Annotated in this window: 96 protein-coding genes, 3 tRNA genes and 3 pseudogenes (1 of these 102 only partly in view); 65 read left to right on the forward strand and 37 right to left on the reverse strand. The window is 71.5% G+C overall.

Annotated elements, in window-relative coordinates:
• The 9 genes and pseudogenes from ACH4S9_RS35270 to ACH4S9_RS35310 all read left to right on the forward strand — a co-directional run.
• A pseudogene (locus ACH4S9_RS35270) lies at nucleotides 1-107 on the forward strand (6-phosphogluconate dehydrogenase); the annotation flags it as partial.
• A gap of 45 nt (nucleotides 108-152) precedes the next feature.
• Nucleotides 153-1355, forward strand: coding sequence for a DNA replication/repair protein RecF (gene recF, locus ACH4S9_RS35275; RefSeq protein ID WP_358846720.1), 1203 nt, complete (start codon nucleotides 153-155; stop codon nucleotides 1353-1355).
• A complete protein-coding gene (locus ACH4S9_RS35280; RefSeq protein ID WP_311725985.1) occupies nucleotides 1352-1885 on the forward strand; it encodes a DciA family protein in 534 nt (177 codons plus the stop codon). Before recF ends, ACH4S9_RS35280 begins: the two co-directional genes overlap by 4 nt.
• A gap of 345 nt (nucleotides 1886-2230) precedes the next feature.
• Nucleotides 2231-4273, forward strand: a complete 2043-nt coding sequence (gene gyrB, locus ACH4S9_RS35285) for a DNA topoisomerase (ATP-hydrolyzing) subunit B (RefSeq protein ID WP_398375639.1) — start codon at nucleotides 2231-2233, stop codon at nucleotides 4271-4273.
• A 44-nt stretch (nucleotides 4274-4317) separates the two neighbouring features.
• Nucleotides 4318-6933, forward strand: a complete 2616-nt coding sequence (gene gyrA, locus ACH4S9_RS35290; protein ID WP_398375641.1) for a DNA gyrase subunit A — start codon at nucleotides 4318-4320, stop codon at nucleotides 6931-6933.
• 141 nt (nucleotides 6934-7074) lie between these two features.
• Complete coding sequence (locus ACH4S9_RS35295) at nucleotides 7075-7665, forward strand: DUF3566 domain-containing protein (protein WP_311726192.1); 591 nt, start codon at nucleotides 7075-7077, stop codon at nucleotides 7663-7665.
• A 61-nt stretch (nucleotides 7666-7726) separates the two neighbouring features.
• A tRNA-Ile gene (locus tag ACH4S9_RS35300) sits at nucleotides 7727-7800 on the forward strand.
• A 186-nt stretch (nucleotides 7801-7986) separates the two neighbouring features.
• Nucleotides 7987-8121 (forward strand): DLW-39 family protein, encoded by a 135-nt coding sequence (locus tag ACH4S9_RS35305; protein ID WP_003958712.1) that lies wholly within the window; start codon nucleotides 7987-7989, stop codon nucleotides 8119-8121.
• Between the two features lie 178 nt (nucleotides 8122-8299).
• Complete coding sequence (locus tag ACH4S9_RS35310) at nucleotides 8300-9688, forward strand: hypothetical protein (protein WP_358846723.1); 1389 nt, start codon at nucleotides 8300-8302, stop codon at nucleotides 9686-9688.
• A 40-nt stretch (nucleotides 9689-9728) separates the two neighbouring features.
• Here the strand turns inward: ACH4S9_RS35310 and ACH4S9_RS35315 are convergent, their stop codons facing one another.
• Both ACH4S9_RS35315 and ACH4S9_RS35320 read right to left on the reverse strand, forming a co-directional pair.
• A complete protein-coding gene (locus ACH4S9_RS35315) occupies nucleotides 9729-11327 on the reverse strand; it encodes a protein kinase (protein WP_398375643.1) in 1599 nt (532 codons plus the stop codon).
• 48 nt (nucleotides 11328-11375) lie between these two features.
• Nucleotides 11376-11921 carry a transcriptional regulator gene (locus ACH4S9_RS35320; protein ID WP_014177978.1) on the reverse strand — a complete coding sequence of 182 codons (546 nt, stop codon included), beginning with the start codon at nucleotides 11919-11921 and terminating at the stop codon, nucleotides 11376-11378.
• Between the two features lie 117 nt (nucleotides 11922-12038).
• On the opposite strand from ACH4S9_RS35320, the gene ACH4S9_RS35325 reads away from it, so the two are divergent.
• Together ACH4S9_RS35325 and ACH4S9_RS35330 are read left to right on the forward strand one after the other, a co-directional pair.
• A tRNA-Ala gene (locus ACH4S9_RS35325) sits at nucleotides 12039-12111 on the forward strand.
• 275 nt (nucleotides 12112-12386) lie between these two features.
• Entirely contained in the window at nucleotides 12387-13532 is a 1146-nt protein-coding gene (locus ACH4S9_RS35330) for a response regulator (protein ID WP_311725980.1), read from the forward strand.
• Between the two features lie 10 nt (nucleotides 13533-13542).
• Here ACH4S9_RS35330 and ACH4S9_RS35335 read toward each other — a convergent pair whose 3' ends face one another.
• Entirely contained in the window at nucleotides 13543-14253 is a 711-nt protein-coding gene (locus ACH4S9_RS35335) for a DUF5324 family protein (RefSeq protein ID WP_398375645.1), read from the reverse strand.
• 302 nt (nucleotides 14254-14555) lie between these two features.
• Here ACH4S9_RS35335 and ACH4S9_RS35340 point away from each other — a divergent pair, with 302 nt between their 5' ends.
• Nucleotides 14556-15089, forward strand: coding sequence for a peptidylprolyl isomerase (locus tag ACH4S9_RS35340; protein WP_311725978.1), 534 nt, complete (start codon nucleotides 14556-14558; stop codon nucleotides 15087-15089).
• Nucleotides 15090-15221: 132 nt separating this feature from the next.
• Nucleotides 15222-16109 (forward strand): rhomboid family intramembrane serine protease, encoded by an 888-nt coding sequence (locus ACH4S9_RS35345; protein WP_311725977.1) that lies wholly within the window; start codon nucleotides 15222-15224, stop codon nucleotides 16107-16109.
• A gap of 343 nt (nucleotides 16110-16452) precedes the next feature.
• On the opposite strand, the gene crgA is transcribed toward ACH4S9_RS35345, so the two are convergent.
• Nucleotides 16453-16710 carry a cell division protein CrgA gene (gene crgA / locus ACH4S9_RS35350; protein WP_311725976.1) on the reverse strand — a complete coding sequence of 86 codons (258 nt, stop codon included), beginning with the start codon at nucleotides 16708-16710 and terminating at the stop codon, nucleotides 16453-16455.
• Between the two features lie 145 nt (nucleotides 16711-16855).
• Between crgA and ACH4S9_RS35355 the strand changes: the two genes are divergently transcribed.
• The 6 genes from ACH4S9_RS35355 (at nucleotide 16856) to ACH4S9_RS35380 (ending at nucleotide 21782) form a co-directional block, all read left to right on the forward strand.
• On the forward strand, nucleotides 16856-17623 hold the full coding sequence (locus ACH4S9_RS35355) for a DUF881 domain-containing protein (RefSeq protein ID WP_311725975.1): 768 nt from the start codon (nucleotides 16856-16858) through the stop codon (nucleotides 17621-17623).
• 62 nt (nucleotides 17624-17685) lie between these two features.
• On the forward strand, nucleotides 17686-18372 hold the full coding sequence (locus tag ACH4S9_RS35360) for a class E sortase (protein ID WP_311725974.1): 687 nt from the start codon (nucleotides 17686-17688) through the stop codon (nucleotides 18370-18372).
• Nucleotides 18373-18424: 52 nt separating this feature from the next.
• Nucleotides 18425-18616 (forward strand): hypothetical protein, encoded by a 192-nt coding sequence (locus ACH4S9_RS35365; RefSeq protein WP_352130763.1) that lies wholly within the window; start codon nucleotides 18425-18427, stop codon nucleotides 18614-18616.
• Nucleotides 18613-19263 (forward strand): aminodeoxychorismate/anthranilate synthase component II, encoded by a 651-nt coding sequence (locus tag ACH4S9_RS35370; RefSeq protein WP_398375648.1) that lies wholly within the window; start codon nucleotides 18613-18615, stop codon nucleotides 19261-19263. The genes ACH4S9_RS35365 and ACH4S9_RS35370 overlap by 4 nt, the downstream gene beginning before the upstream one ends.
• Nucleotides 19260-20966: a class E sortase gene (locus ACH4S9_RS35375; RefSeq protein WP_398375650.1), complete on the forward strand. Its 1707-nt coding sequence runs from the start codon at nucleotides 19260-19262 to the stop codon at nucleotides 20964-20966. Before ACH4S9_RS35370 ends, ACH4S9_RS35375 begins: the two co-directional genes overlap by 4 nt.
• 75 nt (nucleotides 20967-21041) lie before the next feature.
• Nucleotides 21042-21782, forward strand: a complete 741-nt coding sequence (locus tag ACH4S9_RS35380) for a class E sortase (RefSeq protein WP_398375652.1) — start codon at nucleotides 21042-21044, stop codon at nucleotides 21780-21782.
• A gap of 123 nt (nucleotides 21783-21905) precedes the next feature.
• Here the strand turns inward: ACH4S9_RS35380 and pknB are convergent, their stop codons facing one another.
• The 6 genes from pknB to ACH4S9_RS35410 form a co-directional block, all read right to left on the reverse strand.
• Entirely contained in the window at nucleotides 21906-23930 is a 2025-nt protein-coding gene (gene pknB, locus ACH4S9_RS35385) for a Stk1 family PASTA domain-containing Ser/Thr kinase (RefSeq protein ID WP_398375653.1), read from the reverse strand.
• 168 nt (nucleotides 23931-24098) lie between these two features.
• Complete coding sequence (locus tag ACH4S9_RS35390) at nucleotides 24099-25568, reverse strand: peptidoglycan D,D-transpeptidase FtsI family protein (RefSeq protein WP_385346715.1); 1470 nt, start codon at nucleotides 25566-25568, stop codon at nucleotides 24099-24101.
• A complete protein-coding gene (locus ACH4S9_RS35395) occupies nucleotides 25565-26989 on the reverse strand; it encodes an FtsW/RodA/SpoVE family cell cycle protein (RefSeq protein ID WP_311725968.1) in 1425 nt (474 codons plus the stop codon). Before ACH4S9_RS35395 ends, ACH4S9_RS35390 begins: the two co-directional genes overlap by 4 nt.
• Before the next feature lie 22 nt (nucleotides 26990-27011).
• Nucleotides 27012-28634, reverse strand: a complete 1623-nt coding sequence (locus ACH4S9_RS35400; RefSeq protein ID WP_311725967.1) for a protein phosphatase 2C domain-containing protein — start codon at nucleotides 28632-28634, stop codon at nucleotides 27012-27014.
• 75 nt (nucleotides 28635-28709) lie between these two features.
• Nucleotides 28710-29234 (reverse strand): FHA domain-containing protein, encoded by a 525-nt coding sequence (locus ACH4S9_RS35405; protein WP_311725966.1) that lies wholly within the window; start codon nucleotides 29232-29234, stop codon nucleotides 28710-28712.
• A gap of 10 nt (nucleotides 29235-29244) precedes the next feature.
• Nucleotides 29245-30078 (reverse strand): DUF3662 and FHA domain-containing protein, encoded by an 834-nt coding sequence (locus ACH4S9_RS35410; protein ID WP_358846731.1) that lies wholly within the window; start codon nucleotides 30076-30078, stop codon nucleotides 29245-29247.
• Nucleotides 30079-30403: 325 nt separating this feature from the next.
• Here ACH4S9_RS35410 and ACH4S9_RS35415 point away from each other — a divergent pair.
• Nucleotides 30404-30490, forward strand: a tRNA-Leu gene (locus ACH4S9_RS35415).
• Between the two features lie 175 nt (nucleotides 30491-30665).
• On the opposite strand, the gene ACH4S9_RS35420 is transcribed toward ACH4S9_RS35415, so the two are convergent.
• Entirely contained in the window at nucleotides 30666-31319 is a 654-nt protein-coding gene (locus tag ACH4S9_RS35420; RefSeq protein WP_361189423.1) for an NAD(P)H-dependent oxidoreductase, read from the reverse strand.
• Between the two features lie 147 nt (nucleotides 31320-31466).
• Between ACH4S9_RS35420 and ACH4S9_RS35425 the strand changes: the two genes are divergently transcribed.
• From ACH4S9_RS35425 to ACH4S9_RS35440, 4 genes are all read left to right on the forward strand, one after another.
• On the forward strand, nucleotides 31467-31853 hold the full coding sequence (locus ACH4S9_RS35425; protein WP_311725963.1) for a helix-turn-helix domain-containing protein: 387 nt from the start codon (nucleotides 31467-31469) through the stop codon (nucleotides 31851-31853).
• Nucleotides 31854-32061: 208 nt separating this feature from the next.
• A complete protein-coding gene (locus ACH4S9_RS35430; protein ID WP_311725962.1) occupies nucleotides 32062-33501 on the forward strand; it encodes a DUF2252 domain-containing protein in 1440 nt (479 codons plus the stop codon).
• A 41-nt stretch (nucleotides 33502-33542) separates the two neighbouring features.
• Nucleotides 33543-34502, forward strand: coding sequence for a hypothetical protein (locus ACH4S9_RS35435; RefSeq protein ID WP_385346710.1), 960 nt, complete (start codon nucleotides 33543-33545; stop codon nucleotides 34500-34502).
• 42 nt (nucleotides 34503-34544) lie between these two features.
• Nucleotides 34545-34898 carry a rhodanese-like domain-containing protein gene (locus ACH4S9_RS35440; RefSeq protein WP_311725961.1) on the forward strand — a complete coding sequence of 118 codons (354 nt, stop codon included), beginning with the start codon at nucleotides 34545-34547 and terminating at the stop codon, nucleotides 34896-34898.
• Between the two features lie 4 nt (nucleotides 34899-34902).
• Here ACH4S9_RS35440 and ACH4S9_RS35445 read toward each other — a convergent pair whose 3' ends face one another.
• The 6 genes from ACH4S9_RS35445 to paaA form a co-directional block, all read right to left on the reverse strand.
• Nucleotides 34903-36063, reverse strand: coding sequence for an acyl-CoA dehydrogenase family protein (locus tag ACH4S9_RS35445; RefSeq protein WP_398375657.1), 1161 nt, complete (start codon nucleotides 36061-36063; stop codon nucleotides 34903-34905).
• Nucleotides 36064-36180: 117 nt separating this feature from the next.
• Nucleotides 36181-37290: a 2Fe-2S iron-sulfur cluster-binding protein gene (locus tag ACH4S9_RS35450; RefSeq protein ID WP_398375658.1), complete on the reverse strand. Its 1110-nt coding sequence runs from the start codon at nucleotides 37288-37290 to the stop codon at nucleotides 36181-36183.
• Entirely contained in the window at nucleotides 37290-37793 is a 504-nt protein-coding gene (gene paaD / locus ACH4S9_RS35455; protein WP_311725958.1) for a 1,2-phenylacetyl-CoA epoxidase subunit PaaD, read from the reverse strand. The genes ACH4S9_RS35450 and paaD overlap by 1 nt, the downstream gene beginning before the upstream one ends.
• Nucleotides 37787-38488 (reverse strand): 1,2-phenylacetyl-CoA epoxidase subunit PaaC, encoded by a 702-nt coding sequence (paaC, locus tag ACH4S9_RS35460; RefSeq protein WP_311725957.1) that lies wholly within the window; start codon nucleotides 38486-38488, stop codon nucleotides 37787-37789. Before paaC ends, paaD begins: the two co-directional genes overlap by 7 nt.
• Entirely contained in the window at nucleotides 38485-38781 is a 297-nt protein-coding gene (gene paaB / locus ACH4S9_RS35465; protein ID WP_311725956.1) for a 1,2-phenylacetyl-CoA epoxidase subunit PaaB, read from the reverse strand. The genes paaC and paaB overlap by 4 nt, the downstream gene beginning before the upstream one ends.
• Nucleotides 38778-39728, reverse strand: a complete 951-nt coding sequence (paaA, locus tag ACH4S9_RS35470) for a 1,2-phenylacetyl-CoA epoxidase subunit PaaA (RefSeq protein ID WP_311725955.1) — start codon at nucleotides 39726-39728, stop codon at nucleotides 38778-38780. The genes paaB and paaA overlap by 4 nt, the downstream gene beginning before the upstream one ends.
• Before the next feature lie 203 nt (nucleotides 39729-39931).
• Between paaA and ACH4S9_RS35475 the strand changes: the two genes are divergently transcribed.
• The 3 genes from ACH4S9_RS35475 to ACH4S9_RS35485 are packed head-to-tail and all read left to right on the forward strand — an operon-like array spanning nucleotide 39932 to nucleotide 42754.
• Nucleotides 39932-40615 (forward strand): DUF5819 family protein, encoded by a 684-nt coding sequence (locus ACH4S9_RS35475; RefSeq protein WP_361189412.1) that lies wholly within the window; start codon nucleotides 39932-39934, stop codon nucleotides 40613-40615.
• Nucleotides 40612-41925: an HTTM domain-containing protein gene (locus ACH4S9_RS35480; RefSeq protein WP_398375662.1), complete on the forward strand. Its 1314-nt coding sequence runs from the start codon at nucleotides 40612-40614 to the stop codon at nucleotides 41923-41925. Before ACH4S9_RS35475 ends, ACH4S9_RS35480 begins: the two co-directional genes overlap by 4 nt.
• 58 nt (nucleotides 41926-41983) lie before the next feature.
• A complete protein-coding gene (locus tag ACH4S9_RS35485) occupies nucleotides 41984-42754 on the forward strand; it encodes a TrmH family RNA methyltransferase (RefSeq protein ID WP_385346704.1) in 771 nt (256 codons plus the stop codon).
• 32 nt (nucleotides 42755-42786) lie between these two features.
• Here ACH4S9_RS35485 and paaN read toward each other — a convergent pair whose 3' ends face one another.
• On the reverse strand, nucleotides 42787-44508 hold the full coding sequence (paaN, locus tag ACH4S9_RS35490; RefSeq protein WP_398375663.1) for a phenylacetic acid degradation protein PaaN: 1722 nt from the start codon (nucleotides 44506-44508) through the stop codon (nucleotides 42787-42789).
• A gap of 134 nt (nucleotides 44509-44642) precedes the next feature.
• On the opposite strand from paaN, the gene ACH4S9_RS35495 reads away from it, so the two are divergent.
• Together ACH4S9_RS35495 and ACH4S9_RS35500 are read left to right on the forward strand one after the other, a co-directional pair.
• Entirely contained in the window at nucleotides 44643-46184 is a 1542-nt protein-coding gene (locus tag ACH4S9_RS35495; protein ID WP_385346700.1) for a 3-hydroxyacyl-CoA dehydrogenase, read from the forward strand.
• Entirely contained in the window at nucleotides 46181-46777 is a 597-nt protein-coding gene (locus tag ACH4S9_RS35500; protein ID WP_311725949.1) for a TetR/AcrR family transcriptional regulator, read from the forward strand. Before ACH4S9_RS35495 ends, ACH4S9_RS35500 begins: the two co-directional genes overlap by 4 nt.
• Here the strand turns inward: ACH4S9_RS35500 and ACH4S9_RS35505 are convergent.
• Nucleotides 46774-47262 (reverse strand): Lrp/AsnC family transcriptional regulator, encoded by a 489-nt coding sequence (locus tag ACH4S9_RS35505; RefSeq protein ID WP_398375666.1) that lies wholly within the window; start codon nucleotides 47260-47262, stop codon nucleotides 46774-46776. The two genes, ACH4S9_RS35500 and ACH4S9_RS35505, sit on opposite strands and share 4 nt — an antisense overlap.
• Nucleotides 47263-47428: 166 nt before the next feature.
• Here ACH4S9_RS35505 and pdhA (ACH4S9_RS35510) point away from each other — a divergent pair, with 166 nt between their 5' ends.
• The 9 genes from pdhA (ACH4S9_RS35510) (at nucleotide 47429) to ACH4S9_RS35550 (ending at nucleotide 57121) form a co-directional block, all read left to right on the forward strand.
• On the forward strand, nucleotides 47429-48559 hold the full coding sequence (gene pdhA, locus ACH4S9_RS35510) for a pyruvate dehydrogenase (acetyl-transferring) E1 component subunit alpha (protein ID WP_311725947.1): 1131 nt from the start codon (nucleotides 47429-47431) through the stop codon (nucleotides 48557-48559).
• Nucleotides 48556-49587, forward strand: a complete 1032-nt coding sequence (locus ACH4S9_RS35515; protein ID WP_352130665.1) for an alpha-ketoacid dehydrogenase subunit beta — start codon at nucleotides 48556-48558, stop codon at nucleotides 49585-49587. The genes pdhA (ACH4S9_RS35510) and ACH4S9_RS35515 overlap by 4 nt, the downstream gene beginning before the upstream one ends.
• The gene (locus ACH4S9_RS35520; protein WP_398375908.1) at nucleotides 49587-51074 is read left to right on the forward strand and encodes a dihydrolipoamide acetyltransferase family protein; all 1488 of its coding nucleotides are present in this window, start codon (nucleotides 49587-49589) and stop codon (nucleotides 51072-51074) included. The genes ACH4S9_RS35515 and ACH4S9_RS35520 overlap by 1 nt, the downstream gene beginning before the upstream one ends.
• A 63-nt stretch (nucleotides 51075-51137) precedes the next feature.
• On the forward strand, nucleotides 51138-51968 hold the full coding sequence (locus tag ACH4S9_RS35525; protein WP_311725945.1) for an NTP transferase domain-containing protein: 831 nt from the start codon (nucleotides 51138-51140) through the stop codon (nucleotides 51966-51968).
• Nucleotides 51965-53515 carry a molybdopterin molybdotransferase MoeA gene (locus ACH4S9_RS35530; protein ID WP_398375669.1) on the forward strand — a complete coding sequence of 517 codons (1551 nt, stop codon included), beginning with the start codon at nucleotides 51965-51967 and terminating at the stop codon, nucleotides 53513-53515. The genes ACH4S9_RS35525 and ACH4S9_RS35530 overlap by 4 nt, the downstream gene beginning before the upstream one ends.
• A 322-nt stretch (nucleotides 53516-53837) precedes the next feature.
• Nucleotides 53838-54815: an NAD(P)H-quinone oxidoreductase gene (locus ACH4S9_RS35535; protein ID WP_311725943.1), complete on the forward strand. Its 978-nt coding sequence runs from the start codon at nucleotides 53838-53840 to the stop codon at nucleotides 54813-54815.
• A gap of 95 nt (nucleotides 54816-54910) precedes the next feature.
• Nucleotides 54911-55327 (forward strand): hypothetical protein, encoded by a 417-nt coding sequence (locus ACH4S9_RS35540; RefSeq protein ID WP_311725942.1) that lies wholly within the window; start codon nucleotides 54911-54913, stop codon nucleotides 55325-55327.
• A 133-nt stretch (nucleotides 55328-55460) separates the two neighbouring features.
• Nucleotides 55461-56018: a bacterial proteasome activator family protein gene (locus tag ACH4S9_RS35545; protein WP_311725941.1), complete on the forward strand. Its 558-nt coding sequence runs from the start codon at nucleotides 55461-55463 to the stop codon at nucleotides 56016-56018.
• Nucleotides 56019-56206: 188 nt separating this feature from the next.
• Nucleotides 56207-57121, forward strand: a complete 915-nt coding sequence (locus tag ACH4S9_RS35550) for an NAD-dependent epimerase/dehydratase family protein (protein ID WP_398375672.1) — start codon at nucleotides 56207-56209, stop codon at nucleotides 57119-57121.
• 78 nt (nucleotides 57122-57199) lie between these two features.
• Here ACH4S9_RS35550 and ACH4S9_RS35555 read toward each other — a convergent pair whose 3' ends face one another.
• Entirely contained in the window at nucleotides 57200-58888 is a 1689-nt protein-coding gene (locus tag ACH4S9_RS35555) for a protein kinase (protein ID WP_311725939.1), read from the reverse strand.
• Between the two features lie 315 nt (nucleotides 58889-59203).
• Here ACH4S9_RS35555 and ACH4S9_RS35560 point away from each other — a divergent pair, with 315 nt between their 5' ends.
• Nucleotides 59204-60787 carry a protein kinase gene (locus ACH4S9_RS35560; RefSeq protein ID WP_311725937.1) on the forward strand — a complete coding sequence of 528 codons (1584 nt, stop codon included), beginning with the start codon at nucleotides 59204-59206 and terminating at the stop codon, nucleotides 60785-60787.
• Nucleotides 60788-60850: 63 nt separating this feature from the next.
• Here the strand turns inward: ACH4S9_RS35560 and ACH4S9_RS35565 are convergent, their stop codons facing one another.
• Both ACH4S9_RS35565 and ACH4S9_RS35570 read right to left on the reverse strand, forming a co-directional pair.
• Nucleotides 60851-61888 (reverse strand): phosphotransferase, encoded by a 1038-nt coding sequence (locus ACH4S9_RS35565; RefSeq protein ID WP_311725936.1) that lies wholly within the window; start codon nucleotides 61886-61888, stop codon nucleotides 60851-60853.
• Between the two features lie 183 nt (nucleotides 61889-62071).
• Nucleotides 62072-62761 (reverse strand): annotated as a pseudogene (locus tag ACH4S9_RS35570) (response regulator); the annotation flags it as partial.
• A 343-nt stretch (nucleotides 62762-63104) separates the two neighbouring features.
• Here ACH4S9_RS35570 and pdhA (ACH4S9_RS35575) point away from each other — a divergent pair.
• The 5 genes from pdhA (ACH4S9_RS35575) to ACH4S9_RS35595 all read left to right on the forward strand — a co-directional run bounded on the left by pdhA (ACH4S9_RS35575) (nucleotide 63105) and on the right by ACH4S9_RS35595 (nucleotide 68879).
• Nucleotides 63105-64259 (forward strand): pyruvate dehydrogenase (acetyl-transferring) E1 component subunit alpha, encoded by a 1155-nt coding sequence (gene pdhA / locus ACH4S9_RS35575; RefSeq protein ID WP_398375675.1) that lies wholly within the window; start codon nucleotides 63105-63107, stop codon nucleotides 64257-64259.
• A gap of 1 nt (nucleotide 64260) precedes the next feature.
• Nucleotides 64261-65241, forward strand: coding sequence for an alpha-ketoacid dehydrogenase subunit beta (locus ACH4S9_RS35580; RefSeq protein ID WP_311725933.1), 981 nt, complete (start codon nucleotides 64261-64263; stop codon nucleotides 65239-65241).
• A gap of 23 nt (nucleotides 65242-65264) precedes the next feature.
• The gene (locus ACH4S9_RS35585) at nucleotides 65265-66761 is read left to right on the forward strand and encodes a dihydrolipoamide acetyltransferase family protein (RefSeq protein WP_398375677.1); all 1497 of its coding nucleotides are present in this window, start codon (nucleotides 65265-65267) and stop codon (nucleotides 66759-66761) included.
• A 154-nt stretch (nucleotides 66762-66915) separates the two neighbouring features.
• Nucleotides 66916-67587: a GntR family transcriptional regulator gene (locus ACH4S9_RS35590; protein WP_311725931.1), complete on the forward strand. Its 672-nt coding sequence runs from the start codon at nucleotides 66916-66918 to the stop codon at nucleotides 67585-67587.
• Complete coding sequence (locus tag ACH4S9_RS35595) at nucleotides 67584-68879, forward strand: MFS transporter (protein WP_311725930.1); 1296 nt, start codon at nucleotides 67584-67586, stop codon at nucleotides 68877-68879. Before ACH4S9_RS35590 ends, ACH4S9_RS35595 begins: the two co-directional genes overlap by 4 nt.
• 60 nt (nucleotides 68880-68939) lie before the next feature.
• On the opposite strand, the gene ACH4S9_RS35600 is transcribed toward ACH4S9_RS35595, so the two are convergent.
• Together ACH4S9_RS35600 and ACH4S9_RS35605 are read right to left on the reverse strand one after the other, a co-directional pair.
• Complete coding sequence (locus tag ACH4S9_RS35600; RefSeq protein WP_311725929.1) at nucleotides 68940-69764, reverse strand: maleylpyruvate isomerase family mycothiol-dependent enzyme; 825 nt, start codon at nucleotides 69762-69764, stop codon at nucleotides 68940-68942.
• A gap of 208 nt (nucleotides 69765-69972) precedes the next feature.
• Nucleotides 69973-70950, reverse strand: coding sequence for an NlpC/P60 family protein (locus ACH4S9_RS35605; RefSeq protein WP_398375681.1), 978 nt, complete (start codon nucleotides 70948-70950; stop codon nucleotides 69973-69975).
• A gap of 176 nt (nucleotides 70951-71126) precedes the next feature.
• On the opposite strand from ACH4S9_RS35605, the gene ACH4S9_RS35610 reads away from it, so the two are divergent.
• The 9 genes and pseudogenes from ACH4S9_RS35610 (at nucleotide 71127) to ACH4S9_RS35650 (ending at nucleotide 78003) form a co-directional block, all read left to right on the forward strand.
• Nucleotides 71127-71921, forward strand: a complete 795-nt coding sequence (locus ACH4S9_RS35610) for a DUF1963 domain-containing protein (protein ID WP_398375683.1) — start codon at nucleotides 71127-71129, stop codon at nucleotides 71919-71921.
• A 78-nt stretch (nucleotides 71922-71999) separates the two neighbouring features.
• Nucleotides 72000-73829, forward strand: coding sequence for an NHL domain-containing thioredoxin family protein (locus ACH4S9_RS35615; protein WP_398375685.1), 1830 nt, complete (start codon nucleotides 72000-72002; stop codon nucleotides 73827-73829).
• Between the two features lie 408 nt (nucleotides 73830-74237).
• Complete coding sequence (locus ACH4S9_RS35620; RefSeq protein WP_398375686.1) at nucleotides 74238-74876, forward strand: HAD family hydrolase; 639 nt, start codon at nucleotides 74238-74240, stop codon at nucleotides 74874-74876.
• Nucleotides 74877-74946: 70 nt separating this feature from the next.
• A pseudogene (locus ACH4S9_RS35625) lies at nucleotides 74947-76131 on the forward strand (helix-turn-helix domain-containing protein).
• Nucleotides 76132-76359: 228 nt separating this feature from the next.
• Nucleotides 76360-76701: a hypothetical protein gene (locus ACH4S9_RS35630; protein ID WP_398375688.1), complete on the forward strand. Its 342-nt coding sequence runs from the start codon at nucleotides 76360-76362 to the stop codon at nucleotides 76699-76701.
• Nucleotides 76698-76886, forward strand: a complete 189-nt coding sequence (locus ACH4S9_RS35635) for a hypothetical protein (RefSeq protein WP_361186014.1) — start codon at nucleotides 76698-76700, stop codon at nucleotides 76884-76886. The genes ACH4S9_RS35630 and ACH4S9_RS35635 overlap by 4 nt, the downstream gene beginning before the upstream one ends.
• On the forward strand, nucleotides 76883-77110 hold the full coding sequence (locus ACH4S9_RS35640; protein ID WP_398375690.1) for a hypothetical protein: 228 nt from the start codon (nucleotides 76883-76885) through the stop codon (nucleotides 77108-77110). Before ACH4S9_RS35635 ends, ACH4S9_RS35640 begins: the two co-directional genes overlap by 4 nt.
• 220 nt (nucleotides 77111-77330) lie before the next feature.
• On the forward strand, nucleotides 77331-77456 hold the full coding sequence (locus ACH4S9_RS35645) for a hypothetical protein (RefSeq protein ID WP_385341003.1): 126 nt from the start codon (nucleotides 77331-77333) through the stop codon (nucleotides 77454-77456).
• Nucleotides 77457-77529: 73 nt separating this feature from the next.
• Nucleotides 77530-78003: a hypothetical protein gene (locus ACH4S9_RS35650; RefSeq protein WP_398375691.1), complete on the forward strand. Its 474-nt coding sequence runs from the start codon at nucleotides 77530-77532 to the stop codon at nucleotides 78001-78003.
• A 113-nt stretch (nucleotides 78004-78116) separates the two neighbouring features.
• Here ACH4S9_RS35650 and ACH4S9_RS35655 read toward each other — a convergent pair whose 3' ends face one another.
• From ACH4S9_RS35655 to ACH4S9_RS35665, 3 genes are all read right to left on the reverse strand, one after another.
• Complete coding sequence (locus ACH4S9_RS35655) at nucleotides 78117-78833, reverse strand: DUF4232 domain-containing protein (protein WP_385346682.1); 717 nt, start codon at nucleotides 78831-78833, stop codon at nucleotides 78117-78119.
• A 145-nt stretch (nucleotides 78834-78978) separates the two neighbouring features.
• A complete protein-coding gene (locus ACH4S9_RS35660) occupies nucleotides 78979-80928 on the reverse strand; it encodes a BTAD domain-containing putative transcriptional regulator (protein WP_398375693.1) in 1950 nt (649 codons plus the stop codon).
• Nucleotide 80929: 1 nt separating this feature from the next.
• On the reverse strand, nucleotides 80930-82222 hold the full coding sequence (locus ACH4S9_RS35665) for a M18 family aminopeptidase (RefSeq protein ID WP_398375695.1): 1293 nt from the start codon (nucleotides 82220-82222) through the stop codon (nucleotides 80930-80932).
• Nucleotides 82223-82450: 228 nt separating this feature from the next.
• Here ACH4S9_RS35665 and ACH4S9_RS35670 point away from each other — a divergent pair, with 228 nt between their 5' ends.
• Nucleotides 82451-83140: a TNT domain-containing protein gene (locus ACH4S9_RS35670; protein ID WP_311728619.1), complete on the forward strand. Its 690-nt coding sequence runs from the start codon at nucleotides 82451-82453 to the stop codon at nucleotides 83138-83140.
• 6 nt (nucleotides 83141-83146) lie between these two features.
• The gene (locus ACH4S9_RS35675; protein ID WP_311728618.1) at nucleotides 83147-83542 is read left to right on the forward strand and encodes a hypothetical protein; all 396 of its coding nucleotides are present in this window, start codon (nucleotides 83147-83149) and stop codon (nucleotides 83540-83542) included.
• Nucleotides 83543-83600: 58 nt separating this feature from the next.
• Here ACH4S9_RS35675 and ACH4S9_RS35680 read toward each other — a convergent pair whose 3' ends face one another.
• A complete protein-coding gene (locus ACH4S9_RS35680; protein WP_398375909.1) occupies nucleotides 83601-85427 on the reverse strand; it encodes an acyl-CoA dehydrogenase in 1827 nt (608 codons plus the stop codon).
• A 157-nt stretch (nucleotides 85428-85584) separates the two neighbouring features.
• Between ACH4S9_RS35680 and ACH4S9_RS35685 the strand changes: the two genes are divergently transcribed.
• Both ACH4S9_RS35685 and ACH4S9_RS35690 read left to right on the forward strand, forming a co-directional pair.
• The gene (locus tag ACH4S9_RS35685; protein ID WP_311728617.1) at nucleotides 85585-86082 is read left to right on the forward strand and encodes an SseB family protein; all 498 of its coding nucleotides are present in this window, start codon (nucleotides 85585-85587) and stop codon (nucleotides 86080-86082) included.
• A 230-nt stretch (nucleotides 86083-86312) separates the two neighbouring features.
• Nucleotides 86313-87284 carry a pirin family protein gene (locus ACH4S9_RS35690; protein WP_311728616.1) on the forward strand — a complete coding sequence of 324 codons (972 nt, stop codon included), beginning with the start codon at nucleotides 86313-86315 and terminating at the stop codon, nucleotides 87282-87284.
• 92 nt (nucleotides 87285-87376) lie between these two features.
• On the opposite strand, the gene ACH4S9_RS35695 is transcribed toward ACH4S9_RS35690, so the two are convergent.
• Both ACH4S9_RS35695 and ACH4S9_RS35700 read right to left on the reverse strand, forming a co-directional pair.
• Nucleotides 87377-89941: an SdrD B-like domain-containing protein gene (locus tag ACH4S9_RS35695; RefSeq protein WP_398375912.1), complete on the reverse strand. Its 2565-nt coding sequence runs from the start codon at nucleotides 89939-89941 to the stop codon at nucleotides 87377-87379.
• A gap of 404 nt (nucleotides 89942-90345) precedes the next feature.
• Nucleotides 90346-92772, reverse strand: a complete 2427-nt coding sequence (locus ACH4S9_RS35700) for an SdrD B-like domain-containing protein (protein WP_398375914.1) — start codon at nucleotides 92770-92772, stop codon at nucleotides 90346-90348.
• Between the two features lie 542 nt (nucleotides 92773-93314).
• Between ACH4S9_RS35700 and ACH4S9_RS35705 the strand changes: the two genes are divergently transcribed.
• Nucleotides 93315-94001 carry a hypothetical protein gene (locus ACH4S9_RS35705; protein WP_394816851.1) on the forward strand — a complete coding sequence of 229 codons (687 nt, stop codon included), beginning with the start codon at nucleotides 93315-93317 and terminating at the stop codon, nucleotides 93999-94001.
• A gap of 7 nt (nucleotides 94002-94008) precedes the next feature.
• Here ACH4S9_RS35705 and ACH4S9_RS35710 read toward each other — a convergent pair whose 3' ends face one another.
• Nucleotides 94009-95352, reverse strand: a complete 1344-nt coding sequence (locus ACH4S9_RS35710; RefSeq protein WP_398375698.1) for a right-handed parallel beta-helix repeat-containing protein — start codon at nucleotides 95350-95352, stop codon at nucleotides 94009-94011.
• 67 nt (nucleotides 95353-95419) lie between these two features.
• Here ACH4S9_RS35710 and ACH4S9_RS35715 point away from each other — a divergent pair, with 67 nt between their 5' ends.
• Nucleotides 95420-96577, forward strand: a complete 1158-nt coding sequence (locus ACH4S9_RS35715) for a Dyp-type peroxidase (RefSeq protein ID WP_311728612.1) — start codon at nucleotides 95420-95422, stop codon at nucleotides 96575-96577.
• Between the two features lie 31 nt (nucleotides 96578-96608).
• Here ACH4S9_RS35715 and ACH4S9_RS35720 read toward each other — a convergent pair whose 3' ends face one another.
• Nucleotides 96609-98777, reverse strand: a complete 2169-nt coding sequence (locus ACH4S9_RS35720) for a SpoIIE family protein phosphatase (protein WP_398375701.1) — start codon at nucleotides 98775-98777, stop codon at nucleotides 96609-96611.
• A 118-nt stretch (nucleotides 98778-98895) separates the two neighbouring features.
• Between ACH4S9_RS35720 and aspS the strand changes: the two genes are divergently transcribed.
• The 3 genes from aspS (at nucleotide 98896) to ACH4S9_RS35735 (ending at nucleotide 102729) form a co-directional block, all read left to right on the forward strand.
• A complete protein-coding gene (aspS, locus tag ACH4S9_RS35725) occupies nucleotides 98896-100719 on the forward strand; it encodes an aspartate--tRNA ligase (RefSeq protein ID WP_398375703.1) in 1824 nt (607 codons plus the stop codon).
• A gap of 116 nt (nucleotides 100720-100835) precedes the next feature.
• Nucleotides 100836-101657 carry a L,D-transpeptidase family protein gene (locus tag ACH4S9_RS35730; protein WP_358848273.1) on the forward strand — a complete coding sequence of 274 codons (822 nt, stop codon included), beginning with the start codon at nucleotides 100836-100838 and terminating at the stop codon, nucleotides 101655-101657.
• A 79-nt stretch (nucleotides 101658-101736) separates the two neighbouring features.
• The gene (locus tag ACH4S9_RS35735; protein WP_398375704.1) at nucleotides 101737-102729 is read left to right on the forward strand and encodes an intradiol ring-cleavage dioxygenase; all 993 of its coding nucleotides are present in this window, start codon (nucleotides 101737-101739) and stop codon (nucleotides 102727-102729) included.
• An 18-nt stretch (nucleotides 102730-102747) separates the two neighbouring features.
• On the opposite strand, the gene ACH4S9_RS35740 is transcribed toward ACH4S9_RS35735, so the two are convergent.
• The 3 genes from ACH4S9_RS35740 to ACH4S9_RS35750 form a co-directional block, all read right to left on the reverse strand.
• On the reverse strand, nucleotides 102748-103164 hold the full coding sequence (locus ACH4S9_RS35740; protein WP_311728606.1) for a DNA-binding response regulator: 417 nt from the start codon (nucleotides 103162-103164) through the stop codon (nucleotides 102748-102750).
• A 151-nt stretch (nucleotides 103165-103315) separates the two neighbouring features.
• A complete protein-coding gene (metG, locus tag ACH4S9_RS35745) occupies nucleotides 103316-105070 on the reverse strand; it encodes a methionine--tRNA ligase (protein WP_398375706.1) in 1755 nt (584 codons plus the stop codon).
• 185 nt (nucleotides 105071-105255) lie between these two features.
• Nucleotides 105256-107307, reverse strand: coding sequence for a VWA domain-containing protein (locus tag ACH4S9_RS35750; RefSeq protein ID WP_398375708.1), 2052 nt, complete (start codon nucleotides 107305-107307; stop codon nucleotides 105256-105258).
• Nucleotides 107308-107637: 330 nt separating this feature from the next.
• Between ACH4S9_RS35750 and ACH4S9_RS35755 the strand changes: the two genes are divergently transcribed.
• Together ACH4S9_RS35755 and ACH4S9_RS35760 are read left to right on the forward strand one after the other, a co-directional pair.
• Entirely contained in the window at nucleotides 107638-109713 is a 2076-nt protein-coding gene (locus tag ACH4S9_RS35755; RefSeq protein ID WP_398375710.1) for a PhoX family protein, read from the forward strand.
• A gap of 439 nt (nucleotides 109714-110152) precedes the next feature.
• On the forward strand, nucleotides 110153-111211 hold the full coding sequence (locus tag ACH4S9_RS35760; protein WP_398375712.1) for a LysR family transcriptional regulator: 1059 nt from the start codon (nucleotides 110153-110155) through the stop codon (nucleotides 111209-111211).
• A gap of 31 nt (nucleotides 111212-111242) precedes the next feature.
• Here ACH4S9_RS35760 and ACH4S9_RS35765 read toward each other — a convergent pair whose 3' ends face one another.
• Nucleotides 111243-112292, reverse strand: coding sequence for an endonuclease/exonuclease/phosphatase family protein (locus tag ACH4S9_RS35765; protein WP_398375714.1), 1050 nt, complete (start codon nucleotides 112290-112292; stop codon nucleotides 111243-111245).
• A gap of 152 nt (nucleotides 112293-112444) precedes the next feature.
• Between ACH4S9_RS35765 and ACH4S9_RS35770 the strand changes: the two genes are divergently transcribed.
• Entirely contained in the window at nucleotides 112445-113104 is a 660-nt protein-coding gene (locus ACH4S9_RS35770; RefSeq protein ID WP_361191178.1) for a 3,4-dihydroxy-2-butanone-4-phosphate synthase, read from the forward strand.
• Between the two features lie 84 nt (nucleotides 113105-113188).
• Here ACH4S9_RS35770 and ACH4S9_RS35775 read toward each other — a convergent pair whose 3' ends face one another.
• Nucleotides 113189-114537, reverse strand: the 3' portion of a protein-coding gene (locus ACH4S9_RS35775) for an ATP-dependent DNA ligase (protein WP_361191220.1). Its footprint extends 190 nt past the window's final position; only the last 1349 of its 1539 coding nucleotides appear in the window; its start codon lies off the right edge, out of view — the gene reads right to left on this strand; the stop codon is at nucleotides 113189-113191.

Raw genomic sequence — 114537 nt, forward strand, 5'->3', positions numbered from 1 at the left:
CGCTCTTCGCCCGGTTCGCGTCCCGCCAGGACGACTCCCCGCAGATGAAGATGATCGCCGCACTGCGCAACCAGTTCGGCGGCCACGCGGTCGAGAACAAGAAGTAACCAGCCCCCGCAAGGGAGCCGCCGGGGGAGGTCGGCACCGCCACCATGCATGTCACGCATCTGTCACTCGCCGACTTCCGCTCGTACGCCCGGGCCGAGGTCCCCCTGGGGCCGGGCGTCACGGCTTTCGTAGGGCCCAACGGCCAGGGCAAGACCAACCTCGTCGAGGCCGTCGGCTATGTGGCCACGCTCGGCAGCCACCGCGTCTCCTCCGACGCCCCGCTGGTGCGGATGGGCGCGGACCGGGCGATCGTGCGGGCCGCGATCGTCGAGGGAGAGCGGCAGCAGCTGGTCGAGCTGGAGCTGAACCCCGGCAAGGCCAACCGGGCCAGAATCAATAGATCCTCCCAGGTCAGACCGCGTGATGTGCTCGGCATTCTGCGTACGGTCCTGTTCGCGCCCGAGGATCTGGCCCTGGTCAAGGGGGATCCCGGCGAGCGCCGTCGCTTCCTGGACGAGCTGGTCACCGCCCGTTCGCCGCGCATGGCGGGGGTCCGCGCCGACTACGACCGGGTTCTCAAGCAGCGCAACACCCTGCTCAAGACCGCCGCGCTGGCCCGGCGCCACGGCGGCCGCGGCTCCGGCGGGGATGCGGCGCTGTCCACTCTGGACGTATGGGACCAGCATCTGGCGCGGGCCGGTGCCGAGCTGCTCGCCCAGCGCCTCGATCTGATCGCCGCGCTTCAGCCGCTGGCCGACAAGGCGTACGAGCAACTGGCCCCGGGGGGAGGCCCGGTGGGGTTCGACTACCGCAGCTCCGTCGGTGACGGCCTGGCGGCCTCGGGCACCCGCGAGGAGCTGTACGAGCAGCTCTCGGCCGCGCTCACCGCCGCCCGTAAGCAGGAGATCGAGCGCGGGGTGACGCTGGTCGGCCCGCACCGCGACGATCTGATCCTCCGGCTGGGCGAGCTTCCGGCGAAGGGCTATGCGAGCCACGGCGAGTCCTGGTCGTATGCGCTGGCCCTGCGCCTGGCCTCGTACGACCTGCTGCGCGCGGATGTCACGTGGGGGGCCGGCGGGCCATCCGCCGAGGGCGGAGGCGCCGGGGCGGGCCGGCGGGCGGGCGAGCCGGTGCTGGTGCTCGACGACGTCTTCGCGGAGCTCGACGAGCGGCGCCGGGAGCGGCTGGCCGAGCTGGTGGCTCCCGGGGAGCAGGTGCTGGTCACGGCGGCAGTGGAGGACGACGTCCCCGGTGTGCTGGCGGGCGCCCGCTATGCGGTGTCCGAAGGGGAGGTGCGGCCCCTGTGACCGAGCAGTCCGGGCCCCCGCCCACCCCGCCGGAGCCCTCGGGGGTCGACCTGGCGCGGGTGGCGCTGCGCGCCGCCAAAGAGCAGGCGCGCGCCCGTGGTGCGGCGGCGCAGCAGAAGAAGCAGGCGCGCCGAGGGGGCTTGCGCTCCGGCGCGCGCGCGGACGGGCGCGATCCGCTGCCGCTCGGCGCCGCGATCAGCCGGCTGATCACCGAGCGGGGCTGGGAGACCCCGGCCGCCGTCGGCGGGGTGATGGGCCGCTGGCCCCAGATGGTGGGGCCTGAGGTGGCGCAGCACTGTGAGCCGCTGCGGTACGACGAGGACGCGCGGGTGCTGACGGTGCGGTGCGACTCGACGGCGTGGGCGACCCAGCTGCGGCTGCTGGCCCCGCAGCTGGTGGCCCGGCTCAACGCGGATCTGGGCCAGGGCACGGTGAAGCTGATCAAGGTCTTGGGCCCGGGCGGCCCGGCCCGGCGTTACGGATCGCTGCGCGCCCCCGGCAGTACGGGCCCCGGGGACACCTACGGCTGACCTGGCGGTCTGTGTGCTCCTGTGCGCCCCCCGCGGGGCCGGGTGCGGGGGCGGTGCGGGTCGGCTGTGCAGGGGGTGGCCGCTGGGGCGTCTGTCATGGTTGCCGGTGGTTGACGTCCCGAAGCGCTGAGTGGCGGTGTGAGCCTCTTGGACCCCGTCCCCAGATATGGGGAGTCGGTGGTGACCGGTTCAGGGCGGCACATGCGGACTCAGGCACCGGCAAGCCCCCATTCTTGTCGGCGCTACCGGTAGACTGGGCGCGTACACCGTCGCCGCTTGCGCACCGAGCGCTTGCGGAAACATGTTGAACGACGCAGCCGCTCCTGCCTGCCCCGGAGACGGCTCGTGCTGTGCCAGAAAGGGCGCTTCGTGGCCGATTCCGGCAACCCCAACGAGAACATCCCGTCCGAGATCCCGTCCAAGGGCGGCGATGAGGCTCTGGCCTCGCCGTCTTACGACGCCAGTGCGATCACCGTCCTGGAGGGCCTGGACGCGGTCCGCAAGCGACCCGGTATGTACATCGGTTCCACCGGTGAGCGCGGCCTCCACCACCTCGTCCAAGAGGTGGTGGACAACTCCGTGGACGAGGCCCTGGCCGGTCACGCGGACAGCATCGAGGTGACGATCCTGCCCGATGGCGGGGTCCGCGTGGTCGACAACGGCCGCGGTATCCCGGTCGACCTCCACCCGGTGGAGAAGAAGCCGGCCGTCGAGGTCGTGATGACCGTGCTGCACGCGGGCGGCAAGTTCGGCGGCGGCGGCTATGCCGTCTCCGGCGGTCTGCACGGCGTCGGCGTCTCCGTGGTCAACGCGCTGTCGACGAAGGTGTCGGTCGAGGTCAAGCGGGACGGCTTCCGCTGGACCCAGGACTACAAGCTTGGTGTCCCCACCGCGCCGCTGGCCAAGAACGAGCCGGTCGCGGAGACCGGCACGACGGTCACCTTCTGGGCCGACCCGGATGTCTTCGAGACGACCGAGTACTCCTTCGAGACGCTGTCGCGGCGCTTCCAGGAGATGGCGTTCCTGAACAAGGGCCTGACCATCTCGCTGAAGGACGAGCGCGCGGCCCATGTGGACGAGGAGGGCAAGCCGCTCTCCGTGAAGTACTGCTACGAGGGCGGCATCGTCGACTTCGTGAAGTACCTGAACTCCCGCAAGGGGGAGCTGGTCCACCCCACGGTCGTCGGCTTCGAGGCCGAGGACAAGGAGCGGATGCTCTCGGTCGAGATCGCGATGCAGTGGAACACCCAGTACAGCGAGGGTGTCTACAGCTTCGCGAACACCATCCACACCCATGAGGGCGGTACCCACGAGGAGGGCTTCCGCGCCGCGCTGACGTACTTGATCAACAAGTACGCGCGGGACAAGAAGCTGCTCCGGGAAAAGGATGACAATCTCACTGGTGAGGACATCCGTGAGGGTCTGACCGCGATCATCTCGGTCAAGCTCGGCGAGCCGCAGTTCGAGGGCCAGACGAAGACGAAGCTGGGCAACACGGAGGCGAAGACCTTCGTCCAGAAGATCGTCCACGAGCATCTGGCCGACTGGCTGGACCGCAACCCCAACGAGGCATCGGACATCGTCCGCAAGTCGATCCAGGCGGCCACGGCCCGGGTCGCGGCCCGCAAGGCCCGCGATCTGACCCGCCGCAAGGGGCTGCTGGAGACCGCGTCACTGCCGGGCAAGCTGGCGGACTGCCAGTCCAACGACCCGTCCAAGTGCGAGATCTTCATCGTCGAGGGTGACTCCGCCGGCGGCTCGGCCAAGGCCGGCCGCAACCCGCAGTACCAGGCGATCCTGCCCATCCGAGGCAAGATCCTCAACGTCGAGAAGGCGCGGGTCGACAAGATCCTCCAGAACAACGAGGTCCAGGCGCTGATCTCGGCGTTCGGTACCGGTGTGCACGAGGACTTCGACATCAGCAAGCTCCGCTATCACAAGATCATTCTGATGGCGGACGCCGATGTCGACGGCCAGCACATCAACACCCTGCTGCTCACCTTCCTCTTCCGCTTCATGCGTCCGCTGGTCGAGGCGGGCCATGTCTTCCTGTCCCGCCCGCCCCTCTACAAGATCAAGTGGGGCCGGGACGACTTCGAGTACGCGTACTCGGACCGCGAGCGGGACGCGCTGATCCAGGCCGGCCGCGAGCAGGGCAAGCGCATCAAGGAGGACTCGGTCCAGCGCTTCAAGGGGCTGGGCGAGATGAACGCCGAGGAGCTGCGCGTGACCACCATGGACGTCGATCACCGCGTCCTGGGCCAGGTCACCCTGGATGACGCGGCGCAGGCCGACGACCTGTTCTCGGTCCTGATGGGCGAGGACGTCGAGGCCCGGCGCTCGTTCATCCAGCGCAACGCCAAGGACGTCCGCTTCCTCGATATCTGAGTCGGCCCCGAGCAGCCGCAGACGACAGAAGGACTTGACCAGCAATGGCCGACGAGAACACCCCGAACACGCCTGAAGACACCGCCCAGGGGGCTGCCGCGACGCTCCGCGTCGAGCCGGTGGGCCTCGAGACGGAGATGCAGCGCTCGTATCTCGACTACGCGATGAGCGTGATCGTGAGCCGTGCGCTGCCCGACGTCCGGGACGGCCTCAAGCCGGTGCACCGGCGTGTGCTGTACGCGATGTACGACGGCGGGTACCGCCCCGAGAAGGGCTTCTACAAGTGCGCCCGCGTCGTCGGCGACGTCATGGGCACGTACCACCCCCACGGCGACTCGTCCATCTACGACGCCCTGGTGCGGCTGGCCCAGCCGTGGTCCATGCGGATGCCGCTGGTCGACTCCAACGGCAACTTCGGCTCCCCGGGCAATGACCCGGCCGCGGCCATGCGCTACACCGAGTGCAAGATGGCCCCGCTGTCCATGGAGATGCTCCGGGACATCGACGAGGACACCGTCGACCTCCAGGACAACTACGACGGGCGCAACCAGGAGCCGACGGTCCTGCCGGCCCGCTTCCCGAACCTGCTGATCAACGGCTCGGCGGGGATCGCGGTCGGCATGGCCACCAACATCCCGCCGCACAACCTCCGCGAGGTGGCCGAGGGTGCCCAGTGGTTCCTGGCCAACCCCGAGGCCACGCCGGAGGAACTGCTCGACGCCCTGATCGACCGGATCAAGGGCCCGGACTTCCCCACCGGCGCCCTGGTCGTCGGCCGCAAGGGCATCGAGGAGGCGTACCGCACCGGCCGCGGCTCGATCACGATGCGCGCGGTCGTGGAGGTCGAGGAGATCCAGGGCCGCCAGTGCCTGGTGGTCACCGAGCTGCCGTACCAGGTCAACCCGGACAACCTGGCGCAGAAGATCGCCGACCTGGTGAAGGAAGCCAGGATCGGCGGCATCGCGGACGTCCGCGACGAGACGTCCTCGCGGACCGGCCAGCGCCTGGTCATCGTGTTGAAGCGGGACGCGGTCGCCAAGGTCGTCCTCAACAACCTGTACAAGCACACCGATCTCCAGACGAACTTCGGCGCGAACATGCTGGCGCTGGTCGACGGGGTGCCGCGCACCCTCTCGCTGGACGCCTTCATCCGCAACTGGGTCGCCCACCAGATCGAGGTCATCGTCCGCCGGACGCGCTTCAGGCTGCGCAAGGCGGAGGAGCGGGCCCACATCCTGCGCGGTCTGCTCAAGGCGCTGGACGCGATCGACGAGGTCATCGCGCTGATCCGGCGCAGTGACACGGTGGAGATCGCGCGTACGGGCCTGATGGACCTGCTGACGATCGACGAGATCCAGGCCAACGCGATCCTGGAGATGCAGCTGCGGCGGCTCGCCGCCCTGGAGCGTCAGAAGATCATCCAGGAGCACGACGAGCTTCAGGCCAAGATCAATGAGTACAACGCGATCCTGGCCTCGCCCGAGCGGCAGCGGCAGATCATCAGCGAGGAGCTGACCGCGATCGTCGAGAAGTACGGCGATGACCGGCGCTCCAAGCTGATCCCCTTCGACGGCGACATGTCCATCGAGGACCTGATCGCCGAGGAGGACATCGTCGTCACGATCACCCGCGGCGGCTATGTGAAGCGGACGAAGACCGAGGACTACCGCTCGCAGAAGCGCGGCGGCAAGGGCGTGCGCGGCACCAAGCTGAAGCAGGACGACATCGTCGACCACTTCTTCGTCTCGACCACCCACCACTGGCTGCTGTTCTTCACCAACAAGGGCCGGGTCTACCGGGCGAAGGCCTACGAGCTGCCGGACGCGGGCCGGGAGGCGCGCGGCCAGCACGTCGCGAACCTGCTGGCGTTCCAGCCGGACGAGCAGATCGCGCAGATCCTGGCGATCCGGGACTACGAGGCGGCGCCGTATCTGGTGCTGGCCACGAAGTCGGGGCTGGTGAAGAAGACCCCGCTCAAGGACTACGACTCGCCGCGGTCGGGTGGCGTGATCGCCATCAACCTCCGGGAGACGGAGGGCGGCCAGGAGGATGAGCTGATCGGGGCCGAGCTGGTTTCGGCCGAAGACGATCTGCTGCTGATCAGCAAGAAGGCACAGTCGATCAGGTTCACGGCCACGGACGAGTCGCTGCGGCCGATGGGGCGGGCGACCTCCGGCGTCAAGGGCATGAGCTTCCGCGAGGACGACGAGCTCCTCTCGATGAATGTCGTCCGTCCCGGTACGTTCGTGTTCACCGCCACCGACGGCGGGTACGCGAAGCGGACGAATGTTGACGAGTACCGCGTCCAGGGCCGTGGCGGCCTCGGCATCAAGGCCGCCAAGATCGTGGAGGACCGCGGTTCTCTGGTCGGGGCGCTGGTGGTCGAGGAGACTGATGAGATCCTTGCGATCACGCTCGGCGGTGGCGTAATCCGTACGCGGGTGAACGAGGTCAGGGAGACGGGCCGTGACACCATGGGCGTCCAACTGATCAACCTGGGCAAGCGCGATGCCGTCGTGGGCATCGCCCGGAACGCCGAGGCCGGTCGTGAGGCTGAAGAGGTCGAGGACGAGTCCGAGACCGTGAGTGAGGCAGCCGAGGGGGCCGCGTCCGAGGCGGCCGAGGGCACACCGCCCCCGGCCGACGAGACCGAGGAGTAAGTCGTGAGTGGAGCCACGGGTGCCGCGGGCGGCGGAGCGGGTGCCGGTCAGGGGCCGGTGCCGGGAGCCGCACCCGCCGGGGGCGTATCGTCCGCTTCGGCGGGCGCCCGTGGCCCCGCCACCGACTCCCATGGGGGAACAGTGACGGACATCAGGCAGCCGCAGCCGCCGTACGAGGGTTACTCGAGCAGCCCGCTGCCCGGCGAGCGGGGGCAGCAGCCGCCCGCGCAGCCGTACCACCCGCCGCAGGCGTACGCCCCGCCGGCCGCCGGCGCGGCGCACGCCGCCCGGGGCGGCACGGGGCAGCAGCCGACCGCGGTGCGCCGGCCGCGCTCCGAGTCGGGCGCCCGCCCGGCCCCGCGTACGCGCAAGGCGCGGCTGCGGGTCTCCAGGGCGGACCCGTGGTCGGTGATGAAGGTCAGCTTCCTGCTCGCGATCGCGCTGGGCATCTGCACCGTGGTCGCCGCGGCGGTGCTGTGGATGGTCATGGACGGAATGGGCGTCTTCAGCGCGGTGGGCGGGACGCTCAGCGAGGCCACGGAGTCCAAGAAGGGCACCGGCTTCGACCTGGAGTCGTTCCTGTCGCTGCCGCGGGTGCTGGTCTTCACCTCGGTCATCGCCGCGATCAACGTGGTGCTGGCGACGGCGCTGGCCACCCTGGGAGCCTTCATCTACAACCTGTCGGCGAGCTTCGTCGGCGGGGTGGAGGTCACGCTCGCCGAGGACGAGTAGCGGCCGTCCGTAACCGATTTTGGGACAGGGCTGGTCGTGCGCTAATCTTTCGGTGCAGCGCGGGGCTATAGCTCAGACGGTTAGAGCGCTTCCCTGATAAGGAAGAGGCCACAGGTTCAAGTCCTGTTAGCCCCACCGGCGAGATCAGCCCGGACGGAGATCTTCTCTCCGCCCGGGCTGATTCCGTAGAGGCGCCCCGGTAGTTGATGAAACGGTCCTCGGTCGACCAATGCCGGGCATAGGTCACCGAACGGTATCGGCCGGTGTGTATCATCGGGCGCCAGAGGTCCCCTACGTCAAGGAAAGAGACGAGGTAGCGCGGTGAAGAAGCTTCTCCTGGTCGCACTGGCCGCCATCGGCGGGCTCCTCGTGTACCGCCAGATCCAGGCGGATCGCGCCGAGCAGGATCTGTGGACGGAGGCGACCGACTCCGTGCCCGCAGGTTCGGGTGTGTGAGACCAACAGCTCTGTACAGGGCCTCGACCGCTGGAGCGGTCGGGGCCCTGTCGGCTTTACTGGCGGCCGTCGCGGAAAACGCGGCGATCCGGACCCTGTATTCACTCTTGCAAATGAATGGCTTGCATAAGCAAAGTTGAACGGGCCGTGCGGCCGGGACGACGAGGAGTGACCCCCGATGGATGACCGCAGCAAGGTCAGGACCGGCCTCGCCGCGGTGGCGGCGCTGTGCGTGGTGGCCACGGTGCCCGGGCCGGTCGGCCCGGCCTGGGCCGCGCCCGCGGACGGGGCCGGCGAGGCCCGGCCGTACCGGACCGCGGGGACCTCGGTCCAGGGCACCGGCGAAGCCGAGGGAGCCCCGCTGCTGAAGCCGGGGCGCGGCTACGTCGACAGCATCGCCGGAGGTGAGAAGCGTCACTACAGCGTCCAGTTGGACGCCACCTCCGGCGCGTATGTCTCGGCCGTCGCGGCGCCCCGGCCGGGGGCGGGCGTGGCCTCGTACCGCGACGGGCTCAAGGTGACGCTGGAGAGCCCCGACGGCACCATCTGCGGCAACTCCGACCGGAAGATCGAGGCGACCGGCGTGGCCTATCCGCTCGCCGACTACGCCGCGCGGCAGGTCGCCCCGGGCTCCGTGGCCTCCTGCCGGAAGGCGGGCCGGTATCTCGTCACGGTGGCACGCCCGGCCGGCTCCCAGGACCCCGCCCGCTGGCCGCTGGAGCTCCGGCTGATGGTGGAGCCGCCGGTGAAGGGCGGGGACAAGGAGCAGGCTCCTGAGGGCAGTTGGCGCACCACGCCGCCGGATCCGCCCACGGGCAAGGCCCGGTGGCGGACGGGCGGCACGGCGTTCAACGACGCGCGTCCGCTGTCCACAGGGGTGTGGGCGGACCAGATCAGGCCGGGCGAGACCCACTTCTACCGGGTTCCGGTCGACTGGGGACAGCGGCTCGACGCCACCGCCGAACTGTCCGCCGCGAAGACGGGAGGGACGGCCGGTGTGAACGACGCACTGGGGCTCAGGGTCTTCAACCCGGCGCGCGGCCTGACGAAGAAGAGCTCTTTCGTCGCCTACGAGGGCCAGGAGGCGCGGACGGAGGTGAGCACCATCCCCGTGGCGTACGGCAACCGCACCGCGCGCGCGGAGTATTCGGTGCGCACCACGAGCTTCGCCGGGTGGTACTACCTGGCGGTCACCGTGAGCCCGGACGTGGCGCGGTTCTTCGATGACGTCGTGCCGCTCACCCTGCGGGTGCGGGTCTCGGGCACCCCGAAGCCCGGTCCGACGTACGACGGGGACGCGGTCCGGGCGGGCTTCGGCCTCACGGATGCCGACCGGCGGGAGGCCGCGCAGGGGCCGCAGACCACGGACGACGCCACGGGGGTGCGCGCCGGGACGGACAACGGCCGGCTGCGGATGGTGGGCTATGTGAGCTACGCCGTGGGCGGGCTGCTGCTGCTCGGGCTCGGAGGGTGGACGCTGGCGGCCCGGCGGCGCGCCCCGGCGGCCGTGGCCGCGGCGCCGGGGCCGGGCAGGCACCGGCGGTACGGGCCGCCGTCGTCCTGGTAGTCCGGCTCGGCCGTGCGGTGCCCGGTCGGCCGGGGGCCGGTCAGCCCGCGGCCAGTAACGCCCAGGTGCCGACCGCGAAGCACAGCGCCGCGGCGACCAGGATCGCGATCACTGCCTTGCGGGGCGGTCCGGGGCGGCGGTGGGCGGTGGCGGAGGGAACCTGCGGCTGCGGAGCGGTGTATGGACGAGTGGAAGGGAATTCGTGCCGGGCCGCCGGAGCGGGAGCGGTGGCCGGAGTGGGAGTGGGGGTGGGCGCATGCGTGGGCGGGAGGCCCGGCCGGCGCGGATCGAGCGGGGACCGCGGCGGCTGTGGAGGGCGTGCGGGCGCCGGATGAGGGGTTGGATGAGGGGTTGGATGAGGGGTCGGCGGCTGCGGGACCCCGGAGTACGGGGTGTGGGGGGCGTAGGGGGCTTGGGGCCGTGGTGGTGGCGGCAGCGGGGTGTGCGGCTCGGGCACCCGCGGCTGGGGTGCCGACGGCGGCTGTGGGGTCGGGTGCGGGGCCGACTGTGGCGTGATCCCCGTGTGCGGCGTCTGGGGCTGTGGCGGGGGCAGTTGGAAGCTGCCGGTGTCCGACATCGACGGCCGCGAGACGGACGGCCGCGAGACGGACGGCTGGGGGTCGGACGGCGGGGGTGTCACGGGCCCCTGGGGAGCCGGTGGCCGGGGCGTCGGGCCGGTGCCCGCACCGTCCGCGTCCCTGGCTGTCCCCCGGTCGGTTTCCGTGCCGGTCTTCGTAGCCGAGGCTGCCCGCCCGGCCGGGCGGGTGGGGCCGTCGGACCCGAACCCCTCGGGGAGCGGCCCGAGATGGTCGAAGACCTCGATGACGTCGTCGTCGAGGGTGGGTTCCGGCAGCATCTCGGTGGCCGTGAGAAGCGCCTTGCGCGCCCCTGTGGCCGTGCGGAAGCGGTCCTCGGGATCGGGCTGGAGCAGATTCGCTATCACCTGCCACAGCGGCTCGGGCACCCCTTCGGGCGCGTTGGGCACGCCCTGCTCGAACACCTTGATCAGGGCGTCCGCGTCCGGCTTGTGCCCGCTGAGCAGATACAGCGCCACCAGCCCGACCGCGAAGAGGTCGGCCGGGAAATCCGGCTCCTCGCCCATCATCTGCTCGGGCGCGAAGTAACCGGGCGTCCCCATGACGAAGTTGGCCTCGGTGAGCCGGGGTTCCCCCTTCGTCAGCGCGATGCCGAAGTCGGACAGCCGCAGATGCGGCCGACCGGTCCCGGTGGCCTCCAGCAGGATGTTCGCGGGCTTGATGTCGCGGTGCACCACGCCTTCCGCGTGCACCGCCGCAAGGCCGGAGAGCAACTGGTCCACCAGCGTGCACACATAGCGCGGCGGCAGCGGGCCGTAGTCACCGATGAGGTGCGCCAGCGAGCCGCCGCCCACCAGGTCCATGGTGAACAGCACTTTGTCGTCGTCCGCCGCCCAGCTGGCCGGTGCCAGCACATAGGGGTGGTCGATGCGCAGCGCCTGTTCCCGGACGAATCGCAACAGGGTGTGCGCATCGCGCTGCTGCAACACCTTCGCCGCGACATACCGACGGCGCCTGTGGTCCCAGACGCGCCACACGGCGCCCACGCCACCGCGCCCGATCGGGTCGACCAGCTCGTACCGGCCCGCGAAGACTTCACCCATCGCGCGGCCCCCGCCCACTCATCGGCTCGTCAGCAGTCCGTCAGCCCATCAGTTCTGGTGCGCCTCGTAGTGGGCGACCGCCTCGGCGGTCCGCCCTGCGCCGTACACCCGGAGAAACTCTGCCAGCTCCGGGTGCGTGGGGGCGAGGGTGTCGGCGGCGTCGATGATGTCGCCCGCGGCGGAGACCGAGCGCAGCAGCGACTGGATCTCGCGGACCACGCGCCGCACGGTCGGGGCGCCGGTGCTCGCCGTGGTCTGGGTGGTGTTCAGGACGGAGCCTCCCGCGGACTTCTTGATCTCTTCCATGCGCTCGGCGGCCTCCGCGGCGCTGACCCGGCCGTCCGCGGCCTGGCTCGACAGCTCTTGCAGGGCCTGTACCCGCTGGACGACGGCCGGGTTGCCGATCTTCGCGCGCTGGCCGCTCATCAGCTGCGAGAGCATCGGCGCGGACAGACCGAGGACGGCGGCGAGGCGGGCCTGGTTGAGGCCGAGGTCGTCGATGAGACGGCGGAAGAGCGCCCCCAGCGGTTCCCCGTACCAGCTGCGTTGCAGCTCCCGTGCGCGGGCGGTGGCATCCTGCTGTGCTGCGTCCATTCGCTCTCCCCTTCGCTTCGCGGCAGCGAATCTTGCGTGGCATCCTACGGAGGGCGGTACGCGCGAGCGATACCCGGTCGGGAAAGGCGGTCACGACCAGGTATCCTGATCGGCGACGGGGCCTTAGCTCAGTTGGTAGAGCGCCGTCTTTGCATGGCGGATGTCAGGAGTTCGACTCTCCTAGGCTCCACTTTCGTCACCGGCCAGGACACCGATGTGTGTCCTGGCCGGTTTGTCGTGCCGCCATCGCCGCGTACGGTCCCTCGGCCTGATTCCGCTCGGCCGGGTTCCTCGGCGCGCTCCAGGGCTGCCGTTCCGGGGCATTGTCCTCCCGCATGTTGCCCGATGTTGCCGCTCTCGCGGTTGTCGCGTGCAACACCACGTCGATCCCCCACGCTGGCCTCAACTCGGGCAAGCGGTCCGGGAGTCGTCTGGTCGGCGCGATCAGCCGTGCAGGGAGACAAGATGCGTGAGCTGCGGCCATTGGGTGATGGTCTGAGCGAGGAATGCCGGGAATTCGCCCTGGCACTGCGGAACCTGTTCAAGGGGCTGGATGTCTCGGTGCGCAGATACGCCGCGCGCAGGCACCGCGATCCGGGCACGCTCTCGCGCTATCTGAGCGGGATGCGCATCCCGCCGTGGGAGTTCGTCCAGGACCTGTTCACCGATCTCGCCGAGCGGCGGGGCGCCGCGGCGACCCCGGCCGCCATCGAGCTGGTGCGGGAGCTGCACCGGGCCGCGGTGCACACGAGCGGGTCGCCCGGCCACGCGATGGAGATCCTCCAGCATCAGCTGGCGGACGCCGACCGGGAGGCCCGGGCGTCCAGCGTGAAGGAGGACGTGCTCGGTGAGGCTCTGCTGGACCGCCAGCACCGCATCGCCGATCTCGAGGTGCGGCTGAGCCAGCTGGAGTCGGAGTGGGCGGCCGAGCGGATGCGGGCGGACACGCTGGAGCTGGGCCTTCCCGATCACGCGGAGCTGATCAAGGAGCGGGACATGCTCCGGCGCGAGGTGAAGCGCCTCGCCGAGGAGCTGGAGGATGTGCGGCTGCGCGGCATGCTGGCGGAGGACCGCTGCCAGATGCTGGAGCGGCAGCTGGCCATGGTGGAGTCCCAGCGCCCCGCGGCGGCCCCGGGGCCGGAGGAGGTGCCGGACGCCCCCGCGGGGCCCGCGATGGCCAAGCCCTGCTCGGGGCTCCGTCCGAAGATCCTCGTGGTCGACGACCAGCACAACAACCTGCTGGCCATGGAGGCCGTGCTGGCCACACTGGACCAGGAGCTGGTGACCGCGGCCTCGGGGCAGGAGGCCCTCAAGGCGCTGCTCGACCACGACGACTTCGCGGTGATCCTGCTGGATGTGCAGATGCCGGAGATGGACGGCTATGAGACCGCGGCCCATATCCAGCGGCGGTCCCGTAACCGGGACATCCCGATCATCTTCCTGACCGCGATGGGTGCCGATCCGGAGCACTCCTCCCGGGGATACGCGGCCGGGGCGGTGGACTACATCGCCAAGCCGTTCGATCCCTGGGCGCTGCGCGCCAAGGTCTCCGTCTTCACGGAGATCTTTCTGGAGAGGCGCCGGTACAGCGAGCGCGCCGCCGCCCACTGACCGGCCCGGTTCAGCGCTCCTTCTTCTCGTCCGCCTGCTTGGCCTGCGCCTCGGGGTCGAGCGCGGACTGGTCGCTGCCGTCCACCGACGTCAGCGGCTCGCGCCCGCCCACCTCGGTCGCCGCCGGGGGCTCGACCAGCCAGTCGGGGTTGGCCTGCCTGTTCCACCACTTCCACGCGGCGAGGGCAACGGCGCCCACGAGGCCGACGAAGATCGCGCGCTTGGCGATGCGGCCGGTGCGTGCCCTGCGGCGGTGCCGCCTGGCGAGCCTGTTGATGTCGGCCGCGGTCACGTTCCCGTGCAGGGCGGCGAGGGCCGCGGCGCTCCGGATGAGGGCCTCCTCGCGCATCGGCCCGGCGGCGGTGCGCACCCCGGCGATCGCGAGCTGGACGCGCGGCGCGGTGTACCGGGCGGCCCGGCGCGCCGCCCTGCGGGTGCGGGCGGTGGCGCGGGTGGCGGCGGCGTCGACCCCTCGGGGCAGGGTGCCGCGGGCCTGGGTCAGCCGCGGTGCGATGTGCACGTGGTACTGGACGCCGGCGGTGTGGCGGGCGTGGTGTGCGGCGTGCGTAACCTTCGGCGCCAGCTGTACGCGGGCCGTGTGCGCGTAGCGCGCGGCGGTGCCCTTGGCCGTGCCGGCGTAGGGTGCCACCGCCTCCGCGGCGTGCAGGAAGCTGCCCTTGGCGGTGCCGGTCGCGGCTCGCACGCTGTCCATGCGGGTCACGGGATCCTCCTCCTCGGTGGCGGTGCTGTCGGTCGTGAGGCGTTCTGTCCTTAAAGTGTTTTATATGGTGTTCTGGTCATTATGAAGATCATGCCGGTTCGCGGGGCGCCGGGCACGCGTGGTCGGGCATCCGGGGCACACGGGCGACCCGGGCACGTGCGGCTTCCCGTCCGGGGCAGGTACGGGTTCCCGCCCGAGGCGGCATGAATCGTGTGCGCCGCGCGCGGCTTCGGCGGGTACGCGTCCGTCCGGCGTCCGTGCGAGGATCGGGGGACCGCAGTGAAACCTATGGAAGGTAGATCGTGGCTGAGCAGCTCTACGCCACCCTGAAGACGAACAATGGCGACATCGTGGTCCGGCTGCTGCCGAACCACGCCCCGAAGACGGTCAAGAACTTCGTGGAGCTCGCCGAGGGCACCCGTGAGTGGACCCACCCGGCGACCGGTAAGCGGGCCAAGGAGAAGCTGTACGACGGCACCGTCTTCCACCGCGTGATCAGCGGCTTCATGATCCAGGGCGGTGACCCGCTGGGGAACGGCACCGGTGGCCCCGGCTATGAGTTCGGCGACGAGTTCCACCCTGACCTGTCGTTCAACAAGCCGTACCTGCTGGCGATGGCCAACGCCGGCCCGGGCACCAACGGCTCGCAGTTCTTCATCACCGTCGCGCCCACCACGTGGCTGACCGGCAAGCACACCATCTTCGGCGAGGTGGTCGACGAGGCGAGCCAGAAGGTCGTGGACGCGATCGTGGGCACCTCGACCAACCCGCGGACCGACCGGCCGCTCAACGACGTCGTCATCGAGTCGGTCGTCGTGGAGACCCGCGAGGGCTGACCTCGTACGGGTCCGTTCCGGGCCGCACAGGACCCGGTGACGGGAACTTCGCGCCCCGCCTGTCCGTCTTGACGGCAGGCAGGCGGGCGCGTGGGCCCGGTGCGAGCATGGAGTGCAGGGCAAGGGGAGACGATGGAGGACCAGGCGGTCTGCTGCTATCGGCACCCGCAGCGGGAGACCGGCATAAGCTGTGTCCGCTGTGAGCGGCCGATCTGCCCGGAGTGCATGATCAGCGCCTCGGTCGGTTTCCAGTGCCCGGAGTGTGTGCGCGGCGGTGGACAGGGCTCCTCCGCCGGCCCCGCTCCGGCGGGGCACGCGGTGCGGGATGCCAGGCCGCGCACGATAGCGGGCGGCGCCCTCACCTCCGATCCGCGGCTGCTCACCAAGATCCTCATCGGGATCAACCTCGCCGTGTGGTTCATGGCGCTCGCGGTCGGCGACCACTTCGTCAACGCCCTCGATCTGGTGGGCCGGGCGTACGACCCGGGCACCAACAGCCTGGTGGGCGTCGCCGAGGGTCAGTGGTACCGGCTGCTCACCTCGGTCTTCCTGCACCAGCAGCCCATCCACATCGCCTTCAACATGCTGTCGCTGTGGTGGCTCGGCGGGCCGCTGGAGGCGGCGCTCGGCCGGGCCCGCTATCTCACGGTGTATCTGCTGGCCGGACTGGGCGGCAGCGCGCTGTCATATCTGCTCGCGGCGCAGAACCAGCCCTCGCTGGGCGCCTCCGGTGCGATCTTCGGTCTGCTGGGTGCGACGGCGGTCCTGATGCGCCGCCTCCGGTACGACATGCGGCCGGTCATCGCGCTGCTCGTGCTGAATCTGCTCTTCACCTTCACCTGGGCCAACATCTCCTGGCAGGCCCATGTGGGCGGGCTGGTGGTCGGCACGGTGGTGGCGTACGGGATGGTGCACGCGCCGCGCGAGAAGCGCGCGCTGGTGCAGCAGGGCACCTGTGTTCTGGCGCTGCTCGTGATCGTCGCGATGGTGTGGGTGCGCACGATGGAGCTGACCGGCTGACCGGCTGACCGGCTGACCGGCTGACCGGCTGACCGGCTGACCGGTCCGCTGGCGGGCCGGCCTGCCGGTGCACGGGCCGGTGTACGGGTTGGCCTCCGGGATATCCACAGCGCAGTTGTCCACAGCGGGCGGCCGATCTTGTGCAAGCTGTGGAGAACATCAGTGCGGGTCCGCACTCATCTGCGTTTGCGCAGGCAGAGGCCGGTGTCAACGATCGAACGGAAGTGCTCGGCCGATCACACCGGCGTCAATGCGGCGGAAGTTATCCACAGATCTTCTGAGTTTTCCCCGGCTGTGGATAACTCTGTGGACGACCAGGGTGCGGAGGATCGGAGAGCCGATCCTACTTCCACTGAGTGGAGACCACGAACCCGGCGGCGATGAAGCCGAAGCCGACCACGATGTTCCAGTTGCCCAGGGATTCGACAGGCATGTCCCCGGTGGTCACATAGAACATCACGATCCAGGCGAGGCCGATGAGGAACATCGCCAGCATCAGCGGAGCCACCCAGCGGCGGCCGCTGTTCAGACTGATGCTAGTGGCCTGCTTCGCCGGCGGCGGCGTGAAGTCGTCCTTCTTGCGGATCCGTGACTTCGGCACGAGGAACTCTCCTGTCGATGCGCTGCGTAACCGCGCGGATTGGTACGGACGGCGCCGGGTCGGGACCGGCCGGGGGACCACGCCCTTCCCTTGTGGGCGTCAGTTAGCGTAGTCCTTCCGCGGCGTCGTAAGGAGTAAGGGTACGTTGAGCAATTCCGCCGGCACCCCCACCCCGGGCCCCCGCCGCCCCGCCTTCCGCCCCGTCCGTCTGCTGACCGCCGCGGTCTTCGCGCTCGCCGGACTGATCTTCTGGACCAGCTTCAACACCGCCCAAGGCACCAATCTCCGCAGCGACGAGTCCATGCTGCGGCTGTCCGACCTCATCCAGGAGCGCAGCCGCAAGAACGCCCAGCTCGACGACGGCGCCGCCCAGCTGCGCTCGCGGGTCGACGCCCTCGCCCGCCGCGACAACGGCGCCACCGACGCCGAGCGCCGCGAGCTCGCGGCGCTGGAGCGGGCCGCGGGCACCGAGAAGCTCACCGGAACGGGGCTCTCCGTCACCCTCACCGACGCCCCGCCGAACGCCACGGCGAAGATCCCCGGAGTGCCCGAGCCGCAGCCCAACGACCTCGTCATCCACCAGCAGGACCTCCAGGCCGTGGTCAACGCGCTGTGGCAGGGCGGCGCCCGGGGGATCAAGGTCATGGACCAGCGGCTGATCTCGACCAGCGCGGTGCGCTGCGTCGGCAACACCCTGATCCTCCAGGGCCGGGTCTACTCGCCGCCGTACACGATCACCGCCGTCGGCGACCGGGGCAAGCTGCGCGCCGCCCTGACCGCCTCCCCCGCCATCCAGAACTACCGCAGCTACGTCGAGGCGTACGGGCTCGGCTGGAAAGTCGCCCAGCACGACCGCGTGACTCTGCCCGGCTACTCCGGCACAGTGGACCTGCACTACGCCCAGCCCCAGTGAGCTGAACCCGGAAAACCCGGCAAGCGCGGCAAACGCCGCGAACACGGACAGGTGTGCGGCCGATGAGGGTGCGACTGGTCATCAGGACGCTCAGTGAGGCGTGTCTCACCGTCGGCACCGTGATCGTCCTCTTCGTCGTCTACATCCTGTACTGGACCGGGGTCCGCGCCGACCGCGCGATGGACGGGGAGATCGACCGGCTTCAGGACCGATGGGCGACCGGCCCCGTCGGCGGCGCGGCGACGGCGGCGCAGGGCCGGGCCGAGCCGCGGCCGTACCGGGACGGCTCCTCCTTCGCGATCATGTACATCCCGCGCTTCGGCACCGACTGGGTCAAGCCGGTCCTCGAGGGCACCGCGACCGACACCCTGAAGAAGGGCCTGGGCCACTACGCGCGCACCGCCCGACTCGGCGCCCGGGGCAACTTCGCCGTCGCCGGGCACCGCCGCACCTACGGCGACCCGTTCAAGGACTTCCCCCGGCTGCGCCCCGGCGACGCCGTGGTGCTGACCGACGGCGCGACCTGGTACACGTACCGCATCGACCAGCGGCCCTACCGCACGCTGCCCACCGACGTCGGCGTGATCGACCCGGTGCCGCGCAAGTCCGGATTCCGGGGCCCGGGCCGCTATCTGACCCTCACCACCTGTGAGCCGGAGTGGGGGCACAGCCACCGGCTGATCGCATGGGCACATCTGGACGCCACCCGTCCAGTGACCGAAGGCAAGCCGGAAGCTTTGCTCCACTGACCCACCGGCCCCAGGCCCGGCCCCTTACTCTGGTGCAGTCGACTTCTTCGTCGTGGGTAGGGATGGCATGTACGGCTGGATCTGGCGGCATCTGCCGGGCAACGCATGGGTGCGGGCGCTGATTTCGCTCGTCCTGGTGCTGGCGATCGTCTTCGTGCTCTTCCAGTACGTCTTCCCGTGGGCGGAGCCCCTGCTTCCGTTCGGCGACGTGACGGTCGACGAGGGAATGGCGGGCCCCCGGTGAGCGCACGCATCCTGGTCGTCGACAACTACGACAGCTTCGTCTTCAACCTGGTCCAGTACCTCTACCAGCTCGGCGCCGAGTGCGAGGTGCTGCGCAACGACGAAGTGGCCCTGGGCCACGCCCAGGACGGCTTCGACGGCGTCCTGCTCTCCCCGGGCCCCGGCACCCCCGAAGAGGCGGGCGTCTGCGTCGACATGGTGCGGCACTGCGCGGACACCGGAGTGCCGGTCTTCGGCGTCTGCCTGGGGATGCAGTCCATGGCCGTCGCGTACGGCGGGGTCGTCGGGCGCGCTCCCGAGCTGCTGCACGGCAAGACCTCGCTCGTGACGCACCAGGGCGCCGGGGTCTTCCGCGGCCTGCCGTCGCCCTTCACCGCCACCCGCTACCACTCGCTGGCCGTCGAACGGGACACCGTCCCGGACGAGTTGGAGATCACGGCCTGGACGGAGACGGGCATCGTGATGGGGCTGCGCCACCGTCGGCTGCGCGTCGAGGGCGTGCAGTTCCATCCCGAGTCGGTGCTCACCGAATGGGGTCACCGCATGCTCGCCAACTGGCTTGAGGAGTGCGGCGACACGGGGGCGGTGGGGCGGTCGGCGGGCCTGGCCCCCGTGGTGGGGACGGTCGGCGGCAAGGCCGGCGAGTGACCGCACTGCGCCCCGAGCGCGAGGGCGCGCCCCAAGGCGCCCAGGAGCCCGACCCCTACGCGTCGTACGAGCCGAGCGGGCCGCACGACGCCTATGACGATGCCTATGGGGAGACGGACGCGTTCGCGGCGGCTGTGGAGGGGCTGGACGACCCCCTGACCGACCCGCTGCCGAGACCCTCGCCGGGGCTGGTGCCGGGGATCGTGACCGGGCCCGCCCCGGGGCCTGTGGCCGGGCCCACAACAGGGGCCACACCAGGGCCCGCCACAGGGCCGAACACAGGGCCGAACACACGGCCGGACACACGGCGCGCCACGGGGCCCGACAGACGGCCCGGCGCAGGGGCCGCACCAGGACCCACCACGGGGCCCGTGACGGGAGCCGCCAGAACGGCCGCTGCCGGGCCTGTGGCGGGGCATACGGCCCCGTCTGTGCCAGGACCCGCCCCAGCCTCCGAGGGGCCCTCTGGAGGCCCGTCCCGGGCCCGTCACCGCCGCGCCCCCGCGCCACCCGCCGGGCCCGCCGATCCGGAGGCGACGGCCGTGCTGTCGCCGGTGCCCGCGGCGGAGGCTCCGGAGGCTCCGACGGTTCCGGCAAGGGGATCCGGCCGGCGGCGGGCTCCGGCGGCCGACGACGAGACCGTGGCGCTGCGCGCGGTCCAGCCTCTCCAGGGCGACGACCAGACGGTGCTGCTGCGGCAGGTCCAGGCGCCCCCCGCGCCGGCGGAGACGGGCGGGGCGGAATCCGCCGGCCCGAGGTCCGGCGACGGCGGGGGCGAGCCGGGCGCCGCGGCCGGCCCGCAGGACCCGCCGTCCGGGGGCCGGGCCGCCCGTCGGCGGGCCGCGCAGGCGGCGGCCAGGCGCGGCGGCGGCAGAGGGGGGGCCCGCGCGCGCGGCGGGGCGGGCGGCAAGGACGACAGCGCTACGAGTACCGCCGCCGCCGAGGCCGGGAGCGAGCTGCGGACGACGGCGGCCGCCCCCCGCACCCGTATGGAGGCCAAGCGCGCCGCCCGGGCGCGCAAGGACAGCCCCGCCGTCGTCGTGAGCCGTCTCGTCGGTGAGCTGTTCATCACCGTCGGCGTGCTGATGCTGCTTTTCGTGACGTACCAGCTGTGGTGGACCAACATCCGGGCTCACCAGCAGGCGAACGGCGCCGCGAACAGCCTCCAGAAGAAGTGGGACCGGGACGGCGCCGGGAACCGCGATCCGGGCACGTTCTCGCCGGGCGAGGGGTTCGCGATCCTCTACATCCCCAAGCTGGACGTCAAGGCCCCGATCGCCGAGGGGATCAGCAAGCTGAAGGTCCTCGACCACGGCATGGTCGGCCACTACAACGAGGGCAAGCTGAAGACCGCCATGCCCTGGGACAAGAAGGGCAACTTCGCGCTGGCCGGGCACCGCAACACCCACGGCGAGCCGTTCCGGTACATCAACAATCTCAAGCCCGGCGACAAGATCGTCGTGGAGACCCAGAGCGCGTACTTCACCTACGAGATGACCAGCATCCTGCCGCAGACCCCGCCCTCGAACACGGGGGTGATCGGTCCGGTGCCGCCTGGCTCAGGCTTCACGAAGCCGGGCCGCTACATCACCCTGACGACCTGCACCCCCGAGTTCACCAGCAAATACCGCATGATCGTCTGGGGCAAGATGGTCGACGAGCGGCCGCGGAGCAAGGGCAAGCCTGACGCGCTGGTCCAGTGAGCGAGCACGGCCGGGAACTCAGCAAGACCGGGGAGCCAGAAAGACCCGGAAGACCGGGGAAAGAGGTACGACGCGGTGGCACGGACCGACCAAGACGAGCAGCGGGACGAGCACCCCGCCGAGGCCGCGAGGCAGCGCCGCCCCCGCGGGCGGATAGCCGCGGCCGTCGGCATCCTGGGCGAGCTGCTGATCACCGCGGGGGTGCTCCTCGCCCTCTTCGTCGTCTACTCGCTGTGGTGGACGAATGTGCTGGCCGACCGTGAGGCGAAGAAGCAGGGCGACCGGGTGCGCAAGCAGTGGGCGCAGCAGCAGCAGGGGCCCGGCAAGCTCGACACCAAGGACGGCATCGGCTTTCTGCATGTGCCGGCGATGCACAACGGCGAGGTGCTGGTGAAGAGGGGCACCGCGACGGAGACGCTCAACGACGGCGTGGCGGGCTATTACACCAAGCCGGTGAAGTCGGGGATGCCGTGGGACAAGAAGGGGAACTTCACCCTGGCGGCACACCGGGACGGGCACGGCGCCAAGTTCCACAACATCGACAAGCTGCACAAGGGCGATCCGATCGTCTTCGAGACCCGGGACACCTGGTACATCTACAAGGTCTACGCGGAGCTGCCCGAGACCTCGAAGTACAACGTGCGGGTGCTCAGCCCGGTCCCGAAGGAGTCGGGGAGGACGAAGGCGGGCCGCTACATCACGCTCTCCACGTGCACGCCGGTCTACACCTCGCTCCACCGCTACATCGTCTGGGGCGAACTGGAGCGCACGGAGAAGGTCGACGCGGACCGCACGCCCCCCAAGGAGCTGCGCTGACCGCGCGCGCCCGGTCCGGCTGACGCCGGTCCGGCCGACGGAGCAGCGAGAAGCCCCGGCCGCCCGATTCCCGGGCGCCGGGGCTTCTCGCTGTCGTGGCTGCTACCGCACTGCGCGGACGCGCTATGTGGAGGGTCCGCCGGACGGGCCGCCGAACGGGATGGAGCCGCCGTTGCCGTTCCCGCCGTTGTCACCGCCCCCGTTGTCGCCCTGCCCCTGGATGGCGGTCAGGTTGACGATCTGACCCTTGGCCACCTGGGAGCCCTCTGCCGGGTCGGAGAACACCACCGTGGCGTTGTCGTCCTGCGATCCGGTGACGTTGCCGACGGTGAGACCGGCGCCCTCGATGGCCTTCTTGGCGTCCTTGAGCTTCAGGCCGCGCACCTGAGGCACCGCGACGTTGTCCTGCTGCGCGGGCGCCTTGGCGACGGTCAGGGTGACGGTCGAGTTGGGCAGGACCTCCGAGTTGCCTTCGGGGTTCTGGCTGATGACCGTCCCCGCCTCGACGCTTGCGTTCTCGACCTCCGTGGTCGTCACCTGGAGGCCCTTGCCCTCGAGCGTCGACTTGGCGTCCTCGAGCTTCTGGGTGGTCACATCGGGGACGACGATCTTCGACTGCTCCCGGGCGACGGTCAGGGTGATCTCGGTGCCCCGCGGGACCTTCTTGCCGCCCTCGGGGTCCTGGGCCGTGACCTTGCCGGGGGTCTGGTCGGACTCCTCGGTCTTCTTGGTGACCTCGAAGCCCTTGGCCTTGAGCTGCCTCTCGGCGCTCTCGTACTGGACGTTGATGACGTCCGGGACCTCGACCTTCTCGGCCGGCTTGGGGCCCTTGGACATGGTCAGCTCGACCGTGCCGTTGCGGTCGACGGCCTTCGGGCCCTCCTCCACGCTCTGCTTGCAGACCGTGTTCTTCTTCTCTTCGCAGAAGATGGGGTCGCCGGTCACCTCGACCCTGAAGTTGCCGTTGTTGGCGCTGTCCTTGGCTTCGGCGAGGGTCATACCGACCATCCGCGGCACATCGACCTTGTCGCCGGCCCCGTTGCCGCTGAAGATCGCTTTGCCGATGAAGATCGCTCCGACCAGCACCAGGATTCCGGCCAGGACCAGCAGGATCGTCGAGAGGTTGCTCTTCTTCTCGGGCCCGCGCCTGCGGTCGGGGCGCTCGTCGTAGCCGAAGCCCCCGTCGTCGTCGCGCACCGGCGGCAGCATCGAGGTCGGCGCGCCGGCGTCCTGCGACCGCAGCATGGTCGTGGGCTGGTCCTCGCCGCCGTAGCCGACCGCGCCCAGCGCGGCGGTGGCGGCGACCGGCTGGCCCTCCAGGGCCGCCTCGATGTCGGCGCGCATCTCGTCGGCCGACTGGTAGCGGTAGTCCGGGTCCTTGACCAGGGCCCGCAGGACGATCGCGTCCATCTCCGGGGTGATCTCCGGATCAAACGCGCTCGGCGGCTGCGGTTCCTCCCGTACGTGCTGGTAGGCGACGGCCACCGGGGAGTCGCCGATGAACGGCGGACGCACGGTCAGCAGCTCGTACAGCAGACAGCCGGTGGAGTAGAGGTCGCTGCGCGCGTCGACGGTCTCGCCCTTGGCCTGCTCGGGGGAGAGGTACTGGGCGGTGCCGATCACGGCGGCGGTCTGGGTCATGGTCATGCCGGCGTCGCCCATGGCCCGGGCGATGCCGAAGTCCATCACCTTGACCTGGCCGCTTCTGGTGAGCATCACGTTCGCCGGCTTGATGTCACGGTGGACGATGCCGTTGCGGTGCGAGTACTCCAGGGCCTGGAGAATCCCGGTGGTCATCTCCATGGACCGCTCGGGGAGCAGCTTTCTGCCGGAGTGCAGCAGCTCCCGCAGGGTGGACCCGTCGACGTACTCCATCACGATGTACGGGATCGAGACGCCGTCGACGTAGTCCTCGCCGGTGTCGTAGACCGCGACGATCGCGGGATGGTTGAGCGAGGCGGCCGACTGGGCCTCTCGGCGGAACCGGGCCTGGAAGGACGGGTCACGGGCCAGATCCACCCGCAGCGTCTTCACGGCGACAGTGCGGCCGAGGCGGGTGTCGTGGGCGAGGTAGACCTCGGCCATGCCACCGCGGCCGAGCACAGAGCCCAGCTCATACCGGCCGCCGAGGCGACGCGGCTCTTCCATAGCTACTCCAGCCCTCTTCCGTCATTCCCGGCCGCACCCGTGGGGGCCCGGCGGTGTGCTGCTCGGGCATACCGTACCCGGGACGCCGCGCCGGACCCGGCCTCGGTCGCTACTTGATACGTGACCGGTACGACGACGTGCGGGATCGGCATCAAGACGTGACCGGGGTCACTTCTGGCTGTCGAGCACCGCCTTCATCACGTCCTTGGCGATCGGCGCGGCGAGCTTGCCGCCGGCGATGTCGTCGCGGAGGGTGTCGGAGCCCTCGATGACGACCGCGACCGCGACGGGCGAGGAGCCGTCCTTGCCCTTGGCGTAGGAGATGAACCACGCGTAGGGGTTCTTGCTGTTGGCGACGCCGTGCTGGGCGGTACCCGTCTTGCCACCGACCGTGACGCCCGGGATCTGGGCGGCGGTTCCGGTGCCGGACTTGACGACCGTCTCCATCATGTCCTGGAGCTTGCGGGCGGTGTCTTCGGAGACCGGGTTGCTCATCGTCGCGGGCTCGGTCTGCTCGATGGTGTTGAGGTTCGTGTCGCGCAGCTTGTCGACCATGTACGGCTTCTTCAGGTCGCCGTCGTTGGCGATCGCCGCGGCGACCATGGCCATCTGGAGCGGGGTGGCGCGGGTGTCGAACTGGCCGATGGAGGACAGGGCGTTGGAGGGCCGGTCCATCTCCTCGGGGTAGACGCTCGCGTCGGCGCGGACGGGGGTGAAGACCTCGTCGTTGAAGCCGAACTTCTTGGCCTGCTCGAGCATCTTCTCCTTGCCGAGGTCGTCACCGAGCTTGCCGAAGACGGTGTTGCAGGAGATGCGGAGGGCTTCCCTGAGGCTGACGTTCTTGCACTGGATGCTGCCCTCGTTCTTCAGGTTCTGGGTGGAGAGCGGCAGTTTGAACGGCACCGGCGAGTCGGTGGGCTCGTCGATGTTCTCGTACTTGCCGTTTTCCAGCGCCGCGGCCGCGGTGACGACCTTGAAGGTCGAGCCGGGCGGGTAGGTCTGACGCAGCGCCCGGTTGAGCATCGGCTCGTCCGGGTTGTTCTTCTTCTGGAGCGCCTGCCAGGCGGACTCGTCCTTCTTGCTCGCCCCGGCGATGGTGGACGGGTCGTAGCTGGGGGTGCTGGCCAGCGCGAGGATCTTGCCGGTGCGCGGGTCGATCGCGGCGACGGCGCCCTTCTTGTTGCCCAGGCCCTTGAACGCCGCTTCCTGCGCCTTGGCGTTCAGGGTGGTGATGACGTCGCCGCCGGTCTTGTCCTTACCGGTGAGCATGTCGATGGTGCGGTTGAAGAAGAGCCGGTCGTCGTTGCCGGTGAGGATGCCGTCCTCGAGGTTCTCGATCTGGTTGGTGCCGTAGACCTGCGAGGCGTAGCCGGTGACCGGCGCCCACATCTCGCCGTTCTTGTAGGTGCGCTTGTACTTGTAGTTGATGCCGTTGGTCTCGGCGGACCCGGTGATCGCCCGGCCGTCGACGATGATGTTGCCGCGCGGCTGGCTGTAGCGGGCGATGTCGACGCGAAGGTTCTTCTTGTGGTTCTTGAGCTCGTCGGCCTGGACGTACTGGATCCAGTTGTCCCGCAGCAGCAGGGCGAAGACGAGGAGGCCGCAGAAGATCGCGATTCGGCGCAGGGGCTTGTTCACGGTCGGACCACCTGGGTCATCTCGGCGTCGGTGGACGGGGCGGGGGCCGGTGCCGGGCGGCGGGCGGTGTCGCTGATCCTGATGAGGATCGCGATGAGCGCCCAGTTGGCGAGGACGGACGATCCGCCGTAGGCGACGAACGGCATGGTCATACCGGTCAGCGGGATCAGGCCCATCACACCGCCGGCGACCACGAAGACCTGGATGGCGAAGGCCGCGGAGAGCCCGATGGCCAGCAGCTTGCCGAACGGGTCGCGGGCGGCGAGAGCGGTGCGTACGCCGCGCTCCACGATCAGGCCGTACAGCAGCAGGATCGCCATGGTGCCGGCCAGGCCCAGCTCCTCGCCGACGGTGGCGAGGATGAAGTCGGAGTTGGCGGCGAAGCCGATGAGGTCGGAGGCGCCCTGGCCGAGCCCGGTGCCGAAGACGCCGCCCGAGCCGAAGGACATCAGGGCCTGGGCGATCTGATCGGTGGTGGCCCAGCTGGGCCGGGGGTTGTCGTAGACGGCGAAGGGGTGCAGCCACGCCATCACACGGACCTTGACGTGCGGCTCGAAGGACGCCACGCCGACCGCGCCGACCGCCGACATCAGCATGCCGAAGACGATCCAGCTGGTGCGCTCGGTGGCCACGTACAGCATGACCACGAACATGCCGAAGAACAGCAGCGAGGTGCCCAGGTCGGTCTCGAAGACGAGGATGAGGATGCTCATCGCCCATACGACGAGGATCGGGCCCAGGTCACGGCCGCGCGGCAGGTACAGGCCCATGAAGCGGCGGCTGGCGAGCGCCAGCGCGTCCCGCTTGACCATCAGGTAGCCGGAGAAGAACACCGCGATGATGATCTTCGCGAACTCGGCGGGCTGGATGGAGAAGCTGCCGACCCTGACCCAGATCCGGGCGCCGAAGACGGGCGGGAAGAAGACCGGGAGGATCAGCAGGATCAGCGCGCCGATCATGGAGATGTAGGTGTAGCGCTGGAGGATCCGGTGATCCTTGAGGAAGATCACCACGCCGACGAACAGCGCCACGGCCATCGCCGAGTAGATCAGCTGGTTGGGGGCCGCGGCCGAGAAGACCTGGTTGGCGTTCTCGGCGCGCTGGGCCAGTCGCCGGGACTGGTCGAGGCGCCAGATGACCACCAGGCCGAGGCCGTTGAGGAGGGTCGCGATCGGCAGCAGCAGCGGGTCGGCGTAAGGGGCGAACTTACGCACCACCAGGTGGCCGACCCCGGCGAGCAGGCCGAGGCCCAGGCCGTAGCTGAGCATGCCCGAGGGCAGCTCATCGCTGAGGGCCAGGCCCGCGTTGGCGTAGGCGAAGACCGGGACGATCACCGCGAAGACCAGCAGCGCCAGTTCGGTGTTGCGCCTGCTCGGCGGGCCGACCGTGCTGATGGTGGTCGTATTGCTGGTACTGCTCATGGATCTACAGCCCCCTACGGCTTCACTGTTGGGTGCTGCTGCACTGCGGGACCAACTTCTGCTCTTCCTCGGAGAGGGTGGGGCCGGGCTTGGACGTGGCGGTGGTCGAAGGCGTGGACGAGGGTGTGCTCGACGCCTTGCCGCTCCCGCTCCCGCCGGTACTCGGCGCCTGTGACTGTCCGGGCGCCGGCGGCGTGGTGGCCTCGCCCGCGCGCGTCGTGATCTCGGTGTCGGTCTGAGCCTTGTTGCCGGAGGACCCGCCGGACTTGTTCTTGTCCTTGTCCTTGGTCAGGTCCTGCTGCTTCTCCTCGGCCTGGCGCTGCTCGTCGGTCTTCCGGCAGGCGCTGGCGAGGGTGGCCAGGTCCTTGGTCTTGGCCTTGGCCTGGCCGAGGCTGCTGACCGCGATGGTGTCCTCGACGCGGCTGCGCTGGTCCACCGGGAGGTACTTGAGTTCGATCTCACGGTGGTCCTCATGGACCTTGTTGAGCTTGATCCAAGCGAGGTCCTGGCTGATGCCCTGGTAGATCGCCACGTGGTCGCCGTTGACGCCCACGTAGTACTGCTTCTGCGTCCAGCGGTAGCCGCCATAGAGGCCGCCGCCGACTACCGCGAGACCCAGGGCGACGTACAGCGAGCGCTTGACCCACTTCCGCGCGCCGCCCTTCTTGGCGAAGTCGGCGTCCGCGTACGCCCCGTAGCTGCCCTCGGGCGGTCCGCCGAGCGACGGGTCGCCGCTCCCCGGCGGGCCGAAGCCGCCCTGGGGATCCCCCGGGTGCGGAACGCCCCGGTTGCGCCCGAGTTCGGCGGCGCGGCCCGCGGGTGTGTGCGCGGCGCCGCCGTCCCCGAGAGAGGTCTGGTTCTCGGCGACCGCGCCCACGATGACCGGGGTGTCGTTCAGCTGCCCGGCGAGGGTGTCGCTGCCGTCGACGTCGAGGACGTCGGCGACGATGCAGGTGATGTTGTCGGGGCCGCCGCCGCGCAGCGCGAGCTGGATGAGCTCCTGGATCGTCTCGTGCGGGCCGTGGTAGCTGGCGAGGGTGTCCTCGAGGGTCTGGTGGCTGACCACGCCGGACAGGCCGTCGGAGCAGATGAGATAGCGGTCACCGGCCCGGACCTCGCGGATGGACAGGTCGGGCTCGACGTGGTCGCCGCTGCCCAGGGCGCGCATCAGCAGGGAGCGCTGCGGGTGGGTGCCCGCCTCCTCCTCGGTGATGCGGCCCTCGTCGACGAGGCGCTGCACCCAGGTGTGGTCCTGGGTGATCTGGGTGAGTACGCCGTCGCGCAGCAGATACGCGCGCGAGTCGCCGACGTGGACGAGGCCGAGCCGCTGGCCGGTCCACAGCAGGGCGGTGAGCGTGGTGCCCATGCCCTCCAGCTGGGGGTCCTCCTCGACCATGATGCGCAGCTGCTCATTGGCGCGCTGAACGGCGGTGCCCAGGGAGGTCAGGATGTCCGAGCCGGGGACGTCGTCGTCGAGCTGGACGAGGGTGGAGATCACTTCCGAACTGGCGACCTCGCCGGCGGCCTGGCCGCCCATGCCGTCGGCGATGGCGAGCAGCCGGGGGCCGGCGTAGCCGGAGTCCTCGTTGCCCTCCCGGATCATGCCTTTGTGCGATCCGGCGGCGAAACGCAGTGACAGACTCATGCGCACCTCGCCCGTCGGCTCCGGGTACAGCCCCTTGCCAACCACGCTGCCCACCCTCCGGTCGTCATGGTCGTACTACTTCCGCAGCTCGATGACGGTCTTGCCGATACGGATCGGCGCGCCCAGCGGAATCGGTGTCGGTGTGGTGAGTCGGGTCCGGTCGAGATATGTGCCGTTGGTGGACCCGAGGTCCTCGACGATCCACTGGCCGTCGCGGTCCGGGTAGATCCTGGCATGCCGGCTGGAGGCGTAGTCGTCGTCCAGCACGATGGTCGAGTCATGGGCCCGGCCGAGGCTGATGGTCTGGCCCTGGAGGGCGACCGTGGTGCCCGCGAGCGTGCCCTCGGAGACGACCAGCTTGGTGGGGGCGCCGCGGCGGCCGCGGCCGCCACCCCGGCCTGCGGGCTGCTGGCGCTGGGGCGGAGGCGTCGCCGCCTGCCGCTGCTGCGGCCGGTCGGGGGCGCCGCGCCGCGCCGAACCGCGCTGGGTCACGCGGGTCCCGAACAGGTCGCTACGGATGACCTGGACGGCCACGATGACGAACAGCCACAGTACGGCGAGGAAACCCAACCGCATGACCGTGAGGGTCAGCTCTGACATTGCCCCCGCTTCACCCTTCGGCTTGCCGGTAAACGATGGTGGTGCTGCCCACGACGATGCGCGAGCCGTCGCGGAGCGTAGCGCGTGTGGTGTGCTGCCCGTCTACCACGATGCCGTTGGTCGACCCCAGATCCTGGATGGTCGGGGGTGTTCCGACCCGGATCTCGCAGTGCCGGCGCGAGACGCCGGGGTCGTCGATCCGTACGTCGGCGTCGGTGCTGCGGCCCAGGACCAGGGTGGGCCGGGAGATCTGGTGGCGGGTGCCGTTGATCTCGATCCACCGGCGGGTCTGCCCCCCGTACGACTGCGTGCCGACACCGGGACCGCCCGGGCGGGGCGCGGTGCGGCCGCCGGGCGGCGGCGCGGAGGGCATGGGGGGCGCGCTCGCGGGCTGCGGGGGGTAGCCGTAGCCGCCGGGGCGCTGCTGGGGCGCGGCGGGGCCGCGGCCCTGCGACGGGCTCTGGGACTCGCTGGACGCCAGGGTGCGGCTGCGCACGCGGTACAGGCCGGTGTCGAGGTCGTCGGCCTTCTGGAGACTGACCTTGATGGTGCCCATGAACGTGTAGCGCTGCTGCTTGGCGTAGTCGCGCACCATGCCCGCGAGTTCATCGCCGAGCTGGCCCGAGTACGGGCTGAGCCGCTCGTAGTCGGGCGCGCTCAGTTCGACGATGAAGTCGTTGGGGACGACCGTCCGGTCGCGGTTCCAGATGCTGGCGTTGTTGTCGCACTCACGCTGGAGCGCGCCCGCGATCTCGACCGGCTGGACCTCGGACTTGAACACCTTGGCGAAGGTGCCGTTCACGAGACCCTCGAGACGCTGCTCGAAGCGCTTCAGTACTCCCACGGGGCACCTCCTTCCTCAATCGTGCTCAGTGTCGTCCTCATACTGCTTACTGATCGTATCCACGCGTCGGGAAATCGGGTGGTTCCCCTTCCTGGCCCTGTGGAGCAGTGTCACCTCTCACAGGGATCGTAGAGGTGCCTTCATGACAGTGTCCCGCAACCGGGTCGCTATCCGGTCGGGCGGGTGCGGGGGCGCCGGGAACGCGTGTGAATCCACCCTGCGTGGCGTGCTAATGTTCTGGATGTCGGAAGGCGCACCGCACAGACCGAACAGGCCGGAGCAAACGGCTGGGGAGGGCGGCGGCGAGCCAAACGGCAGCACCCATGCGCGGGTGGCGGAATAGGCAGACGCGCTGGATTCAGGTTCCAGTGCCCGAAAGGGCGTGGGGGTTCAACTCCCCCCTCGCGCACCAGTCGAAGTGGGCCTCTCCTGTGTGACGAAAGTCGCGCCGGAGGGGCCCACTTTGCGTTGCGGATGTGCCTCAGGTCACGGCCCGTGTGATACGTGGCGTCGCCGGGGCGCGGGGGAGAGCCCGGAGACCCGCCGGGCGGTCGGCGCGGCGGGTCGGGCAGGTGTCCGGATCTGGATCAGGCGGCGAACCGGGTGGCGAGGGTCTTGGCCTTGGCGGCCGCCTCGTCGTGAGCCCTGGCCTTGGAAGCGTCGGAGAGTTCGACCAGGTCCGCCATGGCCGGATTGGTGCGGGCCAGGGTCAGCTCCGGGACGATGAACTCGACGTCGAGGGAGAGCATCTCGGTCAGCGTCTTGTCCAGATAGTTGAGGACGAACTCGAAGCTCTCACGCGGGGTGCCGGGGCCGTAGCCGCCGCCTCGGCTGGCGACGACGACCGTCGGGGTGCCCGCGGTGGTGGACGGCTGGGCCATCGCGGTGCGGCCCGCGATGATCACGTGATCCAGCCACGCCTTGAGCGAGGAGGGAATCGTGAAGTTGTACATGGGGGCGCCGATCACGACCGTGTCGGCCTGCTCCAGCTCGGAGGCCAGGGTGTCCCGCAGGGCGTAGGCGGCCTTGAGCTCCGGCGTGCGCTGCTCGGCGGGGGTGAAGGCCGCGGCGGCGGCGAGGCCGTCCAGGTGTGGCAGGGGGGTGGCGGCCAGGTCGCGGTAGATGACCGTGCCGTCCGGGTGCTGGGCTTCCCACTCCTTGCGGAAGGTGGCCGTGACGGCGCGCGAGGTGGATGCGTCGGCCGGGAAGAGGGAGCTGTCGATGTGCAGAAGCGTGGGCATGAGGGCCTTCCGACGAGGGCTCGGTATCGGTTCCGGGGCGTGGCGTGCCGGCCCCGGAGTCGAGCTAAGAATTCCTACGTAGCTATGAATAACACAGGAGCTTACTTTTCCGCAGTATGGGCCTGGGGTGGCAGTACGCTGTCCTCCATGGCGGGCGGTGGCGGGAGCGAGGAGCACGACCAGAAGGCGTGCAAGAAGGTCGACGTGGGGATGACCCGCGTCTTCGAGCTGTTCGGAAAGCGGTGGACCGGGCTCATCGTCGCCGTCCTGACCGAGCGGGCCGCGTACTTCGCCGAGCTGCGGCGGGCCATCCCGAAGATCAGCGAGCGGATGCTGACCGACCGGCTCACGGAGCTGGTGGCGGCGGGGCTGGTGCTGCGGGAGGTCGACCCGGGGCCACCGCTGAGGGTGACCTACCGCCTGACGGAGAGCGGCAGGGCGCTGGAGCCCGCCTTGAACGAGCTGGCTCAGTGGGCGAGGCAGTGGTACATGCCCGGGGACGAAGCGTGCCGGGAGGGTGCCGCCCGGGACTGAGCCGGGTCTCGGGCCGGGGCGGAGCTCGGTGAGGGGCGGCCGTGCACCCCCTCTGAACAGGGCATTCGCGCCGGTCGGCGGGGTTATCCACAGGCTGTGACGGGTTTTCGCGGCGCGCTGTACGGTCTTTGCAGTCGAAGCCTTCGGTCGGCTTCGGCGGCTGCGACATGGCCGGTGCTCGGGCCGGCGGGGAAACGGGGGGCGTGTGATGACGGACGTCGAGAGCGGTCGGCAGGCGGTGCGGCGGCTGCCGCAGGTTCCGGGGTTCGCGAGGTGGCCGGGGAGCGGCACGGCCCGGCAGGAGGGGAAGGGGCTGCGCGAGCGGGTGCCCCGCTCGGCCCACCGCGAGCTGCCGTCGGCCGCGGGGCGGCCGGACGCGGTGGAGGAGGTCGAGCGGTCCAACGCCGGGCGGCTGCCGGAGCTGACACCGATCAGGGTCGGGCGGATGGCCGCCTCTCCCTTTTCTTTTCTGCGCGGGGCGGCCGGGCTGATGGGTCATGACCTGGCGGCCACGCCGGTGACCGGCGTCGGCGCCCAGCTCTGCGGCGACGCCCACGCCGCCAACTTCGGTCTGTACGGGGACGCCCGTGGCGGCCTGGTCATCGATCTCAACGACTTCGACGAGACCATCCACGGCCCGTGGGAGTGGGATGTGAAGCGGCTCGCCACCTCGCTGGTGCTGGCCGGGCGGGAGGCGGGCGCGGACGAGGACACATGCCGGGCGGCGGCCCATGACGCGGTGGGCGCCTATCGGCGCACGCTGCGGCTGCTGTCGAAGCTGCCCGCAGCCGACGCGTGGAACGCGATCGCGGACGAGGAGCTGGTCTCGCACGCGGACGCCAAGGATCTGGCCGGCACGCTGGAGCGGGTCTCGGAGAAAGCGCGGCGGAACACCAGCGCGCGGTTCGCGGCCAGGTCGACGGAGGCCGTGCCGGACGAGCGGAATCCGTCCGGGCGGTCGGTGGCGCGGCGCTTCGTGGACGCGCCGCCGGTGCTGCGGCGGGTTCCGGACGCCGAGGCGGCGGCCGTGGCGTCGGCGCTGGGCGCATATCTGGGCACGCTGCCGGAGGACCGGCTGCCGCTGCTGGCCCGTTACTCGGTGCATGACGTGGCGTTCCGGGTGGTGGGCACCGGATCCGTGGGGACCAGGTCGTATGTGGTGCTGCTGCTTGACCACCGGGGCGAGCCGATGGTGCTTCAGGTCAAGGAGGCGCGGCCGTCCGCGTTGCTGCCGTATGTGAGGCAGGCCGGCTTCCAGGTGCCCGCCGTCGCGCACGAGGGGCAGCGGGTGGTGCTCGGCCAGAAGCGGATGCAGGTCGTCAGCGACATCCTGCTGGGTTGGGCCACGGTCCAGGAGCGCCCCTATCAGGTGCGGCAGTTCCGCAACCGCAAGGGGAGCGTGGACCCGGTGGCGCTGCCGGCCGACCAGGTGGACGACTACGGGCGGATGACGGGCGCGCTGCTGGCGCGGGCGCATGCGCACAGCGTGGATCCGCGGCTGCTGTCGGGGTACTGCGGAAAGGGGGAGGAGCTGGACGAAGCGGTGGCCGCGTTCGCGGTGGCGTATGCGGACCGCACGGAGGAGGACCACGCGCGGCTTCTCGCTGCCGTGCGGGGCGGGCGGATAGCGGCCGAGTTGGGGGTGTGACACCGCCCCGGCCGGGTCGCCGCCGGACGTAGGCTGAGCGGGTGACGAACCCGGAAGCGCAGCGACAGGCCCGGCAGCCGGTGCCGGAAGCAGAGCCCCAGGCCGAATCGCAGGAGCCGGCACGGAGGGGGCCCGAAGCCCGATCACAGACGTCGTCGGAGGCGGATGCCGCGTCGGGAGTGGACGCGGAGGCGCCGGCGGGCGCGGATGCGGACGCGACCGCGGAGGCGGAGGCCACCGCGCGGCTCGAGCGGGCCGTGCGGGCGGCGGAGCAGGCGCTGATCGAGTTCGAGATCGCGGTGGAGACGTTCCGCATCGAGGTGGACAATTTCTCCCGGCTGCACCACCAGCGGCTCGGGCCGATGTACTCACGGCTCGACGAGCTGGACGCGCTGATCGCCGAGGCGGTGGCGGCGCGCACCAAGGACCCCGAGGACATCCGCAAGGCGCGGGAGGCGCGGGGGCTGGTGCTGCCGATGCCGAAGGTGGAGGAGCTGTTCCACGGCTGGATCGACTCCGACGGGCTGTCGCCCGAGGGGGCCGCCATGCTCACCGAGCAGCCGGTGCAGCCGCCGCCGCGGGTGCGGCCGAGCGAGGAGGCGCGCCGCATCTACCGGGAGCTCGCCCGCAAGGCGCACCCGGACCTGGCGGAGGAGGAGACCGAGCGGAAGCGGCGCGGTGAGTTCATCGTGAGGGTCAACGCGGCGTATGCGGCCGGGGACGAGGGGAGGCTGCGGGCGCTGGCCGAGGAGTGGGCGGCTGGGCCGCCGCCGCCCGAGCGCCGGTGGAGCCGCAGCGAGGAGCTGTACGTCCGGCTGGAGTGGCTGGCCGCGCGCAAGGAGATGCTGGCCGAGGTGGCCGCCGAGCTGGAGTCCAGCGCGATCGGCGCGATGATCAAGATGGCGCCGGAGGACCCCGACGGGCTGCTCGACGACATCGCCGAGCAGCTGCTGGCCAAGGTGTCCGAGAAGGAGAATCAGCTGGCGGAGCTGGTGCGGTAGTAGGTTTCCCTCAGCTGTTGTGTCGTGTGAGAGGTGTGTGTGATGGGTTTTGCCCCGCTTCCCGAGGTGGAGGCCGCGGCGGTGCCGGCCGATGGGTTTCTGCTGGATGTCCGGGAGGACGACGAGTGGGGCGCGGGCCACGCCGAAGGCGCCCTGCACATCCCCATGGGACAGATCGTGGCCCGGTTCGGCGAGCTCACCGAGGCGCTGAGCGACGGCGGACGGGTACATGTGGTGTGCCGGGTCGGCGGGCGGTCCGCGCAGGTGACGCAGTATCTGATCGCCCAGGGCCTGGACGCGGTGAATGTGGACGGCGGCATGCTCGCCTGGCAGCGGGCGGGCCGCCCGCTGGTGAGCGGGCGGGACGCCACGGCCGACGGGGCCTTCGTGCTCTAGCCCGTCAGCCCAGGGGGTGGGTGGCGAGGAGGTCGCCGAGGGCCTCCTCGTGTGCGGCGGCGGGGCCCAGGGACAGCTCCAGCTGCTTGGCCCAGGCGTGGTAGCGATGCAGCGGATAGTCGGTCGCCGCGCCGAAGCCGCCGTGCAGATGCTGTGCGGTCTGGACGACGCGGCGCACCCCTTCGGCGGCCCAGATCTTGGCGACGGCGACATCCCCCGCGATGGGCAGCGCCCCGGGCGCGGCGGGCGCGCCGTCGCGGTCCATGGTCTCCATGGCCAGCCGCCAGGCGGCCTGCCAGAGCGTGGCCTCCATCGCGCGCAGGTCGATATAGCGGTCGGCCGCCTGGACGGCGACCGCCTGGAAGGTGGCGAGCGGGAAGCCGAACTGCTCGCGCTTGCCGGTGTAGGAGCTGGTCAGGGCGAGCACCGCTTCGCCGAGGCCCAGTGCGAGCGCGCAGGTGCCGGTGGTGAGGAGATGGCGCAGCCACTCCCAGGCGCCGTCCGCCGTCAGCACCTCGGAGCCGTCCAGCCGCACGGCATCCAGGCGGATCTCGGCGAGCCGCTCGCCGCTGGTGGAGATCTGCGGCGCGAGGGTGACGCCGGTGAGGTCGCGGGGGACGAGCGCGAGGAGCGTCCGGCCCGCTCCGGTGTGGGCGGGCACGAGGACGCGGTCGGCGGTGTGGGCCCAGGGCACGGCGGTCTGAGCGCCGTCGAGGACCCAGGCGCCGCCGTCTTGGCGGGCCTGCACGGCGAGTTCGGCCGCGTCATGGCCGGTGCGGCCGTGGGGCGCGACGGTCAGCACGAGCTCTCCCCGGCCGGCGCCGGGCAGCACGGCGGAGCGCAGCTCCTCCCCGCCGTATCGCTGGACGGCGAGGGCGGCCGCGGTGGACTCCAGCAGCGGCACCCGGGCCAGGACCCGGCCGGCCTCGCGCAGCACCAGGCACAGGGCGATGGGGTCGAGACCGGCGCCGCCGTACCGCGGGTCGAGGAGGAGGCCCAGCAGATCGGCGTCGGCGGCCTTGCCCCACAGCCTGCGGTCGAGGTCGTCGGCGACGGCGCCGGGCGTGAGCGCGGGGCTGGGCACCCCGTCCGGCGGGGCGGAGGAGAAGACCGCCTTCGCCGCCTCGGCGGCCGCCTGCTGCTCCTCGGTGAAGGTGAAGTCCACTGTCCGTCCTCCCGCGCCATGGCTTGGTCTGACGGCCCGTCAAGATAGAACAGGTTCTACAAGAAGGGAACGCCCGCGCGGCGGGTCGGCGGTTCAGTGGTTCGGCGGTTCGGTGTGTCAGCGGTCGAAGTCCAGCTCCACGCGCTCGCCGACCGGATGCGACTGACAGGCCAGCACATAACCGGCCGCCACCTCGTCCGGCTCCAGGGCGAAGTTCCGGTCCATCCGCACCTCGCCCGAGACCAGGAACGCCCGGCAGGTGCCGCAGACCCCGCCCTTGCAGGCGTACGGCGCGTCCGGACGGTTGCGCTCCACGGCCTCCAGCAGCGATTCGCCCTCCCGCACCGGCCAGGTGCCCGAGCGGCCGTCCAGGGTCGCCGTCACCACGCCGCGGGATGGGGCGGTGGCCGTCCCCGGCCCCGCGGGGGCGGCCTCGCCGTCCCCGGCGTCCACATGGAAGATCTCCTGATGGATGCGGCCGCGGGCGACCCCGAGGGCGCGCAGCGCCCGCTCGGCGCCGCGCACCATGCCGTAGGGCCCGCACAGGAACCAGCCGTCCACCGAGCCCACCGGCAGCAGCGCCGGCAGCAGCCCGGTCAACCGCTCCTCGTCGAGGCGCCCGGAGACCGGACCGGCCTGGCGCTCCTCCCGGGAGAGGACGCTCACCAGCTGAAACCGGCCGGGCCAGCGGTCCTTCAGATCGGCGACCTCCTCCAGGAACATCGTGGAGGAGGTGGTGCGGTCACCGCGGACCAGGCTGAAGCGGGCCTCGGGCTCGCGGGCCAGCAGCGTCGCCGCGATGGACAGAACGGGGGTGATGCCGCTGCCGCCGACCACGGCGGCGAAGTGGCCGGGCCTGGGGTCCAGGACGAACCGGCCGGCCGGGGCCATCACCTCCATGACCTCGCCGACCGCGAGCTCCTTCAGGGCGTAGGTCGAGAACTCGCCGCCCTCGACCAGCCGCACCCCGACCCGCAGGGCGGCGGGGCCCTCGGACTCCAGGGCGGGTGTGCAGATCGAGTACGTCCGCCGTATCTGGCCGCCGTCGGCGAACCGCCGCACCGCGATGTGCTGCCCCGGGGAGAAGCGGAAGGTCTGGCGCAGCGCGGGCGGGATCCGCAGGGTGACGGCCACCGAGTCGTCGGTGAGCCGGTCGACCGCGATCACCCGCAGGGGATGGAAGGCGCCGTGGCGGGGCACGGGCGTCGCCACGCCTTCGGCGGTCATCACAACTCCTTGAAGTGGTCGAAGGGTTCGCGGCAGGTCTCGCAGCGGCGCAGCGCCTTGCAGGCGGTGGAGGAGAAGCGGCTGAGCAGCTTGGTGTCGGTCGATCCGCAGTGCGGGCAGCGCACCGCCAGGTCGACGGCGACCGGCCCGCCTACGGCGCGGGGGCCGGGCGGCGCGATGCCGGACTCGGCCAGCTTGCGGCGGCCCTCCGCGCTGATCGCGTCCGTCGTCCAGGGCGGGGAGAGGACGGTGTGGACCGCCACCTCGGGTATGCCCTGGTCGTGCAGCACCCGCTCGATGTCGGCGGCCATCGACTCCAGGGCGGGGCAGCCAGTGTAGGTGGGGGTCAGCTCGACCTCGACGCGGCCCGGCGCCATGACGCGCAGCGCGCGCAGCACTCCGAGCTCGGCCAGGGTCACCATGGGCAGCTCCGGGTCCGGCACGGCGCCCGCCAGCTCGCGCAGCCGGGTCTCGAGCGGGGTCGCGGGCGCGGGCGTCACCATGACGCCCCCGGGTGGCTGCGGTGCAGATGCTGCATCTCGGCCAGTATCCGGCCGAACGGCTCGGTGTGAATGCCCTGCCGGCCGGCGCCGGCCGCCCAGGCGCCGCGCCGGGGCCCCTCGGGCACGGCCAGGGTGGCCCGGTCCAGCACGGCCGTCACCCGCGCCAGCCACTCGTCGTGCAGTGCGGTCCAGTCCACCTCGCACCCCTCGACCGGCTCGAACAGCTCGCCGGTGAACTGCCACAGCGCTTCCAGGCCGCGCCGCATCCGCTCATGGCTCTCGGCGGTGCCGTCGCCCAGCCGCAGGGTCCAGTGCTCGGCGTGGTCGCGGTGGTAGGCGACCTCCTTGACCGCCTTGGCGGCCAGCGGGGCGAAGGGGCCGTCGCCGCGCGCCAGCCGCTCGTACAGCAGCTCCTGATAGGTGGAGAAGTACAGCTGGCGGGCGATGGTGTGCGCGAAGTCTCCGTTGGGCTGCTCGACGAGCTGCGCATTGCGGAAGGCGCGTTCCTCCCGCAGATAGGCCAGCTCGTCCTCGTCGCCCACCAGGGAGAGCAGCACCCGCGCCTGCCCGAGCAGGTCCAGGGCGATGTTGGCGAGGGCGACCTCCTCCTCCAGCACCGGGGCGTGTCCCGCCCACTCCCCCAGCCGGTGGGAGAGCACCAGGGCGTCGTCGCCGAGGGCGAGTGCCGCGGTCACAGGTGGCGCACCCCCTCCGGGATCTCGTAGAAGGTCGGATGGCGGTAGGGCTTGTCGGCGGCCGGTTCGAAGAAGGGGTCCTTCTCGTCCGGAGAGGAGGCGGTGATCCGGTCGGAGGGCACGACCCAGATGGAGACGCCCTCGGAGCGGCGCGTGTAGAGATCGCGGGCGTTGCGCAGGGCCATCTCGGCGTCCGGCGCGTGCAGGCTGCCGGCGTGGGTGTGGGAGAGGCCGCGCCTGCCGCGCACGAATACCTCCCACAGGGGCCACTCACCGCTGGTGTCGCCGCTCATGCGCCGGCCTTTCCCTGCTTGGCCGCGTAGGCCGCGGCCGCCTCGCGCACCCAGGCGCCTTCCTCATGGGCCCGGCGCCGCTGGGATATGCGCTGGGCGTTGCACGGCCCGTTTCCCCGGAGCACCTCGCGGAACTCCTCCCAGTCGATCGGCCCGAAGTCGTAGTGTCCCCGCTCCTCGTTCCACTTCAGATCTGGGTCGGGGAGGGTGAGGCCGAGTGCCTCGGCCTGGGGGACACAGATGTCGACGAAGCGCTGGCGCAGCTCGTCGTTCGAATGGCGCTTGATCTTCCAGGCCATGGACTGGGCGGAGTGGGCCGATGCCTCGTCAGGCGGGCCGAACATCATCAGCGAGGGCCACCACCAGCGGTCCACCGCGTCCTGCGCCATCGCGTGCTGCGCCTCGGTGCCCCGGCTCAGGGTCAGCAGCAGCTCGTATCCCTGGCGCTGGTGGAAGGACTCCTCCTTGCAGATGCGGACCATCGCCCGGGCGTACGGCCCATAGGAGCAGCGGCACAGCGGCACCTGGTTGGTGATCGCCGCGCCGTCCACCAGCCAGCCGATGGCGCCCACGTCGGCCCAGGTCAGCGTGGGGTAGTTGAAGATCGAGGAGTATTTCTGGCGGCCGGAGTGGAGTTTGTCGAGCAGCTCCTCGCGGCTGGTGCCCAGGGTCTCGGCGGCGCTGTAGAGATACAGGCCGTGTCCCGCCTCGTCCTGGACCTTGGCCATGAGGATGGCCTTGCGGCGCAGGGAGGGGGCCCGGGTGATCCAGTTGGCCTCCGGCTGCATGCCGATGATCTCGGAGTGGGCGTGCTGGGCCATCTGTCTGACCAGCGAGGAGCGGTAGGCGTCGGGCATCCAGTCGCGGGGCTCGATCCGCTCGTCCGCGGCCAGGGCGGCGTCGAACACCGTCTGGTACGCCTCCGTGTCAGCCGCCATCGTCGTCATGCGAAGCCCCTTCGCCGTCCCGCCGGGGCTGCCCCCCGGCCCGACCGACCGATCGTTCGGTTCAATGGTGAGCCGGGGGAACGTAGGGTGTCAAGCCTGTGGATAACCCCGGGACGCTGTGCCTCGCGCCCCCTCATCGGTACCGTTCCGGGGCGTAAGGGCCGCGGAAAGCGCGGATCCTGGACCACGGAATCGGGGCGGGGATGGCGGAGACGGGGCGGTACGAGGAGAAGGGGGCGGGGGAAACCGGGGCCGGCGGGCCGCTCTCGCTCCCCTCGCAACTCGTGGTCGCGGTGGGCCTCGCCGTCGTCGTGGCCGCCGTGGCCGTCCACCTGGGGATGGCCTTCCTGAATGTCTCGCCGCCCAACACGGTCAGCAAGCAGCACAGCGAGGCGATAGACGACTACATATATCCGGAATTCGAACGGAACTGGAAGCTCTTCGCCCCCAACCCGCTCCAGCAGAACATCGCCGTGCAGGCGCGCGCCGAGATCCGCACCCCCGAGGGCGGCACCGCGACCACCGGGTGGCGAGATCTGTCGGCCCAGGACGGCGCGGCCATCAGGCACAATCCGCTGCCCAGCCACACCCAGCAGAACCAGCTGCGCCGCGCCTGGGAGTTCTACGCCCTCTCGCACAACGCCGAGGAGCAGCCGAACGGGCTGCGCGGACAGCTCTCGGGGCAGTATCTGCGGCGGCTCGTGATGCTCCGCCTCGGCATGAAGCAGGACGGCGGCACCGTGCAGCGCGTCCAGCTGCGCTCGGTCACCCGGCAGCTGGCCGCCCCGCCATGGAGCGAGGAGAAGATCGACACCCGCCCCGGCTACCGGCTTCTGCCCTGGTGGACGGTCACCGCCGACGACCTGCCGGAGGCGAAGCGCCGGTGACCACCCCCGCTCTCCCGCCGACCCCGCCGCCGCCCCCGCATCCGCCCCGCCCGGCCCTGCCCCCGGCTCCGGCGCTGGCCCGCCCGAGGCCGACTGCCCGCGTCGAGGCCGCCGTCACCCGCGCCCACGCCCGCGTCACCGGATCCGCGCTCGGCCCGTACCAGACCGCCGTGGTGCGCATCGGTTTCTCCTTCACCTGGCTGCTGTTCCTGCTGCGCGAATGGCCCCACCGCCAGGAGCTGTACGGGCCCGAGGGCCCATGGAGCTGGGAGATGGCACGCCAGTTCATCGGCGGCAACGGGGCCTTCAGCGCGCTCATGTGGTCCGACGGCGCGCTGTGGTTCGAGACCGTCTACGCCCTCGCCCTCGTCTCCAGCGCGCTGCTCCTGCTCGGCTGGCGGACCCGCACGATGTCCGTGCTGTTCATGCTGGGCGTGATCTCCATGCAGAACCGCAGCATCTTCGTGGGGGACGGCGGCGACAACGTCATCCATCTGGTGGCGCTGTATCTGACGCTGACCCGGTGCGGGCAGGTGTGGTCCCTGGACGCCCGCCGCGCGGCGCGGCGCGATCCGGGGGCACCGGCGCCGCGCGACACGACCGGGATGGTGCTGTGGGCGCTGACCGGGTCGGTCCTGCTGTGGGCGCAGCTGTTCAGCGAGGCCCGCCTCGACTGGACGGCGTACGGCCCCCTCCCCGGCGTGGGCTGGGCCACGGCCCTGTGGGGTGTGTGGGCCGTTCACGGCGTCTGGTGGTTCGTCCAGCGCCGCGCCCCCGGCGAGCCGCGCACCCTCCTGGACATCCTGGCCAACCTCGTCAACAACGGGGCGCTGGTGGTGATCATGGGCGAGGTCTGCCTGCTGTATGCCTCGGCCGGCTGGTACAAGATCCAGGGCACGCGCTGGCAGGACGGCACCGCGCTCTACTACCCGCTGCACCTGGACTACTTCTCGCCCTGGCCTGCCCTGGCCGATGTGCTCGCCGGCAGCGGCCTGCTGGTCATGGTGCTCACCTATGGCACCGTCATCGTGCAGGTCGCGTTCCCCTTCACGCTGCTGAACCGGCGGGTGAAGAACGTGATGCTGGTGGTGATGGTGCTGGAGCACCTCGGGATCGCGGTCCTTCTGGGGCTGCCCTTCTTCTCCCTGGCCATGATCGCGGCGGATGCGATCTTCCTCCCGACGAACTTCCTGCGCTGGGCCGGTGCGCGGGCGGGCCGGATCCGCGACCGGATCGGCGACCGGCTGCCCGCACGGGCGGCCTGGCTGCCGCGCCAGCGGACTGAGGAGAGCACCGCGGGCCGACCGTAGGCTGTGGACATGAGCGTGTCCCGGTGCGCTGTGCCGGCTGGACCGAGGGAGGAGGGGCATGAGCGACGACGAGGCCGTGACGGCCGTACGGCGATGGCGCGAGGCCGCCGCCGGGACCGTGCTGCTGGACGGCTTCCATGCGCTGAAGCACGCGGTCCGGTTCGGCGCGGAGGTGCGGATCGCCGTCACGAGCGACAAGGCGGGCGCCCTCGCTCTCGCGCACGACCTGGCCGGCGACCTGACCGGGGTGATCGAGGAGCGCCTCGTCGAGGTGGAGGCGGAGACGCTGCGCGATCTTGTGCCGAAGGTCCATCCGACCCGGGTCGCCGCGCTCGCGGTCAGGCCCGATCGGCGGGGGAACCTGGACGAGCTGACGGGACCCGCCAGGTCCGCGCCGGTCGTGGTGCTGGACAACCCCCGCAACCTGGGGAACGTGGGCGCCGTGGTGCGGCTCGCCGCCGGGTTCGGGGTCACCGGGGTGGTCACCACCGGCGATATCGACCCCTGGCACCCGAACGCCGTCCGGTCGGGCGCCGGGCTTCACTTCGCCACCGCGGTGGAGCGGCTGCCGAGCGACGACCTTCCGCCCGGGCCGCTGTACGCCCTGGATCCGGAGGGGGAGGACATCCGGTCCGTGGCCATCCCCGATGACGCGCTGCTCGCGTTCGGCTCCGAGCGGCACGGGATCTCGCCGGAGGTGCGCAAGCGGGCTACCAGGCTGGTGGCCCTCCCCATGCGGCCTCAGGTGTCCAGCTACAACCTGGCCACCAGCGTGGCCATGGCGCTGTTCCACTGGGGAGGGCCTGCCCAGGCTCCGGCGAGCGGCTGAGTAAGCCGGGAAAGCCGCGGAGCCCGGCGGCGTTACAGCGGGCGTCGGACCTCGACCATGCGGAAGCGGGAGGCCACGAACGCCCCGTCGCACAACGCGGCGTTGGCCGAGGGGTTGCCGCCCGTGCCGTGGAAGTCCGAGAAGGCCGCGGTCTGGTTGACGTAGACCCCACCGGTCAGATTCAGCGACAGCTGGGCGCACTCCTCCAGACAGGCCTCCTCGACCAGCCGCTCGGCATCCGGGGAGGTGGTGTACGCGCCGACGGTCATGGCGCCCTTGTCGCGGACCGTGCGGCGCAGCAGGTCGGCCGCGTCCGCCGTCGAGTCCATGGCCACGGCGAAGGACACCGGGCCGAAGCACTCGGACAGATAGGGCGCCTCGGCGTCGGCCGGCTCCCAGAACTTCCGGGCGCCGTCGGCCTTGACGATCACGGGGGTGCGGACCGCGGCCTCGGGGAACTCGGGGTGGGCGACCTGACGGGAGGCCAGGGCGGTGCCGCCGAGGCCGGGGGCGGCCTCCAGCCGCTCCTTGACCCCGGGGTTCACGATCGCGCCGAGCAGGGCGCTCGCCCGCGCGTCGTCGCCCAGCAGCCGCTCGACGGCCGCCGCCAGATCGGCGACCACCTCGTCGTACGACTTGGGGCCGGCGTCCGTGGCGATGCCGTCACGCGGGATGAGCAGGTTCTGCGGGGTGGTGCACATCTGGCCGCAGTACAGGGACAGGGAGAACGCCAGATTGCCCAGCATGCCCTCGTAGTCGTCGGTGGAGTCGATCACGACCGTGTTGACCCCGGCCTTCTCGGTGAAGACCTGGGCCTGGCGGGCGTGGGTCTCCAGCCAGTCGCCGAAGGCGGTGGAGCCCGTGTAGTCGATGATGCGGATCTCGGGGCGCACGGCGAGGACCTTGGCCAGGCCCTCGTCGGGGTGCTCCGCGGCCAGGGCCACCAGATTCGGGTCGAAGCCCGCCTCGCTCAGCACCTCGCGCGCCACCCGGACGGTCAGAGCCAGCGGCAGCACGGCCCGGGGGTGGGGTTTGACCAGGACGGGATTGCCCGTGGCGAGGGAGGCGAACAGGCCCGGGTAGCCGTTCCACGTCGGGAAGGTGTTGCAGCCGATGACCAGGGCGATCCCGCGCGGGACGGCCGTGAAGTCCTTGCGCAGGCGCAGCGGGTCGCGCTTGCCCTGCGGCTTGGTCCACTCGGCCGCCGCGGGGGTGCGCGTCTGCTCCGCGAAGGCATAGGCCACCGCCTCCAGGCCGCGGTCCTGGGCGTGTGGCCCGCCGGCCTGGAACGCCATCAGATAGGCCTGCCCGCTGGTGTGCATGACGGCATGGGCGAACTCGTGCGAGCGGGCGCCGATCCGGGCCAGGATCTCCAGGCAGACCATGGCGCGCGCCTCGGGGCCCGCGTCCCGCCAGGCCGCCAGGCCGGCCCGCATCGCCGGGAGCAGCACCTCGATGTCCGGGTGCGGATACTCCACATCCAGCCCGATGCCGTACGGCGAGGTCTCGGTGGCCGTCCAGCCGTCCGTGCCGGGCTGGTCCAGCCCGAAGCGCTTGCCGCGCAGCGCGTCGAACGCCGTCTGGCCCTCGGCGGGGGACAGGCTTTCCCGGCCGCTCGCGTCGGCCCCTCCGTAGGCCTTCGGATGCTCGGGGTGCGGCGACCAGTATGCGCGGGTACGGATGGCCTCCAGAGCCTGGTCGAGGGTGGGGCGGTGCTGCTCGGTCAACTGCGCTGTGGTGAGTCCGGCGGTCACGACTGACCAACTCCTCGTCGAGCTGGGATTGAGCTGAGCTGGGAACGACGACAGACTTAGGGTAACCGAACGATCGGTCGGGACAAGAGGGCCTGGCGCACCTGTGGATAACTTCGTCCGAGAGGATCAGCGGCATGACTGCGATCGACCGTGGGACCGGCCCCGCCGGCATCGTCGCCGTGGTCGGCACCGGCACCATGGGCCAGGGAATCGCGCAGGTCGCGCTGGTCGCCGGGCATCCCGTGCGGCTCTACGACGCCGCCCCCGGGCGCGCCGCGCAGGCCGCCGACGCCATCGCCGCGCGCCTGGAGAGGCTGGTCGCCAAGGGCCGGCTCGCCCCCGCCGCCCGGGACGCCGCCCTGGGCCGGCTCACCCCGGTCGCCGGGCTCGCCGGGCTGGCGGACGCGGAGCTGGCGATCGAGGCGATCCTGGAGGACCTGGGGGCCAAGCAGCAGCTGTTCACCGCCCTCGAATCGGTCGTCTCCGACGGCTGTCTGCTCGCCACCAACACCTCCTCCCTGTCCGTCACCGCCGTCGCGGGCGCACTGCGGTGCCCCGGCCGCCTCCTGGGCCTGCACTTCTTCAACCCCGCGCCGCTGCTGCCGCTGGTCGAGGTGGTGCGCGGCTTCGCCACCGAGGAGGCGGCCGCCGACCGGGCGTACGAGACCGTCGCGGCCTGGGGCAAGACCCCGGTGCGCTGCGCGGACACCCCCGGCTTCATCGTCAACCGGATCGCCCGCCCCTTCTACGCCGAGGCGTTCCGCGTCCACGAGGAGGGTGCCGCCGACCCGGCCACCGTCGACGCCGTGCTGCGCGAGTGCGGCGGCTTCGCGATGGGCCCGTTTGAGCTGACGGACCTGATCGGCCAGGACGTGAACGAGGCCGTGACCCGCTCGGTGTGGGAGGCGATGTTCCACGACCCGAGGTTCACCCCGTCCCTCGCCCAGCGGCGGCTCGTGGACGCGGGCCTGTACGGGCGCAAGTCGGGCCGCGGCTGGTACGACCACGCCGAGGGCGCGCCGCGCCCCGAGCCGCACACCGCCGAGCCGTGCCGGGCCCCGGAAAAGGTCGCGGTCCACGAGGGAGCGGGGCCGGCCCGGGAGCTGCCGCGGCTCATCGAGGAGGCGGGCATCACGGTCACCCGGGAGGCCCCGGCCCCCGACACCCCGCCCGGAGGCTTCATCGCCCTCCCCGACGGCACCCGGCTGGCCCTCACCGACGGCTCGTCCGCCACCACGGGCTCCCCGGTCCCCTGTGTCCGCTTCGACCTGGCGCTGGACTACCGCGCCGCCACCCGGATCGCCCTCGCCCCGGCCGAGACCGTCGCCCCCGACGCCCTGGAGTCCGCGATCGGGCTCTTCCAGGCGCTCGGGAAGCAGGTCAGCGTCATCGAGGACGTGCCCGGCATGATCGTGGCCCGTACGGTCGCGATGCTGGCCGACTTCGCCCTGGACGCCGCCGCCCGCCGGGTGGCGAGCCCGGAGGACATCGACACCGCGATGCGGCTGGGGGTGAACTACCCCCGTGGACCGCTGCGTTGGGGGAGTGAGCTCGGCGCGCGCTGGGTGCGCGACGTAATGTTGAACCTTCACCAGGCCTATCCCACCGGCCGCTATGCCCCGTCCCAACCGCTGATGCGGCGCGCGGCCGCCGAAGAAGAACTGTTCTCATCATGACCATGTCGAAGCGCGACACCTATACGCCCGAATCGCTGCTCGCGGTCGCCGTGGAGGTGTTCAACGAGCGTGGCTACGACGGCACCTCCATGGAGCACCTCTCACGTGCGGCCGGGATCTCCAAGTCGTCGATCTACCACCACGTCAAGGGCAAGGAAGAGCTGCTGCGGCTGGCCATAAGCCGCGCCCTCGACGGACTGTTCGGCATCCTCGGCGAGCCGGGCGCGCGCGACGGACGGGCGGTCGAGCGGCTGGAGCACGTGGCCCGGCGCACCGCCGAGGTGCTGATGGCGGAGCTGCCGTACGTCACTCTGCTGCTGCGCGTGCGCGGGAACACGGACACCGAGCGGTGGGCCATGGCCCGGCGGCGGGAGTTCGACCACGAGGTCGCCGCGCTGCTCAAGCAGGCCGTGACCGACGGGGACCTGCGGCCCGACGTGGACGCCCGGCTGGCGACCCGGCTGCTCTTCGGCATGATCAACTCGATTGTGGAGTGGTACCGGCCGAGCCGGGGCGGGGCCGTGAGCTCGGACGAGGTGGCCGACGCGGTGGTCCGCACGGCGTTCGCGGGGCTGCGCGTCTCCCTTGTCTAGAGCTCGGTGTCGAGGTCGGTCTCCTCGAAGACCAGCAGCGTGCGGGTGCTCAGCACCTCGGGTATGGCCTGGATGCGGGTGAGGACCAGCTCGCGCAGCGAGCGGTTGTCCTCGGTGTGGACCAGCAGCAGCACATCGAAGTCCCCGCTGACCAGGGCGATATGAGAGGCGCCCGGAAGCTGCCTGAGCTGCTCGCGGACCGTGCGCCACGAGTTCTGCACGATCTTCAGGGTGATGTACGCCGAGGAGCCCTGCCCGGCCCGCTCCTGGTCCACCCGGGCGCTGAAGCCGCGGATCACCCCGTCGTCGATGAGGCGGTTGATACGCGCGTAGGCGTTGGCGCGCGAGACATGCACCCGCTCGGCGACGGAGCGTATCGAGGCCCGGCCGTCGGCCCGGAGCATACGGAGGATGTCGCGGTCTATCGGATCCAGGGGACGGGCCGGGGGCGTGTCGTCCGGATTGGCCATCTGTTCGCCCCGCATACCGCCCCGCCTCCCCTTCATGGACGTCCTGGCCACATCTCATGCGGTGCTGAACCGTTTGTCCACAGGCTGAGGCCGCCTGTAGCCAAAATGCGTCAACGACCGAACAATCGGTAGGGAGGGGTTCGCCCGCCCCATCAGCTCCCTGTCCGCAGGAGGTCGCGCCATGACGGTCCTTGAGCAGCCCGGTGCCTATCGACCCACTCCCCCGCCCGCCTGGCAGCCCCGCGTCGACGCCGCCCCGCTGCTGCCCGACGCGGAGCCGTACCGCCTGCTGGGCACCGACGCCGCGGCCGACATCGATCCCGCCCTGCTGACCCGGCTCCATCGAGAGCTGGTCCGCGGCCGCCGGTACAACGCGCAGGCCACCGCCCTGACCAGGCAGGGCAGGCTCGCCGTCTACCCCTCCTCCACCGGTCAGGAGGCCTGCCAGGTCGCCGCCGGGCTCGTGCTCCGCGAGCAGGACTGGCTCTTCCCCAGCTACCGCGACACCCTGGCCGCCGTCGTCCGCGGCATCGACCCGGTGCAGGTCCTCACCCTGCTGCGCGGCGACTGGCACTCCGGCTACGACCCGCGCGACCACCGGGTGGCCCCGCTGTGCACCCCGCTGGCCACCCAGCTGCCGCACGCGGTGGGCCTGGCACACGCGGCCCGCCTCAAGGGAGACGACGTGGTGGCGCTCGCCCTGGTCGGCGACGGCGGCACCAGCGAGGGCGACTTCCACGAGGCGCTCAACTTCGCCGCGGTATGGCGGGCCCCCGTCGTCTTCCTCATCCAGAACAACGGCTTCGCGATCTCCGTCCCGCTCGCCAAACAGACCGCCGCCCCCTCCCTCGCCCACAAGGCCGTCGGATACGGCATGCCGGGCCGGCTGGTCGACGGCAATGACGCGGCGGCCGTGCACCAGGTCCTGGGCGAGGCCGTCCGCCGGGCGCGCGCGGGCGGCGGCCCCACCCTCGTCGAGGCCGTCACCTACCGCGTCGACGCCCACACCAACGCCGACGACGCCACCCGCTACCGCTCCGACGCCGAGGTGGAGGCCTGGCGCGCACACGACCCGATCGACCTGCTGGAGGAGGCCATGCGCGCCCGCGGCCTGCTCGACGACCAGGCCGTGCGGGCCGCGCGCGAGGCCGCCGAGCGGCTGGCCGCCGATCTGCGGACGCGGATGCACCAGGACCCGCCCCTGGAACCGATGGACCTCTTCGCGGACGTCTACGCGGAGAAGACCGGCCAGCTGCGCGAGCAGGCGGAGCTTCTGCGCGCGGAGCTCGGCGCCGAGGAGGGCGAGCGATGACGGCGACCGCGGTCAAACCCGCCACCATGGCCCAGGCCCTGGGCCGCGCGCTGCGCGACGCGATGGCCGCCGACCCGGCCGTCCACGTCCTCGGCGAGGACGTGGGCACGCTGGGCGGCGTCTTCAGGGTCACGGACGGGCTCGCGAAGGAGTTCGGCGACGACCGCTGCACGGACACTCCGCTCGCGGAGGCCGGCATCCTGGGCACCGCGGTCGGCATGGCCATGTACGGGCTGCGGCCCGTCGTCGAGATGCAGTTCGACGCGTTCGCCTACCCCTCCTTCGAGCAGCTCGTCAGCCATGTCTCGAGGATGCGCAACCGCACCCGCGGCGCGCTGCCGATGCCTATCACCGTGCGGGTGCCCTACGGCGGCGGCATCGGCGGCGTGGAGCACCACAGCGACTCCTCCGAGGCGTACTACATGGCGACGCCCGGCCTCCATGTGGTCGCCCCGGCCACCGTCGCCGACGCATACGGGCTGCTCCGCGCCGCCATCGCCTCCGACGACCCGGTCGTCTTCCTCGAACCCAAGCGGCTCTACTGGTCCAAGGCCGAGTGGTCCCCCGACCACCCCGAGGAGGTCGCCCCCATCGGCCGCGCCGTGGTGCGGCGCCCGGCCGGCGGCGGCCGGGCCGCCACCCTCGTCTCGTACGGGCCCTCGGTGCCGGTCTGTCTGGAGGCCGCCGAGGCGGCCACGGCCGAGGGCTGGGACCTGGAGGTCGTCGACCTGCGCTCGCTGGTGCCCTTCGACGACGAGACGGTGTGCGCCTCCGTCCGCCGGACCGGGCGGGCCGTCGTCGTCCACGAGGCCACGGGCTTCGGCGGCCCCGGCGGGGAGATCGCCGCCAGGATCACCGAGCGCTGCTTCCACCACCTGGAGGCGCCGGTGCTGCGCGTCGCCGGATTCGACATCCCCTACCCGCCGCCGATGCTGGAGCGGCACCATCTGCCCGGCGTCGACCGGGTGCTGGACGCGGTGGCCCGGCTCCAGTGGGAGTCGGAGTGGACCGAGGGGAGGGCGGTGTGATGGCCGAGGTGCGCGAGTTCACCCTGCCCGACCTGGGAGAGGGGCTCACCGGGGCGGAGATCGTGCGCTGGCTGGTGGAGGTCGGCGATGTCGTCGCGGTCGACCAGCCGGTCGTGGAGGTCGAGACCGCCAAGGCGATGGTGGACGTGCCCTGTCCGTACGGCGGGGTGGTGACCGCGCGCTTCGGCGAGGAGGGCACCGAACTGCCGGTCGGGGCGCCGCTGCTGACGGTCGCCGTCCCGACGGCCGAGGGCCCGCCCCCGAGAGCCGAGAGCCCGCCCCCGGCGGCCGGGGAAGGGTCCGGCAATGTGCTGGTCGGCTATGGCACTTCGGCCCCGGCCGGCCGGCGCCGCCGCGTCCGTCCGGCCCCGCCGGACCCGGTCTCCCCGGCGGCGCCCGCCCCGGCCTCCCCGGCGGCTCCCGCCCCGGCCGGGAGCCCTGCGCCGTCGCCGGCTCCCGGCCCGGTGGCCGCGCGCCCGGCACCGTCCGCGCCGGGGCTGGGCCAGGTCGCCGACGGGGTGGCGCGGTCGTCGGCGCCCGGTCGGCACGGCGATGGCCCGGTCCCCGTCATCTCGCCGCTCGTCCGGCGGCTGGCCCGCGAGCACGGACTGGACCTGAGCGAGCTGCGCGGCTCAGGACCCGACGGCCTGATCCTGCGCGGAGACGTTGAACAGGCCGCGCAGGCCGCGCAGGCCGCACAGGTCGCCGAGGCCGCGCAGGCCGCACAGGTCGCACAGGTCGCACAGGTCGCCCAGGTCACGGAAGCCGCGAAGGCGGCACCGGCCCCGCAGGCGTCGGCCGCGCGTCCGGCCGACGGGAAGCGCGTCGTGGTGCGGGGCGTGCGCGGCGCCGAGAAGCTGGCCCGCAGCCGGCGGGAGATCCCCGACGCGACCTGCTGGGTGGACGCCGACGCGACCGAGCTGCTGGCCGCCCGCGCGGCCATGAACACGGCCGGGCCCAAGATCTCCCTGCTCGCCGTCCTGGCCCGCATCTGCACGGCGGCCCTCGCCCGCCACCCCGAGCTGAACGCGACGGTCAGCGAAGGCGAGATCACCCGCCGCGCCGAGATCCACCTCGGCTTCGCCGCGCAGACCGACCGCGGCCTGGTGGTCCCCGTGGTGCGTGACGCGCACGCCCGCGACACGGCCGGACTGTCCGCCGAGATGACCCGCCTCACCGAGGCCGCCCGCTCCGGCACCCTCTCCCCCGGCGAGCTGACCGGAGGCACCTTCACGCTCAACAACTACGGCGTCTTCGGGGTCGACGGCTCGACGCCGATCATCAACCACCCCGAGGCCGCGATGGTCGGCGTCGGCCGGATAGCCGCGAAGCCGTGGGTGCACCAGGATGAGCTGGCGATACGGCAGGTGGTGCAGCTGTCGCTCACCTTCGACCACCGGGTCTGCGACGGCGGCACCGCGGGCGGTTTCCTGCGCTATGTGGCCGACTGCGTGGAACACCCGGCGGTGCTGCTGCGGTCGCTGTAGCGGGGCCGGCCGGGAAGCCGCCCTCGGGGTCTGCACCGGCTGTCACAGGGACATACTCATGGGGTGACGTTTGACGCTGTGATCCTGGCCGGAGGCGCCGCCCGGCGGCTGGGCGGCGCCGACAAGCCGGCGCTGCGGGTCGGCGCCCGGCCGCTGCTGGACCGGGTGCTCGGCGCCTGCCAGGGCGCCGGCCGGACCGTCGTCGTCGGGCCGCGCAGACCGACCGCGCGGTCCGTGGACTGGACCCGCGAGGAGCCGCCCGGCGGCGGGCCGGTCGCGGCCGTCGACGCCGGGGTGCGCCGGACCACGGCGCCCGTCGTCCTCGTGCTCTCCGCGGATCTGCCGTTCCTCACCGGCGACACGGTCGGGGCGCTCGTCCAGGGCCTCGGACAGGCCGAAGGGGTGCTGCTCACCGACTCCGGCGGCCGCGAACAGCCCCTGGTCGCGGCGTACCGGGCCGAGCCGCTGCGCCGGGAGATCGCCCTGCTCGCGGCCGAGCACGGCGGGCTGGCCGGGCTGCCCCTGCGGCTGCTCACCGCCGAGCTGACCCTCGCCCGGCTGCACCACCCCACCGCCTCCTTCGACTGCGACACCTGGGAGGACATCACCACCGCCCGCGCACGGATCAGGGAGCATGGACACGTGTTGGATGAATGGATCGCCGCAGTGAAGGCCGAGCTGGGCATCGACCTCGATGTCGATGTCTCCGCCCTTCTCGACCTCGCCCGGGACGCGGCGCACGGCGTCGCCAGGCCCGCCGCGCCGCTGACCACCTTCCTCGTCGGCTACGCGGCCGCCCAGCAGGGCGGCGGCCCCGAGGCGCTGGCCGCCGCCACCGGCAAGGCGGCCGCGCTCGCCGCCCGCTGGGCCGAAGAGGCCGAGTCGACGGGATGACGGACCGGGACCCCCGCGGCGGCGACGCGCTGGACCGCGAGCTCGACGAGGCGCTGGCGCTGGCGAAGGACCAGGGCCCGTATCCGCGGCGCGCCGAGACCTGGGCCGAGGGGCCCGTTCACCGCGACGACGCCGACGACGCCGAAGACGCCGAAGACGCCGATCACGCCGATGCCCTCGGCAACCCCGAGAACCGCGGCAACCCCGAGAAGCCCGAGTGGACCGACCCATGGACCACGGTGCCGCGCGACCGGGCGCCGCGGGCGCGACGGCCCTCCGGCGCCCCCGCCCGCCACCGGCCCGCCACCACCTGGCCCGATGCCCGCGCGATCGCGGCCCGCGCCCCCCGGAAGGCCGTGGCCAAGGCGGCCCCCCTCGCCCGGCCGCTCGCCGAGGCCCTCGGCCACGTCCTGGCCACGCCCCTCACCGCCCTCACCGACCTGCCGTCCTTCGACACCTCCGCCATGGACGGCTGGGCCCTCGCCGGCCCCGGCCCCTGGCGGCTCCCCGCCGGCGAGCAGTCCATCCTGGCCGGCCACGCCGAGAGCGACCCGCTCCCCGACGGCCACGCGATCCGCATCGCCACCGGCGCCCGCATCCCGCCCGGCGCCACCGCCGTGCTCCGCACCGAACACGGCACCGCGGGCGACGGCTGGCTGTACGCCGCCCCCGGCCACCCCGTCACCCCCGGTCAGGACATCCGCCCCCGAGGCCAGGAGTGCCGCAGCGGCGATCTCCTGCTCCCTGCGGGCGCCCTGGTCACCCCCGTGATACTGGGCCTGGCCGCCGCCGCCGGTTACGACGAGCTGCCGACCGTGCCCCGGCCCCGCGTCGAGATCCTGGTCCTCGGCGACGAACTGCTGCGCGAGGGCCTCCCCCACGACGGGCGCATCCGCGACGCGCTCGGCCCGATGCTCGCCCCCTGGCTGCGCGCGCTCGGCGCCGAGCCGACGGCGACCCGCCGGCTGGGCGACGACGCGGAGGCGCTGTACGCCGCCGTGGCCGGATCCCCCGCCGATGTCGTGCTGACCACCGGCGGTACGGCCGCCGGCCCCGTCGACCACGTCCACCCCACGCTGCGCCGGCTGGACGCCGAGCTGCTGGTCGACGGGGTGGCGGTGCGCCCCGGCCACCCGATGCTGCTGGCCCGCCTGGCCCCGGAGAAGCATCTCGTGGGGCTGCCGGGCAATCCGCTGGCCGCCGTGTCCGGCCTGCTGACCCTGGCCGAGCCGCTGCTGCGCACGCTCACGGGCCGCCCGGCGGCCACTCCCTGCCCGGCCCCGCTGGCCGCCGCCGTCCAGGGCCATCCGCGCGACACCCGACTGGTCCCGGTGGTCTTCCGGGGCGACGAGGCGCTTCCGCTCCGCTTCAACGGCCCGGCCATGCTGCGCGGGGTCGCTGTCGCGGACGGCCTTGCCGTCATCCCGCCCGGTGGCGCGGGCCGGGGGAGCGAGGTCGAGGTCCTGGATCTGCCCTGGTCCGCGGCGTGGCCCTCGGCGGCGGGCGGCCCGGGAGACCCGGCGGTCGGGCCGTGGCACCTGCTGTGACCGCCCCGACGGTCTGGACCGTCCAGACCGTCCGGGGGTGTCCGCCGGCCACGTGGCGGAGCCGCACATCGACGCTGTTCCCCACCCCGCCCCTTCCCGTAACCCGGGGCTCCGCCCCTGGACCCCGAAGTCCGGTGGCGGAGCCCCGCCCGGTGGCGGAGCCCCCCCCGGTGGCGGCGCCCCCCGGCGGTAGAGCCCCCCGGCGGTAGAGCCGATCGACACTATGGGAAGGGGCGGGGTGGGGGAGGGCGGCCGCACCGCCCTGACATCGTGCCCTCGCGCCCCGTGCCGGGCGCGGACCCCAGGCAGTAGCCTCGCCGCCATGTATGCGATCACCATCCCCGAACCCGGCGGCCCCGACGCCCTCGTGTGGGCGGAGGTCCCCGATCCCGTACCCGGCGAGGGCGAAGTCCTGGTCGAGGTCGTGGCCGGCGGCGTGAACCGCGCCGATCTGCTCCAGCGCCAGGGCCACTACCCCCCGCCCCCCGGCGCCCCCGACTACCCCGGCCTGGAGTGCTCGGGCCGGATCGCGGCGCTGGGCCCCGGCGTCAGCGGCTGGTCGGTCGGCGACGAGGTGTGCGCGCTGCTCGCGGGCGGCGGATACGCCGAGAAGGTGGCGGTGCCCGCGGGGCAGCTGCTGCCCGCGCCGTCCGGCGTCGACCTGGTCACCGCGGCCGCCCTCCCCGAGGTGACCGCGACCGTGTGGTCGAACGTCTTCATGATCGCCCACCTCCGGCCGGGCGAGACCCTGCTGGCACACGGCGGCTCCAGCGGCATCGGCACCATGGCGATCCAGCTCGCGAAGGCGGTCGGCGCGCGGGTCGCGGTCACGGCGGGCAGCGCCGAGAAGCTGGCGGCCTGCCGTGAGCTGGGCGCCGACATCCTGATCGACTACCACGAGCAGGACTTCGTCGAGGAGGTGCGCAAGGCCACCCAGAACGCGGGGGCGGACGTGATCCTGGACATCGTCGGCGCGAAGTACCTCGCCCAGAACGTGGCCGCGCTCGCCACCAACGGACGGCTGGCGATCATCGGCCTCCAGGGCGGGGCGAAGGCCGAGCTGAACCTCGGCGCGCTGCTGGCCAAGCGCGGCGCCGTGATGGCCACCAGCCTGCGCAGCCGCCCTCTCGCGGAGAAGGCTGCGATCGTCGCGGCGGTGCGCGAGCACGTCTGGCCCCTCGTCGAGAGCGGCCGGGTGCGGCCCATCGTCGACCGTACGATCCCGATGCGCGAGGCGGCCGAGGCGCACCGTGTGCTCGAGCAGAGCGGGCACGTCGGCAAGGTACTGCTGACGGTCTAGCCAGCCAGGCGCCGGGCGGTCCCGGATGCCGTGCCCATGCCGTCGTGTGACGCTGGATACGTCATGCGACGGCCCGGCACGGGAGGGTGACGGCCGTGAGACCTGAGCTCCGTACGCTGCGCACGCTGCCGGTGGTGCTGGTGATGGCCGGTGTGGCGGTGGTGGCCGCGCCGGTGGCGCGCGCCGACGACGACGAGCTGGCCGGGACCCGCGCCGGGGAGGGCCGGGCGCACCCGGGGCGCACCGGGGAGCCCGACGTCGTCCCGCCCGCCGCGTCGGCCGCGCCCGTACCGTCCCGGCGGCCCGGTCGGCCGGACGGCCCCGCGACGCCCGCGCCCAGCGCGGCGACCACCCCCGCCGCGCGGCAGCCACAGGACGCGTACGACGCGGAACCGAACGACGCGGTGCCCACCGGGCGGGCGCTGCGCGTGCTGCCGATGGGCACCGGCCTGGCCCTGATGGGCCTGGGCCTCGGGCTGGCGTTCCTGGGCCTGCGGCTGCGCCGCCACTGAGCCCGGCGGCGGCGAGCCCGGTGGCGGCGAGGTCGGGCGCCCGGGAAGGGGTGCGGCGGCCGCCCGGGGAGCGGTGCCCGAATCCTGGTCACCCGCCCCCTCCGTACGTCTGTACGTGCGGAACAATGGGGGTATGAACCAGCCGATGAACGAACGATCGCAGGAGAGCCCGCACGTCCTGGTCGTCGGTCCGGACGGCATGGCCCTCGGCAGCGCTCCCGGCGACAGCGGCGGTGACGACGAGTCGCGCGAGGTTCCCGTGACGGACATGGTCGAACAGCCGGCCAAGGTCATGCGCATCGGCAGCATGATCAAGCAGCTCCTGGAGGAGGTCCGCGCGGCGCCTCTCGACGAGGCCAGCCGGGTCCGGCTCAAAGAGATCCACTCCAGCTCGGTGAAGGAGCTGGAGGACGGCCTCGCGCCCGAGCTGATCGGCGAGTTGGAACGCCTCTCGCTCCCCTTCACCGACGAGGCGGTCCCGACCGAGGCCGAGCTGCGCATCGCCCAGGCCCAGTTGGTCGGCTGGCTCGAAGGGTTGTTCCACGGCATTCAGACGACGCTGTTCGCCCAGCAGATGGCGGCGCGTGCGCAGCTGGAGCAGATGCGCCGGGCCCTGCCGCCGGGCTTCGGCGGCGAGGACGGGGAGGGCGGGCCGCAGCACGGCGGTGCGCGTTCGGGTCCGTATCTGTAAGCCGCTACCTATAGGCCACCTTTACTACGGCGGGCCGTTCCGGGGACTCCCGAGTCCCGGGAACGGCCCGCCGCCTCCATGGGCGATAGTGGCCCATCGCCGAGCCCCCGGATTGTCCCCTGACAGCGGTCCGGCCGCTTTCTCACCTGGGCCGACAGTCCCAAGAGGCAGAAAGAGGTAGTACCACCATGCGCGTCTTCGTCGCGGGAGCCACCGGCGCGGTCGGCCGCCGTCTCGTCCCGCTTCTCGTGGCGGCGGGGCACGAGGTCACCGGCGCTACGCGCACCGGGGAGGGGGCGGAGCGGCTGCGCGCGCAGGGGGCCTCGGCCGTGCGCGTGGACGTCTTCGACGCTGCCCGCGTGCACCGGGCGGTCGCGGACGCCGCCCCCGACGCGGTCGTCCACCAGCTGACCGCCCTGGCCAACGGCGACCGCGCGGAGAACGGGCGGATCCGCAGGGAGGGCACCCGCCACCTCGTCGACGCCGCCAAGCGCGCCGGGGTCAGGCGCATCGTCGCCCAGTCCATCTCCTGGGCCTACGCGCCCGGTGACGCCCCGGCCGGCGAAAGCACCCCGCTCGACCTGGAAGCGGAGCCGCCGCGGGCCGGGATGGTCGACAGCCTGCGGGCGCTGGAGGAGGCCGCCGCGGAGATCGAGACGCATGTGGTGCTGCGCTACGGGACGTTCTACGGCCCCGGCACCTGGTACGCGCGGGGCGGGCCGCTGGACGCGGCGCTGCGCGGCGAGCAGGCGGCGGGGGATCCGGCGGGGGATCCGGCGGGGGATCCGGCGGCGGCGCTGGTCGGCCTGCCCGTGGCGGGCGACGCGGTCGGCTCGTTCGTCCATGTCGAGGACGCCGCCCGGGCCGCGGTGGCGGCGCTGGACTGGCCGACCGGCACCGTCAACATCGTGGACGACGAACCGGCCCCGGCCCACGCGTGGCTGCCGGCGTTCGCGGACGCCGTGGGCGCGCCGCCGCCCGCCCCCGCCGCGGACGGCGGCAGGGAGGGCTGGGAGCGGGGGGCCGACAACACCCTCGCCCGCCGCCGGCTCGGCTGGCGGCCGCTGCACCCGACCTGGCGGACGGGGTTCACGGCGCTGTGACGGCGAAGGGGCCCGGCGGATGCCGGGCCCCTTCCCCAAAACGACGATCAGACGACGACGATCAGACGACGACCACGATCAGCCCGGCATCCCCGTGGAGACGGTCAGCTCGATGGTGTCGGTCTTCGGGTCGTACGGCTCGTAGTTGCGGTACGTGTAGTTGAGGACGGTGCCCTTGCCCCACAGGTTCTCGTCTTCCGTGACCACGTTGTACTTCCAGCCCGCGGCCCGGATGCACTTCTTCACCGAGTCGATGTAGAGGTTCTGGAAGTCGGGCACGTTGTAGGCGCCCTTCTGGTCGTAGGCCTCCGAGGCGTCGGTGCACTTCTCCGGGTCGATGACCTTGGTCTTGTCGCCCTCACGGAATCCGGACGGGGGCGCGGACGACGAGGCGGACTTGGTGTCCTTGCCGTCGTCGCGCGCCTGCTGGTCGTCGGATCCGCCGCCGCCCCCGCTGAGGGCGATGACCAGGACCACCGCGACGACCGCGATCGCCGCGACGACCGCCGAGCCGATGATCACGCGCTTGTTGCCGTTGTCGCCGCCCTGGCCGCCGCCCGAGGACGGGGCCGAGGCGGGCGAGACGGTGTACGGCGGCGGGGTTTGGGCGCCGCCCTGCGCGTACGGCGCGGGGGGCGGGGTCTGCGCCGGGGCCGGGGCCGGGGTGCTGTAGCCCCCCTGCGCCATCGGCTGACTGGGCGGCGGCGGGGTGGAGGGGCCGAAGCCGCCGAACCCGCCGGAGGACTGCGGCTGGTACGGGGTCTGGACGCTCCCCATGCCCGGGCCGGGGGTGTGCTGGTCGATCGGCGGGAAGACGGCCGAGCCCACGCCGGAGCCGCTACGGGCCGGCGGGCCGCCGCTGATGATGATCGGGTTTGCGCCGGTCTGTCCGGTGCGGGAGACCCGGGCGCACTCGTCGCGCATCGCCTCGGCGTTGGGGAACCGCTCGTTCGGGTTCTTCTTCAGCGCGCGGGCGACCAGCGCGTCCACCGCCGGGGGAATGGACTGGTTGATCGTGGAGGGCGCGACCGGCTCCTCCTGGACGTGCGCGTACGCGATGGCGAGCGGCGAGTCCGCGTCGAACGGCAGCCGGCCCGTCAGCAGCTCGAAGAGCATGATGCCGACCGAGTAGAGGTCGCTGCGGGCGTCCACGCCGCGGCCGAGGGCCTGCTCGGGCGAGAGGTACTGCGGGGTGCCGACGACCATGCCGGTCTGGGTCATGGAGGTCACGCCGGACTGCATGGCGCGGGCGATGCCGAAGTCCATGACTTTGACCACATTACGCTTGGTCATCATCACGTTACCGGGCTTGATGTCGCGGTGGACCAGCCCCATCTCGTGGCTGATCTCCAGCGCGGCCAGCACGTCAGCGGTGATTTTCAGCGCTTTTTCCGTGGGCATCGCGCCGTACTGCCGGGCATCGGCGTCGAGCACGGAGCGCAGCGGCTGGCCCTCCACGTACTCCATGACGATGTACGGCATCACGGAGCCGTCGATCGTGTCCTCGCCGGTGTCGAAGACCGAGACGATGTTGGTGTGGGTCAGCTTGGCGACGGCCTGGGCCTCGCGGCGGAAGCGCTCGCGGAAGGACTGCTCACGGCCCAGTTCGGTGTGCAGGGTCTTGATCGCGACCTGGCGGTCGAGAACGCTGTCGTAGGCCAGGTGGACGGAGGCCATACCGCCCTCGCCGAGCAGGTCCCGCAGCTGATAGCGGCCGCCCGCGAGCGATTTCCCCTCGTACCGGCCCGGTGCGCCCTGCTGGCTCATTTCTTACGTCCCCCTCGGCGCACTCACTAGCTTGACGCGCACGTTCCGACCCACTGATGATCTTCTTTGACTCGATACCCCGGCCCAGTCTGCCCCAGGCCACGGACACGTCAAGCGGCGTGCCCGTTCCGTGACCGGATGTGCAAGAACCCGTCACGCGATTTGCCTGGCCTCACCTACAGCAGGTTTGATGGCCGGTCCATCACGAACCGGTGCGCGGCACGAACCCTGTAGCGTGCTCTAGCAGCAAACCGTACCGCCCGCGAGCGGGGCGATCGCGATGAGACCCCCACCCAGATCAGACGGCGAGGACCGATGGCACAGACCCAGAGCGCCCAGGGGCCCTCCGAACCTGACGCCACCGGGGCCGGAATGCCGGACTCACCCGAGGCGTGGGGTAACGGCGGCCTGGTCGGCGACGGCCGCTACCGACTCACCAGCCGACTCGGCCGCGGTGGCATGGCCGAGGTGTTCGCGGCGGAGGACGTGCGGCTCGGCCGTACGGTCGCGGTGAAGCTGCTCCGCGCCGACCTGGCGGAGGACCCGGTCTCCAAGGCCCGCTTCACCCGCGAGGCCCAGTCGGTCGCCGGGCTCAACCACCACGCCGTCGTCGCGGTCTACGACTCCGGCGAGGACATCGTCGGGCAGCCCGGGTCCATTCAGAGCACCGTGCCGTACATCGTCATGGAGCTGGTCGAGGGCCGTACGATCCGCGATCTCCTGGTGAGCGCCGAGGCGCCGCCCGCGGACCAGGCGCTGATCATCGTCTCGGGGGTGCTGGAGGCGCTGGCCTACAGCCACCAGCACGGCATCGTGCACCGCGACATCAAGCCGGCGAACGTGATCATCACCCACAGCGGCGCCGTCAAGGTGATGGACTTCGGCATCGCCCGCGCCCTGCACGGGGCCGCCTCCACCATGACCCAGACCGGCATGGTCATGGGCACCCCGCAGTACCTCTCGCCGGAGCAGGCGCTCGGCAAGGCCGTCGATCACCGCTCCGACCTCTACGCCACGGGCTGTCTGCTCTATGAGCTGCTCGCGCTGCGCCCGCCGTTCGTCGGCGAGACCCCGCTCTCGGTGGTCTACCAGCATGTTCAGGACATGCCGGTGCCGCCGTCGGAGATCTCCGGGGGCGCGGTGGCGCCGGAGCTCGACGGGCTCGTGATGCGCTCGCTGGCCAAGGACCCGGACGACCGCTTCCAGAGCGCCGAGGAGATGCGCGGTCTGATCCAGTACGCCCTCCAGATGCTGACCGAGGCGGGCGGCCACACCGGCACCTGGAGCACCGGCCCGGTCACCCAGCACCTGGGCGGCTCCACCGGCGCCATGGGCATGGCCGGCACGACCGCCATGCCGCACCCGGGGCACGGCGACACCAGCCAGCAGCCGATCCTTCCGGGCGGTCGCCGCGACGACGGCGGCTACGACGGTGGCTACGACGACGGTTCCGGCCGCGGCGGCCGTGGCCGGATGTGGCTGCTGGCCGTGCTCGCGGTGATCGCCATCGCGGTCGGTGTCGCCTTCGCGATAAACCAGGGCGGCGACGACAACAAGAAGGGGCCGGGCAAGACCGAGACGTCGACCAGCCAGACGCCCACGAAGAAGCCGACCGAGGAGCCGTCGGACGAGGCGACGACGTCGAGCGGGCCCACCGAGACCTCCGGGGACACGGGCGGCTACACCGGTCCTACGGAGCCCGCGTCGCCCTCGTACAGCGAGAGCGCCACCACGCCCCCGCCGGACACGGAGACCGACGCGCCCTCCGCCGACCCGACCGACACCGAGACCACCCCGGGCGACGGCCAGGAGACCACCCCGACGACCACCCCGCCGTCGAGCGACCCGACCGATCCCGGGACCACCGACCCGGCCACCGGCGGGGTCGGGGTGGGCTGACCGGAGACCGCCCGGCAGGGTCCGCCGCGCTCGCCGCGCCCGCCGCACCCCGGCGGGCGCCGCTCAGCCGCAGAAGGCGTCGCGGACCGCCTCGTACTCCCGCGTCCACCACACCGCCAGGGCCGCCGCCGCGGGGAACAGCGGATCGGCGCGCCGGTCCCCGTCCTGGTAGCGCCAGCGCAGCATCCAGAAGTCGTTGAGCCGCTCCCACCACACCCGGTGCACTGCCGCCGCCATCTCGGCGGCCCCGGCGCCCGTCTCGCAGCGGTACGCGCGCGCGTACGGCCGCACCTTGTCCAGCTCCAGCGGGCCGTCCGGCCGTACGAAGAAGATCGCGGCGGCGCGGACCGCCTCCTCGGCACGGGGCTGCACCCCGAGCCGGTCCCAGTCGACGATCGCGGCCGGTTCCGTGTCGCGGTAGAGCAGGTTCAGCGGGTGGAAGTCGCCGTGGACCCAGCCGGTGGCCGGGATGGCGTCGGCCTCCGGGCGGCGGTGCGCGTGCCGCTCCAGCAGGGCGCGCCGTTCGATCAGGCGGTGCTCGGCCAGCCCGTCGAAGCTGTCGTGCCGGCGGCTGCCGCGGGCGAGGACGAGCAGCCGGTCGATGAGGGTGAAGGTGTACTCGGGGTCGGCGGAGGACTCGGGGGGCTGCCGGTCGGCGGCGCGGGCCTCCACGACCTCCTCCAGACAGGTGTGGACGAGCCCGAGCAGCCCGCCCAGCCGCCAGGACTGGACGGGCGTCAGCTCGCCGCCGACGCGGTGCCGCCCGTCGACCCAGGGGTGCAGGGCGTAGCAGCGGCCGCCGATGACCACGACGGTGCGGCCTTCGGCGTCGGGGACGGGCGGGGCGACGGGCACCCCCAGGGTCTCCAGCAGCTGGGTCACCCGGTGCTGGCGGGCGATGGCGGCGTGGTCCCCGTCCAGGTGGTGCTTGAGGAAGAACCGGCCGCGGGTGGTGGCCAGCCGGTAGCCGCGGTTGAGCAGGCCCTCGGCGACGCGCTCGCAGGACACCGCCTCGCCGGTGCGGTCGTAGCGGCGTAACAGCGCGCTCAGGGTTTCCCCGTCGGGAGCGGTCTCGGCGGAGGTTACATGTGAGCGCGACACGCGCCAGATGTTAGATCAACGAACGCGTTGGCCACGGCGCGAGTTGACGCGGGCGTGCGGTCAGTGCTTCTGCGGCTGGGTCTTCCGGGCCTCGGCCGGGGCTTGTGAAGGGGCCTGTGAAGAGGCCTGCGAAGGGGCCTGCGGCGCGGTCTGTGACGGGGCCTGTGCCGGAGCCTGTGTCCGGGCCTGGAACCGGGCCACATAGGCGGCGGCCTGCGAGCGGCGCTCCATGCCGAGCTTGGCCAGCACCCCGGAGACATAGTTCTTGATCGTCTTCTCGGCGAGATGCAGCCGCTCGCCGATCGCGCGGTTGGTCAGCCCCTCCCCGATCAGCACCAGGATCCGGCGCTCCTGGTCGGTGAGGTCGGCGCTCAGGTCGTCACCGAGCCGGGCCGCGGCCATGCCCGTGCCCGTGCCCGTACTCAGCCCCGCACCCCCGCCCGCGCGCACCCGCTCCAGCATGCGGGCCGTGGCGGCCGGGTCGAGCAGGGAGCGGCCCGCCGCCACGTCCCGTACGGCGGCGAGCAGTTCGTCGCTTCCGATGTCCTTGAGGACGTACCCGTAGGCGCCCGCCATGATCGCGTCGATGAGGGCGGTGTCGTCGGCGAAGGAGGAGAGCATCAGGCACCGCACCTCCGGGTGGTGGGCGCGGACCTCCCGGCAGACCTCGACGCCGCTGCCGTCCGGCAGCCGGAGATCCAGCAGGGCGACATCGGGGTGCGCGTCGGGGATCCGGGCGAGGGCCTCGGCCACGGTGCCCGCCTCGCCGACCACCGCCATGTCCGGCTCACCCGAGAGGAGCTCATGAACACCGCGTCGTAGGATTTCATGGTCGTCGAGCAGGAAAATGGTGATTTTTCCTTCTTCGCGCACGAATCCAGTCTCACACACCGAGTCTTCTTGCGTCTTTCCATGTCTTTCCGCGCCGTTGTCCTGAGAGATAACGTGCGGTTGTTCCGACGGGCTGCGGGGCTGTGACCAGTGGTTGTTCCACTTCTGCGCGATTTACTTGGAAATCCAAGCAAAATTGCAGGTCAGAAGGGGTTTCGCAGAGATGCTACCCACTGGGTAACGTGCCCTTTGCAGGGCCAGCCGCCGGGATACCTGTCACGCCCGGTCGGTCTTCGGCGCACCCACCCCGTGCGCTGTCGCCGAGCGAGCGAGCCGCAACTGGCCGCCGGCGGACCCCGGGGGCCGGACAGACGGAGGAGTACACGTGACCGTGGAGAGCACTTCAGCGCGCAAACCGCGCCGAAGCGGAGCCAAGCGCACCAGCGCGAAGCGGCGAGCGGCCGACCAGCCCGAGCTCGTCCAGCTGCTGACCCCCGAGGGTGAGCGGGTCGAACACCCCGAGTACTCCCTGGACCCCACGCCCGAAGAGCTGCGTGCCCTGTACCGGGACATGGTGCTGAGCCGGCGCTTCGACGGCGAGGCCACCACCCTCCAGCGCCAGGGCGAGCTGGGTCTGTGGGCCTCGCTGCTGGGCCAGGAGGCCGCCCAGATCGGCTCCGGCCGGGCCCTTCAGGACGACGACTACGTCTTCCCCACCTACCGCGAGCACGGCGTGGCCTGGTGCCGCGGCGTGGACCCGGTGAATCTGCTGGGCATGTTCCGCGGCGTGAACCACGGCGGCTGGGACCCCAACAGCAACAACTTCCACCTCTACACCATCGTCATCGGCTCGCAGACGCTGCACGCGACGGGCTACGCGATGGGCGTGGCCAAGGACGGCGCGGACACCGCGGTCCTGGCCTACTTCGGGGACGGGGCCTCCAGCCAGGGTGACGTCGCCGAGGCGTTCACCTTCGCCGCGGTCTACAACGCCCCGGTGGTGTTCTTCTGCCAGAACAACCAGTGGGCCATCTCCGAGCCCACCGAGCGGCAGACCCGCGTCCCCCTCTACCAGCGCGCCCAGGGCTACGGCTTCCCGGGCGTCCGGGTCGACGGCAACGACGTGCTGGCCTGTCTCGCGGTCACCAAGGTCGCGCTGGAGCGCGCCCGCACCGGCCAGGGCCCCATGCTCATCGAGGCGTTCACCTACCGGATGGGCGCCCACACCACCTCCGACGACCCGACCCGCTACCGCCGGGCCGAGGAGCGCGAGCTGTGGGAGACCAAGGACCCGATCCTGCGGCTGCGCACCCACCTGACCGCGCAGGGCCTGGCGGACGACGCCTTCTTCGCCGAGCTCGAGGAGGAGAGCGACGCGCTCGCCAAGCGGGTGCGCGACGCGGTACGGGCCATGCCGGACCCCGACGACATGGCGCTCTTCGAACACATCTACGCCGACGGGCACCCGCTGGTCGACGAGGAGCGCGCGCAGTTCGCCGAGTACCAGGCTTCGTTCGCTTCCGCCGAGGAGGGCAACTGAGATGGCCGCCCAGAAGATGTCGCTCTCCAAGGCGATCAACGCATCGCTGCGCACGGCGCTCGAGAACGACCCCAAGGTCCTGATCATGGGTGAGGACGTCGGCAAGCTCGGCGGGGTCTTCCGTGTCACCGACGGCCTCCAGAAGGACTTCGGCGAGGACCGGGTCATCGACACCCCGCTCGCCGAGTCCGGCATCGTCGGCACCGCGATCGGGCTCGCGCTGCGCGGCTACCGCCCGGTGGTGGAGATCCAGTTTGACGGGTTCGTCTTCCCGGCTTACGACCAGATCGTCACGCAGCTCGCCAAGATGCACGCGCGCTCGCTGGGCAAGGTCAAGATGCCGGTCGTCATCCGCATTCCGTACGGCGGCGGCATCGGCGCGGTCGAGCACCACAGCGAGTCGCCGGAGGCGCTGTTCGCGCATGTCGCCGGGTTGAAGGTGGTCTCGCCCTCCAACGCCTCCGACGCCTACTGGATGCTCCAGCAGGCCATCGGCAGCGACGACCCGGTGATCTACTTCGAGCCGAAGCGCCGCTACCACGACAAGTCCGAGGTCGACACCGCGGCGATCCCCGACCCGCTGCACATCGCCCGGGTGGCCCGGGCCGGCACCGATCTGACCCTCGCCGCGTACGGACCCATGGTCAAGGTCGCGCTCGACGCCGCCGGCGCGGCCGCCGAGGAGGGCAAGTCGCTCGAGGTCGTGGACCTGCGGTCGATGTCGCCGATCGACTTCGACACCCTTCAGCGTTCCGTCGAGAAGACCGGCCGGCTGGTCGTCGTCCACGAGGCACCGGTCTTTTTGGGAACTGGCGCGGAGATCGCCGCACGGATCACCGAGAGGTGCTTCTATCAGCTTGAGGCCCCGGTGCTGCGGGTCGGCGGTTTCCACGCCCCGTACCCGCCGTCGCGGCTGGAGGACGAATACCTCCCGGGCCTCGACCGGGTGCTCGACGCCGTTGACCGCGCGTTGGCGTACTGAAGGGCTTGAGGAGAGTCGTGACCATGGCTGCAACCGATCAGCGCTTCCGTGAGTTCAAGATGCCCGACGTGGGCGAGGGACTCACCGAGGCGGAGATCCTCAAGTGGTACGTGGCGCCGGGTGACACGGTCGCCGACGGCCAGGTGGTCTGTGAGGTCGAGACCGCGAAGGCGGCGGTCGAGCTGCCCATTCCGTTCGACGGGGTGGTGCACGAGCTGCGCTTCGGCGAGGGCACCACGGTGGACGTGGGCACCGTGATCATCGCGGTGGACACCCGGCCGGGCGACGGGGACGCGCCCGCGCCGCCCGCCGCGGCCCCCGCCGAACCCGCCCGGTCCGCCGAGACCGCCCAGGCCGCCGAGGCGGCTGCCGAGCCAGAGGGCCGCCAGGCCAATCTGGTCGGCTACGGCGCCGCGCCCTCGTCGACCAAGCGCCGCCCGCGCAAGCCGCGGCCCGGCCTGGAGGCGGCGCCCGCCCAGGGCGTCCCGGCCCAGCCGCTCCCCACCCCGACCCCCGCACCCGCACCGGCGGCCCCCGCACCGGCGGCCTCCGCACCGGCGCCCGCCCCCGCCGTCGCGCCGTCTCAGGCGGAGCTGAACGGCCACGGCAGGGCCGCGCGCCCGCTGGCCAAGCCCCCGGTCCGCAAGCTCGCCAAGGACCTGGGCATCGACCTGGCGGCGGTCACACCGACCGGCCCCGACGGCACCATCACCCGCGAGGACGTCCACGCGGCCGCGGCCCCCGCGCCCGCCGCGGTGGCCGAGCCCGTGGCGGAGCCCGCAGCGGCCGTGGCGGAGGCGGCCCCTGCCTCCGTCGTCGGCCGGGAGCGCCGGGTGCCGATCAAGGGCGTACGGAAGGCCACCGCCCAGGCGATGGTCAGCAGCGCCTTCACGGCCCCCCACGTGACCGAGTTCGTCACCGTGGACGTCACCCGCACGATGAAGCTGGTCGCCGACCTCAAGCAGGACCCGGACCTGGCCGGGCTGCGGGTGAACCCGCTGCTGCTGGTCGCCAAGGCCTTCCTGGTGGCGATCCGGCGCAACCCGGACGCCAACGCGGCCTGGGACGAGGGCGCCCAGGAGATCGTCTACAAGGACTACGTCAACCTCGGCATCGCGGCCGCCACGCCCCGGGGGCTGATCGTCCCCAACATCAAGGACGCGGGCTCGCTGACCCTGCCCGAACTGGCGTCCGCTCTTGGCGAGCTTGTCGCCACCGCCCGCGAGGGCCGGACCAGCCCGGCGGCGATGTCCGGCGGCACGGTCACCATCACCAACGTCGGCGTCTTCGGCATCGACACCGGCACCCCGATCCTCAACCCCGGAGAGTCCGCGATCCTCGCCTTCGGCGCGGTCAAGCTCCAGCCGTGGGTCCACAAGGGCAAGGTCAAGCCGCGCCAGGTGACCACCCTCGCGCTGTCCTTCGACCACCGGATGATCGACGGCGCGCTGGGCTCCAAGGTGCTCGCGGACGTCGCGGCCATCCTGGAGCACCCCAAGCGGCTCATCACCTGGGGCTGACCTCCGGCCCCTGCGGCCCCTACAGCCCCTGCGGCCCCTACGGCCCGGCTGCCTCGCGCGGCCGGGCCGTCGGCGTGCACCCGTCGGCGTGAACGATGTCTCGTATCCCGGACGGCCTCCTGCCACGCATACGTGTTGTATCTATGATGTGCGCATGCCTCCCGCTCCCGTCCCTGCCGGCCCGACCACCAAACAGCCACCCGCCGCCGAACGCGTCTACGCGCATGTCAAGCAAGCCGTCCTCGACCGCCGCTACGAGGGCGGCACGCTGCTGACCGAGGGCGATCTCGCCGAGGCCGTCGGCGTCTCGCGCACGCCCGTGCGCGAGGCCCTGCTCCGGCTCGAGGTCGAGGGGCTGCTCAAGCTCTACCCCAAGAAGGGCGCCCTGGTGCTGCCCGTGTCCGCGCAGGAGATCGCGGACGTCGTCGAGACCCGGCTGCTGGTCGAGCGGCACGCCGTCGCCAAGGTCGTCCCGGCCGGGCAGAGGCTGATCGCCCGGCTGGAGGAACTGCTGGAGGAGCAGAAGGAGCACGCGGCCGCCGGGGACCTGAACGCCTTCGCGGTCGCCGACCGGTGCTTCCACGCCGAGATCGTACGGGCCGCGGGGAACGGCATCCTGGCCCATCTGTACGACCAGCTGAGGGACCGCCAGCTGCGGATGGGCGTGGCCACCATGCACGCCGAGCCCGGCCGCATCGCCAAGAACATCACCGAGCACACCGAGATCCTGACCGCCCTGCGCTCCGGCGACGCCACCGCCGCCGCCAAGCTGGTCGAGCGCCACATCAGCTGGGTGAACAACCTCGCCCGGGGTGAGGTGCGGTGAGCGACCTCAGACTGCCCGGCGATCCGCCCGGCGGACGGCGGGCCGCCGCCGTCTGGGGCATCGGGGTCGCCGTCTACTTCATGGCCATCACCTACCGCACCAGCCTGGGCGTGGCCGGCCTGGACGCCGCCGAGCGGTTCCACATCAACGCCTCGGCGCTGTCGACGTTCTCGATCCTCCAGGTGCTCGTCTACGCGGGCATGCAGATACCCGTCGGCCTGATGGTCGACCGGCTCGGCACCAAGAAGGTGCTCGCGCTCGGCGTCGTGCTGTTCACCACCGGCCAGCTCGGCTTCGCGCTCTCCCACTCGTACGGGTTCGCGCTGGCCTCCCGCGCGCTGCTCGGCTGCGGCGACGCCATGACGTTCATCAGCGTGCTGCGGCTGGGCTCGCGCTGGTTCCCGGCCCGCCGCGGGCCGCTGATCGCGCAGGTCGCCGCGTTGTTCGGGATGGCGGGCAACCTGATCTCGACGCTGGTGATCGCGCAGGCGCTGCACGGCATCGGCTGGACCCCGACCTTCGCGGGCAGCGCGATCGGCGGCGTGGTCGTCCTGGTCCTGGTGGTGGCCTTCCTGAAGGACCACCCGGAAGGGCACGAGCCCGTCCCGTCCACCCACTCCGGCGCCGGCTTCGTCCGCCGGCAGATCGCGGCGGCCTGGCGCGAGCCCGGCACCCGGCTCGGCATGTGGGTGCACTTCACCACCCAGTTCCCCGCGATGGTCTTCCTGCTGCTGTGGGGGCTGCCCTTCCTGGTCGAGGCCGAGGGGCTCTCCCGCGCCTCCGCCGGCGAGCTGCTGACCCTGGTGGTGCTCTCCAACATGGCGGTCGGCCTGGTCTACGGACAGGTCATCGCCCGGCACCACGCCGCCCGCGCGCCGCTCGCCCTCGGCACCGTCGCGGCCACCGCGCTGCTGTGGGGCGCCGTGCTGGCCTGGCCCGGCGACCACGCGCCCATGTGGCTGCTGATCGCGCTGTGCGCCGTGCTCGGCGCCTGCGGGCCCGCCTCGATGATCGGCTTCGACTTCGCCCGGCCCGCCAACCCGCCCGAGCGGCTCGGCACCGCCTCCGGCATCGTCAACATGGGCGGCTTCACCGCGTCGATGACCACCCTGCTGGCCATCGGCGTGCTGCTGGACGCGACCGGGAACAACTACCGCATCGCCTTCGCCTCCGTGTTCGTCCTCCAGGCCCTCGGCATCACGCAGGTGCTGCGGCTGCGCGGGCGGGCACACCGCCGGGAGCGCGAGCGCGTCGTCGCGAGCCGCGTCGAGGCGGTGCACGTACCGGCGTGACCCGCTGAACCCCCTGGGGCCGTAACCGTCCTGAGGCCCGTGCGGTGGCCTCGGGACGCCTCAGGCCGTGACCGCGAAGTGGGTCAGGATCGCCTCGGCCAGCTGCTGGTCGCCCTCGATCTTCAGCTTGTCGGAGACCGCCTCCGGCCGCACCCGCCCGCAGGCCAGGCGCAGATACGTCTCCCAGTCCAGGGTCAGCGTCACGGTCGGCCCGAGCGAGACGCTGCCGTCGATGGTGGCCCGGCCCTCTGCGCTGACCCGCACCGTCCGCATGAACTCCAGCGGGCCGCTGACGTCGAAGACCACCGCCGAGCCGGGCGCCGCGCCCGCGTCGTCGGCGACCACCTTCGGAAGCGCGGCCAGCAGACGGTCCCGGACGATGATCGCGCCCGGCGAGTCCAGATTGCCCGGCCGGCCAAGCGCCCGTCGCAGATCCTGCTCATGCACCCATACGTCGAAGACCCGCCCGAGCAGGGCCTTCTCCAGGGCCACCTCGCCCCCGCCGGGCCAGCGCACCATGTGGTCCGGCTGGCGCTTCTCGTTCCGCAGCTGCCGACTGCGGCGGATGATGGTGTAGTCCAGCTCGGAGGTCATCTCCGGCGCGGTGTGGCAGCGCCGTACGTCGACCTGGACCTCCATATAGCGCGCGTGCTCGCTGGTGACGTGGTACAGGTCGCGCGGCAGCGAGTGGATCGGGCGCGGATCGCCGAGCATCTCGGTCTCGAGGCCGATGACATGCGAGACCACGTCGCGCACCGACCATCCTGGGCACTCGGTGGCCCGGTTCCACTCCCCCTCGACGAGCGGATTCACCAACTCGAATATCGCTTCGACGGAATGGGTCCAGGCGTCGATGGAAGTCTGCAGGCTGGGATGGACGGTCACGGGACCCCTCGGGCGGTTCGTACGCGGGCTGGGTGCTTGTGTGTGCGTTTAAGTTACGCTGCGCACGAGCACCCCGGGAGTGCTTTCGGGTCTGATCGTAGGCCCGGATCGGCCGCTCGACCGCTGAGAGCGGTGGTAAGGTGCGCGCCCCGCCGCCACAGATCCGGATGAAACCGGACGGGTCGGGTGAAAACCGTGGGGTGCCGCCTCAGTTGGCGATATGGCGGTAGCCGGTGACCTTTCCGGGCTCCGGCAGCGGGGCCACCTGGACGGTGCTACCGGGGCGCGGGGCGTGGATGACCTTGCCGCCGCCGATGTAGAGGGCGATGTGGCCGTCGCCGTTGGACAGCACCAGGTCGCCGGGGCGCAGTTCGGCCCGGGTGGTCTCCTTCCCGGCGTATCGCTGCTTCCAGGTGGTGCGGGGGAGCTGGACCCCGGCGGCCTGCCAGGCCCGCATGGTCAGCCCCGAGCAGTCGTAGCCGCGGGGGCCGGTGCCGCCCCAGACGTAGGCCTGGCCGAGCTGGGCGCGGGCGTAGGCGACGGCCTTCGCGGCCCGGCCGTCGGTGTGCTGCGCGGGTCGCTTCTTTGCGGGTTTCGCGGGCTGCTTCTTGGCCGGCTTCTTGGGCTGCTTCTCGGTGTGCTTCCTGCCGCTGTCGTCGGTGCCGCGCTCGCCGTCGGACGGCGCCGGCCGCTCGACGGTGTCCCTCGCGACCGTCCCGGGCAGGTTCAGGGTGTCGCCGGCGTAGATGAGGGTCGAGCTGCCGAGCCCGTTCAGGTGCTGGAGCTTCTTGACGGTGGTGTGGTTCTGCTCGGCCAGGCCGTACAGCGTGTCGCCGGAGACCAGCACCACCACCTTCGTCGGCGGGGCGGTGCCCGGCCGGTCGTCCTTCCGCTCCTTCGGCTGCTCTTTCGGCTGCTCCGCCGGGGCCTTCGCCTCGGTCGGCGGAGCCAGCGTCACCTGCCGGGACGGGGAAGGCGACTGCGCGGCGGCCCGGTCACCCGGCCCGTGCACGGCCAGCAGCGCGCCCGCGAGGATCGCGAGGACGGCGAGCACCGCCAGGGCGCCGGTGCGCACCGCCGCCCGGCCCACGGTGGCCAGCGGCCCTCCCCGCGCGGCGCGCGGCTTGGCGTGGGCCGCTCCTGACGCCTCGGCACGGCGCCGGGCGGTCCGTATGTGCTCGCTCATCACAACCTCCTTGGCGGGACCCCTGACTCGGGGCGTGAAAGGGAGGCTGCTGGGGCGCGAGGGTGTCCGGCAACGACTGGGCCGTCCGAGACAGTCCGGACCCGTCTGCGCAGGTCAGGCCGGGTCGGACAGCCTCCTCCGCGCCGATTGTCAGGGGGAGTTGGGAACATCCCGGCATGCGATTCGACGACGCTGACGACATGCGCCGAGAGTGCGCCGAACGGCTCGGCGAGAAGGCCGGCCGACAGTTCGCGGCCATGGCCCGCCGCGGCTTCCTGCTCGACCCTCCGACGGACAGCGCCCGGGCCACCGGCCGCTGCCGGCTCGGCGGCCCCGCCCTGCTCGAACCGGGCACCCCCTGGCCCGAGGTCGAGGGCATCCCGCTCTCCTTGCACGCCGTCCTCGACACCGACGCCCTCGCCCCCTGGCTCGGGGACCATCTGCCGACGCGGCCGGGCCTGCTCAACTTCTTCTCTCTCGATCCCGACCTGCCGTACGAGCAGTACTCGAGGCTGGACGACGGGCCCGAGGCATGCCGCGTCATTCCCGCCGATCCGGCACGGGCGGTCGAGACCACCGCACCCGCACCGGCGAGGAGCTATCCGGCCACCCCCGTCCACGCGGCCGAGGTCACCATGCTCCCGGACTCCTGGGACGTCGAGGACGGCGACGTCGAGTTCGACCGGGACGAGCACTGGGGCGCGGCATCGCTCATCCTCGACGCGATGGGCGACCTCGACGGGAACACCTCCGGCAGCCACTGCGCCTTTGGCTGGCCCGACACCTCGTACGCGTTCTGGGTGACCCACCGCGACGACGACGGCCCGGCCGTCCATCTGCTCCAGCTCCCGGAGAACGGGGACCTCGGCTGGGGCTGGGGTGACGCCGGGACGATGTACTTCACGATCCCGGCGAAGGCGTTCGCGGCGGGGGACTTCAGCAAGGCCCGGGCGGAGATGCGCTGCTGCTGAGCCCGTCCCGCGCCGGCGGCGCCCCCCGTACCAGGGGCGGGGGGCGCCCACGGGCACACGAGTGGCACTCTTGACGTCATGAGCAAGCGAGCCCGTGTCCGCGCCCCTGAGCTGCAAGGACGTACCTGGATCAACACCGGCGCCGAGGAACTGTCCCTGGCGGACTTCCGAGGCAAGATACTGATCTTGGACTTTTGGACGTTCTGCTGTGTGAACTGCCTCCACGTCCTGGACGAGCTGCGCGAGCTGGAGGAGAAGCACCGCGACACCGTCGTGATCGTCGGTGTGCACTCGCCGAAGTTCGTCCACGAGGCCGAGCACCAGGCGGTCGTCGACGCCGTCGAGCGCTATGAGGTGCATCACCCCGTGCTCGACGACCCGGAGCTGGCCACCTGGAAGCAGTACGCGGTGCGGGCCTGGCCGACGCTGGTCGTCGTCGACCCCGAGGGGTATGTGGTCGCCCAGCACGCGGGCGAGGGGCATGCGCACGCCCTGGAGAAGCTGGTGGCCGAGCTGGAGGCCGAGCACGTCGCGAAGGGCACGCTGCGGCGCGGCGACGGCCCGTATGTGCCGCCGGAGCCGGTCGCCACCGAGCTGCGGTTCCCGGGCAAGGCGCTGCTGCTGCCCGGCGGCACCTTCCTTGTCTCGGACACCACACGGCACCAGCTGGTGGAGCTGGCGGCGGACGGCGAGAGCGTGGTGCGGCGGATCGGCGTCGCGGGCGAGCGCGGGCTGGTCGACGGGCCCGCCGACCACGCGCGGTTCAGCGAGCCGCAGGGGCTGGCGCTGCTGCCGGACGGCACGGTGATCGTCGCCGACACGGTCAACCACGCGCTGCGCTCCCTGGACCTGGCGACCGGCGAGGTGCGGACCGTCGCCGGGACCGGGCGCCAGTGGTGGCAGGGATCCCCGGCCGCCGGGCCCGCGCGCGAGGTCGACCTGTCCTCGCCGTGGGACGTGGCGTGGTTCGCCGACCGGCTGTGGATCGCCATGGCGGGCGTCCACCAGCTGTGGACGTACGACCCGGCGGACGCGACGGTCCGCGCGGCCGCCGGGACGACGAACGAGGGGCTGGTCGACGGGGAGGCCGCCGAGGCGTGGTTCGCCCAGCCGTCCGGGCTGGCCGCGACCGCCGACCGGCTGTGGATCGCGGACTCCGAGACCTCGGCGGTGCGGTACGTCGAGCGAGACGGCCAGGACGGCTTTGTGGTGCGTACGGCCGTGGGCACCGGGCTGTTCGACTTCGGCCACCGCGACGGACCGGCCGGCCAGGCGCTGTTCCAGCACCCGCTCGGCGTGACCGCGCTGCCCGACGGCTCGGTCGCCGTCTCGGACACCTACAACCACGCGCTGCGCCGCTTCGACCCGGCCTCCGGCGAGGTCAGCACGCTCGCCACGGACCTGCGGGAGCCGTCCGGCGCGGTGCTGGTGGACGGCGACATCGTGGTCGTCGAGTCGGCGCGGCACCGGCTGACCCGGCTGCGGCTGCCCGAGGAGGCCGTGCGGGTCGAGGCCGTGGCGCACCGTACCCAGCGCGCCGCCACCGACATCGCCCCGGGGACGCTGCGGCTCGACGTGGTCTTCCAGGCCCCTGCCGGGCAGAAGCTCGACACCCGCTACGGCCCGTCCACACGCCTGCTGGTCAGCTCCACCCCGCCCGAGCTGCTGGCCGAGGGCGAGGGGGCCGGTACGGACCTGAGCCGCGAGCTGGTGCTGGCGGACGGGGTCACCGAGGGCGTGCTGCACGTCTCCGCGATGGCCGCCTCCTGCGACGACGACCCACTGAACGAGTACCCGGCCTGCCATGTGCACCAGCAGGACTGGGGCGTCCCGGTCCGGGTCACCGACGGCGGCGCGACCAGGCTGCCGCTGGTGCTGGCGGGGATGGACGAGGACGAGACTCCCTGACGCTCGTCAGGGCGTGAGCACCAGACGCCCGCGCAGGAAGCCCACCGCCACGCGGCGGTGGGCTTCCTGGGCGTGATCGAGGGGGAGGGTGCCCAGGGCGTTCCGCGCGACGAACCACTTCGCGCCCAGCCCCGCACCAGCTCCTCGTCCGCCGTGCCCGCGACGGCCACCACTCGCAGCCCGCGCCGGCCGCGCGTTGGACGAGGTCCTGACCGCGCGCGCCGCCTGCGACGGCGACAACGGAGCGCCCGGCGGCGGATGACGACCGGCGCGGCTGGGCTCGGCGCCCAGGTGTGCCGGTGTTTGAGGACGCTGACGCAGGTCGGCATCCCAAGGAAGCCGACGGCCGTTCCGCTCGCCCGAACGTGGTGGCACTCACCCGTTCTGCCCCTGTTCTAGGCTGCACGCATGATCCGCGCAGTGGTCTTCGACGTCGGCGAGACCTTGATCCGAGACGACCGCGTTTGGGGGGCGTGGGCTGACTGGCTGGGCATCCCCCGTCATACCCTCTCCGCCCTCGTCGGCGCGGTGGTCGCTCAGGGACACGACAACGCCGAAGCCCTGCGACTCATCCGGCCCGGCATCGACATCGCGGCCGAGCGAACCGCGATGGAGGCCGCTGGAGTCGGCGAAGACCTCGACGAGTCCGACCTCTATCCAGATGTGCGTCCAGCCCTTGCCGCTCTTCGCGAGGCGGGCATACGCGTCGTCATCGCGGGCAACCAGACGGCGCGCGCCGGTGTCCTGCTGCGGAACCTCAAGCTGCCCGCTGAAGAGATCGCCACCTCGGGAGAGTGGGGGATCGCCAAACCCGACCCGCGCTTCTTCGCCCGCGTTCTGGACCTTGCGGGAACCGCGCCCAGCGAGACCGTGTACGTAGGCGATCACCCCGCGAACGACACGCAGCCGGCGAAGGCCGCAGGCCTGCGTGCCGCGCATCTGCGCCGTGGTCCCTGGGGCCATCTGTGGTCCGGCACGACGGAGGCGGCCGCCGCGGACTGGCAGATCGACTCGCTGCTCGACCTCGTACAACTCACCGCCACATGAGGCAAGCGGCCTCGTACATATAGGGCCGCTCGCTACCGTTCGGAGTGGACGCACCGAACGGAGTACCAGCATGCCGACTGAGAACGCCCGCGCATTCGGCAAACGCGTGGCCTACCACCGCCGCATCGCCCGTATGACGCAGCAGGAGCTGGCCGACGCGGCCGGGGTCCATGTCGGCACCCTACGGAAGATCGAGCGGGGTGCTCGGGGCGCCGGCGACGCTGTCGTGGAGGCATTAGCGGCTGCGATCGGTGTCGACACCTCTCGCTTGCTGGGGAGCCGGGACCGGGCGGACGCGCGCGTTCACGCCGCAATGCCGTCTTTGTCAGCCGTCATCGCCGCGTATGACGCCCCAGACGACGGGCCAGTCCGGCCACTGGCCGAGCTGCGCACCGCAGTAGACGAGGCAGTGACTTGGCGCCTTGCTGCCCAATACGTACGGATCGCCCGTCATCTTCCTTCCCTCATCGGCGAGCTGACCCGCGCCTTCCATCTCGCCCTGGCCAAAGAACGCGCCGAGACCGCGAGCCTGCTGGTTTCCGCGCTGCGAACCGCTGACGCCGTGGCGTACAAGTGCGGCGCCCGCGATCTGTCCGCGCGCCTGGTGGACCTGATGCGGTGGGCGGTTCCACACGCTTCAGACCCTCTGTTGGACGCGACCGTCGCCTACGTCCGCACCGAGACCTTTTTTGCTGCCCGCGCGCACGTCCCCGGGCTGCGCGCGCTGCACACCGCGATCGACAACGCACCCACTGGTCAAGGCGCTACGGCGATCGCTGCCCTGGGCGCCTTGCACATGCGAGCCGCTGTTATCGCTGGACGAGCCAGACTTGTGGAGGCTGCGGATCACCACCTCGCGGAGGCTTTGCGTCTGGGGGACGCCGTACCTGAGGACGTCTACCAGGGCACAGCGTTCGGGCCGGACAGCGTCCGCATCCATGAAGTCTCCGTTGCCGTCAGCCTGGGTGGGGACCATGCGCGCTGAGCCCTCGCCGTCGCCAACGATTGGGCCCCGCCGCGTTCTCTGCCTGCCGAGCGCCGGAGCGGGTTCCATATAGATCTGGCTCGCGCCCAGCTGTGGTCGGGGTTGGCCGGCGATGCGTACGAGTCGTTGAAGGCCGCCCGGCACATCGCTCCACAGCACACCCGCGACCATCCGTGGGTGCGCGAGGACATCGCCACGCTCCGCCGGCTGCGGCGTGGCGATGCGGCGAGCCTCAGCAACTTCGCGGAATGGTGTCACGCCGGCGAGTGACCCTGACTGACCCTCGGTGGGTCACTTGCGGCCCTGTCCGCGGAGAACCATCTACCTGTCCACACCGACCAGGCAGATGGGACAACTCCGACCATGGCCGAGCCCTTGCGGGTGCTTGCCGCGACCAAGGCGCGCCCAATGGATGCTGACCCTCTCAACTTCGGATCGTGGGCACCACCAAGCGGCCGTAACACGGAGTTGCAGCCCGCTGGCCGATCGTGGGATGTCGTGCGCGTTCCCCTCTCGATCGGCATCGGCAAACGCACCCTCGATCTGCTGGGCGAGGCGACGGGCGGGGCCATCGAGAATCCCTTCGACAGGGTCCTCTACTGGCTGATCGCGCCCGGCTCAGCCGCCCAGTGGGACATGAGCCTGCTGCCCTCTGTCCAGGTGTGGGGCGCGACCGCCTACATCGAGGTGCCTCCCGCAGCTCGTACGACGGGGCCTGGCGTCCACTGGCGCGTACCGCCCCGATACGACTGCCACCTGACCGATCCGGCGGCCCTCCTCACCGCGCTTCAGACCGCGACCCGCGAAGCGCTCGGGCCCCGCGAGGAGGCCGCCCGGTGACGGAGTACTGCTACCGCTGCGACAAACCCACCCGCGAGCCGATCACCGTGCTGCGCGCGTCCGCCTCCGGGCCCGGCTGCCTGCGCCACCTGTGCCCGGACTGCAACCGTCGACGGCCGCACCCCGATGCCGACCTGTACGAGGTGCTGGTCACCTTGCAGCGCGAGAGGCAGACGACGGCATGACCGTCCCAGCCGGTCCCCGACGCCTGTCCCCGTACTGCGCCATGTACACCGCCGAGCCCGACACCACGCCCGCCGAGATCCACGCATTCTGCAAGGGACCGGGCGAGGTAAGGGCGGCGCCCGTACCGCCTGCGACCCGGGGCGCGCTCATCTTCACCGTCCGCTGTGACTGCGGCTGCCACCAGACCCCGCCCATCGAGGCCCTGAAGGCAGACGCCACCTAGACCGGCGGGCCGCTGCCAGTGACTTTGCGGTGAGTTTGAGACAGCGACACGCCGTCGCTTCGGCGTGTCGCCGTCTCAAACTCACCACAAATCCAGCCCTCGATGGCGTAGCCCGCCCAAACGCCTCGCCCCGGCCCCCGCTTGCAGGCCAGTGGCCGGGACGAGCACCGCGCAACCGCGCGAGGACACCCCTGCACGCCTGAACTCACAGGAGCAGCCCATGCGATTACAGCACGCCACCCGCCACGACCCGGAAAGCGGCGACACCATGCCGGACACCGACGCCCCGACACCCGGCGGCCAGACACCCGGCGACTCCGACGACGGACGCCAGTACGCGCACTAGCCAGACCGCGGCCCCGCCCTCAGACCGCCCCCGCCGGGGCGGGGCCGCTCCCCACCACACCGGAGCCACCCTCATGACAGCGTCACACTGGCACTGCTACCGCTGGACCGGAGAACGCCGCACCTACGACGACGAATCCACACGCCGACCACCACACCTCGTCGTCCACGACATCACCCCCCACGAGTGGAAACAGATCGCCGCCGCCAGCCCCGCCTTCATGGCCAGCGACGTACCACCCCTGGAGGTACCGCACTGGCTGCTGCGCCCCGCCAGAATGATCAAAGCCACCTTCCAGGAGCCGGAGAAAGCCTCAGCCTGGTACCAAGACCAGGTCACCGACCTGACCCCCGCCTTCATGACCGACCACGACAAGGACCCCGCACGGCAAGCCGAACGGTTCACGGCCGCCGACGACCGGCTCAGCTGGGGCGGAGACGTCGTCGGCGGCTGGTACCTGCGGGGGACCGGGTTCGCCTCCGTCCACGTGGTCGCATGCAGCGCGAACCGGATCCGGCCGACCATCCCCTGCCCGATCCTGTGGTGACGCCCCTGCCCGGAAAGCCGACGGCCCCGCCGCAGGGCAGCGGCGGGGCCGTCGGGGCGGGAAGCCGGGGGGAGTCGGCTCCCCGGGTCTGTGGGCCGGGGCTCGAAGGGGCGTCAGTCGAGGGCGTTGGTCAGGTCGCTCTGCCAGTACGTCACCTTGGCGGTTTCGTCGATGTAGACGGAGCCGCCCGGCAGTTCGACGGACTTGGAGTCGTCGGAGCCTTCGAGGAAGACCTCCAGGGAGGTGGCCTTGTAGCCGTTCTGGCCCGAGCCGTCGGCGGAGGAGGTGCGGATCCCGGCGTACGCGGTCTCCCCGGGGGCGAGGGTGACGACGGCCTGCGGCTTGGAGTCCTCGTACACCGGGATGGGGGCCTGGGCGTCCTCGTCGAACTTCAGGATTGGGTAGCCGGGCATGTTGCAGTCCACGCCCGCGTGGTTGTTGACCTCGAGCACCATGTAGTTGACGGGACGCTGGACGCTCTTGACGCCGATCGTCAGCTTGTTGATGTCGCAGGGGCCGATCTCCTGCTCCGAGTTGTCGGAACCACCGGAGCCGCCGGAGCCCTTGGCGCCGTCCTCGGAGGACCCGGCCCGCTCGTTGCTGCCGCCCTTCTTCCCGTCACTCGCGCCGCCCGTGGCGTCGGACCCGCCGGAGCCGGACGTCTGGTCGGCCGGGGCGGAGGCCGAGCTGTCCGCCGGGCCCTCGCTCTTGGCGCCGGTGCCCTCGCTGTTGTTGCAGGCGGTCAGGGTGAGGGCGGCGGCGGCGGTCAGGCCGGCGGCGGCGAGACGCAGGGTGCGGGCGCGGCGGGAGACGCGGGCGGTGATCGACATGGTGGGTTCCCCCCCAGTGGGACTTGGCCGTTTTCCGTTTCGGTTTCTCGGTACGGCTCAAGCCTGTCGTCCCCCGCTGGCGTTCGGCTGCCGCGCCACTGCCGCCCGGCTGCCGAACGCCTAACGTCCCGCTAACGCCCTTTTCTCACCCCTTGCCCTCGCCGTCCCGCCGGTCCTCGCTGTCCTGGGCGAAGAGCTTCACCAGGTCGCTCATCACGTAGCGGTTGGTGGCCTCCTCGTCCAGCAGATGCATCTCCGCCAGCCGCTCCAGGCCGTCCTGGATCAGCTCCGGGTCCGCCCCGGCCAGCGCCGCGGCCTCCGCGGTGTTGACCTCCCGGGCGAAGCCGGTGCCCAGGGTCCGCAGCAGCCGGGCGTCGTCCGCGGAGAGCCTCGCCGCCGAGTTGCGCAGCGCCGCGGCGACCCCGGCGTCCTCCGCCGACAGCAGCGCGAGCCGCCGCCGCTCGTCGCGGAGCGCCGTGGCCAGCCGGGCCAGCCGCCAGCGCGGGCGGGCCTGGAGCTGTGCGGAGGCGGCGCGCAACGCGAGCGGCAGCCCGTCGCACAGGGTCACCAGCTCCTGCGCGGCCTCCGGGTCCTCGGCGACCCGGTCGGGGCCGAGCAGGGCGCCGAGCAGGGCCACCCCGTCCTCGGGCCCGAGCGCGTGCAGCCGTACGGGGCGGGCCGCGTCGGTGGCGATCAGCCCGTCGAGCCGGCTGCGGCTGGTGACCAGGGTGGTGCACTGGGGCCCGCCGGGCAGTAGCGGCCGCACCTGCGCCGAGCTGCTGGCGTTGTCGAGCACGACCAGCAGGCGGCGGTTCGCCACGAGCGACCGGTACAGCGCGGCGGCCGCCTCCGGGGAGGGCGGGATGCGGTCCGCGGGTTGCCCCAAGGCGAGCAGGAATTCGCGCAGCACCTCGGCGGGCGCCGCCGCCTCGCCGCCGCTGAACCCACGCAGATCCGCGAACAGCCGCCCGTCGGGGAAGGCGTACGCGTGGGCGTGGCCCCAGTGCACGACCAGGCCCGTCTTGCCGACCCCGGCGGGCCCGCTGACCAGCGTGATGCCGCCCTCCGGGGGGAACCCGCCGTGGGCCGAGCCGTGGGCTGGGCCGTTGGCCGGGTCGGCGGGCTCGGCGGCGGGCAGCGTGAGCCGGGTGAGATACGCCAGCTCGTGGTCGCGGCCGAGGAACCCGGCGGGGGGCCGGGGGAGCAATTGCGGCCCGGGCGCGGGCTCCTGACGGGCCGCCGCGGCCTGCGCGGGGATCTGCCCCTGGCCCTGCCCCTGCCCCTGCCCCTGGCCCTCGTCCCGGCCCTGGCCGTGGTGCTGGGCCTGGGCCTGGGCCTGGGGGGCGTTGGGCGCGGGGGCGGCGCGCAGGATCTCCTGGTACGCGGCGCGCAGCCGCTCCCCCGGGTCGACCCCCAGGTCGTCGGCGAGGAGCTCCCGGGTGCGGTGGTACCAGGCGATCGCGTCCGACTGCCGCCCGATGCGGTACAGGGCCAGCATCAGGGCCGCGATGAGCCCTTCCCGCAGCGGGTTGGCCACGGCCACCGGGTGCAGTACGTCGGCCGCCTTCTCGTACCGGCCGAGCGCCCCGTGGGCGCGCGCCAGCGCCTCGACGGCGGCCAGCCGCCGCTCTTCCAGGGCGTGGGCCGCCGCGGCGAACGGCGGGCTGGCCACCGTGCCGGTGAGCGCCGGGCCGCGCCACAGGTCCAGCGCCTGGCGCAGCAGATCCACGGCCTCCTCGGGGGCGGCCTCGGGGCGGGCGAGGGAGAGCAGCTCGGAGAAGCGCTGGCTGTCGACGAGCTGTTCGGGCATCCGCAGCTGGTAGGCGGAGCCGCGGGTGACCAGCTCGACCCCGTAGGCGTCGGCGCCCGCCTCGGCGAGCGTGGCGCGCAGCCGCGAGACATGGCCCTGGATGACGGTGCGGGCGTGTTCGGGCGGCTCCTCGTCCCACAGACAGGTGATCAGTTGTTCGACGGGGACGATGGCGTTGGGCTGGAGCAGCAGCATGGCCAGCAGGCTGCGCCGCTTGACCGGGCCCAGCGCGACCTCTCCGGTCCCGGTGGTCACGGCCACGGGACCGAGCAGGGAGAAGTCCAAGTCAGCCCTCCAGGAAGGCGGTCATGGCCTTGGCGAGCAGCTGCGGATCCTGGGCGCCGCACAGTTCGCGGGCCGAGTGCATGGAGAGAATGGCAACACCTATGTCGACGGTGGTGATGCCGTGCCGGGCAGCGGTGATCGGGCCGATCGTGGTGCCGCACGGCATGGCGTTGTTGGAGACGAAAGTCTGCCAGGGCACTTCCGCGCGCTCGCAGGCGGCCGCGAAGACGGCCCGGCCGCCGCCGTCGGTGGAGTACCGCTGGTTCACGTTGACCTTGAGGATAGGGCCGCCGTTGGGCAGCGGGTGGTGGCCGGGCTCGTGCCGCTCCGCGTAGTTGGGGTGGACGGCGTGCCCGGTGTCGGAGGACAGGCAGACCGTCCCGGCCAGGGCGCGGGCCCGGTCCTCGTACGCACCGCCGCGGGCGAAGACCGAGCGCTCCAGCACGTTGCCGAGCAGCGGGCCCTCGGCGCCGGTGTCGGACTGGCTGCCGTTCTCCTCGTGGTCGAAGGCGGCGAGGACGGGGATGTACGGCAGGTCGGGGCGGGCGGAGGCGGCGATGAGCGCGGCCGTCCCGGAGTGCACGGACAGGAGGTTGTCCATCCGGGGCCCGGCGACCAGCTCCTGGTCCCGGCCGAGGTAGGCGGGCGGCTCGACGCTGTGCGCCATCAGGTCCCAGCCGCCGACCTCGGCGGCCGGCACCCCGGCCGCGTCGGCGACATAGCGGATCAGAGCGCCCTCCTCGACGTGGCCGAGGCCCCAGATGGGCGTCATATGGCGCTGCTTGTCGAGCTTGAGCCCCTCGGTGTTGACGGACCGGTCGAGGTGGACGGCGAGCTGGGGAACGCGCAGCAGTGGCCGGTCGATGACCACCAGGTGGTGCGAGCCGTCCTTGAGGGTGAGCCGGCCGGAGATGCCGAGGTCGCGGTCGAGCCAGGTGTTCAGCAGCGCGCCGCCGTAGATCTCGACGGCGATCTGCCGCCAGCCGTGCGCGCCGGTGTCCGGGATCGGCTTCACGCGTAGATTGGGAGAGTCGGTGTGAGCCCCCACAATCCGGTACGGAGTGGAAGGTCTGGCGCCGTCGGGGACGTACCAGGCGATGATCGCGCCGCCCCGCAGGACGTACTTGCCGCCCGTCTCGCCGTCCCAGGGCGCGGTCTCCTCGGCCTGCCGGAATCCAGCCTTCTCCAGCCGCCTGGCGGCGCTCGCCACCGCGTGGTACGGCGATGGGGCGGCGGCGAGGAAGGACATCAGGTCGTCGGTATGGCCGCGGTCGAAGCGGGGGTGCGAGCTCATATGGACAGCATAAGTTCGGGACCGGCCGGGCACCCGTGTTCGACCGGGCGGCTCTCGGGATCGGCCAAAAGGGGTGGGCCGGTCGGTGCGTGGCGCGGCTTCCGTGTGCCGCTTCCGTGGGATCGGACTGGGCCGATCAGATGAAGGACGGCCGCTCGCTGATACGAAGGACGCTTTTCGTCTCATATCTCCCTTGATCGTGCAACACCGCACTAAAGGGGATATCGGATGCGCGCTCTTCGTCATGTTCTCGCCGTCCTCGGGGCGCTCTTCCTGCTGTGCGGTGCGGTTCCCGCCGCGGCGCAGCCCGGCGTCTCGCCCGCTGCCACCACGCGCGCGAAGCCGCCGGGCGGCGAGCCCGTGCCCTGCCCCATCACGGACCGGGTGGGCGTCAACACCCGCCCGCCCGCGCCGTTCCAGCGGTACTACGAGGGCGACTGGCGGCTGGGGCCCGCGGAACTCCCGCGGAGCGGGCCGATCGCCGAGATGCTCAAGGGCTGGGACCGGCTGGACCATCTGTCGTCCAGTGAGTTCCTGGAGTGCTACTGGGACGACGCGGCCTCCGGCTGGTGGTACCCGGACCCGGACGGCTGGGTCCTCATCAACGGGACGCCGCTGCATGTCACCGTCACCCTGCGGCCCGGGCAGAAGGTGGACCTCTTCGGCAGCGGTTTCGGTCACTTCCTCGCCCCGGCCGGCACGCCCTTCGCGGAGCGCGCGCTGCCGCCCAGCAGCCTCAACACCCTCAACCCGGCGTTCCCCTTCGGCTATCACCTCTACGAGGTGGTGCAGCCCTTCACGGTGGAGGCGGGGCCCATCAGGCCCTGGTTCGCCCAGCCCGGGGAAGGCCTCCAGTACCTCACCGGTCCCTCGATCCCCCAACTCGTCGCCGCCGGCAACCTCCGCGAGCTCAACTGACGCGCGGTGGACCGGCGGGAGCTCGTCCGGACCCTGCGCGCCGACGGGATCCCCGACGCGCTGTACGACATCCCAGGGGTGCACGACATCCCGGTCCAGCCGGACGCGTACTACTTCCTGCGGCCCGCCGCGGGCGGCTGGACGGTGGGGCTGCGCGAGCGCTCCCGGGACCGTGATACGCGCTGGTTCTCCTCGGAGGACGCGGCCTGCCGCGAGCTGCGCGCGAAGCTCAGCGCGTCCCCAGCCCCTTCCCCGGCCGGGGGCGAGGCGGTCGAGGACGTGCTGGCGGAGAGCGAGGAGATCCGGCGGCGGGCCTGGCAGGACTTCGAGCGCGCGCTGCGCGAGCGGGAGCAGCGCGAGCAGCGGGGCCGGCGGGGTCAGCGGGGGCCCGGGAACGAGTGAGCCCGGCGCCCCCGGGGCGAGGGGTGCCGGGCTCGATCGGCGGAGCGGTATCCGGACCTCAGAAGGCCGCCTCGTCCAGGTCCATCAGGGAGCCGTCCACGGACTCGGCCACGGCGCGCTGGACCCCGACGCCCGGCAGCACCTCCTGGGCGAAGAACTTCGCGGCCGCGATCTTGCCCTCGTAGAAGGACTTGTCCTTGGCGGAGGCGCCGGGCAGCTTGTCGGCGGCGATCGCCGCGCCCTTGGTCAGCAGATAGCCGATGAACACGTCGCCGGAGGCGAGCAGCAGCCGGGTGGCGTTGAGGCCGACCTTGTAGATGGAGGTGACGTCCTGCTCCGTGGCGGTGAGGTCGGTGAGCATGACGCCCACCAGCCCCTCCAGGTCAGCGGCGGCCTTGGCCAGCGCGTCGCGGGTGGCAGCGAGCTCCTCGCCGCCGCCGGCCTCGGCCAGGAACTTCTTGATCTCCTCCGAGATGACGGTCAGCGCCTGGCCCTGGTCCCGGACGATCTTCCGGAAGAAGTAGTCCTGGCCCTGGATGGCGGTGGTGCCCTCGTAGAGGGTGTCGATCTTGGCGTCCCGGATGTACTGCTCCAGCGGGTACTCCTGGAGGTAGCCGGAGCCGCCGATGGTCTGGAGGGACTGCGCCAGCAGCTCGTACGCCTTCTCCGAGCCGTAGCCCTTGACGATGGGCAGCAGCAGGTCGTTGAGGGCGTGCGCGGCGGAGGTGTCCTCGCCGGCCGCCTCCAGGACCTGGATCTCGTCCTGGACGCAGGCGGTGTAGAGGACGAGCGAGCGCAGGCCCTCCGCGTACGCCTTCTGCGTCATGAGGGAGCGGCGCACATCGGGGTGGTGGGCGATGGTGACGCGCGGGGCGGCCTTGTCGGTGAAGGCAGCCAGGTCGGCGCCCTGGACGCGCTCCTTGGCGTACTCCAGCGCGTTCAGAAAGCCGGTGGACAGGGTCGCCATGGCCTTGGTGCCGACCATCATCCGGGCGAACTCGATGATCTTGAACATCTGGCGTATGCCGTCGTGCTTCTCACCGAGCAGCCAGCCCTTGGCCGGGTGGTCCGCGCCGAAGGTCAGCTCGCAGGTGTTGGAGACCCGCAGACCCATCTTGTGCTCGACATTGGTCGCGTAGACGCCGTTGCGCTCGCCGAGTTCGCCGGTCTCCCAGTCGAAGTCGTACTTCGGGACGATGAAGAGGGACAGCCCCTTGGTGCCCGGGCCCGCGCCCTCGGGGCGCGCCAGCACGAAGTGGACGATGTTGTCCGAGAGGTCGTGCTCACCGGAGGTGATGAACCGCTTCACGCCCTCGATGTGCCAGGTGCCGTCCTCCTGCCGGACCGCCTTGGTGCGGCCCGCGCCGACGTCCGAGCCCGCGTCGGGCTCGGTGAGCACCATGGTCGCGCCCCACTGCCTGTCCACGATCTGCCGGGCGATCGCCAGCTGCTCCTCGGTGCCCTCGTCGTAGAGCACTCCGGCGAAGGCGGGGCCGCAGGCGTACATCCAGATCGGGGTGTTGGAGCCCAGGATGTGCTCGGCGGAGGCCCACAGCAGCGAGCGCGGGCAGGCGGCTCCGCCGAGGCCCTCCGGGACGCCAAGACGCCACCACTCGGCGTCCATGTATGCCTGGTAGCTCTTCTTGAAGGACTCCGGCACCGGCGCGGTGTGCGTCTTCGGGTCGAAGACCGGCGGATTCCGGTCGGCGTCCGCGTAGCTCTCGGCCAGCTCGTTCTCGGACAGCCGGGAGATCTCCGAGAGCACGCTCTTGGCGGTCTCGACGTCCATCTCCTCGAACGGTCCGGTGCCGTACAGCTTGTCGCGCCCGAGCACCTCGAAGAGGTTGAACTCGATGTCGCGGAGATTCGACTTGTAGTGCCCCATGGCGAACGGCTCCGTAAGGCTCGGGAGGCGGACCTCTTCGTTGGCGTAGCGCGATCGATCGTCGATCGCCATGATGCTACCCGTGGGTAATAAAGAGCAACCCCCAATCGGGCAACTGTGACGCACCGCGCTTCGGCGACTCAGTACGCTTCTGTGCATGTACGGCTACGACCAGAACGCGAGCGCAGGGCAGGGTTACGCGGCGCCGCCGCCTCCGCCGCAACAGCAGCCGCCTCTGTCACATCACCCACAGCCGGGCGCCGGCTATGGCGAGCAGCCGCTGTACCCCGAGCCCTCTCCGCCCTCCCTGGCCGACGCGGTGCGCGCCTTCACCACGGGGTCGATGTCGGCCGAGGACTTCCAGCAGATCTTCGCGTCGTCCAAGGTGTACTGCCCGCGCGGTGACAACCCCGGGTTCCTCGCGCTGCACAACACCCAGCAGCCGGTGATCCCCATGTTCACCTCGCTCAAGGAGCTGCGGCGCTACGCGGGCAAGGAGTCCAAGTACTTCGTGATCACCGGCGCGGAGGTGATCGACCTGCTGCCCACCGGCTACGGCTTCGTCCTCGACATGGAGGGCGACCACCGGATGGTCTTCGACGCGAAGGCCGTGGAGCAGATGGTCGACTTCGCGATGCGCCGGATGTACGGCTAGCCGCTGACGCTGTCCGGCGGATCTTGACGCCTGCGGCGGGCCCTCCCCCACCCCGCCCCTTCCCGAAACTGGGGCTCCGCCCCAGACCCCGGGGTCCAGGGGTGAAGCAGCCGTGCCGATGTGCGGCTCCGGTCCCCGCGCGGGCTCCCGGCGCGCTCGGAAATAAAGCCCCCCTTGCGAGTCGTTCACCGTTCAACTAAGTTGAATCCTGAACGACCGAGGAGGCCGTCATGCCAGCTGTGACCGTAGACAACCCGTTGACCCTGCCGCGCGTCGCGGCACCCGCCGACGCCAAGCCGCGCCCCGTGCTCGCCGTCGCTACCGCTCCCAGCGGTTTCGAGGGTGAGGGCTTCCCGGTGCGGCGCGCCTTCGCCGGCATCGACTACAAGCACCTGGACCCGTTCATCATGATGGACCAGATGGGCGAGGTGGACTATCAGCCCGGGGAGCCGAAGGGCACCCCGTGGCACCCGCACCGCGGCTTCGAGACCGTCACGTACATCATCGACGGGATCTTCGACCACCATGACTCCAATGGTGGTGGCGGCACCATCACCAACGGTGACACCCAGTGGATGACGGCCGGGTCCGGTCTGCTCCACATCGAGGCGCCGCCGGAGCACCTGGTCGTATCCGGTGGTCTCTTCCACGGCCTCCAGCTGTGGGTGAACCTCCCGGCCAAGGACAAGATGATGGCGCCCCGGTATCAGGACATCCGCGGCGGCAATGTCCAGCTGCTCACCTCCCCCGACGGTGGCGCGCTGCTGCGGGTCATCGCCGGTGAGCTGGACGGCCACTCCGGTCCGGGCATCACGCACACGCCGATCTCGATGATCCACGCGACGCTGGCGCCGGGCGCCGAGATCAACCTGCCCTGGCGTGAGGACTTCAACGGCCTCGCGTACGTGCTGGCCGGCAAGGGTACGGTCGGCGCCGAGCGTCGTCCGATCCACCTCGGCCAGACCGCGGTCTTCGGCTCCGGCTCCTCGCTGACCGTGCGGGCGGACGAGAAGCAGGACTCCCACACGCCGGACCTGGAGGTCGTCCTCCTCGGTGGCCGGCCGATCCGTGAGCCCATGGCGCACTACGGGCCGTTCGTGATGAACAACCGCGCGGAACTCCAGCAGGCCTTCGAGGACTTCCAGAAGGGCCGGCTCGGCACGATCCCCGCGGTGCACGGGATGTCCGAGGGCGGAATGTAGGGCTCGCCGGGACGAAATGCGATCCGCCCGCCCGCGCTACTGGGATAGCGCGGGCGGGCGGATCACTTGTTTTTTCGGTTTTCGGTGGTGTCTCAGTGTTGCCTGGCGCGGCGCTTTCGGGTCATGAATGCGAATGCCGCGCCTGTGCCGGCGAGCAGGGCGCTGAGGGAGATGAGCGTCAGCAGGCCGGATGTACCTGTGTTGGCCAGTGAACCGCCTGGGTCTCCGCCGGTCTGGGGGCCCGGGTTGTTGGGCGGCACGGTCGCGGGCGGTTCATGGGTCGGCGGCTGGGTCGACGGCTCCGGGGTGGTCGGAGGCGTCGTGGTCGGCGGTTCCTCCTTGGGGATGTACACGCCGGCGTCGATGGTGTGATCGACTTCGCCGGCCTGGTCCGGTGCCGTGACAGGTGCTTTTCCGTTGCACAGTTGCCCGGTCTTCGGCGGGGTCACGTTGGAGTCGTGTGCCCGGTTGTCACCGGCTCGCGGGAGGGTGAACCGCAGTTCGGTGGCCGCCGGCTGGGTCGGCACCTTGCTGGTGTCCGCGGTGCACACATCGAACTGCACCGTGTATTTGGCACCCGGCTTGAGTTCGTAGTCGGCGCCGACTCCACCGAAGTAGTACTCGCCGGCGGCGTCGGTCTTGGTCGTGGCGACCTGCTTGCCGCTGGAGTCCAGCAGGTTGATCGTCGCGTCCGGCAGTGGCACCTCGTTGGGACCCTCGGGGTCCTGGATCCCGTTGTGGTCGCCGTCGAACCACACCCGGTTGCCGATCTGGATCGGTGCGTTCGCCGCCTCGTAGGCGATATCGCCGAGCCCACCGGCCTTACCGAACCCGTTGTCGGTCGAATTGACGAACTGGTACGCGTTGGCGGAATGGTCGTTACCGGGCCCCTGACCGGTCTCGATGTTGTAGTAACCGGTCCCGCCGGTACCGTAGTTGTCGGTCGGGTCCATCTGCGTGCTGACGACCCACTGCTGCTGCGGAATGTAGGCGACCGCCCCTTGGGAGGCTTCGTTGTGCACCCCCTGGATCTGCTCCGGTGCGGCCCTGTTCCGAACGTAGTCGCCCGGGAAGTATTCGACGACACCGGTGTTCTGGCCGCCGTCGGTTTCGGGCTTGGCGTGGTTGGGGCAATTCCCGGTGCCTTCCCACGCGTATCCACCGTCGGGATTCGCGCAGGCCATGTTGATGTCACCGCCGGACATACCGTTTTGCGCGGTGTCGTTGCCCGGCCGGGGGTCAAGGCCGCCCCCGCTGACCACGTCCATGAACCGGTCGCGGAAGCCGAGGATCATCGAACCGTCGCGGGCGAAGGCGAGGGTGGCGAGTTCCGGCTGCGGATCGACGAGGGTGTTTGTTCCGCTGATCTTGAATTTGTCCCAGGTCAGCAGGCTGGTGTTCCACGGGTTCCAGTGGTTGGCCTGGTCAACCCCTGCGGCACCGCCATAGACGGTACCGCGCTCGCCGGTGAGCGGCTGGGTCAGCACGGTGTCGAACCGGTCGCCGTCGTAGGTGTAGACGACGGCTTTCAGGTCTTCGCGCTTCTGTGTGCTCTCCGCGCTGCACACGCCGCCGACGTAGAGCTTGTTGTCGTGGGTGGACAGTGCGAACGGCCGCCAGTCGGTGGCCAGCGCGCAGCCCGGGTCCGGGATGCGTACCGTCGCCTTGGGTGCGGATGCCGTGGTTCCGGTCGCGTCGAAGCTGACCAGGCGCCGGGTCAGCAGGTTCACCGCGTAGAGCGTCGAGCCGTCCTCGGACAGGGCCAGGCCGCCGATGCTCTCCTTGCCCGGCGCGTTGGTGAACCCGGCGTCCTTGATCATGTTGGTGGCGTCGTGCGGGGTGACCGTGGCGCCCGGCACCTTCGCGAACAGGGTCGGCGCGCTTCCGCCGTCGGTCGGCGTGGTGTAGATCGCGTTACCGCCGTCCGGCCCGTACGGGGTGTACCGCCGGGCGAACGCGCCCTGGAAGATCCGCTTCTGGTACTTGTCGTAGGCCAGCGCGAACGTCGTGCCCACCTGGTCCTGCGTGTTGAGCGCGGTCGGGCACGCCGCCTGGTCAGGACACGTCCCTCGTTTGTCCGTCCCGAACGCCACCAGTGCCCGGGTGTCTTTCCCGCTGGAAGAGTTCTGGATCGGAACGAAATAGCGTGAGTCCGGCAGTGCGTAATCGGCCGGGTTCCAGACCCCGGTGATGACCGAGTCGTCCTTGCCGTCCGACACGTTCACGAACGTCGTGAAGCTGTCGAAGTGGTTTTCCGCCGTCGAGGCCGGCGCCGCCTGAAGATACTTGTTGTACGGCGCCGGGACGGTGACGTCGACGCGGTACTGGCCGCCGGTCAGTTCGGTCGACTTCGAGATCACCACCTTTCCGGTGGCGTCCGTGGTGCCGGTGACCCGATGGCCGTCGGGGTCGGTTACCTCGACCTTCATGCCCCGCTGCGGCACGTCCATGGTCGTGTTGATCACGCCGGTGCCGAAGAAGTCCCGCAGCACCTCGACGGTCAGGGTGCCGTCGCCAGTGGAAGCGGTGGCCGTCCCGGCCGTCGCGCCCAAGGCGCCACCCGACAGCAAGAGAACGGACAAGCCCACTCGCGTCAGCGAACCCGTATGCTTCCCGGCTGTCCGGTGTAACGTTGTGCATATTCTTTTCACAGCCATCACGCTCCCCTCATCATGTGAACCGAACACCCGCTTCCAGTTGCACATCGGCTTCCCGGGCCCGGGTGACACGTCGGCCATGAAAAGGGCCCACCGCTGTTTCGGTGGACCCGGTTGTTCTTGGTCGTCTTGCCGGATGTGGCGAATTCAGGGACTCGGCAGTGCCTCCCCCAGGCCAGTTGCACTCGTCCTCGCTTCCCCGCACGGAAACAGCACAAGAGTCCGAATAGTCATTCTGAACCGCCCCACCAGCGACGACACTGTAGCGGGTGGCCGCCAAGATCGGGGCGAGCAGAGGGTGAATGAGCGGAACAAGTTACCAAATCGAACGTGATCCGCCCGCCTACGCTACTGCGGTAGCGCGGGCGGGCGGATCACTTGATTTTTCGGTTTTCGGTGGTGTCTCAGTGTTGCCTGGCGCGGCGCTTTCGGGTCATGAATGCGAATGCCGCGCCTGTGCCGGCGAGCAGGGCGCTGAGGGAGATGAGCGTCAGCAGGCCGGATGTACCTGTGTTGGCCAGTGAACCGCCTGGGTCTCCGCCGGTCTGGGGGCCCGGGTTGTTGGGCGGCACGGTCGCGGGCGGCTCATGGGTCGGCGGCTCGGTCGACGGCTCCGGGGTGGTGGGCGTCGGCGTAGGAGTCGGCGGTTCCTCCTTGGGGATGTACACGCCGGCGTCGATGGTGTGATCGACTTCGCCGGCCTGGTCCGGTGCCGTGACGGGTGCCAGTCCGTTGCAGAGCTGTCCGGTCTTCGGCGGGGTCACATTGGAGTCGTGTGCCCGGTTGTCACCGGCCCGCGGGAGGGTGAACCGCAGTTCGGTGGCCGCCGGCTGGGTCGGCACCTTGCTGGTGTCCGCGGTGCACACATCGAACTGCACCGTGTATTTGGCACCCGGCTTGAGTTCGTAGTCGGCGCCGACTCCGCCGAAGTAGTACTCGCCTGCGGCGTCGGTCTTGGTTGTGGCGACCTGCTTGCCGTCGGCGTCCAGCAGGTTGATCGTGGCGTCCGGCAGTGGCACCTCGTTGGTGCCCTCGGGGTCCTGGATCCCGTTGTGGTCGCCGTCGAACCACACCCGGTTGCCGATCTGGATCGGCGCGTTCGCCGCCTCGAAGGCGATATCGCCGAGCCCACCGGCCTTACCGAACCCGCTCTGTGCCTGACTGACGAACTGGTACCCGTTGGCTTTCGGGCTGTTGCCCGGGCCCTGGCCGGTGGTGATGTTGTGGTACCCGGTCCCTGAGGTCGCGACGTCGACGACCGGGTCGAACTCCGTGCTGACGACCCACTGCTGCTGCGGAATGTAGGCCACCGACCCCAGCGCGGTCTCTGCGTGCACTCCGTTGCCAAAGAAGTCGCCCGGGAAGTACTCGACGACACTGCTGTCCTGGCTGCCACCGGTGGCGGGGGTGGCGTGGTTGGGGCAACTCCCGGTGCCTTCCCACGCGTATCCACCATCGGGATTGGCGCAGGCCATGTTGATGTCACCACCGGCCATGCCGTTTTCCGCGGTGTCGTTGCCCGGCCTCGGGTCCAGTCCACCCCAGCTCACGACGTCCATGAACCGGTCGCGGAAACCGAGGATCATCGAACCGTCACGGGCGAAGGCGAGGGAGGCGAACTCCGGCTGCGGATCGATGAAGACGTTGCCCACCTTCCGCTCGTCCCACGTGGCCAGGTTGGTGTTCCACGGGTTCCAGTGGGTGGCCTGGTCGACGTCGTTGGAACCGAAGACGGAGCCGCGCTTGGCGGTGAGCGGCTGGGTCAGCACGGTGTCGAACCGGTCGCCGTCGTAGGTGTAGACGACGGCTTTCAGGTCCTCGCGCTTCTGCGTGCTCTCCGCGCTGCACACGCCGCCGACATAGAGCTTGTTGTCGTGGGTGGACAGTGCGAACGGCCGCCAGTCGGTGGCCACCGCGCAGCCCGGGTCCGGGATGCGTACCGTCGCCTTGGGTGCGGACGCGGTGGTCCCGGTGGCGTCGAAGCTGACCAGGCGCCGGGTCAGCAGGTTCACCGCGTACAGCGTCGAGCCGTCCTCCGACAGGGCCAGGCCGCCGATGCTCTCCTTGCCCGGCGCGTTGACGAACCCGGCGTCCTTGATCAGGTTGGAGGTGTCGTGCGGGGTCACCGTGGCGGCCGGCACCTTCGCGAACAGGGTCGGCGCCCCACCGTCGGTCGGCGTGGTGTAGATCGCGTCACCGCCCTCCGGCCCGTACGCGGTGTACCGGCGGGCGAACGCGCCCTGGAAGATCCGCTTCTGGTACTTGTCGTAGGCCAGCGCGAACGTCGTGCCCACCTGGTCCTGCGTGTTGAGCACGGTCGGGCACGCCGTATCGCCAGGACACGTACCTCGTTTGTCCGTCCCGAACGCCACCAATGCCCGGGTGTCGTTTCCGCCGGCGCCATTCTGGATCGGTACGAAGTACCGCGTGTCCGGCAGTGCGTAGTCGGCCGGGTTCCAGACGCCGGTGATGACCGAGTCGTCCTTGCCGTCCGACACGTTCACGAACGTCGTGAAGCTGTCGAAGTGGTTCTCTGCCGTTGAGGCCGGCGCGGCCTGAAGATACTTGTTGTACGGCGCCGGGACGGTGACGTCGACGCGGTACTGGCCGCCGGTCAGCTCGGTCGACTTCGAGACCACCACCTTTCCGGTGGCGTCCGTGGTGCCGGTGACCCGATGGCCGGCAGAGTCCGACACCTCGACCTTCATGCCCCGCTGCGGCACGTCCATGGTCGTGTTGATCACGCCGGTGCCGAAGAAGTCCCGGAGTACCTGAACGGTCAGGGTTCCGTCGCCAGTCGAAGCGGTGGCCGTCCCAGCGGTCGCGCCCATGACGCCACCCGACACCAAGAGAACGGACAAGCCCACTCGCGCCAGCGGACCCGCACCCTTCCCGGCTGTCCGGTTTAATGTTCCACACGCTTTTCGCACAGCCATCACTCTCCCCTCATGATGTGAACCGAACACCCGATTTCGGCCGTACATCCGCATCCCGGCCCGGGTGACACTTCGGTCATGAAAAGGGCCCACCGCTGTTTCGGTGGACCCGGTCGTTCTTGGTCGTCTTTGCGGATGTGGCGAATTCAGGGATTTGGGAGTGCCTCCCCCAGACCAGTCGCACTCTTCCTCGCTTCCCACACGGAAACAGCACAAGAGTCTGAATTGTCATCCTGAACCGCCCCACCAGCGACGATACTGTAGCGGGTGGCCGCCAAGATCGGGGGGAGCAGAGGGTGAATGAGCGGATCAAGTTACCAATGCGTCACCTGTGGAGTATGAGAATCAAGCAAGGCCCCTCGCGGCGCGCGGATGGCCGGCGCCGATGGCTGCGGCCACGCTGGGTGGCGGCCGTCATCGGCGGTGTGGCCGTCGCGGTGACCGCGTTCCTGTTCGTCGACAGCGGCTCCGCCCCCGCCGGTCCCAGGGCGTTGAGCTCGGATGAGGCCAACCGGCTGGCGGTCACGCGGTTCCGCAACTACCAGGCGGGCGGGCGCGCCGTGACGATCAATGTGCCGAGCACCGCCGGCGGGCTGACCATCACCGGTTCCATCGACTACCGCGGCAAGGTCGGTTACGGCGTGGTGCGCGGCACCGGGCGCGATACGTCCAGCGACGGGCTGATCGAGTGGTCGGCCACCACCGTGTCCGTCCATCCGATGGCGAACCCTCCGGAGAAGGCACCGGCGCGGCCGCCGGAGTCGGGTTGGTACAGCCGTCCGCTGCAAAAGTACGGCAGTTCGCTGGACAGTTCGCTGGCCATCGCGCTGAAGCTCGGCAACGACCGGCCGGACAATGCCGAACTGCTGCCACAGAACGGTGCCGCCTGGGCTGGAGAGGACCGGTTGGACGGCCGTGAGGTGGACATCATGACCGGACCGAGCGCCCGTACCAAGTCCGGTACGGCGGGGGAGGGCGCCGTGCGCTACTGGATCGGCTCGGACGGCACCATGTACCGGGTTCGCGTCGCCGTGGCTTCCGCATCGCAGCCGGTGGTCATCGATTTCGACACCCAGAAGTACGTTCCGGTCCGGCCGGTCCCCGGGGTCACCCCGGCGCGGTAGCCGCCGCTCAGGACGTCAGCACCCGCGCGGCCGCGGCGAGCAGTGACACCGACGGCAGCCGGATGTCCGCCGTGTCCGGGAGTGCCGGAACGGCCGGAACGGCGGTGGCGCCCGTGGTCGTGGCGTTCGGGAACTGCGGCTGTCGCTTGGGCGCCGCCACATCGGTGAACGGGATACCGCCAGGTGCCGTCGGCTTCGTCCACGTGCCGGAGGGCGAGGAAGACCGGGCGGGACGCGGGCAGGACGCGGTGGTCGCGAGCCGGGCGGGCACCGTCTTCCGCAGCTCGTTGCCGCGCAGGCAGTTGCCCTGTCCCTCGGTGGCGGTGGGGAACGTCCAGCCGACGTCAACGTTGTTGGCGGCGAAGGTGTTGTCCAGGATCCGGTTGCCGTTCGGCTGTATGTCAGCGTTCGCGGTGATCACCAGCCCGGCGTTGCTGTTGTCGGCGATCCGGTTGCGGACGAACTGGTTGTCGGAGCCGCCGTCGACGCCGATGCCGATGCCCCAACCGCCGTCGGCCTGTTCGGGGGTGGCCGTCTGCTGGTTGGCCGCGATCAGGTTGCCCGCGATGACGGCATCCTGCTGCGGGAGCAACTTCTCCTGGTGGTCGGAGTTGGTGGTGAGCCCGACCCGGTTACCGACAAGGCGGTTACCGACCACGTACATGTCGCCACTGGCATTGGTGCCTTCGTAGCCGACCGCGTTGAGCTCGGCGATGTTGTCCCGCACCACGATGCGACAGGGCTTGCACTGTCCGACATAGATCCCCGAGTCGGCCGAGCCTGATGTGTACGAGTGCTCGATGACACCGTTCTGCGCGGAGAACGCGTAGATGCCGTACAGCCCGTTGCGGGTCGCGGTCACGTGGGAGACCGCGAATGACTTCAGGAAGGTGACGGGCTCGTCGCCGGTGTCGTAGCCGCCGGACTGCCCCGGCATTCCGGCAGCGGCCTTCGCCGAGCCGGTGACCAGGACCCCGTTCTGGGTGTTGTTCCGCACCGTCAGGTTCTGCACGGCCACTCCGGGAGCGGCGACGACGATGCCGTTCGGCTGCTGCAACCGCCCGTCGATGACGACCTTCTCCCGGGACTCGCCGCGAAGCGTGATGCGAGCCTTGGTTATCTTCACCGACTCGTGGTAGACGCCCGGCGCGACCAGCACGAGATCGCCGGCCCGGGCCAGAGACACCGCATCCGAGATCGTCGGGGCGTCAGCAGGCACCTTGATCGTCACGTGGTCACCGGACGGTCGTCGGCCGTCCTTCGATCCGTCATCGTCCGAGCCGCAGCCGACCAGTAGGGGTGCCAGTGTTCCGAGCACCGTGGCCATCAGGCGAAGACGGAGACGAGGCATGGCCTCATCCTGGCACGGACGCCGACCAAGTCGCATGCGCCGATGGGGATATGGCACAGTTCACACCGTGCGCCAAGCCGACTCCCGCCCGTCACGCCGCGCGTTTCTCGGTGCCACCGGCACGGTGACCGCAGCCGGCCTCTCCGCCGGGTGCCAATCGAGTTCCGCCCGGCCGGACCGGTCCGATACCCCCGCGCCGACCCCGCCGGTGTCACCAACGGGCCGGTACCAGGCGGGCATCACGCTTCCGCAACCAGCCCAGCGGAACCTGCTGGCCGTGGTGGCCGACCTCGACGATGCCGGGGCCGCCCGTCCGTTGCTGGCCGAACTCGGCGAGGCCATCGGCAAGCTCACCGCGGGGACCGACGCACGGCTGATGGGCCTGTCGCCGGGCAATCTGACCGTGACGATCGGGGTGGGCCCCCGGCTGGTGCGCAAGGTCGATCCCGCCCTGCCCGGCGCGAAGGACCTCCCACGGTTCTCCCGCGAGCAGATCGCCCCCCGGGCACGCGGCGGCGACCTGCTGATACAGATCTGCGCCGACGACGCCCTGGTGATACCGGTCGTGGCCGCCGCGCTTCTGGAGCAGGCCGGTGACCGGATACGCGAACGCTGGCGGCAGTCCGGAATCCGTGGTTCGAACGTGCCGGTGGATGCGGACAAGGGCCTTGCCGCGCCACGAAACCTGTTCGGTTTCGTCGACGGCATCGTGGGCCCCCACACGAAGGCCGAACAACAGCGCGACCTGTGGCTGGACGGGCCGGCTCCGGTCGCCGGCGGCACCCTCGCCGTACTCCGACGCATGGAGCTCGACCTGCCGCGGTTCGCCAAGCTGTCCGTCGCCGAACAGGAAGCGGTCTTCGGCCGGCGCCGAGCCAGTGGCGTGCCCCTCTCCGGTGGCACCATCGCCTCGGGCCCGGACCTCGGCGCCAAAACGCCCGACGGACGCTACCTCGTCCCGGCCGACGCCCACGCCCGCAGAGCGCACGCCACCGCGGTCGGCGTCGGCCTCATGCTCCGTCGCTCCTACAGCATCGACGGGCCCGCCCCCGGCCTGCTCTTCATGAGCTTCCAGAACGACATACGGACCTTCACCAGCACCCTCACCCGTATGGACAATTCCGACGCCCTGCTCGACTACACGACCACGACCGCCAGCGCGAGCTTCCTGATGCTTCCCGGTTTCGGCGAACAACGCCCGCTGGGTTCCCAGCTCTTCCGCTGAACAGCCCGGCCGCCCCGGCACGATCCCGCCGCTAGCCCGCTGGATCCGGGGCGGACTCGTACAGCTCGTACCAGATGCACTTGCCGTCGCCCCGCGGGTCCACTCCCCACGCGTCGGCGAGCACCTCCATCAGCAGCAGCCCGCGCCCGGAGGAGGCCAGCTCGCCGGGGCGGCGGCGGTGGGGGAGTTCGTCGCTGCCGTCGGCGACGTCGAGGCGCAGCCGCCGGGCGCCGAGCCGGCCGCTGACCTCCGCGACCAGCAGGGCGTCGCCGTCGGTGTGCACCAGGACGTTGGTGACCATCTCGGAGAGCATCAGCACCGCCGACTCCACCTGGTCGCGGTCGGTCCAGTCGTGGAGCATGTCGCGCAGCTGCTGCCGGGCCTCCGCTATGCGCTCGGGCTCGGCCTGGGCGACCGTGACGGCGGTGCGCCGCACCGGGGCCGTGCCGGGGCCGACCAGGCACACCTCGGCGTCGCGCCGGATCAGCAGCAGGGCTATGTCGTCCTCGCGACGGTCGGCGAGATGGCCGGTGGTGTGGTGGGAGGGCGGCCCGTGCACCGCCTGGACCAGGGACTCGGCGAGCGCGTCGAGGTCGTCGGCGTCGTCGGCGTCGTCGGCGTCCACGGCGGCGTCCGCGGTCCGTTCGAAGACGGCCCGGATCCGGTCCCAGCCCGTCTCCATGTCGTGGCCGCCGGTCTCGATCAGCCCGTCCGTGCACATCAGCAGCGTCTCGCCGGGCTCGAGCACCATCCGGGTGGTGGGGTAGTCGGTGTCCGGGTCGACGCCCAGCGGCAGCCCGCCCGCGGTGGGGCGGATCATCATGGTGCCGTCGGCGAGCCGGACCGCCGGGTCGGGGTGGCCCGCGCGGGCGATGTCCAGCGTGCCGGCGACCGGGTCCACCTCCATATAGAGGCAGGTCGCGAAGCGCGGGTCGTAGCCGCCCTCGCCGCCGGGGCCCGGCGGCTCGGCGAGCCCGGCCAGAAAGCGGGAGGCGCGGGAGAGGACCGCGTCGGGGTGGTGGCCCTCCGAGGCGTACGCGCGCACCGCGATCCGCAGCTGCCCCATGATCCCGGCGGCGCGTACGTCGTGGCCCTGGACATCGCCGATGACCAGCGCGGTACGCCCCGAGGGCAGCCCGATCACGTCGTACCAGTCGCCGCCCACCTGGAGCCCGCCGCCGGTCGGCACATACCGCGCGGCCACCGTGAGCCCCGGGATGTCCGGCTTGTCGGCGGGCAGCATCGAGCGCTGGAGGCCGTCCGTCAGCTCGCGCTCCGTCTCCTGGAGCGAGGCGCGGGACAGCGCCTGGGCGAGCATCCGCGCGACCGTGGTGAGCACCGAGCGCTCGTCGGGCGAGAAGGTCACCGGGTGCGCGAAGCTCGCCATCCACGCGCCGATCGTGCGGCCCGCGACGATCAGCGGCAGAAAGGCCCAGGCCCGGCGGTTGACCGGCCGGGTGAGCGCCCAGGAGACGGGGAACCGGTCCCGGTAGTCCTCCGGGCCGGGCAGGTAGATCGCCCGGCCGGTGCGGATCACCTCGGCGGCCGGGCAGTCGGCGTCCAGCGGCTGGTCGGTGAAGGGGTGCTGGTCGCCCACCGGGTCCCCGTGCCGGCCGATCAGCGAGACCCGCTCGCCCTTGACCCCGAAGACCGCAAGACCGTCCGGCGAGAAGCCCGGCATCGACAGTCCCGCCGCGACCCGCAGCACCTCGGCGGTCGAGGGCGCCTCGGCGAGCGCCCGCCCCGCGTCCAGCAGAAACGCCTCGCGGCCCCGCCGCCAGTCGCCGGTGACGGGGGCCAGGGCGGCCGCGGAGGTGCCGGGCAGCGGCTCGGGGACCTCCTGGAGGGTGCCGACCAGGTCGTAGCTGTTCTCCGCGCCCCGTCTGCCGGGGGCGCCGCCGCTTATCACGGGCCGGCACCGGCTGCGTACGGTGCGCTGCACCCGGCCCTTCTCGTCCACGACCCGCACGCGGGCCTCGGCGAGGGTGCCCTCGGCCACGGCGAGATTCACGATCGCCTTGATCTCCACCCAGTCCACCGGGTGGAAGCAGGCGCGGGCGGCGGATTCGGGGAGGGTGACGGGCTCCGCGGGCAGCCCCACCAGCCGGGCCGCCTCCGCGTCGTAGGTCACGGCACCCGAGACACAGTCCCAGCGCCATAGGCCGGTCGCGATCGCGGCCAGCAGGTCCTCGGTGCGCATTGGCCCACCATATGGGGATATGCAGCGCCCTTACCAGTGAGGGGCGCGGCGCCGGTACGCTTGCCCAGAAGCTTCTCGAGGGTACGTACGCCTCCCGACCAAACGACTTGGATGAACGATGCATCGGTACCGGTCCCACACCTGCGGCGAGCTCCGCGCCGCTGACGTCGACACCGACGTGCGGCTCTCCGGCTGGCTGCACAATCGGCGGAACCTGGGCGGCATCCTCTTCATCGATCTCCGTGACCACTACGGCCTGGTGCAGCTGGTCGTCCGCCCGGACACCGCTGCCAACGACGCGCTGAGCTCCCTGTCCAAGGAGAGCGTCGTCCGGGTGGACGGCAAGGTCATCGCCCGCGGCGCGGAGAACGTCAACCCCGAGCTGCCCACCGGTGAGATCGAGGTCGAGGTCACCGAGATCGAGGTGCTCGGCGGCGCCGACCCGCTGCCCTTCACCGTCTTCCCCGAGGACGGGGTGAACGAGGAGCGGCGCCTGGAGTACCGCTTCCTGGACCTGCGCCGCGAGCGCATGCACCGCAACATCATGCTGCGCTCCGCCGTGATCTCCGCGATCCGGCAGAAGATGACCGCGCAGGGCTTCAACGAGCTGGCGACCCCGATCCTGTCCGCCACCTCGCCCGAGGGCGCCCGGGACTTCCTGGTGCCCTCCCGGCTGCACGCGGGCAAGTTCTACGCGCTGCCGCAGGCCCCGCAGCAGTTCAAGCAGCTGCTGATGATCGCGGGCTTCGACCGCTACTTCCAGATCGCGCCCTGCTTCCGCGACGAGGACGCCCGCGCCGACCGCTCCCCGGGCGAGTTCTACCAGCTCGACGTCGAGATGAGCTTCGTCGAGCAGGAGGACGTCTTCCAGGTCATCGAGAAGGTGATGACCGAGCTGTTCGAGGAGTTCGGCGGCGGCCGCCATGTCACCTCGCCGTTCCCGCGGATCCCGTTCCGCGAGGCCATGCTGAAGTACGGCTCCGACAAGCCGGACCTGCGCGCACAGCTGGAGCTGGTGGACGTCAGCCATGTCTTCGCGGACTCCGGCTTCAAGGCGTTCGCGGGCAAGCATGTGCGCGCGCTGGCCGTGCCGGACACCGCCGACCAGCCGCGGAAGTTCTTCGACCAGATGGGCGAGTTCGCCGTCGAGCAGGGTGCGAAGGGGCTGGCCTGGGTCCGGATCGGCGAGGACGCCAAGCTGACCGGGCCGATCGCGAAGTTCCTCACCGACGAGGACGTCGAGAAGCTGATCGCCGAGGTCGGGGGCAAGCCGGGCACGGCGATCTTCTTCGGCGCGGGCGAGTTCGACGAGGTCTCCAAGATCATGGGCGCGGTGCGGGTCGAGGCCGCGCGCCGGGCCGGGCACTTCGAGGACAACGTCTTCCGCTTCTGCTGGATCGTCGACTTCCCGATGTTCGAGCGGAACGAGGACACCGGGCAGATCGAGTTCTCGCACAACCCGTTCTCCATGCCGCAGGGCGGCCTGGAGGCGCTGCGGACCAAGGACCCGCTCGACATTCTGGCCTGGCAGTACGACATCGTCTGCAACGGTGTGGAGCTGTCCTCGGGCGCCATCCGGAACCACGAGCCGGATGTGATGTACCAGGCGTTCGAGATCGCGGGCTACTCCAGGGAAGAGGTCGAGCGCGAGTTCGGCGGCATGCTGCGCGCGTTCCACTTCGGCGCTCCGCCGCACGGCGGTATCGCCCCGGGCGTGGACCGCATCGTGATGCTGCTGGCCGACGAGCCGAACATCCGCGAGACCATCGCCTTCCCGCTCAACGGCAACGCGCAGGACCTGCTGATGGGCGCGCCCAGCGAGGTGGACGAGGCGCGGCTGCGCGAGCTGCACCTGTCGATCCGCAAGCCGCAGGTCAAGCAGGCGGACAAGGGCGCGGCGGACAAGGGTGCGGAGAAGTCGGCTGCCGAGTCCGGCAAGTAGCGCCGGGCCCTTTCGCAGGGCCCTTCCGGGCCCATCTGAGCCCCGCTTCCGCTTCCGGCGGAACGCGGGGCAACCAGGCCCCCGTCCCAACGGGTTCCTTGAATGTGAATGAAAATATGACTGTCGCACCGGTACGCGCGGCCCGGGCCTCCCGGAGGGGCGTGGCCCTGGCGGCCGCGGCCCTCGCCGTCGCCGCGCTCACCGGATGCGCGGCCTCGGCGGGTACGCCGTCCGGCGGATCCGAGCCCAGGGCCGGAGCCGCCGACGCCGCCGCGGAAAAGGACGGTCCGGCCCGGCGGCCCGCCACCGCCGTGCTGCGGAAGGGCCTGCCGGGGCTCGGCCCCCTCACCCTCGCCAAGGTGCCCGCGAACGCCCGCCAGGTGGTGGTCGTGACCGGCGAGGGCCGCGACTCCTCCGACTCGACGGTGGTCGTCTACCAGCGGCGGAACCCCGACGGCGACCCGGACATGGCCGCGGGCGCCGACTGGCGGGCCGTCGTCACCTGGGACGCGCACAACGCCCGGAACGGCTGGACCGACCGCCACGTCACCGGCGATCTGCGCTCCCCGGTGGGCGTCTTCGGCCTCACCGACGCGGGCGGCCGCCTCCCGGACCCCGGCACCGAGCTGCCGTACGACCGGTCCACCGGCGGCTTCACCATCGGCGGCACCGGCTTCGAGGGCGAGCCGCTCGCCGGGTCCTTCGACTACGTCGTGGCCATCAACTACAACCGCAAGCCGGGCACCTCCCCGCGCGACTGGACCAGGCCACTGGGCCAGAAGCGGGGCGGCGGCATCTGGTTCCATGTGGACCACGGCGGCCCCACGCAGGGCTGCGTCAGCGTCTCCAAGAAGCACATGAAGAAGCTGCTGCGCACCCTGGACCCGCAGCTGCACCCCGTCGTGGTGATGGGCGACGCGGCGTCACTGGCCCGCTGATACCGCCCGCCGGCGCGCCATACCGTTTCCACAGCTTCCTGAAATGCCCCTGCCAGGTTGCCCTCCTAGCGTCCCTGCCATGACTGAGGACTTCAGCGAAGCCCGGAACGAAGCCCGGAACGACGACGCCCGGCACACGGGCCCCGCGCACAAGCGCGACATGAGCAGACGACGGATGATCGTCGCGGGTGGCGCGGCGGTCGCCGCGACCGGCATCGGGGCGGCGATCGCGGCCGGCGCGTCGGCCAGCGAGACCTCTTCGGGCTCGGCCGCCGCCTCCGCCTCCGCGAGTTCGACGGCCACGTCGGGGGAGGTCTGTTACCGGCTCACCTCGGAGACCACCGAGGGCCCGTACTACATCGACGCGGACAAGATCCGTAAGGACATCACCGAGGACAAGGAGGGCATCCCGATGACCCTCCGGCTCAAGGTGATCGACTCCGAGACCTGCAAACCGCTGCCGAAGGCGGCGGTCGACATCTGGCACTGCGACGCACTCGGGCTCTACTCCGGCTACGAGAGCTCCAGCACCGGGGGCGGCGGCACCCCGCCCACCGGCACCCCGCCCACCGACGCCCCGACGGGCACCCCGACCGACGCGCCCACCGACGCGCCCACCGGGACCCCGCCGGGCGGCGGCGGGGGCGGCCACCAGGAGCCCACCGACGACAAGCGCTATCTGCGCGGCACCCAGCTCACCGACCGGCACGGCTACGTCGAGTTCACCACCGTCTTCCCCGGCTGGTACCGGGGCCGGTGCGTGCATGTCCACACCAAGGTCCACGTCGGCGGCACCCTCACCGACTCCGGATACGAGGGCGGCCACACCTGCCACACCGGCCAGCTCTTCTTCGCCGAGGAGGCGGTGCTCGCCTCCGCCGAGGTGACCCCGTACAGCACCAGCACCACGGAGCGCACGACCCTCGACGAGGACACGATCTACCCCGGCAACGGGGCCCAGGGCGGGCTGCTGAACCTGAAGTACAAGAAGGGCCGGATCGAGAAGGGCGTCGTCGCCACCCTCACCCTGGGCGTCGACCCCGACACGACCCACGACGGCACGGACCTCTGACCGACCCGCCGGACCCCGCTAGTACACGAAGTGCTCGGTCAGCCGGTGATCCACGCCGCACGGGTCCGTACGCTCCGCGCGGGCGGCCCGGTGGACGGCGCGCAGCAGGCGCCTCGGCGTGGCCCGGTGCTGCCACAGCACGGCCCGTACGCCGTACTCCATGACCGCCATCAGCTCCGTCTCGCGCAGCTCGCCCGTGATCAGCACCACCCGCTGCTCGCCGCCCCGCACCAGGCGGCGCAGCTCGGCCCCCGCGCGTGCGTCCAGGCGCTCGACGGACATGACGGCCACGGTGCCGCGCGGCTCGTCGCTGAACGGTCTCGGGCGGTCGATCAGTTGGACGGTGGGCTGGTGACGCAGGTGACGGACGACCCCGGCCCGCGACTGCGGGTCAGGGCCGTGGACCGTCACCGTGACACGTGGTGCGTCGGGCACTGCGCTCCTCGACCTCCTATGGATGGACTCCACAGGCTGGTCGAACGCGCTAAACGAACGGTTGTCGAGCGATCAACGATGCGAGCGACAGGAAAACGACGTGAAGGGGTGGCGGGCCGGGCCCGCCACCCCTTCACGCCCGGGTCTGTCGTTACTCGACAGGCTTTCCGTCGGTCTCCAGCCCGCCGTTGGCCTGCTCAGCGCCGCCGAAGCGCAGCCGGTAGGACTCCAGGTCCTCCTCGGTGATCTTCGCGAAGAGCACCGGCGGCACGGTGAAGGCCGTGCCGGCCGGGACGGAGGCCAGCGCCTTGGCCTCCTCCTGGCTCACCCACACCGCCGTGTCGTCCGCCAGCGAGAACGCCGACCGCATGGCCCGCGCGGAGGCCGGGATGAACGGCTCCGAGACGACCGCGTACAGGTGGATGAGGTTCATCGCCGTACGGAGGGTGAGGGCCGCCCCCTCCTGGTCGGTCTTGATCTCCAGCCAGGGCGCCTTCTCCTCCAGGTAGGAGTTGCCCGCGCTCCACAGCGCGCGCAGCGCGGCCGCGGCCTTGCGGAACTGGAGCGTGTCCATGTGCTCCTCGTACTCCGCGAGCAGCCGCGCGATCTCCTCGCCGAGACGCGCCTCCGCCTCCCCGGCGGCCTTCCCGGCCGGGACCTCGTCGCCGAACCGCTTGCGGGAGAAGGACAGCACCCGGTTGACGAAGTTGCCCAGGGTGTCCGCCAGGTCCTTGTTGACCGTGGCCGCGAAGTGCTCCCAGGTGAAGGACGTGTCGTCCGACTCCGGGGCGTTCGCGATCAGGAAGTAGCGCCAGTAGTCGGCGGGCAGCAGCTCCAGCGCGGCGTCGGTGAACACCCCGCGCTTCTGCGAGGTCGAGAACTTGCCGCCGTAGTACGTCAGCCAGTTGAACGCCTTGACGTAGTCGACCTTCTTCCACGCGTCCCGGGTGCCCAGCAGCGTCGCCGGGAACATCACGGTGTGGAACGGGACGTTGTCCTTGGCCATGAACTCGGTGTAGCGGACCGTCTGGTCCACGTCGTACCACCACGACTTCCAGTCGCGGTTCGCCGGGTCCAGGTCCGACCACTCCTTCGTCGCGCCGATGTACTCGATCGGGGCGTCGAACCAGACGTAGAAGACCTTGCCCTCGGCCGCGAGCTCCGGCCAGGTGTCGGCCGGAACCGGCACGCCCCAGTCCAGGTCACGGGTGATCGCGCGGTCCTGAAGCCCCTCGTTCAGCCACTTGCGGGCGATCGAGGACGCGAGCGTCGGCCAGTCCTTGCCGTGCTCGTCCACCCACGCCGCGACCTCTCCCGCCAGCTTCGACTGGAGCAGGAACAGATGCTTGGTCTCCCGCACCTCCAGGTCGCTGCTGCCGCTGATCGCCGAGCGCGGGTTGATCAGGTCCGTCGGGTCCAGCACGCGGGTGCAGTTCTCGCACTGGTCGCCGCGCGCCTTGTCGTAGCCGCAGTGCGGGCAGGTGCCCTCGATATAGCGGTCGGGGAGGAAGCGGCCGTCGGCGTTGGAGTACACCTGGCGGATCGAGCGCTCCTCGATGAAGCCATTGGCCTTCAGCTCGCGCGCGATGGTCTGGGTGATCTCCACGTTCTGCGCGGAGGAGCTGCGGCCGAAGTAGTCGAAGGCCAGGCCGAAGCCGTCGTAGACCGCCTTCTGCGCGTCATGCTGCTGCGCGCAGAACTCGTCCACCGGCAGGCCCGCCTCCTTGGCGGCCAGCTCGGCGGGGGTGCCGTGCTCGTCCGTCGCGCAGATGTACAGCACGTCGTGGCCCCGCTGGCGCATATAGCGGGAGTACACGTCGGCCGGGAGCATGGACCCCACCATGTTGCCCAGGTGCTTGATCCCGTTGATGTAGGGAAGGGCGCTGGTGATGAGGTGTCGAGCCATCGCGGGCTGCTCCCGGGTCGATGCAGTGAGTGACATGTCGCTCTGTGAGCACTCTGTGAGCTATGTGCCGAGCTGCTCTATGAGCCGTCATTATCGTATCCGAGCGGCGGGGGCCACCCGCGCGGCGTTTTTCGCGCCGTACGGGTGGCCCCCGCGTCGTAGCTCGTCCCCGGACGGGTCCGTGATCAGCTCAGCACGCCCGCCTCGCGCGCCTCCCGCAGCCACTCCGGGAACTCCACCATCAGCTGCCCGTACAGCTCCCCGTCGGACAGCGCGCGGGGGTCCTGGCCCGCGTGGAAGAACCCGGCGTTGTCCACGACCCGCTTGTCCGGCACCGCCAGCTCATCCAGCTTGCGGAGGAAGTCGAACCCCTTCGCCTCCGGGTCCCCGAACCCGACGAACTGCCAGAACAGCGGCAGCCGCGCGGCCTCGCACAGCGCCTTTTCGGCGGCCGCCTTGCTGGTGGGCGCGCCGTCCGTCTGGAAGATCACGAACGCGGGGGCGGTGGAGCCGGACTTCTGGTAGTGGTCGATGACCGCGTTGATCGCGTGGTGGTAATTCGTACGCCCCATGTGGCCGAGCGAGGAGTGCAGCTCGTTGACGCGGCCGCTGTAGTTGGTCAGGTCGATGTCGGCCGTGCCGTCGATGTCGGTGGAGAAGAACACGACCGGGACGGTGCCGTCGTCGTCGAGGTTCGCGGAGAGGGCCAGCGCCTGCTCCGCGAGGTGCTGGACGGTGCCGTCCTTGTAGTAGTTCCGCATCGACCCCGACCGGTCCAGCACGAGATAGACGGCGGCCCGGCCGCCCGCCAGCCCCTTCTGCGCCAGGGTCTCGGCGGCGGTCTTGTACAGGCTGACCAGCCCGGGCGCGCGGTTCTCCACGTCGGCGAGCGCGATGGCGGCGTCGGCCTTGGCCTCTGCCTTGACCTCTGCCTTGGTCTCAGCCTTGGTCTCTGCCTTTTCCGCGACCGGCGCGGCGGCGGGCTTCTCGGCGGCGTCGGCGGGTGCTTCGGCCTCGGCCTCGGCCTTCGGCTCGGCGGCGGGGGCGGGGGCTTCGGCGGTGACCGGCTCGGCGGGCTTGGCCGCGTCTTCCGTTTCCGCGTCGGCGTCGGCGTCGGCGGTGGCCGGGGTGGCCTCGGCCTTGGCGGGGGCGTCCGCCGCGTCGGCTTCGCTGCTGGGCGTGGAGGTGGCCTCGGCCTCCGCCACCACCGGCTCGGCGGGCTTCTCTTCGGCGGCGGGCTTCGGGGCGGGCTCGGGCGCGGTCTCCTGCTTCGGCTCGACCGGGTCGGCCGCTGCGGGGGTGCTCTCGGCCTTGGCCTCGGGCTCGGGCTCGGCCGGGGTGTCCGCGTCAGCGCTCGGCGCGGGGGTGGCCTCGGGCTCAGCCGCGGCTTCCGCCTCGGCGGCGTCGACGGTCTCCGCTGCCACTGGCTCGGCGGGGGCTTCGGCCTCGGGCTTCGGCTCGGCGGCCGGGGCGGGGTCCTCGGCGGTGACCGGCTCGGCGGGCTTGGCCGCCTCTTCCGCCTCGGCGTCGGCGTCGGCGGTGGCCGGGGTGGCCTCGGCCTTGGCGGGGGCGTCCGCCGCGTCGGCTTCGCCGCTCGGCGCGGTGGTGGCCTCGGTCTCCGCCACCACCGGCTCGGCGGTGGGCTCCTCGGCGTCTGCCGCAGCCGCGATCGGCTCGGCGGGCTTCTCTTCGGCGGCCGCCTGCTCCGGCTCCGCCTCGGCGGCGGGCTTCGGGGCGGGCTCAGGCGCGGTCTCCTGCTTCGGCTCGACCGGGTCGGCCGGCTCGGCCGCTGCGGAGGTGCTCTCGGTCTTGGCCTCGGGCTCGGCCGGGGTGTCCGCGTCGGCGCTCGGCGCGGAGGTGGTCTCGGCCTCGGGCTCGGTCTCGGCCGGCTTGCCGGGCTCCGTTGCCGCTTCCGCCTTCTTGTCGTCGGCCGGCTCGGCAGCGGCTTCGGGCTTGGGCTCGGGGTCGGCCTTCGGCTGGTCCTTCGCCTGCGACTCCGGGGCGGAGGACTCCAGGATCTCGTCGAGAGTCTTCAGCGGTTCGGCCAGAGACGGGTGGTGGGCTGCCGCCTCCTCATCCTCCGTCTGAGCCGCAGGAGTAGTCGCGGGCTTGGGCTCGGGCTTCGCCTCGGGCTCAGGCTTCGCCTCGGCCTTGGCCTCGGGCTCAGGCTTGGCGGGGGCGGTGGTGGCGGCGGCGGGCGGTTCTTGGGCGTCCGGGACAACTGCCGCCTCCGGCACAGCCGAAGCGTCGACCCGCGGCGTGCGGGAGCGTCCGAAAACTTTGCGCAGTAGGTCCCGTATGGCCATGGGAGATACCTCATCACGTGTCGAGTCCGGGGCATGGCGGTACATGTCCGTGGTGCGGAAAGGCTAGCGGGCCCTTCAGCAGTACTCAGCTGCCGATTCCGGTTACCCGCCGTTCACTCGTGATTCAGACGACGGTCGCCGGTCCGCGGCTCTACGCCCATAGCTTCGCCCCGGATGGGGTCCCGACACCGTGGCGGCGTGGGTTGCGCGCCGGACGGTCCACGCGCAATCGATGCGTGCAATCCGTACGGAGGGTAAGACGTGCGCAAGCTTCTGCCGCTCATCAGCTCACACCCGGGCGGTCGTTCCGCGCTCACATGCCGGTACCGCTGTGGTGACGCCTGTTTCCACGAGGTGCCGAACACGAGCGACAACGGCTACATCGGTGACGTCATAGCCGGTGCGCTGTCCCGCCGTTCGGTGCTGCGCGCCGGCGCCGTGGTCTCGGTCGCGGCCGCGGCCGGGGTGACCGCGGTGGGGCGGGCGCCGGAGGCCGCGGCGGCCGACGGGGCGGCCGTGGCCCAGGCCGCCGACAAGGGCGCGGGCAAGGCCGCCCGCGGCCTCCGCTTCTCTCCCGTGGCGCCCAACACCACCGACGCCGTCGTGGTCGCCGAGGGGCACGACCAGAACGTGGTGATCCGCTGGGGCGACCCGATCCTGCGCGGCGCGCCGGCGTTCGACCCGGCCAACCAGTCCGCGAAGGCGCAGGCGGGCCAGTTCGGCTACAACAACGACTACATGGCCGTGCTGGACATCCCGCACGAGCGCGACCGCCAGCTGCTCGTGGTCAACCACGAGTACACCGACGAGGTGCTGATGTTCGCCGGGTACGACGCGGCGAACCCGACCCGCGAGCAGGCCGAGATCGCCTGGGCCGCGCACGGCCTGTCCGTGGTGGCGACGCAGGAGGACCGCAAGCTCGGCAAGCTGACCGCCGTGTCGCGCCACCGCCTGAACCGCCGGATCACCGCGACCACGCCGTTCGAGGTGACGGGCCCGGCCGCGGGCAGCAAGCTGCTGCGGACCTCGGCGGACCCGACGGGCAAGCGGATCCTGGGCACGCTGAACAACTGTGGCGGCGGCATCACCCCGTGGGGCACGGTCCTGTCGGGCGAGGAGAACTTCAACCAGTACTTCGCCAACGCCGGTTCGGTGACCGACCCGACCACCGCCGCGCGCCTCAAGCGCTACGGCCTGGCGGGCGCGGCCACCGAGCGCAAGTGGGAGCGCTTCGACAAGCGCTTCGACGTGGCGCATGAGCCGAACGAGACCAACCGCTTCGGCTGGGTCATCGAGATCGACCCGTACGACCCGGAGTCGACGCCGCGCAAGCTGACCGCGCTGGGCCGGTTCAAGCACGAGGCCGCCGAGCCCCGGCTGACGGCGGACGGCCGTCCGGTCCTCTACATGGGCGACGACGAAAAGTTCGACTACTTCTACAAGTTCGTCTCGTCCAAGCGGATGATGAAGGGCACCAGCCGGGCCGCGCGCGAGCACAACCGCACGCTGCTCGACGAGGGCACGCTGTACGTCGCCAAGTTCACCGGGGACAGCCCGGCCGCCGAGATCGACGGCACCGGGAAGCTGCCGAAGGACGGCGAGTTCGACGGCTCCGGCGAGTGGATCGCGCTGGCGAGCGGCACCACCTCATATGTCGAGGGGATGACGGCCGAGGAGGTCTACGTCTTCACGCGGCTGGCCGCCGACAAGGTGGGCGCGACAAAGATGGACCGCCCGGAGGACGTGGAGCCCAGCCCGCGCACGGGCAAGGTGTATGTCGCGCTCACCAACAACAGCGACCGCGGCAAGGCGGGCAAGGCCCCGGCCGACGAGGCGAACCCGCGCAACAGCAACAAGCACGGCCAGATCCTGGAGCTGACCGAGCGCTGGGGCGACCCGGCGGCCCGCCGCTTCAGCTGGCGGCTGTTCTTGGTCTGCGGCGACCCGGCGGACCCGAGCACGTACTTCGGCGGCTTCCCGAAGGACCAGGTCTCGCCGATCTCCTGCCCGGACAACATCACCTTCGACGCGTACGGCAACCTGTGGATCTCCACCGACGGCAACGCGCTGGGCAGCCACGACGGGCTGTTCGGGGTGGCGACGTCCGGCCCCAGGAGCGGTGAGGTCAAGCAGTTCCTGACCGTTCCGACCGGGGCCGAGACCTGCGGTCCGATCGTCCAGGACCGGCGGGTCATGGTGGCGGTGCAGCACCCGGGCGAGGTCGACGGGGCGAGCGTGGAGAGGCCCGCGTCCACCTGGCCCGACGGCCCGGGCAAGCTGACCCGTCCGTCGGTGATCAGCGTGTGGCGGCGCGACGGCGGCGACATCGGAGCCTGATCCGGCCCGAGAATTATTCGGAATTCTCGGCATTCTCGACTGCGGCGGAATTGTCCCGGAGATCAATTCAACTGACATGCGGGTCAGTTGTGGTCCGGGGCAATTCCGCCGCTCGGCGTAGGGGGACATGCGGCGCGTGGCCGCCGTGCGAGCATGTCGTGCGCGCATGTCGTAGGCGCATGTCGTACGTGCATAGGGACGGTAAATCCGCGCTTATCCGAAATGAGCCTCGATCGGTCGCTGATGAGGGGCCATTGCGTCGTCAATGGGGCGCGGCCGACTTCCGAAAGCCACGTGATCAAGCATCACGGGGCTAAACTCGAGAGTCCATAAATCGGGCAGAGTTGGGAAGCGAGACGGATTCATGGCCATTCCCGGGCCGCTCGGACCACCGACGGCCAACGGGCGAAGCAGGCTGCTGCAGAGCCCACTCGCGCTCATGGACACCACGATGGACCAGCTCCGCACGTTGATCGTGGTGCATGAGACAGGTACCGCGCTGGGCGCCGCCAGGGTGCTCGGCCGGGAACAGTCGAGCGTGCAAAAGCAGCTGGACACGATGAACCGCAACTTCCGGGATCTGTGCGGCGAACCGCTCGTCCTCAAGCAGGGCCGCGGCAAGGACGTGCTGTTCACCGGCACCGGCGAGGCCCTGGTCAATTTGGCGCGCGACACGCTCGGCGACTGGCTGGAGGGCATCCACGAATCCCGCCGCCGGCTCGGCAAAACCCTGATGGTGGGCACCACGCGCTTCACCCTCGGCTATCTCGCGGGCGCCGGTGAGCGGGTGGCCGAGGAGTTCGAGCAGCGCGGCATCGAGCTGAAGGTCGGGCATGTCCGCACCCGGGACGTGCTGGGCAAGCTGCGCGCCAAGGACGTGGACCTGGTCTGCGGCTCCGTGGTGACCACCCCCCAGGCGAACGACGTCGACAACGAGCTCAACGCGTTCGATGTGATGGAGTGGCGCCGCAGCGGGGTGTCGCTGCTGACGAATCTGCCGCATTCCCGGCTGCCCGGCCCGACCGCCCCCAGCAGCGAGCTGCGCACGCTGCCGCTCGTCATCTCGGCCAGCGGGCTGATGGCGGGCGTGCTGCACAGCTGGTTCGGCGCCGACTACCGCAATAAGCTGCACATCGCCGCCGAGATCGACACCGTCACCTACGGCTTCGAGCTGCTGCGCTCGGGCCTGCTGCGCGGCTGCATGCTGGTCACCAAGGGCGTCGCGGACGCGGCCGGGGACCCGCGGGTCGCGTACGGGCGCGGGATGCGGGCCGTCGAGCTGGTCAATGACACCGGGCCGCGGCTGGAGGTGCTGCTCGGCGCCTTCACCCGGCGCGGGGAGCGCGCCCACTACGATCCGAGCCATCCGCTCAATCTGCTGTGGGACGCGCTGGCGCTGGAGAACGAGCAGTGGCAGCGGGAGCAGCGCTGGCCGACGGAGGGCCTGGAGCCGGACCCCTTCGAGGTGGCCAACTCCTACAACCCGAGCGAGAGCTGAGCGGCGCGGGCGGAGCGCGGGCCGACGGCCGTCAGTGCAGGTCGAGGTCGACCAGCAGCGCCCGGTGGTCGGTGTTCGGCAGATCGAGGAAGCGGGCGGCGCGGGGTCGCAGCGCCTCGCTGACCAGGACGTGGTCGATCTGGGCGCCGAGCGCCGGGGCCGTCACGCTCGGCCAGCTGGGCGTCCGCGCCCTGCCCACCGCCCGTGCGCTGTCCCGCATCCCGGTGTCCAGGAGGGACCGGAAGGCGGCGTGGTCCTGGGTGGCGTTGAAGTCCCCCGCGATGAGGGTGGGTTCGTCGCCCCGGTCGGCGGCGTACGCGCGCAGCCGCCCCAGCTCGGTGCGCCAGACGTCCAGCCGGCCCGGCATCGGCGGCATCGGGTGGGCCACCTGCACATGGACCGGCCGCCCGGCGATCCGTACGACGGCCCCCGGCATCGCCAGCTTGCCGGACACCCCGGCCTCGGGGGTGAGCGGGTACTTGCTGAGGATCGCCGAGCCGTGCGCGGCGTCGCCGGGGACGGCGATGACCTTCCGGTACGGGTAGGTCTCGCGCATGGCGGCCGCGTCGAGCGCCGCCGCGCAGCGGGTGTCGCACTCCTGGACCGAGACGAGGTCGGGGTCCTCCCGCCGCACCGCGCCGACCAGCCCCTTCGTGGCCCCGCCGAACTCCAGATTGGCGGTCAGCACCCGCACCTGAGCCACCACCGGGCCGCGCGGGCGGGGCGCCGGGCCGGGGTTGTACGGCTGGATGAACCACCCGGTCACCGCGGCCGCGGCCAGCGCCCACGCGCCCCCCAGCGGCCAGCGCGCCGCCGCCGCGAGCACCAGGCCGAGCAGCGCGGGGACCAGCAGCCAGGGCAGGAAGGCCAGGAGCTGGGGCACGGGCGTGATCCCGTCGCTGTCCGCGGCCCGGCAGCCCAGCACCACGCTCACCACGGCCAGCGGCAGCGCCGCGCACCAGGCCGCCACCTGCCGGGCCCGCCCGCGCGGGGGGCGTGCGAAGCGGCGTACGGGCCGTACCAAGCGGCGTACGGGATGTACGGGCTCGGCGGCTCGGTCCTCCGCGACTGTCGTCTCCACACTGACCCTCTCGATCGGGCGAGCTCTCATTCTCGCGCGGGCCCCTGAAGGCGCGGTGGTGGCGGCCGGAGGTTACTGATGGTGTGCTCGCCCTTACTTTGTGAGCATTGACACGTCGTCAGTTCCATTGGCATGTGCCAAAATTCCTCCCCATGACAGTGGTTGAGCAGACGGTCGCACCCGAGCGCCTCCTGGCGGTCGAGCAGGCGATCGACGCGTTCGCCGAGGGCGGCTTCGTCATCGTCTTCGACGACACGTCCAAGGATCACCGGGGCGCTCTGCTGCTGGCCGCCGAGCACGCCCACGAAGGCGCGCTGAGGCAGCTGCTGGACCACACCTCCGGCATGGTCTGCGTGGCGCTGCCCCATGGGCGCGCCGAGCATCTGCGGCTGCCGCGGATCGTGGCGGACGAGGAGCACACCGGGCTGCTCAGCACCGCCTTCACCGTCCCCGTCGACCTGCTGGGGCCGACCACCACGGGCCTGTCCGCCCGGGACCGCTCGCGCACCGTCCAGGCGCTGGCCGACCCCCAGACCGCCCCTGAGCAGCTGGGGCGCCCGGGGCATGTGTTCCCGGTGTGCGCGGTGCCCGGCGGGGTGCTGGAGCGGGACGGCCACGCCGAGGCGGCGGTCGACCTGTCGCGGCTGGCGGGGCTCTCCGGGGTGACCGCGATCTGCGCGGTCGTCACGCCGGACTGGGAGCCGGCGGACTACGAGGACCTCAGCCGGCTCGCGGCCAGCAGGCTGCTGCCGCTGATCTCGGTGGCCGACCTGGTCGCCTATCGGCTGGCGCGCAAGGCCCTGGGGCGGTAGCGCGCCCGCGGTCGGCAGCCGGCGACCGGCCCCTGCCGATGTGCGGCGCCGCCGCGTGGCCGCCGGACACCCCCTGGACGGCCCTCACCCGCCGCGCAGCGTCAGCACCGTCTCGACCGTGTCCGCCTCCGCCGCCGGCTTGTCCTCGCGGTAGCGCAGCACCCGCGCGAAGCGCAGCGTCACCCCCGCCGGATAGCGGGAGGACCGCTGGAGCGAGTCGAAGGCGACCTCCACGACCAGCTCGGGCCGCACCCGCACCACCCAGCCGTCGTCGCTGACCGCCAGCCGCAGCAGCGCCTCCGTCTGCCAGCCGAGCAGCTTGTCGGTGAGGCCCTTGAAGGTCTTGCCGAGCATGGCGAAGGTGCCGTCCGGCCGCCGGGCGCCGAGGTGGAGGTTGGACAGCTTGCCAGTGCGGCGGCCGTGGCCCCACTCGGCGGCGAGCACGACCAGGTCGAGCGTGTGCACCGGCTTGACCTTCAGCCAGGACGCGCCGCGCCGGCCCGCGCTGTACGGGGCGTCGAGGGACTTGGCCATGACCCCCTCGTGCCCGCGGGCCAGCACGTCGGCGGCGAACTCCCGCGCCGCCCGCCGGGTCGCCTCGTCCCGCGGCTCCTCGGCCACCAGCCTGCGGACCCGCCGGGGGCCGGGGGCCACCCGGGCCAGCTCGGCGTGGCGGTCGCGGGCGGGCAGGTCGAGCAGGTCCCGGTCGTCGACGGAGAGCAGGTCGAAGAAGACGGGGTACAGCGGCAGCGAGGCGCGCGCCCCGGCCACGTCCAGCCGCGAGCCGACCCGGCCGGAGATCTCCTGGAACGGCCGGGGCCGGCCGTCGGCGCCCAGGGCGATCACCTCGCCGTCGAGGACCGCCCGCTCCACCGCCAGCTCGCGGGCGGCCGCGACCACCTCCGGCAGCCGGTCGGTGATCTCGTCGAGGGTGCGGGTGTAGACGCGTACGGTCTCCCCGTCCCGGTGCACCTGCACCCGGATGCCGTCCAGCTTCTCCTCGACCGCGCAGGGGCCGAGCCGGTCCATGGCCTCGTCCAGGTCCCGGGCGCTGTGGGCGAGCATCGGCAGCACCGGGCGCCCCACCTCCAGCCGGAACCCGGTCAGCGCCGGCGGCCCGTGTTCGACCAGCGCCCGGGCGACCGCGCCCAGCGAGCCACCCAGCATCACCGCGCGGCGCACCTCGGCGGAGGGCGCGCCGACCGCGGCCGAAAGCCCCTCGACGGCGAGCGCGTCCAGCGCGCCCTGGCGCGGCTCCCCGCCGATCAGCCCGAGCAGAAAGCGCTGCTCCTCCTCGGTGGCGTCGGACATCAGCCGGGACACCAGCCGCTTGCGCTCGCCGGCGGCGCCGGTGCCGGAGACGGCCGCGACCCGGTCCAGGGCCTGGTGTACGTCGAGCACGCCGAGCCGGGGCCCCGCGGCCGGTTCCGGGC

Origin of the sequence: Streptomyces sp. NPDC021225, from assembly GCF_044332865.1 — a bacterium.
In the GTDB taxonomy this organism is placed as follows: domain Bacteria; phylum Actinomycetota; class Actinomycetes; order Streptomycetales; family Streptomycetaceae; genus Streptomyces.

Coding starts and splice junctions, on each gene's coding strand:
- ACH4S9_RS35555 (WP_311725939.1), bottom strand. CDS start 58,888: ATGAGCCAGCAGGGCGCACCGGGCCGGTACGAGGGGAAATCGCTCGCG.
- ACH4S9_RS35720 (WP_398375701.1), bottom strand. CDS start 98,777: ATGCGCACCGAGGACCTGCTGGCCGCGATCGCGACCGGCCTATGGCGC.
- ACH4S9_RS35550 (WP_398375672.1), top strand. CDS start 56,207: ATGCGCGTCTTCGTCGCGGGAGCCACCGGCGCGGTCGGCCGCCGTCTC.
- recF (WP_358846720.1), top strand. CDS start 153: ATGCATGTCACGCATCTGTCACTCGCCGACTTCCGCTCGTACGCCCGG.
- ACH4S9_RS35440 (WP_311725961.1), top strand. CDS start 34,545: ATGGGTTTTGCCCCGCTTCCCGAGGTGGAGGCCGCGGCGGTGCCGGCC.
- paaA (WP_311725955.1), bottom strand. CDS start 39,728: ATGACGACGATGGCGGCTGACACGGAGGCGTACCAGACGGTGTTCGAC.
- ACH4S9_RS35680 (WP_398375909.1), bottom strand. CDS start 85,427: ATGGGGCACTACAAGTCGAATCTCCGCGACATCGAGTTCAACCTCTTC.
- ACH4S9_RS35420 (WP_361189423.1), bottom strand. CDS start 31,319: ATGCCCACGCTTCTGCACATCGACAGCTCCCTCTTCCCGGCCGACGCA.
- ACH4S9_RS35665 (WP_398375695.1), bottom strand. CDS start 82,222: ATGAGCTCGCACCCCCGCTTCGACCGCGGCCATACCGACGACCTGATG.
- ACH4S9_RS35670 (WP_311728619.1), top strand. CDS start 82,451: ATGCGCGCTCTTCGTCATGTTCTCGCCGTCCTCGGGGCGCTCTTCCTG.
- ACH4S9_RS35730 (WP_358848273.1), top strand. CDS start 100,836: ATGACTGTCGCACCGGTACGCGCGGCCCGGGCCTCCCGGAGGGGCGTG.
- ACH4S9_RS35650 (WP_398375691.1), top strand. CDS start 77,530: ATGACAGCGTCACACTGGCACTGCTACCGCTGGACCGGAGAACGCCGC.
- pknB (WP_398375653.1), bottom strand. CDS start 23,930: ATGGAAGAGCCGCGTCGCCTCGGCGGCCGGTATGAGCTGGGCTCTGTG.
- ACH4S9_RS35485 (WP_385346704.1), top strand. CDS start 41,984: ATGAGCGACGACGAGGCCGTGACGGCCGTACGGCGATGGCGCGAGGCC.
- ACH4S9_RS35345 (WP_311725977.1), top strand. CDS start 15,222: ATGGAGGACCAGGCGGTCTGCTGCTATCGGCACCCGCAGCGGGAGACC.
- ACH4S9_RS35495 (WP_385346700.1), top strand. CDS start 44,643: ATGACTGCGATCGACCGTGGGACCGGCCCCGCCGGCATCGTCGCCGTG.
- ACH4S9_RS35760 (WP_398375712.1), top strand. CDS start 110,153: ATGGACACCACGATGGACCAGCTCCGCACGTTGATCGTGGTGCATGAG.
- ACH4S9_RS35645 (WP_385341003.1), top strand. CDS start 77,331: ATGCGATTACAGCACGCCACCCGCCACGACCCGGAAAGCGGCGACACC.
- ACH4S9_RS35505 (WP_398375666.1), bottom strand. CDS start 47,262: ATGCGGGGCGAACAGATGGCCAATCCGGACGACACGCCCCCGGCCCGT.
- ACH4S9_RS35615 (WP_398375685.1), top strand. CDS start 72,000: ATGAGCAAGCGAGCCCGTGTCCGCGCCCCTGAGCTGCAAGGACGTACC.
- ACH4S9_RS35315 (WP_398375643.1), bottom strand. CDS start 11,327: ATGGGTGAAGTCTTCGCGGGCCGGTACGAGCTGGTCGACCCGATCGGG.
- ACH4S9_RS35405 (WP_311725966.1), bottom strand. CDS start 29,234: ATGTCAGAGCTGACCCTCACGGTCATGCGGTTGGGTTTCCTCGCCGTA.
- ACH4S9_RS35695 (WP_398375912.1), bottom strand. CDS start 89,941: ATGGCTGTGAAAAGAATATGCACAACGTTACACCGGACAGCCGGGAAG.
- ACH4S9_RS35450 (WP_398375658.1), bottom strand. CDS start 37,290: ATGACCGCCGAAGGCGTGGCGACGCCCGTGCCCCGCCACGGCGCCTTC.
- pdhA (WP_311725947.1), top strand. CDS start 47,429: ATGACGGTCCTTGAGCAGCCCGGTGCCTATCGACCCACTCCCCCGCCC.
- ACH4S9_RS35395 (WP_311725968.1), bottom strand. CDS start 26,989: ATGAGCAGTACCAGCAATACGACCACCATCAGCACGGTCGGCCCGCCG.
- ACH4S9_RS35590 (WP_311725931.1), top strand. CDS start 66,916: ATGCCTCCCGCTCCCGTCCCTGCCGGCCCGACCACCAAACAGCCACCC.
- ACH4S9_RS35475 (WP_361189412.1), top strand. CDS start 39,932: ATGGCGGAGACGGGGCGGTACGAGGAGAAGGGGGCGGGGGAAACCGGG.
- paaD (WP_311725958.1), bottom strand. CDS start 37,793: ATGGTGACGCCCGCGCCCGCGACCCCGCTCGAGACCCGGCTGCGCGAG.
- ACH4S9_RS35320 (WP_014177978.1), bottom strand. CDS start 11,921: ATGGACGCAGCACAGCAGGATGCCACCGCCCGCGCACGGGAGCTGCAA.
- gyrA (WP_398375641.1), top strand. CDS start 4,318: ATGGCCGACGAGAACACCCCGAACACGCCTGAAGACACCGCCCAGGGG.
- ACH4S9_RS35515 (WP_352130665.1), top strand. CDS start 48,556: ATGACGGCGACCGCGGTCAAACCCGCCACCATGGCCCAGGCCCTGGGC.
- ACH4S9_RS35545 (WP_311725941.1), top strand. CDS start 55,461: ATGAACCAGCCGATGAACGAACGATCGCAGGAGAGCCCGCACGTCCTG.
- ACH4S9_RS35700 (WP_398375914.1), bottom strand. CDS start 92,772: ATGGGCGCGACCGCTGGGACGGCCACCGCTTCGACTGGCGACGGAACC.
- ACH4S9_RS35520 (WP_398375908.1), top strand. CDS start 49,587: ATGGCCGAGGTGCGCGAGTTCACCCTGCCCGACCTGGGAGAGGGGCTC.
- ACH4S9_RS35685 (WP_311728617.1), top strand. CDS start 85,585: ATGTACGGCTACGACCAGAACGCGAGCGCAGGGCAGGGTTACGCGGCG.
- ACH4S9_RS35535 (WP_311725943.1), top strand. CDS start 53,838: ATGTATGCGATCACCATCCCCGAACCCGGCGGCCCCGACGCCCTCGTG.
- ACH4S9_RS35640 (WP_398375690.1), top strand. CDS start 76,883: ATGACCGTCCCAGCCGGTCCCCGACGCCTGTCCCCGTACTGCGCCATG.
- ACH4S9_RS35605 (WP_398375681.1), bottom strand. CDS start 70,950: ATGAGCGAGCACATACGGACCGCCCGGCGCCGTGCCGAGGCGTCAGGA.
- ACH4S9_RS35330 (WP_311725980.1), top strand. CDS start 12,387: ATGCGTGAGCTGCGGCCATTGGGTGATGGTCTGAGCGAGGAATGCCGG.
- ACH4S9_RS35585 (WP_398375677.1), top strand. CDS start 65,265: ATGGCTGCAACCGATCAGCGCTTCCGTGAGTTCAAGATGCCCGACGTG.
- ACH4S9_RS35360 (WP_311725974.1), top strand. CDS start 17,686: ATGAGGGTGCGACTGGTCATCAGGACGCTCAGTGAGGCGTGTCTCACC.
- ACH4S9_RS35400 (WP_311725967.1), bottom strand. CDS start 28,634: ATGAGTCTGTCACTGCGTTTCGCCGCCGGATCGCACAAAGGCATGATC.
- aspS (WP_398375703.1), top strand. CDS start 98,896: ATGCATCGGTACCGGTCCCACACCTGCGGCGAGCTCCGCGCCGCTGAC.
- ACH4S9_RS35655 (WP_385346682.1), bottom strand. CDS start 78,833: ATGTCGATCACCGCCCGCGTCTCCCGCCGCGCCCGCACCCTGCGTCTC.
- ACH4S9_RS35610 (WP_398375683.1), top strand. CDS start 71,127: ATGCGATTCGACGACGCTGACGACATGCGCCGAGAGTGCGCCGAACGG.
- ACH4S9_RS35310 (WP_358846723.1), top strand. CDS start 8,300: ATGGATGACCGCAGCAAGGTCAGGACCGGCCTCGCCGCGGTGGCGGCG.
- ACH4S9_RS35530 (WP_398375669.1), top strand. CDS start 51,965: ATGACGGACCGGGACCCCCGCGGCGGCGACGCGCTGGACCGCGAGCTC.
- ACH4S9_RS35500 (WP_311725949.1), top strand. CDS start 46,181: ATGACCATGTCGAAGCGCGACACCTATACGCCCGAATCGCTGCTCGCG.
- ACH4S9_RS35620 (WP_398375686.1), top strand. CDS start 74,238: ATGATCCGCGCAGTGGTCTTCGACGTCGGCGAGACCTTGATCCGAGAC.
- paaB (WP_311725956.1), bottom strand. CDS start 38,781: ATGAGCGGCGACACCAGCGGTGAGTGGCCCCTGTGGGAGGTATTCGTG.
- ACH4S9_RS35425 (WP_311725963.1), top strand. CDS start 31,467: ATGGCGGGCGGTGGCGGGAGCGAGGAGCACGACCAGAAGGCGTGCAAG.
- ACH4S9_RS35580 (WP_311725933.1), top strand. CDS start 64,261: ATGGCCGCCCAGAAGATGTCGCTCTCCAAGGCGATCAACGCATCGCTG.
- ACH4S9_RS35430 (WP_311725962.1), top strand. CDS start 32,062: ATGACGGACGTCGAGAGCGGTCGGCAGGCGGTGCGGCGGCTGCCGCAG.
- ACH4S9_RS35690 (WP_311728616.1), top strand. CDS start 86,313: ATGCCAGCTGTGACCGTAGACAACCCGTTGACCCTGCCGCGCGTCGCG.
- ACH4S9_RS35560 (WP_311725937.1), top strand. CDS start 59,204: ATGGCACAGACCCAGAGCGCCCAGGGGCCCTCCGAACCTGACGCCACC.
- ACH4S9_RS35770 (WP_361191178.1), top strand. CDS start 112,445: ATGACAGTGGTTGAGCAGACGGTCGCACCCGAGCGCCTCCTGGCGGTC.
- ACH4S9_RS35710 (WP_398375698.1), bottom strand. CDS start 95,352: ATGCCTCGTCTCCGTCTTCGCCTGATGGCCACGGTGCTCGGAACACTG.
- metG (WP_398375706.1), bottom strand. CDS start 105,070: ATGGCTCGACACCTCATCACCAGCGCCCTTCCCTACATCAACGGGATC.
- ACH4S9_RS35735 (WP_398375704.1), top strand. CDS start 101,737: ATGACTGAGGACTTCAGCGAAGCCCGGAACGAAGCCCGGAACGACGAC.